This is a genomic window from Streptomyces sp. AM 4-1-1 (genome assembly GCF_029167625.1).
Taxonomy (GTDB): Bacteria; Actinomycetota; Actinomycetes; order Streptomycetales; family Streptomycetaceae; genus Streptomyces.
This window is the reverse complement of sequence record NZ_CP119145.1, coordinates 5,860,708-5,976,050: the sequence shown is the minus strand read 5'-3', so window position 1 is coordinate 5,976,050 and position 115,343 is coordinate 5,860,708. Positions and strand designations below refer to the sequence as shown.

Genomic DNA, 115,343 nt, shown 5'->3' with positions numbered 1-115,343 from the left:
CGTGGTGGCCGAGCGAACTCCACAGCCGGGCCGTCTCCACCAGGATCTCCACCGCGGTCTCCCGCTCGAACGTCTCGTCCCCGGTGGCGGAGACGTACCGCACGACGGCGTCCGCGATATCGGCGTTCACATGGAAGGCGGCGGTCCCGGCGGGCCAGTACGCCGAGCACTCCGAGCCGTCGATGGTCCGCCAGGGGAAGGCCGCGCCCCGCAGCCCGAGCTGGTGCGCCCGCTCGCGGGCGGCTGGCAGGGTGTCCTGCCGCCAGCGCAGCGCCTCGGAGACCGCCTGCGGCGCCGTGTAGGTCAGCAGCGGGAGCACGAACGCCTCGGTGTCCCAGAAGGAGTGGCCGTCGTACCCGGACCCCGTCATGCCCTTGGCGGGAATGGCGCGCTGTTCCGCGCGGGCGCCCGCCTGGAGGACGTGGAAGAGGGCGAAGCGGACGGCCTGCTGGGTCTCGCCGTCGCCCTCGACCTCGACGTCGGCGCGCGCCCAGAACGCGTCCAGGTACTCCCGCTGGTCGTCGACCAGTCCCTGCCAGCCGGTGCTGCGGGCTCCGGCGAGCGCGGCCTCCACCTGGTCGCGCACCCCGGGCAGCGATCTGACCCCCGACCAGCCGTAGGACACCGTCTTCTCCATCCGCAGCCGCTCACCGGGCGCCAGCACGGAGGTGACGGTGAGCCGGGCCACGTCCGGGCCGCTCTCGCTGCTGGACCCGGTCCCGTCGGGCCCCTCCACAACGTGATCGGCGGCGACCGCGACCCGCAGCCCGCTGCGGTCGGTGCGGTGCACCAGCCGCATCCGCGTCCCGGTGGCGAAGTCCTCCTCCGGGACCAGCGGTGACTCCAGGGTGGCGGCGACGCGCGGATCGCCGGTCACCGAGGGCAGCTGCTCGTTGGCCACCAGCTCGGACTGCACGACGACGCGCACCTCCGCGTCCACCGCCTCGACCTCGTACGAGACGGCCGCGATGGACCGCTGGGTGAACGAGACGAGCCGGGTGGAGCGCACCCTGACCGTGCATCCGGCCGGCGAGGTCCACTCGCAGGTGCGGTGCAGCAGCCCGGTCCGCAGGTCGAGGACCCGCTTGTGCGACACGAGCCGCCCGTAGCGCAGATCGAACGGCTCGTCGTTGACGAGCAACCGGATGATCTTCCCGTTGGTGACGTTGATGGCCGTCTGGCCGGACTCCGGATAGCCGTACCCGGCCTCGGCGTAGGGCAGGGGGTGCAGTTCGTGGACGCCGTTGAGGTAGCTGCCGGGCAGTCCGTGCGGCTCGCCCTCGTCCAGGTTGCCGCGCCAGCCGATGTGGCCGTTGGACAGGGCGAAGACGGACTCGCTCTGCGGCAGCACGTCGAGCCGGAGTTCGCTCTCGCCGAGCGCCCACGGCTCGACGGTGTACGAGGAATGGGTGATCACAGGTCGGACTCCAGGTCGGCGAGGTCGGTCACAACGGTGTCGGCGCCATGGGCGCTCAGCGCGGCGGCCTGGCCGACCCGGTCGACCCCGACGACGTATCCGAAGTTCCCGGCCCGGCCCGCGTCCATCCCGGCCAGCGCGTCCTCGAAGACGGCGGCGGCCGAGGCCTCCACGCCGAGTTCGCGGGCCGCCGCGAGGAAGGTGTCGGGGTGGGGCTTGCCGGGGAGTCCGCGTTCGGCGGCCACCACCCCGTCGATGCGCACCTCGAACAGGGACTCCGCGTCGACCGCCTTCAGGATGTCCTGGCAGTTGGTGCTGGAGGAGACGACGGCCGTCCGCAGACCGTGTTCGCGCACGGCCGCGATGTACCGCAGCGAACCGGGGTACGCCTCGACGCCCTGGGTGCGGATCTTCTCCAGCAGGAGCACGTTCTTGCGGTTGCCGAGGCCGCTCACCGTGTTCTCGGTGGGGTCGTCGTCGGGGCTCCCGTCGGGGAGCGCGATGTTCCGGGACGCCAGGAAGGCGCGTACCCCGTCGGCGCGGGGCCGTCCGTCCACGTACTCGTCGTAGTCCGAGGAGTCGAACGGGCGGAAGCCCTCGCCGTCACGGTCGCGCAGGAACGCGTCGAACATGTCCTTCCAGGCCGCCGCGTGGACGACGGCCGTTTTCGTGATGACTCCGTCGAGGTCGAACAGGCAAGCTCTGATTCCGTCCGGCAGACCAAGTTTCTTCATGACACGCGCCTTCCCGGACCGTGCCGACCGCATGTCGGCGGACACCGAATTCCGATGCGTCCAGTCTGGGCATCTCCGGCCCGGGATGCGCCCGCTCGGCCACCGAAAGGGTCGCGCGCGGCCCATGTCGCACCTTCGGGGGTTGTTTGGTGCGATATGGGCAGGCGCACCCGCCGATGCGCCCCAGGGAATCCGGATTCGAGGAGCTGAGGAAGCGTGACGGATGTAGCGAGCCAGGGCCCCGCACCGGGCGACGACCGTCCTGTGCTCACCAACCGGCAGGGCCACCAGGTCTACGACAACCAGAATCAGCGCACGGTCGGGGCGCGCGGTCCCGCGACGCTGGAGAACTACCAGTTCCTGGAGAAGATCAGCCATTTCGACCGGGAACGCGTCCCCGAGCGCGTCGTTCACGCGCGCGGCGTAACGGCGTACGGCTACTTCGAGGCGTACGGCCGGTGGGGCGACGAACCCGTCGAGCGGTACACCCGGGCCAAGCTGTTCCGGACGGCCGGTGCCCGCACCGACGTCGCCGTCCGCTTCTCGACGGTGATCGGCGGCCGGGACTCGTCGGAGGCGGCCCGGGACCCGCGGGGGTTCGCGGTGAAGTTCTACACCGAGGACGGCAACTGGGACCTGGTCGGCAACAACCTGGCGGTGTTCTTCATCCGGGACGCGATCAAGTTCCCCGACGTGATCCACGCGCTCAAGCCCGACCCCGTCACCTTCGAGCAGCAGCCCCGCCGGATCTTCGACTTCATGTCGCAGACCCCGGAGACCCTGCACATGCTCGTCAATCTGTTCGGCCCGCGCGGGATTCCCGCCGACTACCGTCATATGCAGGGGTTCGGGGTCAACACCTACAAGTGGGTCAACGCCGAGGGCCGGACCGTCCTGGTCAAGTACCACTGGATGCCCAAGCAGGGCGTGCGCAGCATGACCGAGGAGGACGCCGCCCAGGTCCAGGCCGACGGCCTGGGACACGCCACCAAGGACCTGTACGAGGCGGTGGCCCGGGGCGACCACCCCGAGTGGGAACTGCTGGTGCAGATGATGGACGACGACGAGCACCCGGAGCTGGACTTCGACCCGCTGGACGACACCAAGACCTGGCCCGAGCAGGACTTCCCGCCGCGGCCGGTCGGCAGGATGGTGCTCGACCGGATGCCGGAGAACTACTTCGCCGAGAACGAGCAGATCTCCTTCGGCACCGGGGTGCTGGTCGACGGTCTGGACTTCTCCGACGACAAGATGCTGGTCGGCCGCACCTTCTCGTACAGCGACACCCAGCGCCACCGGGTCGGCGCGAACTACCTCCAGCTGCCGGTCAACCAGCCGAAGAACGCGCGGGTGCACACCAACCAGCGCGACGGCCAGATGACTTATCACGTGGACGGGGCGGCCGACAGCCCGCAGGTCAACTACGAGCCGTCGATCAGCGGCGGTCTGCGTGAGGGCGAGTACCCGACGCACGACGAGCAGGGTCCGGAGCTGCGCGGCCGGCTGACCCGTCGGCGCATCCCCCGGGCCAACGACTACCAGCAGGCCGGTCAGCGCTATCTGCTCATGGAGCAGTGGGAGCGGGACGACCTGGTGCGCAACTTCGTGGATCTGCTCTCGCAGTGCGACCGGCCCGTGCGGGAGCGCATGGTCTGGCACTTCCTGCTCGTCGAGAACGAGCTGGGGAAGCGGGTGGGCGAGGGGCTGGGCATCAGTGCCCGGGACGTCGCCGCGCTGGAGCCGCTGGTCGGGCAGACGCTCACCGACGAGGACCGGGCCCGCCTCGCCCGGCTCGGGGACAACCCGCCCCGGGACGTCTCCGGTCTGACGATGACCCACTGCGTGCCGAACGAACGGCATCGCGTGACACGCGGCTGACCGGTCCGGCCGCTTCCACCGGGCTCGGCCGGGCCCGGGGCGCTCCCCCGGGCGGCCGGGGCGCGGCCCTCGCCCTCGTGTGCGCGGGGCGCGGACCGGTGTGTGCCCGGGGCGGTCAGTCCTCGCCCCGGAAGATGTTCGACTCCGGACCGCGCTCGGCCGCGCCCGCGCCCCTCTCCAGGGCCGAGCGGCAGGTCCGTACGGCCCGCTCGGACTCCACGGAGCGCCGTGACGGAGGGCCGTCGACCGCCGCCGCGCGGCCCGTCAGGTCCATCCGGTTCGTTCGGTCTGTTCGGGTGCTCACGGTGAAACCACTCCTCTCTCCGGTGCGTCCTCCGTCGGACGCACGGTGGTCCGCGTACGCGCCACGCGTACCCGCCAGGACGCGTTCCAGTCGGATGCCGGCCGCGGCGGGCCCGGGACGCGGCCCGGACCCCGCTTCCCCGGGAGCGTTACGCGCGAGTCCTGCGCACGCACTCGGTGACGACGTCACGCAGGCTTCCGGTCCGCTGCAACAGCTCGCGCTGAATCCGGGCGCCGCTGCCGGTCTTGAGCACCGCCCCCAGTGCCTCCTGGGCGGGCAGTACGTCGTCGCTGTCCTCCAGCGCGTCCCGTACGTGGTCGAAGAGCGCGCGCACCACCGTCTCGGCGGGCTCCGGGGCCAGCGTGACGGGATGCAGCAGCCGCTCCTCAAGACCCGACCTCGCGGCCCGCCAGGCGGCCAGCCGCAGCAGTCCCGTCCCATGGCCGACGGGCGGTTCCCCGGCACGCCACTCGCGCGCCGCGGTCTCCACCAGCCCTCGGGCGAGCGTGGCGAGGAGCGCCGTCGTGGCGGACTCCAGGCAGACGTCCGCGACCCGGATCTCCACGGTGGGATAGCGGTGCGAGAGGCGCGCGTCGAAGTAGATCATCCCCTTGTCCCTGAGCACCTCGGAGCCGACCATGGCGTCCACCGTCTCGTGGTACCGGTCGGCGGAGCCGAACACCTCCGTCGGCCCGGCCGAGGGCCAGCGCCCCCACACCCGGCTGCGGTAGCTGCTGTACCGGGTGTCCTTGCCCTGCCAGAAGGGGGAGTTGGCGCTGAGCGCGAGCAGCACGGACAGCCAGGGCCTGATCCGGTCCAGGACCGCGACGCCCTCCTCGTCGGATTCGACGGACACATGGACATGGCATCCGCCGGTGAGCTGTTCCTGGACGGTCAGCCCGAACTGCTCCTGGAGCCACTGGTAGCGCTCCCCGGTGTTGATCGCCGGGCTGACCGGTACGGGGGACGTGGCCAGGGCGACCACGGCCGCGCCCACGTGCTCCGCGTGCCGCGCCGCCTCGGACCGCCAGCGCCTGATCTCGTCGGACAGCTCGCCCATGTCGGTCTGCGGGCGGGTCGCGAACTCCAGTTGCTGCCGGTGGAGTTCGGGTTCAAAGACATCGTCCCCCGTCCCGTTCCGGGACGCCGCGGCCAGCACCGCCGTGGACACCGCCTGCGCTTCCCCGTTCTCCGGATTCACCAGGAGAAGTTCTTCCTCGACACCCACACTGCGCACGACAACCGCCTTTCCTCGCCCCGGACCTTCATCTGCGCTGACGCCCGCCTGTGCGCGGCGGGGCCCGGACGACGGGCGTCCGGGCCCCGCGACGGCGCTGACGCGTGTTCCACCAGCGGTTATCGACCTCTGGACAGTCTGTTGCCCCGAGGAATTCCGGTCACACGCCGGAGGTCCGGGTGTTTCCCGCCGGGTCGGCGGGGCAGACCGCCGGGGCGGAAGGTCTCCCCTTCACCGAACCGGCGCGGCGGGAGAGGCGGGGACGGGGACGCCGGGCCGGCCCGTCCGGTCAGCCCGCCGCGCCCGCTCTGCCCGGCGGCTCCCGCGTCCCCGTCCCCTTCACCGGTGTCCCGTACAGCACGAGGTTGTCCGCGTAGCCGCCCGTCGCGCGGTCGTACCGCCCGGCGCACGTCACCAGGGCCAGCCGGTGCGGCCCTGACCGGCTGAACAGGTCGGCGGGCAGCGCCTGCCGGGCGTAGGTGCGACGGGCGGTGAGGCGGTACGGACGGACGCGGCCGTCCGCGCCCGTCACCTCGACCCGGTCCCCCGGGCCGAGCCGGTACAGCGCGGCGAACGCCCCGAGCCCCTTTCCCCGCACGTCGACGTGCCCGGCGATCAGGAGCGTCCCCCGGGCCGCCCCGGCAGGGGCGCCCAGGGCCCACCAGCCGCCGGTCCGTCCGTCGGGCCGCAGGGCCAGGGCCCCGTCGGCACCGGCCGCGACCGGGACCAGCGGGGCCCGGAAGCCGCCGGGGCCGCGGACGGCCATCGGCGGGGTCGGCGCGTCGGCGCCGCTCGCCGAGCGCGCCGACGCGGCCGAGGGCAGCGCCCCGGCGTCCTCCGGGGCCTGCCGCGGGCCGCCGGCCGAGAACCATCCGGCCAGCATCGCGCTCAGCCCGCAGCAGACCGCCAGCGCGGCGGTCACGGTGCGGCGCGTCATGGCGTCGGGTCAGCGGCGCCCGGCCGGCCGGCGCCGGCCGCGCAGCAGTGCGGCGGCCCCGCCCGCCGCGAGGAGCCCGCCCCCGGCGAGGGTGGCCGTCCCCGCCGCACCCGAGTCCCGGCCTTCGGCCGCGGCGGCGAACTGGCCGCCGCTGCCCGCGTGGACCACCCCGATGTCCTTGGCCACGTGGCAGGTGCCGCCGCGCACCATCGCCAGATGCTCGGCGACCACCGGCCGCGCGGTCCCGGCGGCGGCCTTGACCTCGACGTTCTTCCCGTTCCTCAGCTCGTCGTCGAGCAGTGCCAGGGTCTTGGTGTGCGCGGCCTCCTGGGCCGTCAGCCAGGCACTGTCGTAGGCATCGGTGCCCGCCTTGGCGCGCACGTCGTCGAGTGTCCGCCGCTGGTCCGCGGTCGGTGTCGTGGACAGCGGGATGTCGAGCTTGGCCGCCAGCGTCTTGAGGTCCGCGTCGAGCATGCCGTGATCACGTACCAGCACCTCGCCGATCGTCTTCACGCAGAGGCTGCGGCCGTTCTTCCGGGCGTCCTGCCCGGCGGCGATCTCCGCGAGGTTGCCCTGGTGGACGGATTTCACGAAGGACGTGTCCAGGTCGCTCACGGACTCGGCGAATGCCTGGGGCGCCGGGACGCCCGCCATCGCTATGCCCATCACGGCGGCGGACACCAGTCTTGTTCGCATCACGGAGTGCTCCTTCCATGCCTGCCCGGACCGTCGGCCGGGGCGGGACTGACCGAGGCGCCGCCAATACGGCACCCGGCAGCCATACATCCCTCGTGACACGCGGTACGCCGCACGAAGCGGGCGACTCTCACACCAACGGCCGACAATCCGGGACGGGCCGGGGACGACCGCACCCCGCCTGCCGGACTCGGCGTCCGGCCTGCGGGGTGTCGTCGTGCGGGCGCGCCCGGCTCTCACCGGGGCGTGGCCGTTCAGGCCGGGGCGGTCAGCCGGACCGGCAGGGTGGCCGTGCTGTTGGAGAACAGCGACGGCACGGGAGGCAGCCGGTCCGGGTCCGCCGCGAGGGTCAGACCCGGGTAGCGCGCGAAGACGGCGGGCAGCGCGAGCGCGGCCTCCAGCCTGGCCAGCGGGGCGCCGAGGCAGAAGTGCGGGCCGTGGCCGAACGCCAGGTGCTTGCGCTGTTCACGGGTGATGTCGAAACGCCCGGCGTCCTCGCCGTGCTGGTGCTCGTCGCGGCCGACCGCGCTGTACGGGGCCATGATCGCCTCGCCCTCGGGGATGCGGACCCCGGCGATCTCGACGTCCTCCAGCGGGTACCGGAACGGGAAGTTCCCGATCGGGGCGTCCCAGCGCAGGGTCTCCTCCACCACGGCGGCCCAGACCGAAGCGTCGCCGTTCTCGGCGAGGGCGCGCTGGTCGGGGTGGGTGAGCAGGGCGCGTACCGCGTTGGTGATCAGGCTGAGCGTGGTCTCCTGGCCCGCGGAGAGCATGACCAGCAGGGTGCCGACGAGTTCGTCCTCGCTCAGCGCGTCCGGGTCGGCCTCCCGGGCGGCGACGAGCGCGCTGGTCAGATCGTCACCCGGGTGCTTCCGCCGGGTCTCGACGACCCGGGCGAGCAGCTGGTACTGCTCGGTCTGGCTGGCCCCGACCTCCTCGGGTGCGAGGTCGGAACGGAAGATGTTGTCCATCAGCTCGCGCAGCCGGGGCCGCTCGTGCTCCGGGACGCCGAAGAGTTCACAGATCACCCGCATGGGGACCGGGTGCGCGAAGTGCAGCCGCAGATCGACGGTCCCGTCGGCCGCCGCGTGCGAGGGCAGTGCGTCCAGCAGGTCGTTCACGATGCCCTCGATGCGGGGGCGGAGCTCCTGGACCCGGCGTGGGGTGAAGGTCTCGGTCACCAGTCTGCGGAGTCTGCGGTGCTCCTGGCCGTCCGCGGTGACCATGTTGGTGACCTTCACCATGCCTATGAGGGGCCAGTCGTCGGGTATCTCGCCGCGGCGGACGGCGCTCCAGTTGTGCCAGTCCTTGCTGAAGCGGGGATCGGCGACCATGTCGTTCAGCAGGGCGTGGTCGGTGACCGACCAGGCCAGTACGTCTCCGGGGAGCAGGACCCGTACGACGGGTCCCAGCTCGCGCAGCCGGGCCGCCTCCGCGTGGTGGTCGGTGCCGTAGGGGTCCAGGGTGACGACCGGGACGTCCATGGGCGGGGGTATCGCATGGGCGGTCATGTGTTCCTCCAGGGTGGGGCGGGGGGTGGTCGGCTCAGTGGGGAGTCTTCCGGTCGGGACCGATGGCTGTCGTGTACCTGGCGGAGAACTCCACGGGCAGCGAGACGGGCACCCGGGTCCAGGGTGAGGGGCGCCAGGTCACGTTCTCCGCCGGGACGGCGAGCCGCATGTCGGGGAGCAGGTTCAGGACGGTGTTGACCGCCGTACGGGTGATCAGCCGGGCGGGCACCTGGGCGGGGCAGACGTGGGCGCCGGACGAGAAGGCCAGATGGGCCCGGTTGCCCGGTTCCACCTCGCCGGTCTCCGAGCGGACGGCGGGATCGTCGTTGGCCGCCGCGATGCCCAGGATGAGGACGTCACCGCGCCGGATGTGCTGGCCGCCCAGCTCGGTGTCGCGCAGCGCGTACCGGGCCGGCATGTTGTTCATCGGGGGATCGCGCCACAACGCCTCGTCGAGCGCGTCGTCGACGCCGAGCCGGCCACCGTGCATCCGGGCCGCGAAGCGGGGGTCCGTGAGCATCAGCCGCAGGGTGTGGGAGATCCAGGCGGTGACGGTCTCGTTGCCTGCGGAGATCATCACCACCATCGACTGGAGGTGCTCGGCCTCGTCGCGCAGATTGGGGTGCCCGAGCAGGGCGGTCGTCAGGTCGTCCCGTGGTTCGGCGCGCCGGGCCCGCAGGGTGTCGGCCAGGATCTCCTCGAAGTTGCGGTTGCCGAGCTGGGAGTCGTCGGCGCTGCCGAAGAGCGCGATGAGCGCCTGGAGCAGTTCGTGCCCCTCGCCGCTGTCCAGACCGAACAGCGAGGCGATGGAGAGCATCGGGACGATCGTGGCGTACTCGTTGACCAGATCGGCGCTGCCCCGGGCGGAGAACTCCTCGATCAGCTTGGCGCACATCGTCTCGACCTGGCGTCGGGTCCTGCGCTGGTCGATCCGGGCGACGCCGTCGTCGAGGGGCTGCCGCAGTCTGCGGTGCTCGGGGCCGTCGGCGCCGATGACGTTGGCCCGCCAGGCCATCATCGGCAGGAGCCCCGACCGGGGGGAGACCACTCCGTCGTTGAGGTCGCGCCAGTTGCGGGCGTCCCGCGAGTAGACCTGTTCCTGGCGGGTGATGGTCAGCAGTTCGCGGTAGCCCATGACGAGCCAGGCGGGCACGCCCGGTTCCAGCTCGATCTTGGCGACGCTCCCCCACTGCTCGCGCAGCCGGCGGTACGTGCCGCGAGGGTCGGCGGAGCCGACCGCCTCGGCGAGCGGGAGGAGGCCGGTGGTGCGGGCGTGCGCGGGGCAGGCGGGCGGCGGAAGGGGGTGGCTCATGAGGCGTTCTCCGGTACGCGCGATGCGCGGGAGCTCATCACGTATTGGACGAGGCTGATCAGGGCGTCCAGCGACGACGTGCGCTCCCGGGCGTCGCACATCACCACGGGGGTCTCCGGCAGCAGGTCGAGGGCCCCGCGCAGCTCCTCGATGCCGTAGTACTCGCTGTCGGGGAACTGGTTGACCGCGATGGCGAACGGGAGCCCGCGGATCTCCAGTTGTTCCAGGACGTCGAAGCTGTCCTCCAGACGCCGGGTGTCCACGAGGACGAGCACGCCTATCGCGCCTTCGGCCAGGCCCTCCCACAGATCCCAGAAGCGGCGCTGTCCCGGGGTGCCGAAGAGGTAGAGGACCATCCGGGAGTTGACGGTGATCCGTCCGAAGTCCATCGCCACGGTGGTGGTGGACTTGGTGCTCATGCCGGCCAGGTCGTCCACTCCGACGCTCGCCTGGGTCATCACCTCCTCGGTCCGCAACGGCTCGATCTCGCTGACGGAACCGACCAGCGTCGTCTTGCCGACGCCGAACGCGCCCACGACGAGGATCTTGACCGCCTGCTGCACCGTGTTGGCCAAGTAACGGTCAGCGGAGTCTGCGGAGACCATCCAGTACCTCCTGAAGCAGTTGTCGGTCGGGCAGGACGGCCTGCGGTACGCCCGACCGCGCCGACAGATGACCGCTGTCGACGAGGTCGGACACCAGGACCTTCACCAGACTCACCGGGAGCCCGAGGTGGGCGGCCGCCTCCACCAGGGAGAGCAGCCGCCGGCACATCCGCATCAGGGCGATCTCCTCCCTGGTGGCGGAGACGGGCAGGTCACGCGGAGGGTCGACGGCGATGAGGAGTGTCTCGACACCGATGGTGTTACGAGAGGGACGGGAGCGCCCCTTGCTGATCACGTACGGGCGTAACGCCCGGTCCTCGTACGCTCCCTCCGGGGTGCTCAACGAACGGACCCGGGCCTCGGCGGGCTGCTGAGGTTGGCCGCCCCGATCTTCATCACCTGTGCCTGCATCTGCCGGGCCACCAGCTTCGGGTCCACCACCGGTCCTGTCACCACCGCCAGATGGACGTTGTCGGCGCTGCGCATGAAGAGGAAGCCGCCGTTGAACTCGACCATCTGCTGGTTGACCGCGCCGCCGTCCTCGCCGAACTCCCGGCCCAGGCTGCGTCCCAGGGACTGGAGGCCCGAGCAGTTCGCCGACAGCCGGTCGGCGGAGTCCCGGTCCATGCCCTCCGAACTGACCAGCAGCAGACCGTCGGCGCTGAAGACGATCGCCTGCCGCACACCGGGTACCGCGGCGACCTCCGAGATCATCCAGCCTCGCTGCTCGGGGTTCTCCACGTAACTCATGCTCACGCCTGTCCTTCTGCGGAATCGGGGGTTGGGGGGGTTGATCCGCCCTGGCCCTGGTGCGGGCCGGGACGGGGGTCGGGCACGGAACGGCCGCCCTCGAAGAACTGCTCCATCCAGTCGCCGGCCTCCTCGGGTGTCACCGGGGGCGCCGAGGCGGCGGGGGCCGGTTCGGCGGTCGGCAGGTACGCGTCGCGCCGTGAACGCCGCTGCGGGAGGCGGCCGGTCGGCGCCGGGTTCCGGGCGGCGTGACGGGCCTGGCCGGGAGCGGGTGCCGTCCCGGCCCCGGAGGGGTCCGTGGGGCCGGTGACGCCGGTGGGCGCGGCCCCGTCGGACGGTGGAGCACCGGCGCCCACCCCTGACGTAACGTCACTGCCGCTCGTGGCGGAGGGGTTCGGGTGGGCCGGAGCGGGCTCGGGCGCCCGGCTGCCGGTGGACTGTTCGGGTACGGACGGACCCGTCGCCGTCGCACGCCGGGCGAGCGGCGGCTCGGCGGTGTGCGCGGCGGGCGTGCCCGCCGGGGCGATGGCCTCCAGCACGTCCGTCGGGATGAGCACCACCGCGCGTACGCCGCCGTACGGGGACGGGCCGAGGTCGACGTGGAAGCCGTGCCGGTCGGCGAAGCGGCCCACGACCGCGAACCCGGTCTGCGGGATCTCACCGACGTCACCGACGCCCAGGAGACGGCGGCCCGAGACCACCTCGCGGGCCTCGGCGAGCCGGTACTCGTCGAGCCCCAGGCCGCCGTCGTCCACCTCGATGACGGCGCCGCGCTGCACGGTCCGCACGGTGACCGGGACGGCGGTGCTCGGCGGGGAGTACTCGGTCGCGTTGGCGAGGAGTTCCGCCATCAGGTGGATCAGCGGCTCGACGACCGGCGCGGCGATCCCGATGTCCGGGTCGCCCGAGACCTCGACACGGGTGAACGCGACGATCCGTCCCGACGCGGCCCGTACCGCGTCGACCAGCGCCAGCGGCTTCTGCCACTGCTGTCCGGGCCATTCGCCGCAGAGCACCTTGAGGCTCTGCGCGTGCCGTGCCTGCTGGGTGGCCGCGTGGTCCACCCGCATGGTGGACTCCAGCAGTTCGGCGTCTCCCGGATACCGGTCCGAGATCCCCGTGACGCTGGCCTGGATGCGGTGGGCCGATGTCTGCACCCGGCTGGCCAGTTCCACCAGCGCCAGCCGCTGGGACTCCTCGCGGTGCTCGACCGCGTCGCGCACCTCGGTCAGCAGCCGGTCGAGGAGTCCGGCCGTGGCCTCGTCCAGCCGGTCCGCGCCGTGCCGGGCGCCCGGGTCCTGCCGCCCGGCGAGCGCGGCGGGCAGCCGCTCCTGGACGACGTGCCCGACCTCCGCCCTCATGAGGGCGGCGCCCTGTTGCGTGTGGCGACGCCAGTCGGCGTCCCGGCGCATCAGCTCCTCGCCGCGTTCCCGGACGTCCGTCAGCAGACGGGCGGCCTCGGAGTCGGCGCGTCTGTGCCGCCGGCGCAGTGCGGTCAGGAGGGCGAGCACCGCCAGGGCGACCACGGCGTACACCGAGGCGACGAGGGGACGGTCGGCCGCGAGGAGCACCACCGGCGCCGCGAAGGTGAGGAACGCGAGGGTCAGTACCGCCGGCCAGAGGTACTGCGTCCGGCGAGAGGGGGAGACGGACGCGGAAGAACGGGCCATGAAGAACCTTTGTATCGGCTGTATAGGCTTCGGATTGGCTGAAAGACGCCGCCGGGGCGAGCCGAGCGGCGACTCACCGGGGGGCGCGGCGGCGCTGAGGAGTGAGTGCGGTCGCCAGGGGTTCGAGGCCGCGCCGCCCCGGCCCGTTGGTCCCCTGACAAGCTTTCACCTCGCGTTTTGTGCAGGCCGCCGACGCATCTGATGACGCATTGAAATCGTATAGTCGCGTTGCGTATGACCAGGGCACTTTCCGGTCATCTTCTGCTCGCTCGTCAGGGGTACGAAGCAGGCGGAACGCCCCGAGTCGCCACTCCCGGCCCGCCGTCCGGGCTCCCTGGGGTGCCGCCCGGCCGGCCCGGGGCAGGCGGATCGGCAGGGCCCCGGAGGAGCGCCGCACGCGGTGCGTCCGGGCATCCGGCGGGCAGCGGGCACGGCCGGACGGGGGACGGCCGAACGACACGTCACCCGTCCGTTCCGGGGCCTCTGAGCAGGCTCTTCACCCGACCGAGCGGTGGTTACGGTCCCCGCCGGGGCCGACCGCCGGGAGGACACGGCGAACACGGCGTGTTTCGCTCCGGGTGTGAGCCGTTCCGGGTCACACCCGTGCACATCCGATGCGCTGCCCATGGTGCGGCCGGCCGCGCCGGATCGATCCCGTGGGTTCGCCTCCCTCACCACCTCACAGGGGTCCTCATGAAACGTCACAGCGTCACGACCACCTCCCCCACCGCCGGCGCCCATCCGGTCGGCGCGACCGCCTCGGCGCGGGCCGACGCCGACGCGAGAACGGCGGCGACCGGCGCGGCCGCGACCGGCACCCGAACCTCCGTCACCCCCTGCGCGGGGGCCTGAGATGCGCGGATTCCGCACGCTCCCGGCCGCGGCGGGGGCCACCGTACTGATCGCGACCGCCCTGTCCGCCCTGAACCCGGTCTCCGCGCAAGCGGCCGTGGCGTGCGACGAAACGGCGCTCATCACCGCGGTCGACGCCGCCAACGCGGCGGGCGGGGGCAATGTCGTCCTGGCGGCCGACTGCACGTACACCATGAGCGTGCCCCACAGCAGCGACGCGGACGGCCCGAACGCGCTCCCGATCATCACCACCGCGATCACCCTGACCGGGGACACGGATACCATCATCCGTTCGACCGCGCCCGGCACGCCGGCCTTCCGCATCGCCAAGGTCGCCCCCGGCGGCGACCTCACCCTCAAAGGGAACGTCACCCTGCGCAACGGCAGGGCCGCCACGGACGGCGGGGGCATCCTCAACCACGGGGCCGTCACGCTCACGGCCGGCACACTGACCGGCAACACCGCGCTCGGCAGGGGCGGCGCCCTCGCCAACGCGGACATCGCGGCTCCGGCCAAGGGCGCGGTGGCGACGTTCACGAACAGCACCGTCTCCGACAACACCGCCACCGGCCAGGGCGGCGGCATCCGCAACGGCTCGCGGGGCTCCCTGACCACCACCAGCAGCGCCGTCCGGGGAAACACCTCGGGAGCCCAGGGCGGCGGCATCGCCGCGGTCGACTCGACCGCGACCACCCTCACCAGCACCCCGGTCAGCGCCAACCGCGCCGTCCTGGCCGGTGGTGTCCACCGCTCGAACGGCGTCATGACCCTCACCTCGTCACCGATCAGCGGCAACGCTCCCACCAACTGTGTCGGCAGCACTCCTTCGGTACCGGGCTGCGTCGGCTGAGACAGGGGCCCGCGGGCGCTCAGGGCAGGGCGCCCACGGGCTCGCACTCGTGCTTGCGGGCGCGCGCCAGCAGCGCGGCCGCGTCCGGCCGGGCCTGCAACGCGTTGAGGACCAGCAGCCACCACTCGTGCAGCCGGTCCAGCAGCCCTTGCTGTCCGACGAGTTCCTCCGTGAGGGTGTACAGCCCGAAGAAGGCGCAGACCAGGGTCCCGGCCGTGGCCGACGGCTCGACCCCCGCCGCCAGTTCCCCCTCGGTACGGGCCTGCGCGAGGAGCCGGGTGGCGGCCCCGGTCCAGACCGCGAACGGCGCGGGCACCACCGCGTCGATGGTGCGGCGCTCCGTCCACAGCCGCGCCCCCGCGCGTGCGATGGGCTCCTCCCGCAGGGCCCTGGCGATCTCGAAGCTCAGCGCGACCAGCCGCTCCAGCGGTGGCACGTCGGCGGCCCGGTACCGCGCGGCCAGCTGCGGCCAGGCGGCGAACTGCTCCCGCACGACGGCGAGTGCGAGCTTCTCCTTGCTGGAGTAGTGGAAGTAGATCGCCCCGCTGGTCCGTCCCGACAGCGCGCTTATGTCATTGATGCTCGTTCCTGCGTACCCCTGTTCGGCGAAGAGATGTGCTGCGGCTTCCAATAACGACCTTCGGGTCACCCGCGCCCTGTCCTGCACGCCCGTTCCGCCTCCGCTCAACAGCTCCATTATTCCGGTGCAGAAATCTAGTGCGCCCGCGTACCACCGACGCGGCACATCGCTGATTGTGCGTGGAGATTATTATTATTCTTCGCCCGTGCACACGCGGGGGTGACATCGAGGACGTTCCCGCTTCACTTCTGGCCGTTTTCGAACACGGCGTTCCCCTACGGCGATCATGGCCCGGCCCGCGCCAATTCGGCTGCTTCGCAACGAAGTTGCCGGGCGCCGCTCACTCGGCCGACCGGCCGGGACCGCCCGCCTCGTCTCGCGCGTACTGCGCCACGGGCCGCCCGTCAAACACTCGAAGTAGTGATTGCGTCACTCTCCGGCGCGAAATTAACGTAGTCAACACGATGTTTCGGGGCCAACCGAAGGAAGCCTGAGCGTTTCCGTCATGGAGGGCCCCTGGAGGCCGATACGTCCGCCTCCGCGCCCGGTCACCGACGACCGCTCGGAACCCCCACCCGCGTCTGCCGGGTGAGCCCACTCCGCGGTCCGACTCCTCACGGCGCCCGCCGATTGCGCGGGGCCGGCGCACTCTCCGAGAACGGCAGGGAAATGACAGCTCATCGCATTCTTTCCTGGTCCCCGGCAGCCATCGTCTTCGACTGCGACGGCACTCTGATGGACACCGAACGGCACTGGCAGGACGCCCGCAACAGGGTCTTCCACGAATTCGGGCTCAAGCCCGCACCCGGATTCGCCGAGCGCGCGAAGGGCGTGCACTACACCGAATGCGGAACGCTCATGGCCGAGGAGACCGGGAAACCGGAACTCGCCGACGACATGATCCACTCGCTCCTCAAGCACTTCACGGCGCTCGTCGCCGAATTCCCCGCCACCATGCCGGGCGCGGCGGCCCTGGTGCGGATCGCGGCCGGCCATCTGCCACTCGCCGTCGCCAGCAACTGCCCGCTGGAGGTGGTGGAGTCCAGCCTCTCGCGGGCCGGGCTGCTCAGCCACTTCGCCCATGTCGTCGTCCCGGGCGACGGAGTGCGGCCGAAGCCCGAACCGGACGTCTACGCGACCGCGGCCCGTCTCTGCGGGGTGGCTCCCGAGACGGCGATGGCGGTCGAGGACTCCCTGACCGGCATCGACTCGGCCCGCCGGGCCGGACTACGGGTGCTGGGCGTGGGCCCGCGCCCGGCCGGGCAGGGCGCCGACCAGGCCGACCTCTGGGTCAGCACCCTGGGTGATCCGGAGCTGCTGGCCTGGGCCCGCTCCCGGGTCACCGCGGAGGCACGGCCCGCCGGCCGATGAGACGCCCGGTGCGTGCCGCTCCCGTGGTGGCCGGGAGCGGCGCGCACCGGGTCCCGGGTCACGCACCGGGCTCCGGTTCGGCGCTCTCGACGACGGCCCGGCGCCACCCGGCGCCACGTGATCCGTCGCCACGCCGTCCGTCGCCGCCTCACCTGGCGTCACGACACCTCGTCACGTCACCTGTCGACGTGTCATCCGTCGCCGCGCAGATACGGTTCAAGGCTGTGGACGGTGCCTCCGGCCGAGGCGAAGAGCAGGGCGATACCGACCGCTCCCGGGTCCGGCACACCCGTCACCCGGTCGCCCAGATAGCTCGCCCGCCCCATCCGCGCCCGCAGCCGGGCCGTGTCCCGCACTCCCTGCCACGCCGCGTCCGCCGCCGCGGCCAGCGCGCGGTCGGGCGGACTGTCCGCCGGTTCGGCGCGCAGCGACCGGGCCGCCGGGGTCAGCGCGTCCACCAGTGTCTTGTCCCCGGGCGCCGCCTCGCCCACCCGGCGGATGGCGGCCAGCCCCTCCTCCGTACCCTCGGCGAGGCCGGCGGTGGTCAGTGTGGTGCCGGAGGCGGCGACGGCCGCTCCCAGCGCCTGGAACAGCAGCCCGAAGAGAGGACCGCTGGTCCCGCCTATCTCGTCGAGGAAGGCGGTGGCCACCGTCTCCAGCGGCTCCGACGCCTTCTCGTGACTGCCGCCCCGGTCGAAGAGGCGCAGTGCGGCCCGCACACCGGCGCTCAGGTTGATGCCGAAGTCGCCGTCGCCGACCCGTTGGTCGAGGGCGGTGAGTTCGGTCTCGGTGGCGTACGCCGAGTCGGCGAAGCGGTGCATCCAGCCACTCGTGTACGCCCCGTCGAAGGTCTCGTTCGTCGTCACGTCCTACTCCTGTTCCCCGGTTTTCCGGTTCCCCGGTCCCCGGGCTTCGCCGTTCGCCCGGTCACCAGCACAGCGCCGCCGTGCGGACGGGCGCCTCGTAGAAGTCCAGCACCCGGGCGTCGGCCACGAGCAGGGTGAGGGAGAAGCCCCGCATGTCCAGGGCCGTGACGTAGTCGCCGATGAGGGAACGGGCGAGTCCGGTCCCCCGGGCGTCGAGCACCCGGCCCAGCTCCCCGAAGATCCCGTACAGCTCCAGCGGGGTGACCGAACCCAGTCCGTTGACCAGCGCGATCACCGAGTCGTCCGGCCCGGGGCCGAGCGCCGCCAGCAGCGCGTCCGTCATCTCCTCGACCAGCGACCCGACGGACCCGTGCCGCCGGGTGTGATCGGCGCGCTCGCCGTGTATGCCGACGCCGTACTCCAGCTCGTGCGCCGGCAGCTCGAACGCCGGTCTCCCGGTGGTCGGCGCGGTGTGGGCGGCGGATGCGACGGCCAGGGTGCGGCAGCGTTCCGCCAGGGCGGCGCCGAGGTCGGCCAGTTCCCGCAGTCCCATGCCGGTGTCCGCGGCGGCGCCGAGGATCTTCTCGATGAGCACCGTGCCGCCCGTGCCCCGACGGCCCGAGGCGATGTCCGCCGAGTCGGAGGCCAGGTCGTCGTCGACGAGGACGCGTTCACAGGGGATGTCGTGGTGGGCCAGGCGTTCGGCGGCGATGCCGAAGTTGATCCGGTCGCCGGTGTAGTTCTTCACGATGTGCAGGACGCCCTCGGACCGGGCGACCGCCAGGGACGCCTGGTACACCTGCCGGTTGTGCGGTGAGGCGAAGACCCGGCCCGGACACGCGGCGTCGAGCATCCCCGCGCCGACGAATCCGACGTGCAGCGGTTCGTGGCCCGAGCCGCCCCCGGAGAGCAGAGCCACCCGCCGGGCCTTCGCCGTGTGCCGTGCGGTGAAGTAGCCGTGACCGGTGTCGTAGGTGACGAGATCGGCATGGGCACGGGCGAAACCGGCCAGGGCGTCCGGCACCAGTGCATCGGTGCTGTTCTCGAAGTACGAGACCATTCGGGGTCCTCCGTCCTCCAAGGCCGCGAGCGGCTGAGCGAACCGACTTCCCGGCGGCGCGGGTCACTCCATGCTGGGGGCGAGCGGCACGGGCGGCAACTCAACCCCGGCGCCACGCGCGTTTTCCGGCCGTGCCACCGGGACGCGGCACGGGACACGCCCGTTCGGCCGACGGCCGACCGGGCGAGGAAGCGGACGACGGTCAAGAGGCGCGAACCGGGGCGGTGCCGGGGCCCGTGCGCGAGCGGGCCGGGCACGGGAGCGGTACGAGGACAGCCACGGGCACGGGTGCGGAGCGGCCACCGGTACGGCCGGACGCACGGGTACGACGTACGGGCACGCGCCCGTGCCGTGGCACCCGCCCGGGCCCGCCACGGCACGGGCGTGGATACGCGTACGGCCGTGGACACGCGTACAGGCACGGGCACACGACGGCGCGGGCATGGGTACGCGTACGGACACGGCGCGGGCATGGGTACGCGTACGGACACCGGGCACGGGCACCGCGACGGCGCGTGCGGCCGCTTCTCGTCCCCGCCCCCGTCCGGGCGCGGACGCGCGGCGCGGATCAGGCGGGCGCGTCGAACGTGCCGGGGCTGGCGGGGGTGGCCCGCCACTGCGCCGTACGGTCCCGGCCGGCCTCGGCGAGTCCGCGCCGCACTCCTTCGGCGTCCAGATCGGTGGTGTAGACCGGTGTCCCCGGCTGCTGCCGCCACGACTCGTCGAGGCCCCCCGCGTCGACCGGATCGAAGCCGAGCGCGTCCACCAGTTCCATGACGACGGCCTTGGCCCGCTCGTCGTCCCCGGCCACCGGCAGTGCGATCCGGCCGGGGGTTCCGGGCTCACGGGCTTCGTCGCCGAGATGCTGGGCGTAGATGTTGTTGAACGCCTTGATCACCGGGTGACGCAACCGCTTCTCGGCCCAGCGGCTCTCCGGCAGCCCCTCCTCGATCTCGTCGATCCGGCCGTCGCGCTGCCGGGGGTAGTAGTTGCCGGTGTCGACGACGATCAGGTGCTCGGACACGTCGTCGAAGAGCCCGGCGGGCAGGTCGGGGACCCTGATCTCGGGAATCGTCACCACGACCAGGTCCGCCCCCTTCGGAGCGTCCTCGGCCGCCACCGCCCGTGCCCCGGTCTCCGCGGCCAGGTCGGTGAGGGTCTGCGGGCCCCTGGAATTGGCGACCACGACCTCATGGCCGAGTTCCGTCAGCCGTCGGGCGAGGGTGCCGCCGATGTTTCCGGCGCCGATGATGCCGATCTTCATACGCCTGCTCCTGCTGGGTGTCGTGGTGAGGCATGGACGCGCTGACGGCCTCCTCCACTCCCTGCCGTGGGGGAGGCCGTCACCCCCGGCCCTGTTCTCCCCCAGCCTGCGAGTACGCCGCGGACCGCGCAACCAGTGTCCCGCCCCGGACCGTGCGGGGTCCCTGCGCCCGGACGGCCGTCACCGTGCGCATGACGTTCGAAAACCCCCATTCCCGGGCGCACACGCACACAGTGGCCCAGGTCACATCCGAGCCCATTCCTGGTATGGACATGACCAAGTGGCGCCGCTAATCTCGGAGTTGGTCTAGACCGCAGCAAGGTGAGCGCGTACGCCCCGTCCATCCCGCAGCGACCCCCACTCCCACCCCCCAGGAGCGAAGCATGCGCAGGAAGATCACCTCGACACTTCTCGGCCTCGGAATGGTCGGCGCCTCCGTATTGGCCGTATCCGGCAGTGCGCAGGGCCACGGCTACACCGACTCCCCCATCAGCAGGCAGCAGCTGTGCGGCAACGGCACCGTACGCGGCTGCGGCCAGATCCAGTGGGAGCCCCCGAGCGTCGAGGGCCCCAAGGGCTTCCCCAGCAAGGGCCCCGCCGACGGCCTCATCTGCGCGGGCGGCAACGGCCGCTTCTCCGAGCTGGACGACCCGCGCAGCGGGAACTGGCCCGCCACCAACGTCAGCGCCGGCCAGAACTACACCTTCAGCTGGCGGATCTCCGCCCGGCACGCCACGACCGACTTCCGCTACTACATCACCAAGGACGGGTACAACCCCGCCAAGCCGCTGACCAGGGCCGACCTGGACCCGCAGCCGTTCCTGACCGTGCCGTTCGGCGGCCGCCTGCCGGGCAACACGGTGACCCACACCGGCACGCTGCCCCAGAAGTCCGGCAAGCACCTGATCCTCGGCGTGTGGACGGTCGCGGACACCGGTAACGCCTTCTACGCCTGCTCCGACGTGAAGTTCTGACGGGCGGTCCGCTCCCGCCGCACGCTGCCCCACGCACACAGCCGCCGCCTCCGTCCGGTCGCGCCCTCAGGCGCGGCCGGACGGTGCGCGTTCCGGCCGCGCCGGGCGCGGGGGTCGCGGAGCAACCCCGCGGAACAACCCCACGGGACGGCACCACAGTTGGCCGAACATCGCGTAGACCAATTAGGTGTCTGAGGCATCTAGTGGGCAGGGACCGGTAGGAATCCTCCCCTCCCGTCTGTGAGGCCCGCCATGTCAGAGACCGAGACCGTCTCCTTCCCGCAGGACCGCACCTGTCCCTATCACCCGCCCACGGGGTACCGCCCACGGCCCGAGGACGGGCCCCGGCGACCGCTCTCGCTCGCGACGCTCTTCGACGGCCGCAGGGTGTGGCTCGTCACCGGGCACGCCGAGGCCCGCGCGCTGCTGGTGGACAAGCGGCTGTCGTCCGCCCGGGAGAACCCGGACTTCCCCCTCTTCAACGAACGGGTCGCCGCGACCAGACGACGTGTCGCACTGGTCGGGCTCGACGATCCCGAGCACAACGTCCAACGCCGCATGCTGATCCCGAGCTTCACCCTCAAGCGGACCGCGGCGCTGCGGCCACGCATCCAGGAGACCGTGGACCGGCTGCTGGACGCGATGATCGAGCAGGGGCCGCCCACCGACCTGGTCACCGACTTCGCACTGCCCGTCCCCTCGATGGTGATCTGTACGCTGCTCGGTGTCCCGTACGCCGACCACGAGTTCTTCGAGGAGCAGTCGCGCAAGCTGCTGCGGGGGCCGTCGGCCGCCGACATCGACTCGGCGCGCGACGCGCTCGACGACTACTTCCGGGTACTGATCGACAGCAAACAGAAGAACACCGGTGAGGGACTGCTGGACGAACTGATCGCCCGTCAGCTCGCCGACGGGGACATCGACCGGGAAGAACTCGTCCAGTTGTCCCAGATCCTGCTGGTCGCGGGCCATGAGACGACCGCGAACATGATCTCGCTGGGCACCTTCACGCTCCTCCAGCATCCGGCGGAGCTGGCCAGGTTGCGCGAGTCGGAGGACCTGATGCCGTCCGCCGTCGAGGAGTTGCTGCGGTACCTGTCCATCGCGGACAGCATGGCCCGGCTGGCCATGGAGGACATCGAGATCGGTGGAGTGACGATCCGGGCCGGTGACGGCATCGCGCTGGCCGCGTCGGTGATCAACCGCGACGAGGCCACCTACCCGTCACCGGACCGACTGGACCTGGGCCGGGAGGCGCGCCATCACGTCGCCTTCGGCTTCGGCGTCCACCAGTGCCTCGGCCAGAACCTGGCGCGGGCCGAGATCGAGATCGCGCTGCGCTCCCTCTTCACCCGGCTGCCGGGGCTGCGACTGGCGGCGCCCGCCGACGACATCCCCTTCAAGCCGGGCGACACGCTCCAGGGCATGCTCGAACTGCCCGTGTCGTGGTGACCGCGCACCGGCCGGGGACCACGGGACAGCCCTCAGGAAAGGAACCACTCGCGATGCAGATCAGTATCGACACGGACGTGTGCATCGGCGCCGGCCAGTGCGCCCTGACCGCTCCGAAGGTCTTCACCCAGGACGACGACGGCCTCAGCGCTCTGTTGCCGGGGCACGAGGACGCCGTCGAGGGCCCGATGACCGGGGAGGCGGCGCGTGCCTGTCCCGTGGGGGCGATCACACTGGAGTGACCGGGCGGACGTCCCGGCGGACATGCCGCCGGGGCGTCGGCGTGATCACGCCGACGCCCCGGACACCGATGGCGGAACCGCTCACCGTACCGCCGGAGTGACACCGCACTCTTCCCGACGGCCCGAAGGGCTGTCCCGCGATCCGTGGTGGATCAGCGTGCGGCGTCAGATGTGGTGCGTCGCGAGGCGGAGGGGCGTCCTCGTACTGGATGCATGGGGACGTTCCGACAACGCCGCGAGGTGCCGTAGCTGTCGTCGCGCGCCCACCAGGAATTAGCGGGACAGCCCTCAGGCGGTCGCCGTCCAGCGGATCTGTGTGCTGCACAGCGAGACGACGACCGCCGACAGCGCGACCGCGCCCAGCCCCCACACCAGACTGCTGCCGCTCGCTATGAACCCGATGACCGGCGGCCCGGCCAGCAGGCCCGTGGTGCCCATGGCGGCGACCAGGGTCAGTGAGTCCGAACCCTGTCCCGCCGCCGCCACGTACACGCACGGGGTCACGGCCGCGATGCCCAGCCCGACGCAGGCGAACCCGATCAGGGCGGGCACCACTCCACCGGCCAGCAGCGCGAGCGCCAGGCCGAGACCGGCCAGCAGACTGCCGACGCGGACGATCCGTCCGTCACCCCAGCGGCTGCGCCAGCCGTCGGCGAAGAGACGGGCCAGCACCATCATCCCGGAGACCACGGCGATGCCCATGGGCGCCAGCTCCGCGGAAGCCTCGACGACGTCCTTCATGTAGAGGGCCGACCAGTCGTTCATGGAGCCCTCGACCACCGTGCCGAACGCCATCGCCGCGCACATCCACAACGTCAGACGGGACGGTACGGTCCACCGGCTGCCGCTCTTCTCCTTCCCCTCCTTCTCCTCCTTCTCCTTGCGCTCGGCGGGCCGATCGTCCGTGAGCAGCCCGGTCCTGGCGTACGCGAGCAGCAGGAGCAGCAGGACGGCGGCGACACCGAAGTGCACGACCACGGTCGAGGTGAGCGCGTTCACCCCGGAGGCCAGGAGCGCGGCCAGCAGGGAGCCACCGCTGAACGTCGCGTGCAGCCTGGCCATGGCGTTCCGCGAGTACTTCACCTCCAGCGCGGCGCCCTGCGCGTTCATGGCGACGTTCAGGCCACCGACCGCGACCCCGTCGAGGCACATCACCAGCAGGGCGACCGGGTAGTTCGGCGCCTCGGCCAGCGCGAAGAGCAGTGCGGCGAGGAAGAGGGCCGACAGCAGCGCGAGGTGCTGCGAGCCCAGCCGCTTCATCAGCACCGCCACCAGCGGAAACGAAACTGCCGCGCCCACGCCGGTGGCCATCAGCAACAAGCCGACCTCCGCCGCCGTCAGGCCGAGGTCCGCCTTGATCGCGGGAATCCGTGCCGCCCAGGTGGCGTACTGGAAGCCGAGCGAACAGAACAGGGCGGCGATCGCCAACTGCGCGCGCAGGAATGGATCGTGAACGCGGAACATGTGTATCAACCCACTTCGTCTTGCAAGGATGAGCCGCGCAGCACAGCGCCGGTCGGCTTCGACTTCTCGGCTCGGTCCACCCGCACCGTCGTGGACATGTACACGGCGTCCGTGCCGTAGCCGCCCGGCGGCACGACCCCCGGGTGGGCGACGAATCCGTTCGCCGCCCAGTAGGTGTCGGTGCCGCCGACGGCCACCAGGGACATCCGCTCGTACCCCTGTGCCGCGGCCGTCGCCGTGACGTGGTGCAGGAATTGCTTGGCCAGCCCTCTGCCGCGAAGGTCCTCCGCGATGACGAGGTCGTGCAGATGCAGGTTGCGCGAGTGGAAGTCGGTCTGTTCCGCCCGGGTCAGATCCGGGTAGCGGAACATCGGGTAGGGCAGTGCCAGCAGATATCCCGCCAGCCGCTGCCCGAGGTCCAGCACGAAGCACGTGCCCGGCGACGCGCGGACCCTGGACTCCAGCGCGGCGCGGTCCTCCGACAGTCCGAGGGCGGCGTAGGCACCGGATTCCAGCGCCACGATGCCGTCCCAGTCACGGTCGGAGATGTGCCGCAGGCGCACATCGAGGTTCATCTACCGAAGGCCTTCCCCGGACGCGCCGACACCGGAAGGCAGCCGCCGGTGACGCGGATCGTCCCGTTCGCCGTCCCCCACGGGTATCAAGGTGTACGGAAGCGGGTCGAAACCGTTGAACCCCTGGGTCATGTAACTGGTCGCGTACGCACCACAGGAGAGGACCCAGACGGGATCGCCGGACGTGGCCGTCTCGGGCACCTCGACCAGCCCGTGCTCGTGCGAGTAGGCGTCGTCGCTGTCACAGGTGGGACCCGCGACGACGGCCGGTACGTACGAGGCGTCGGGGTGCGAGGGGAACACGAGCCGGTACTGCAACTCGTCCATCTCGTACAGCCCGTTGAACTTCCCGCAGCTCAGGTAGAGCCAGTGCTGGCGTTCACCGTTCAGCTTCTGCCGCGCCGACAGCCGGGCCACGTGCGCCCGGATGGCACCGTGGTCGGCGACCAGATAGCGGCCCGGCTCCACGATGAAGTCCAGCGCGCTCGCGGAGATCTCCCTCAGCCGCCGGGTGCCCTCCCGGATCTCGGCGAAGATCGCGGCGATCGGGGGGTCCAGCTCGTTGCCCCGCTTGTCGCGGTACCCGCGGGCCGGCAGGCCACCACCGAGATTGATGTGGTCGAGCCGTATTCCGCGCCGGCCCAGGGCCACGACGACATCGGCCAGGCGGTCGAGGGCGCTTCGCCACGCCTGCGCCGTCATCTGCTGCGAGCCGACGTGAATGGACAGTCCGGACGGTGTCAGCCCCAGGTCCCGCGCCCTCTCCAGCACGCGCACGGCGTCGTCGGCCGAGCAGCCGTACTTGTTGCTGAGGCCCCAGAGCGCCCCGCCCCCGTCGGTGGCCAGCCGGCAGAACACCCGCGCGCCGGGGGCGTGGGCGGCGATCGCCGTCACGTCCTCCAGGCTGTCGGTCGCGAAAACCCTGATGCCGAGACGGTACGCGTCGACGATGTTCTGGTCGGACTTGACGGTGTTCCCGTAATGAATTCTCTCGACCGGCACCCCGGTGCCGATCGCCTGCCGGATCTCGTTGGGGCTCGCCGCGTCGGCGCCGGCGCCGTTCCCGGCCAGCAGGGAAAGCACCTCGTCCACCGGACACGCCTTCATGGCGAATCGGACGGAGACGCCGGGCAGTTGTCTCAGCAGGTCCTCGTAACACGCTTCTATTCCGGGGAGGTCGTAGACGATCTGGTCCTCGGTGGCGGCGGCGAGAGCCGCGAGCAGGGCCGTGTTCTTGTGCATCATCGACAGTCTCAGCCCGACTGCCGTTGGAGTTGTCCGAGATCCGTGGCTCTGCCCGCCTCGATCATCGGACCCCATGCCTCGGTGAGCAGTGCGAAGTTCTCGATGTCCTGGCGGGCCTCGTCGAGCAGTCGCTCACGACGTGAGGCCAGGAGGTCGGCGAACGTGGCGTATCTGCCGCCCAGCTTCCGGTAGGAGCTGTCCAGGACGTCCAGCCGCCACACATTCTCCGCGCGGTCGAGGCCGGTGCTCTCCCTGGCGAATTCCACGACGGCGGACGCCCGTACCTGATCGTGCTCGTCGAGCAGCGCTTCGCCACTCTGCGCCATTCTTTCGTAAATGAAGTTGAAATAAAGCATCGAGAGGAAGAACTTCACGAACCGCAGCTGGTAGGCCATGAATCCGGGGTCGGTGCGGCGTTCCCCGGTGTAGAAGTTCTCGATGTTGCGGTTGTGCAGGACGCCGGGCAGGGCGGCGTCGTGCACGAGGTGGATCAGGAAGTAGTCGCTGCCGATGGTGTCCGTCGCGGGCGGCAGCGGCACACGTTCGTGCACCTGGTGGAAGCTGATGTTGCACATGTCGACGCGCATGGGGTCGACGAGTCCCAGGGACGAGTGGTCCCGGGTGAAGGGCTCGGCGCCGGCTCCCCGGAAGGACTCGTCGACGAGCTGCCGCTTCTGCTCGTCCGACCAGTCCTGGGGCGCCCACAGGCTGACCACGTCGTGGTAGACGCCGCGGTCGAGCCGGTGGATCTCGTCGATGTCCACGGACGGCTCGCCCGTGAAGGAACTGCCCACCATCGCCACCGGCCGGTGTGCGTGCGCCGGGTCCAGCGTGGTCTCGGTGACCCCGCTCGCCGCGTCGGCCGCGGTCTTCCCGAGGGACATCAGCTCGTGGTGGACGGGATGGACGGGCACGCCGTCGACGACCTGGTAACGGCTGTCGGAATCCCTGCGGTGCACGGACTCGCAGCCGAGCGCGGCACCGATGAGGAAGGCGCGGTTGGTGCAGGCGCCGTAGGACAGGGCGTCCGGCAGCATGAGGTCGAGCAGCAGCTCGGGTTCCGCCAGGCCGGCGCGGCTGATCACCCGGCGCAGGAAGTCCCGCTGAGCCGCCTCGTCCAGATGGTGCGTCACCACTCCGGGCGCCCTGCGCGTCTCGCGCACGACCTTCGCGTGCTCGGCGAACACGGGCTCGGCGGAGGAGTCCAGGATCAGCAGGTGGACCTCGACGCCGAAGTGCTCGGCCGCGTGGTCCGCCTCCTCGCCGATGGCGGATATCGTCGCCGCGCACGCCCTGTTGGTGGGAAGGGTCAGGCAGATTCTGCGCATGCTGCTCCCCCGGTCGGCCGGCCGAGATCCCGGCCGGTCCACGATTCAAGACCCAGCAGCTTGGCGCCCAGGTCGGTCAGCTCGGCGGTCTCGTACCGCAGCGATTCGTGCTTCGTGGCGTCGCCGACCAGCGTCGCGTTCCAGTCCGGCGTGCTGAGGTCGCGCCAGGACTCGACCCGGGAGCGCCGCAGCCTCTCGTGCGTTTCGAGCGCGGGCATCATCGAGAGGTACTGGACCGAACGGACACGGTTCCCGGAGGTGTTCGGGGCCACTCCGTGCGCCAGCAGACCGTTCCAGATCAGCAGGTCACCGGCCTCCAGCTCCGGTCGGACCACGGGCATGTCCGCCCGGTCGAACGCGGGTCGGATCGGGTCCCGGTCGGCCGGCTGGAGGGCCTTCCACCGGTCGAACCGGCGGAACAGCTCGGGCGCGCACTGGAAGCCGCCGCTCGCCTCGTCGGTGTCGTTCAGGGCGATGATCCCCTGGACCCGCTGCGGCAGCATGCCGAGCGTGGTGTCGACATCCCAGTGCAGCTCGATGTCGAAACCCTTCTCCGTCGGCGCTATGAGCGCGCGGTCCCGGTTCTTGATGTTGGGCGGATTCAGATTGAGCCGGTCCAGGGTGACCCAGAGTTCTTCGCAGTCCCATACGTCGACGAAAGCGTCGTACACCCGCTGGGCCTGACGGCTGTCCCACAGAAGCTGGTGGTGGTACGCCTCCACGAAACCGTAGATGTGCAGTTCCCGGTCCAGATCCGTACGGAATTCACGGTCCTCGTACCAGGTTTCGGGCCGCTCCGGATCAAGTCCCTGGAAATCCCAGGTGAAATCCAGCAGACGTTTCGCGGCGTCGGCCGGGATCGCCTGCTTCACCACGATGTATCCGTACGTCTGCCAGAAGGCGAAGTCCTCCTCGGAAAGGACCCGGAGTTCCCGGGTCTTCCGGAGGTCCCGCAACTGCGTCCGGGCCAGATAGGTATCGGCGTCCGAGCTGAAATAGGGGACGTCCGAGGGTGCCCGATACAGATAGTCGTCAGGCTTCGACATGCAATCACTCCAAAAAATTGAGATCTTCCGTGCCCGATCGGGCCGCCCCCGGACCGCTCTCGCGTCGGAACACACCAGCGGCGCGGGGCCCGCACGGCAGAACCGGGACCGGTCTCCGCGCACCCGTCGAGGCCGACGCCGATGTGGGCCACGATCAGTCACCGAGCGCCAGTGAGAAGGAGATTGAGCGAACGACGGCGGTCGGTGTGGTTGTCGGGGGACGAACAGGCGCTCCGCGACGCGACCCGAGGGAAGCACGCTTCGCGCCGACCGGTCGTCCCGGGGGAAATGCGGTTCTCAGCGAATACAGCACGGGCCTGCCGCCCAGTCGTCCCCCCGCACTTGGCGCCCCACACAGACCGTCGACACCTCGGGGGTGCCCTCATGGTGTCGGCAGGCCAACTGGCCCGTCCGCCAAGGAGGGTGCGCCACACCCGCCCCTTGCTGCACTCGTGTCTCACTAAAATGGACTAGACCAACTTCAGGTGTCAACATCGGAATCGGAAACACCAGTCGGCCAAGGCGCCACCCCCTCCTGGCGATTCACACAGAGCGACCCCTGAGTGGCATGCGGTGAGCGATGGTTGTACCGGCCACCGGCACACCGCCGTCGAGCGGCACGAATGTGCGCGATATCGTGGCAGGATTGCGTTCTTCCGACGCCGGCCGACACCGAAATGCGTGTTGGCATTTGGCGCGAGCATGACCGTTCAGCGGGTCACGGACGGATTCGGAGCGCCGCGCGCCGAGAACTCCCGCATCACGGCCGCCACAGAGCCGTCGCGGCAGCATTCCCCAGCCGCCCCGCACGGGCAAGGCGGCTCACGGGGCCGCCGGTTCACCGTCTCCGCCACCACGGGGCACCCTCAGGCACCCGCCCCGGTACACCGCCGACCTCAGGGCGAATCGGACACGAAGTGGTTCCGGCGGGGCGGGCGCCGGGAGAGTTGGCGGAGCGTTAACACGCCATTCTCCTCACCTCGGTCAGTGGTCTATACCTTTGGCAGTAGGATGGGTTGCCCCGATAGAGGGGAATACATGACCGGTGGGGGCCATTCATGACGCTTCATCACTTACCTCAACCTCCTTCCGACCAGGAGCTTTTCTGGTACTTCGGACCTCAACGCCGCTGGGTGCTGATCAGCACCTCCCTCGCCTTCGTCCTCACGGCGGCGACGATGCTGACCTTCGCTCTGCGCACCCCGGCCCTGTGGGCCTTCCTCGCGGTGCTGTCGCTCAACGTCGTCGCCCTCGTGCTGTCGAGCTTCAACGGCCTGCGCCAGCGCAGGCTGACGCGCAGATCCCACGAAGTGCTCGTCCGTGCCTGGAATCCGGCCGGACTCCCGACGGTGGACCTGTACCTGCCGACCTGCGGTGAACCGCTCCCCGTACTGGAGAACGCCTACCGGGCGGTCACGGCGCTGGACTGGCCGGACGCGCTGACCGTCTGGGTACTGGACGACGCGGACCGTACCGAGGTGGCCGAACTGGCCGCCCGGTACGGCTACCGCTACGTCGTACGTCCCGACCGGGGGCATCTGAAGAAGGCGGGGAACCTCAACCACGCGCTCACCCTGAGCACGGCGGAGCACATCGCCATCCTGGACGCCGACTTCGCGCCCCGGCCCGACTTCCTGCGCCATCTCGTGCCGTACCTGGCAGATCCCGGCGTGGGCATCGTCCAGAGCCCGCAGTGCTTCGACACGGACGCCACCATGGGCTGGATACAGCGCGCCGCGGGATCGGCCCAGGAGTGGTTCTTCCGCTGGATCCAGCCGTCCCGCGACGCCAGCGACGCCGCCATCTGCTGCGGCAGCAACGCCGTGTACCGGCGTGAGGCGATCGACCGGGCCGGCGGATTCGCCCGGCTCGACCACAGTGAGGACCTGTACACCGGGCTCGCCCTCCACGAACGCGGGTTCCGCACCCTGTACGTCCCCGTGCTGGTGGCCAAGGGCACCTCGCCCGACAGCCTGGCCTCGTACGTCAACCAGCAGTACCGCTGGGCGATGGGCAACGTGCATCTGCTCACCACCCCCGTGCTGAAGCGGATGGGCGCCCCGTGGCGGATGCGGCTGTGCTTCTACGAGGGGATCGTCGGCTATCTGACCACGGCGGTGAACACCTTCGCGGCGCCGCTGCCGCCACTGGTGATGATGTTCCGGTACCCGGACGACATCCGCCCCTGGCACGTACTGCCCCTGCTCGCCCCGCTCTGGCTGTGGCACGTCCTGATGCCACGTGTCAGCCGGACGCGCTGGCGGGTGGAGGTGATCCGGGCCAACGTGCTGACCAGCGTCGCCGCCGCGGTGGCGTTCCTGCACACCCTGCGGGGGCGCAGCGCGGCCTGGGTACCCACCGGGGCGAAGGGCTCGTCGTCCGGCGGCCTGGCCCGCCGGGTGGTGCTCGTCTCGCTGGTCTGGCTCTGCCTCTCCACGGGGGCCGCCGCCGTCGGGCTCGCCCTGGTCATGTCCCGCAACGGCTGGGGGCCCGCCTGGGGGCTCGGTCTGTATCTGGTGGTGCAGTGCCAGATCAATCTGCCGCTGATCCGCGATCTGCTGGCCGAACTTCGCCCGGCGCGGGCGTCCGGCGCGGCCGTGTCCGAAGTGTCCGACGCACCCGCTGCGACCGTCGCACCCGCTCTGTCCGCCGCTTCCGCTGTCGCCGCCGTGTCCGCCGTGCCCGGCCGGCCGTCCGGAGCGCCGGAGGGTCCGGTGCGTGGGCCGGGCGGTCCCGTGCGTACGCCGGTCCCGGCCCGGTTCTCCGTGCGGGTGCCGGGCGGCGGAATGCTGCCCCGGCGCTGGCCGGAGACGCTGGCCGTCACCGCCGCGCTCGTGCTGACCGCCCTGCTCGCGTCCGGCTGGGTCGACCCGATGCTGCCCTGGCTGAGCTGAAAGGCCCTCGTCACCCATGTCAACAACCGTGGTCCCGGACCCCCGTCCCGACCGCACCACCGACCCCGGCTCCCCGTTCGACGGCTCCGGCCCCCGCAGTCCCCGGCCCCCGGGGCGCCGCGGTTCCGGGAGCGCTCCCGGCCACACCAGGTTCCGTCCCGACATCGAGGGACTGCGGGCGGTGGCCGTGCTCTGTGTGCTGGCGTTCCACGCGGCCCTGCCCGGATTCGCCGGGGGCTTCGTCGGCGTGGACGTCTTCCTCGTCATATCCGGCTATCTGATCACCGGTCTGTTGGTCCGTGAGGCGGTCGCCACCGGCCGCGTCCGGCTCGGGGAGTTCTTCTCGCGCCGGGCCCGCCGACTGCTCCCGTCCGTCGCCGTGGTGCTCGCCGCGGTGGCACTGGCGGGGGCGTGGCTGACCGTGCCGCTGCGGCGCACCGACCTTGAGTACGACGTCGTCGCGGCGGCCCTGTCCGTCGCCAACTGGCGGTTCGTCTCGCAGCAGACCGACTACCTCGCCGCCGGGCACGACCAGAGCCCGTTGCTGCACTTCTGGTCCCTGGCCGTGGAGGAGCAGTTCTACCTGGTCTGGGCACCGCTGTTCGCGCTGCTCGCGTACGCCGTGGCGCGGGCCGTGCGGCGCGGCCGTGCCCTGCGGGCCGTCGCCGCCGCCGTCACCGCGGCTGCGACGCTCGTCTCCTTCGGTCTCTCCCTGCACTGGGCGGACTCCTCCGTCTCGCTGGCCTACCTCGGGACGCCCTCGCGGGTCTGGCAGTTCGGCGTGGGGGCACTGCTGGCGCTGTTGCCGTGGCATCTGCTGCGCGGTCCGCGCGCGCTGCGGCTGCTGTCCGGCTGGGCGGGGCTCGCTGCGATCGGCTGGAGCGTGCTGCGGTACGACGCGTCGACGCCCTACCCGGGGTACGCGGCCCTGGTCCCGACCCTGGGCACGGCGGCGATCATCCTCGCCGGAATTCCGGACCGGCACGCCCACGAGGCACCGGCCGGAGTCGCGCGGTTGCTGGCGGCGCGGGCGCCCCGGGCCGTCGGCCGGCTCTCGTACACCCTGTATCTGTGGCACTGGCCGGTGCTGGTGCTGGCCGAGGCGCGGTTCGGCACGCTCGGCTGGCCCGTGAAGGCGGCGCTGACGGTGGCGTCGGCGCTGCCCGCGCTGGCCACCACGCACTGGGTGGAGCGGCCCCTGCGGTACAGCCGCACGGTGCTGGAACTCCCCCGGCGCGGGCTGTCGGTAGGTCTGTCGGCGATCATCATTCCGGTGGTGCTGGCGCTGGTGACGGGGACGACCACGCTGCGGCTGCTGGGCCCGTCCACACCGGTCGACCTCAAGGGCCTGCCGCCGGGCGCGGCGGCCGGCCCGTTCCTGCTGGCCAGGACCGCCGGGGCGGTCCCGGACGGGCCGGTGGTGCCCAGCGCGGTCCAGGCCCGCCAGGACTTCCCGCCGGACGGGGCGTGCGAGGTGGCTCCCGGGACGGTCAGCAGTCCGCCGTGCCTGTTCGGGGCGAAGGACAGCGCGGACCGGATCGTGCTGCTCGGCGACTCCCACGCCGGACAGTGGTTCTCTCCGCTGCTCGCCATGGCGTCCCAACGCGGCTGGGCGCTCCAGGAGTTGGTGAAGCAGGGCTGCCCACTCCCCCGACTCACCGTCACCAGCCCCCAGTTGGGTCGTACGTATCACGAGTGCGACACCTGGCGGACGGACAGTCTGGAGCGGCTGCGACAGGGCCCCAAGCCCCGGCTGATCGTGATCGCCTCCCTGAACCGGTACACCGACGGCCCCGGGCGCCTCGCCGAGGGGTGGGACAACACACTGGAGCAGCTGAGGGAGTTGGGCGCTCCGATCGTCTACGTCGAGGACACCCCCGTCCCCGGCAAGGACATCCCGGCCTGTGTCTCCGGACACCGGAACGACCCCGGCCCCTGCGCCTTCGACCGGAAGGAGGCCCGGTGGCCCGACCCGCTGGCGCAGCGGATCGCGGCGGGCCGGACGCCCGGTGTGCGGTCCGTCTCGGTGAACGACGTCCTGTGCCCCGCGCGGGCCGCCACCTGCCCCGCGGTACTGGACCGAATCCTGCTGTACCGGGACGACGCGCACCTCACCAATGCCGCGGCCGTGGTGCTCACGCCCCGGCTGGAGCGGTTGCTGACGGACGCGGGCGGGCTGCCCCGGGCTCCGGCGTCCGGCTGGACGCAGGTGTTCCGGGACGACTTCGACGGACCGGCGGGCAGCGGACCGTCCGCCGCGCGCTGGACGTACGACATCGGCACCTGCTACCCGGGCTGCCCGGCTCCGAGGTGGGGCACCGGTGAGATCGAGACGATGACGGACTCCACCGACAACGTCCGGCTGGACGGCAGGGGCGCCCTGGAGATCGTGCCCACCCGGGAGGGCGGCCACTGGAGGTCGGGCCGGATCGAGACCCGTAGGGCCGACTTCACCGCGCCGCCCGGCGGGATGCTCCGGATCGAGGCGTCCCTGGCGCTGCCCGACGTCACCGGCCGTGCGGCGGAGGGGTACTGGCCCGCGTTCTGGACGCTGGGCGGCGAGCTGCGGGACGGCTGGACCGGCTGGCCGGGCGTCGGTGAGCTGGACATCATGGAGTCCGTGAACGGCCGGGACACCGTCTTCGGCACCATGCACTGCGGACTGCTCGCCGGCGGTCCCTGCGCGGAACCGGTGGGCCTGGTCTCGGCCCCCAGGGCGTGCCCGGACTGCCGTACGGGATTTCACACGTACGCGGTGGAGGTGGACCGCACCCGGGGCGCGGAGGAGGTCCGCTGGTACGTGGACGGCCGCGTCCACCACCGGGTGAGCGCCGCCCGGATGGACAGGGCGACCTGGGACCGGGCGGTGAACCACGGGATGTTCCTGATCCTGAACGTGGCCATCGGCGGGAACCTCCCCGTCACCGACGGCGCCACGGCGACCGGGGCGACCGAGCCGGGCCACCCGATGCGGGTCGACCGGGTGACGGTCGCCACCCGGCGGGGACCGGCTTCCTGAACCGACCGGCTTCCTGAAGCCCGTGTCCCGAATCCGTGTCCCGCGGCATGTGTCCTGAACCACGCGGCCCCAACCCCGGAAACCCTCCGGGGCCGGGGCCGCGGCAGGTCCGCCGGGTCCGGGCTGCCCCGCATGGGCCCGGACACGCTCGCCCGGGGCCTCCTCCAGCGGCACCGACCCGCCCGTGGTCGCCCGCATCACCCAGGTGTTCCCGCCCCGTCGCGCGCGGTGTCACCGGTGGCGCCGTGGACATCGTGCGCACGCCTCCACCGGCTCCGGTAATCTGACTCCTTCCGCCCAGGAGGAGTTGTTCCATTGGAGTTCCGGCTGCTCGGAGCGGTCTCCGTCGTCACCGAGACCGGCGAACCGCCGCTCGGACCCGCGAAGCGGCGCAGCCTTCTCGCCGCTCTGCTGCTGAGACCCAACCGTCCCGTGTCGGTGGACCAGTTGACGGCCACGCTGTGGGATCACGAGCCGCCGCCACGTGCCCGCAGCGTCATCCAGGGCCATGTGTCGCGTCTGAGGGTCCTGCTGTCCACCACGGACGCCGAGACGTACGGCGTGGAACTGGTCACCCAGGGACCCGCGTACGTCCTGCGGATGCCCGAAACGCTGCTGGACGCCCACCGCTTCGAGGAGTTGGTGACGCTGGCCCGCGGCCAGCGCCGGCCGATCGACGCCGTGTCGATGTACCAGGAGGCCCTGTCGCTGTGGCAGGGGCCCGCGCTGACCGGCGCCTTCCAGAGCCCACCGCTGCAGGCCGCCGCGCACGCGCTGGAGGAACTGCGGCTGGCCTCCGTGGAGTCACTGGCCGGGGCCTACACCCGGCTCGGGGAGCACTCCCGGGCCGCCGCCGTGCTGGCCGCCGAGGCCGGCGCCCATCCGCTGCGCGAATCGCTCTCCGCCGCGCTCATGAGGGCGCTCCAGCGGGCCGGGCGCCGCTCGGAGGCGCTCGACCAGTTCCACCGCACCCGGCGGCTGCTCGCCGACGAACTGGGGGTCGACCCCGGCCGGGAGCTGGCGGACGCCTACGCGGTCGCGCTGCGCGGTGAGGGCGACGAGGCCGAGGAGGGACCGGTCTCCGACCCGCCGCCCGTGCCCGCCGCCCTCCCCCAGCCGGTGTCCTCCCCGCCGCCGCCGGACACCGTCGACCTGCTGCCCCGCATGCCACGCGGCTTCCACGGGCGCGCCGCCGAACTCACCGCGCTCTCCCGAGCGGCGGCCGGCGAAGCACCCGTGTGCCTGGTCACCGGGCCCGCGGGGGTGGGCAAGACCGCGCTCGCCGTGCACTGGGCCCACCGCAACCGCGCGGGCTTCCCCGGTGGCCTGCTCTACGCCGACCTGCGCGGCTTCAGCGACACCGGAGAGCCGACGCATCTGGAGGTGCTGCGCGAGTTCCTGCTGGCGCTGGGCGTCGCGCCGCGCCGCATCCCGGAGTCGACGAACGGCGCGTCCGCACTGTTCCGGTCCCTCGCCGCCGACCGTCAGCTCCTCGTCGTGCTGGACAACGCGCGCGGTTCCGACCAGGTCAGGGAGCTGCTGCCGGGCGGTGCCCGATGCGTGACCGTGGTCACCAGCCGGTACCGGCTGAGCGGTCTGATCGCCTCCGACGCGGCCCGGCCCGTCCCCGTGGACATACTCGAACCGAAGGACAGCACGGCCCTGCTCGCCGCCGTGCTCGGCCAGGAGCGGGTGCTCGCGGAGGCCGTGGCCGCCCGGCGCCTCGCCGACCTGTGCGGCGGGCTGCCCCTGGCGCTGCGGGTCGCCGCCGCCAAACTGGCCGACCAGCCGGACTGGTCCCTGAGCGCGATGAGCGCGGAACTGTCCGACGAGTCACGCCGGTTGAGCCTCCTGGACGTGGAGGACACCGGCGTACAGGCGGCGTTGAGGCTCACGGTGCGCCGGCTGCCCGACGACGTCGCGCACCACTTCGCCCATCTCGGCCGGCACCCGGGCACGCACGTCGACCGGTACGCGGCCGCGGCCGTGGCCGGCACCGACCCGGTCACGGCCGAGGCCGCGCTGGACAGGCTGACCGCGGCGCACCTCCTCGTCCGCACCGCGCCGGGGCGCTGGACGATGCACGATCTCGTACGGCTGTACGCGCGCGGCCTGGACGCCGGGCCCGACACCCTCGTCCGGGCGCTCGACCACACCGTGGTCACCGCCCTCGCGGCGGCGGACGCGGCCGAGCCCGGCGACGAGTCCTGCTTCGCGCTGCCCGCGGACCTGCGTCCGCCGCGGGAGGTGCGGACGTTCGCCGACCGGGAGCAGGCCATGGCCTGGTACGCGGCCGAACGCGACGACCTGACCCTGACGGTCGCCGCCGCACACGCGGCGGAACTGCACGGCAGGACGTGGCGGATCGTCCTGGGACTGTGGCCGCAGGTCGTGTGGCGGGTCCGCGACGGCTGGACCCCGCTGCTCCAGAAGGCCGTCGAGGCGGCACGGGCCGACGCCGACACCCGCGCCGAGTCCCGTGTCCTCGCCCTGCTCGGATGGGTTCTGACCGAAGAGGGCCGCACCGACGAGGCGTTGGTCCACCTGGAGATGGCCGCCGCGCTCGCCGCCCAGGCGGGCGATCCACGCGGCGAGGCGACCGCGCTGGTCAACCTGTCACTCGTCCAGGCGGCGCTCGGCAGCCTGGTGGAGGCCGCCGAGGGATGCGCGCACGCGGCCGGGCTGGCTCGCACCGTGGGCGACCCGCGCACCGAACGGCTCGCTCTCTACCACCTCGCCCGGCATCAACTGGAGGGCCATCACTGGCAGTCGGCGCTCGACACGGCCACCGCGGCGTTCGCACTCGAAGGCCGGTCGGACCCGTCGACGGCGTCCCGGATACTGCTGCTCACCGCCGCCGGGGAGGCGCTGCTGGGGATGGGTGACGAGGCCGAGGGCATCCGGCTCCTTGAGAGGGCGGCGGACGAGGCGGAGTCGTCCGGCCACGACGAGGGCGCGGTACGGGCTCTCGGCGCGCTGCTGCGGGTGTCCTCGGATCTGGGGCTGCGGGCCCGGTACGACATGGCGATGGTGCGGCTGATGTCCCGGACGTGACCGCGCGCCGCGACGCCCATGGCGCGGTGGGAGGCGGCCGTCCGGTCTGCCGGCGGGCCGTACTCGAAGTCGTCCGGCGATCCGGTGGCGGAGGACCCGGAGTGCGGCCGGTCGGCGACGGCGGACGCCTGCTCGCCGTCGTCGAACACCAGCCCGGTGGGCGGTCGTCCGCGCCGCGACACGGCCGGCCCGGATGCCCGCCACGCCGTCGGCCCGGGCGAACGAACTGCGGGGCGGAGCATCCCGGCAGGACACGCGCGTCCTGTCGGCACCGTGCGGCCGTCGGTCGGTCAGGAGACCGTTTCGCCGGCCGGGTCGCTGTGCGGGAGCTGTTCGCGGGGCGTGTCCCGCGCGTCCCGGCGGACACGGAAGGCCAGCGGTGCCGCCGCGGCGACGAGGCAGCAGAACGCCGTGATCCAGAACGCCTGCCGGTAGGCGCCCAGGGTGGGGAGGCCCAGCTGCTCGATGGTGTCGCCCGCCAGGGTCGCGCCCAGCGCCGCGGTGCCCACCGCGCCGCCGACGGTGCGGAACACGGCGTTCATTCCGTTGGCGATCCCGCTCTGAGCGGCCGGGACCGCCGAGTTGATGGCCGCCGGCATGGCCGTGTAGGCGAGCCCCAGCCCGAATCCGAAGGTCGCGGAGGCGATGTAGAGGTCGGCGGGGTGCCCGTTCGCCACCGCCAGGAAGCCCATGGCCACCGCGGAGAGCAGACCGCCGAGCACGAGTGGGCCCCTCGGGCCGCGGCCGGCGATCATCCTCGCCCCGACGGGCGCGGCGACCATGCTGCCCACGGCCGAGGGGAGCAGCATCACCCCGGCGCCCAGCACGCTGGCGCCGAAACCGTAGTGCGCGAACTTCTCGGGTGTCTGGGCGAAGTTGCTGATGACCAGGAAGCAGCCGTACATGCCGAATCCGAAGAGGGCGCCGGACAGGTTCGTGAAGGCGACCACGGGATTGACCAGCATGCGGATGCTCACCAGCGGATACGGCACCCTCAGCTCGACGACGACCCAGCAGGCGCCGAGCACGGCCGCGACCGCGAAGAGGCCGACGACCCTGCCGGACGTCCAGCCCCACTCGTTGCCCTCGCTGACCGCGATCAGGAAGGAGCACAGCCAGCCCGCGAGGGTCAGGGCGCCGAGGGGATCGGCCTTGCCCACCGGATCGGTCCGCGTGGAGCGGGGCACGCCCACCACGGTCACCACGATCGCCGCGACGCTGAAGACGAGTCCGGCCCAGAAGACCGAGGTGTAGCTCCAGTGCTCCATCAGCAGGCCCGTGACGACCAGGCCGAGCGCGCTGCCGATGCCCATCGACGCGCTGATGGCCGCGATGCCCGAGGGAATCCTCGGCGCCGGGAACCGGGTGCGCACCACGCTGATCGCCAGCGGCACCACACCACCGCCCGCGCCCTGGAGGACCCGTGCGACGACGAGCAGCGCGAACGAATCGGTGCTCACCGCGAGCACCGAGCCGAGTGCCAGGCCGCCGAGGGAGACCAGCAGCATCGGCTTGTGGCCGTAGAGGTCGCCGAAGCGGCCGAGCAGCGGTGTGAGCACCGCCGCCGCCAGCAGGTTGGCGGTCATCAGCCACGCCACGGTGCTGCCCGACACGTGGACCGCGGCGGCGAGCGAGGGCAGGATCGGCACCACCGATGTCTGCACCACCGTGAAGGCGAGCATGCCCAGCACCAGCCCGGCCAGGATTCGGTTCTGTCCGGATGAGGCCGGTCTCGCGTCCGGTCCCGAAGTCTGGCTCATTGTCGCTGTCTCCCGTTGGTCGGCCGTGGGGGTCTCACTGTCCGGGCGGCGTCGGTCCGCTCCCGTGGTCGAGCGCGTCGCCGAGGTGGCGCGCCATCTCCCGCGCGGAGGGATGGTCGAAGGTGAGCGTGGTGGGCAGCCGTAGACCGGTGGCGGCCGTCAGACGGCCGGTGAGTTCCAGGGCGGTGAGTGAGTCGAGGCCAAGATTCCAGATCTCGGCGTCCGGATCGACGGCGCCGGCGTCCGCGTATCCCATCACCGTCGCGATCTGGTCACGGGTGAACTCCAGTAGCGCGGAGGGCCGTTCGTCGTTTTCGAGCAGGGCGAGCCGGTCCCGGAGGGTACGCGCGACCGTTGTTCCGCCGTCTCCCTCGCCGGCCCGCCCGCGAGGGGCCAGGTCAGCCAGGACCGGGGCGAGGTCCGCCGAACGGCGGCGCAGGGCGGCGCCGTCGAGCGCGGCGGGCACGAGCACGGCCTCGTCGGCGGCGAGCGCCGCGTCGAACAGCTCGACACCTCGTCTCGGGGACAGCGGGGCGAGCCCGGATCGCGCCATTCTGGCGACGTCCGCCTCCGTCAGCGCCGCCGCGAGGCCCGCGCCCTCGCCCCACAGGCCCCAGGCCAGCGAGACCGCGGGGAGTCCGAGCGCCCGGCGGTGGTGCGCGAGGCCGTCCAGGAAGGTGTTCGCCGCCGCGTAGTTGGCCTGCCCCGCCCCGCCGAGGATGCCGATGACCGAGGAGAAGAGGACGAACGCCGTCAGGCCGTCGTCGGCCGTCAGCTCGTGCAGGTTCCAGGCGGCCGTGCTCTTGGCGCGCAGCACGCGCTCCAGCCGCTTCGGCGTCAGCCCGGCGACCGTACCGTCGTCGAGCACTCCCGCCGCGTGCACGACGGCGCCCAGCGTGCCCCCGGCGCGCACCCGGGCGAGGGCTTCCGTCAGGGCACCCCGGTCGGCGGCGTCGCACGCCAGGAGCGTGACCCGTGCCCCGAGCGCGGTCAGCTCCCGGGCGAGTCCGGCCGCGCCGGGGGCCGCCGGGCCCCTGCGGCTCATCAGCGCCAGGTCGCGCACCCCGTGCCGCTCGACCAGGTGCCGGGCGAGCAGCCCGCCGAGCGCACCGGTGCCGCCGGTGATGAGGACGGTACCGCCGGGTGCCCAGGGGGCGCCGGCCGGGGAGGTGCGCGCGCGGCGGACGGCCGCCAGCCGGGGCCGGTGCACGACGCCGGCCCGGACCGCGCTCTGCGGTTCGCCGGACAGGACCGCTCGCGGCAGGCCCTCCGCTCCCGGTTCGACGTCGACGAGCACGAAGCGGCCGGGGTGCTCCGTCTGGGCGCTGCGGACCAGGCCCCACACGGCGGCGCCCGCCGGATCGGACACCTCGTCGCCCTCGTGGACGGCGACCGCGCCCGAGGTGACGAACACCAGCGGGGTCGACGCGAGGCGGTCGTCGCCCACCCATTCCTGGACGAGCCTGAGGGCCCGGCGGCTCGCCGGGATCAGCGACTCGCCGGCGCTGTCGCGCTCTCCCACGCAGGAGACCACGACGGCTTCCGGCAGCGGGGTACGGGAGCCGACGAGGCTGTCGAGGGCGAGCAGGTCGGCGCGGATGTCCACGCGGACGCCCGCGCCCTTGAACACGCCGGTCAGGCCCAGGCTGTCGCTGCCCAGGACCGTCCACGGGCCCGGTGTCCGGCCGGTCTCCGTGACGGGGGCGGCCGGCCAGGTGAGCCGGTGCAGCGCGCCTCGGCGGGCGCCGAGCGCGGCGTCCAGGTGGGCGGGCGTGGTCCGCCTCAGGAGCAGGGAGTCGACGGACGCGACGACGGTGCCCGTGGCGTCCGCGAGGACGACCGCGACGGTGAGTTCTCCCGCCCTGGTCCGCCGCCCCACCGTGCTCACCCGCGCCCTGAGGCGTCCCACGGGCGCCGCGTGCGCCATGACGCCCCGCCAGACGAAGGGAAGCGTGGGGCCGTCCTGCGGCCTCGCCACCAGCACGGCGTGCAGCGCGGCGTCGAGCAGTACGGGGTGGATCTCGTGCCCGGTGCGCTGTTCCGCGCTCCCGTCGGGGAGTTCGACCTCCGCGAAGACGTCGTCGCCGCGCACCCACAGGGCGCGCAGCGCCCGGAAGGCCGCTCCGTAGCCGAGTCCCCGGTCGGCGAGCCCGTCGTAGGCCCCGGCGATGTCCACCGGCTCGGCTCCGTGCGGCGGCCAGCTCGCCGGTTCGGCGTCGCTCGTGGCCGCCGCGCTATCGGCGGGCTCCAGCCGGCCGGTGGCGTGCCGGGTCCACTCCCCGCCCGCGGCCTCCCGGGGGCGGGCGTGCAGCGTGAACTCGCGCCGCCCGTCGGTTCCCGGGCCTGCGACGCTCACCCGGACCTGTGTGCCGGTGTCCTCCTCCAGGACCAGTGGCGCTTCGAGTACGAGTTCCCCGACGCGCCCGCAGCCCGACTCGCGTGCCGCGTGGACGGCCCAGTCGGCGATGACTGCGCCCGGCACCACCGTGGCGCCCAGCACCCGGTGGTCCGCGAGCCAGGGGTGGGCGGCGAGGGACAGCTCGCCGGTGTGGACGACGCCGTCGGTGGCCGGGAGTTCGACGGCCGCGCCGAGCAGCGGGTGCCGGGCGGGGTCGAGTCCGGCGCGCGACAGGTCGCCGGTACCGCGCGCTGCCGGCGGGAGCCAGTACCGCTCCCGCTGGTACGCGTACGTCGGCAGGTCGACGGTGCGCGCGCCGGTACCCGCCAGGGTCGCCGCCCAGTCGACGTCGGCGCCGTGCGCGTACAGCTCGGCGAGGGCAGTCAGAAGGCTCTGTTCGGCGGGGCGGCCCCGGCGGGCGGCGGCGGCCACCACCGAGCGGGGGTTGTCCGGCAGATCGCGCCGCACCATCGGGGCCAGGACCGCGTCGGGCCCCAGTTCGAGGAAGCGGGTGACTCCGGCCGCCGTCAACGCCCGTACGCCGTCGCCGAAGCGCACGGCGCTGCGCGCGTGCCGGACCCAGTGGTCGGCGGAGCAGAGTGTCGTCGCGTCGACCGGCCGCCCGGTGACGTCGGAGACGACGGGGATGACCGGCGGGCGGTAGTCGAGGGTTCCGGCGACCCGGGCGAACTCGGCCAGCATCGGCTCCATCCGCGCCGAGTGGAATGCATGACTCACCGTCAGGCGGCTGGCCCGGCGCCCGCGTTCGCGCCACTCGTCCAGGAGCCGGACCGCCCAGCTCTCGTCCCCGGCGACGACGACCGCGCGGGGCCCGTTGACCGCGGCGATGTCCGCGGCGGCGCCGTGCTCCGCGAGCCAGTCGGCCGCCTCGCGTTCGGTCGCCTCCAGCGCCACCATGGCTCCGCCGGAAGGGAGTTCGCCCATCAGCCGGGCCCTGGCCGTGACCAGCAGGGCGGCGTCGGCCGGTGAGAGCACGCCCGCCACGTGCGCGGCGGCCAGTTCGCCGACCGAGTGTCCCAGCAGGAGGTCGGGAACCAGGCCCCAGCGCTCGACGAGCCGGTACAGGGCGACCTCGAAGGCGAACAGCGCGGGCTGGGTCCACTCCGTACGGTCCAGCAGGGCCGCGCCCTCGGTCCCGGGTTCCGCGAACATCACGTCGCGCAGCGGGCGTTCGAGGTGCCGGTCCAGCGTGTCGCAGACGGCGTCCAGCGCTCGGGCGAAGGCCGGGTGGGCGGCGTACAGTTCGCGCCCCATCCCGGGGCGCTGGCTCCCCTGTCCGGCGAACAGGAACGCCAGGCGGCCCGCCGTCGCCGTACCGCGTGTCACGTTGTCGGCGGGGGCGCCGGTGGCCAGTGCCCGCAGTCCGTCCGCGAGTTCCGCCGGATCGCGGGCCAGCACCACGCCCCGGTGGTCGAAGGCGGTGCGGGTGGTGGCCAGGCTGTGGCCGAGGTCGGCCACGTCCGCATCGGTCGACGCCGCGTGGGCGCGCAGCCGCTCGGCCTGCGCGCCGAGCGCGGCGGCGCTCCCGGCGGTGAGCGGCAGCGGGACCAGCCGGGTGCTCCCCGGCCGGGTCGCCCGGGGCTCCTGGGCCGACGCCGGGGCCTCCTCGATCACCACGTGGGCGTTGGTGCCGCTGATGCCGAAGGACGAGACTCCGGCCCTGCGGGGGGCGCCCGTCCCGCCCTCCCAGGGGACGTCCTCGCTCAGCAGCCGTACGGCTCCGGCCGACCAGTCGACGTGCGGCGAGGGGGTGTCGGCGTGCAGCGAGCGCGGCAGCAGCCCGTGCCGCATGGCCATCACCATCTTGATCACCCCGCCCACCCCGGCCGCCGCCTGGGTGTGGCCCGTGTGCGACTTGAGGGAGCCGAGCCACAGCGGCCGTTCCGCGTCCCGGCCGGGGCCGTGGACGGCCAGCAGCGCGCCCGCCTCGATCGGGTCGCCGAGCACCGTGCCGGTGCCGTGCGCCTCCACCGCGTCGACGTCTCCGGGGCGCAGCCCCGCGGAGGCCAGGGCGTCGCGGATCACCCGTTCCTGCGCCGGTCCGTTCGGCGCGGTGAGCCCGTTGCTCGCGCCGTCCTGGTTGACCGCGGAGCCGCGCACCAGCGCGAGCACCGGGTGCCCGTGCCTGCGGGCGTCCGAGAGCCGTTCCAGCAGCAGGACACCGGCGCCCTCGCCCCAGCCCGTGCCGTCGGCCCGCGCGGAGAACGGCTTGCACCTGCCGTCGGCGGACAGCCCGCGCTGGCGGCTGAACTCCACGAACATGCCGGGACCCGCCATGACGCTGACGCCGCCCGCGAGCGCCAGCGAGCACTCGCCGCTCCGCAGGGAGCGCGCCGCGAGGTGGAGGGCGACCAGCGAGGAGGAGCAGGCCGTGTCGATGGTCACGGCCGGGCCGCCGAACCCGAAGGTGTAGGCGAGCCGCCCGGAGAGCACGCTCGGCGACGAACCGGTCAGGACGTACCCCTCCAGGCCGCCCGCCGGTTCGTCCAGCCGCGGACCGTAGCCGCTCGGCATGGCGCCGACGAAGACACCCGTACGCGTCCGGTCGACGGCCCCCGGCACGATGCCCGCCCGCTCGAAGACCTCCCAGCCGGTCTCCAGCAGTATCCGCTGCTGCGGGTCCATGGCCAGCGCCTCGCGGGGGCTGATCCCGAAGAACGCGGGGTCGAACAGGGCCGCTCCGTCCAGGAATCCACCGCTGCGCGTGTACGTGGTCCCCCGGTGGCCGGGGTCGGGGTGGTAGAGGCCCTCGATGTCCCAGCCCCGGTCGGCCGGGAACCCGCGGACGGCGTCCCGGCCGCCGGTCACCAGGCGCCACAGGTCCTCCGGTGACTCGACGCCGCCGGGGTAGCGGCAGGCCATGCCGACGACGGCGATCGGGTCGTCGTCGGCAAAAGTGGCGGGTGCGGCCCCGGCGCCCCAGGAGTCCGGGGCGTCCGGCGCGCGGGAGGACAGCCGGGTCAGCCGGTGGGCGAGCGCGGCCGGGGTCGGGTGGTCGAAGACCAGTCCGGCCGGCAGCGGGATTCCGGTGGCCTCGCTGAGCCGTTCCCTGAGCTGGACCGCGCCCAGCGAGTCGAAGCCGAGGCCCTGGAAGGACATGCGGACGTCGACGGCCGACGGGTCGTCGTGCCCGAGCACGCGCGCGACGTGCCGCCGGACGAGGTCGAGGGTGTCCGCCTGCCCGGCGGGCCCGGCCGGCTCCCTGGTCCCGACGGCTCCGGTCAACTCCCTCGCCCCGCCGCCGCGTCGGTCCGGCCGGACGGTCTCCGGGCGTTCCGCGGCGGCGGGCCGGGGACGCTCGCTCTCGGCGTCCCCGGCCCGCGCGAGCGGCGCCTCGATCCAGTGCCGGCGCCGCTGGAATGCATAGCCGGGCAGCTTGACCCGGCGGGCCCCCGTTCCGGCGTGGAGACGTGCCCAGTCGACGGGCACGCCCCGCACGTAGGCCGCCGCGACGGCCTCCAGGAAGCGGCCGGTGCCCGATTCACCGCGTTGCAGGGTGGCGACGGCGGTGGCGTCACCCGCGCCGACGACGCCGTCCGCGACCGCGTCCTCGATGGTGTCCAGCGCCCCGGCCACGAGCACGGGATGGGGGCTGATCTCGATGAGCACGGTGTGGCCCGTCTCCAGCAGGGCCCGCGTCGCCCGCTCGAACCGCACGGTCTCCCGCAGGTTGCGGTACCAGTACGCGCAGTCGAGGCGCGCGGTGTCCAGGAGTCCGCCGTCGGTGCTGGAGTAGAACGGAATGTCCGAGGAGCGGGGGGCGATGTCCGCCAGCGCGTCCAGGACCTCCTCGCGGACGGCCTCGACCTGCGCCGAGTGGGAGGCGTAGTCGATGAGGATGCGGCGGGTGCGTACGGAGTCGCGCTCCAGGTCACCGGCGAGGGCGGCCAGCGCCTCGGGGGTGCCTCCGACGGCGGTCGAGCGCGGGCTGTTGACCACCGCCACGGACAGTTCGTGCGGCGAGTGCTCCAGGTAGGGCACGACGCGGTCGGCGGGCAGCGCCACCGACAGCAGTCCGCCCGTCCCCGCGATCCGGCCGATGGCCCGGCTGCGCAGGGCGACGGCGCGGGCGGCCTCCTCCAGGGTCAGCGCCCCGCAGACGTACGCGGCGGCCAGCTCACCCTGGGAGTGCCCCACCACGGCGTCGGGTTCCACCCCGTGGGAGCGCCACAGCGCCGCCAGCGAGACCATGACGGCGAACAGCAGCGGCTGGACGACCTCCACGTCGTCGAGGCCGGTGTCGCCGCGCAGGACCTCGGCCGGGTCCCAGTCGACGTACGGCGCCAACGCCCGCCCGCAGGCGGCGAGTTCGTCGCGGAACACCTCGGAGCGCTCCAGCAGGCCGCGGGCCATGCCGGTCCACTGCGAGCCCTGGCCGGGGAAGACGAAGGCCACCTTGGCCGGGCCGCGTGCGACGCCGCGGGCCGTGCCGGTGGGCAGCTCACCGGCGGCGAGCCCGTCCAGTGCCCTGGTGAGGCCGTCGCGGTCCCGGGCGACCGCGACGGCGCGGTGCTCCAGCGCCGTGCGGGTCGTCGCGAGGGACAGGCCGACGTCGGCGGGGCCGAGGCCGGGGTGAGCGGCCAGGTGGTCGCTGAGCGCGCGCGCCTGGGCGGCGAGTGCCTGGCGGCTCCTGGCGTGCAGCGGCCAGGCCAGGACCGGTGGTGCCGTACCGGGTGCCGGGGCGTCCGGCACGGTGGCGGGGCGGGGCGCCGGGCCCAGTACGACGTGGCAGTTGGTGCCCCCGACGCCGAAGGAGCTGACGCCCGCCAGCAGCGGCTGCGCCGGGCGCGGCCAGGCGCCGTGCCGCCGCCGGACCTCCAGGGCCAGCTCGGCGAGGGGCAGCCGGGGGCCGGGGGACTCGAAGTTGAGGCTCGCGGGGAGTTCGGCGTGCGCGATGCTGAGGGCCGCCTTCAGCAGGCCGACGGCGCCCGCCGCGCCTTCGAGGTGGCCCACGTTGGTCTTGGCCGACCCCACGAGCAGGGGCGCGCCGGGCGGACGGGCCGCCGCGAACACCGAGCCGAGCCCGCGGGCCTCCAGTTCGTCGCCGCGGGCGGTGCCCGTGCCGTGCAGTTCGACGTACTGGACGTCGGCGGCGGCCACCCCCGCCCGGCGCAGGGCCGTGCGGACGACCGCGCTCTGCGCCCGTGGGCTGGGGACGCCGACGGCCTCGCCGTGACCGTCGTTGTTGACCGCGCTGCCCAGCACCAGGCAGACGATGTCGTCACCGTCCGCCAGCGCTCGGGAGAGCGGCTTGAGGACGACGACCGCGCCGCCTTCCCCCCGGACGAATCCGTTGGCGCGCGCGTCGAACGTGTAGCAGCGCCCGTCGGGCGAGAGGACGCCGAACGCGTCCGCGCGCGCGGCCGATCCGGGTACCAGGTTGAGGTGGACGCCGCCCGCGACGGCGAAGGAGGACTCCCCCGAGCGGATGCTCTCGCAGGCCAGGTGGACCGAGACGAGTGAGGACGACTGGCCGCAGTCGACGGTGAGGCTGGGGCCGCGGAAGCCGAACAGGTGCGAGACGCGGTTGGCGATCATGCCCCGCTGCAACCCCGTGAAGGAGTGCCGGGTGACTCCCCGGGCCCCGTACCCGCTCAACAGCGCGTCGTAGTCGCCCGCGATGGCGCCCAGGAACACCCCGGCGGGGGCACCGGCCACGGTGTCGGCGGGGATGCCCGCGTCCTCCAGCGCCTCCCATCCCAGTTCCAGCACGAGCCGCTGCTGCGGGTCCATCGACGCGGCCTCGTGCGGCGAGATCCCGAAGAAGCCCGCGTCGAAGTCGCCGACTCCCGCGATGAAGCCGCCCCGGCCGACGGTGTCCCGGGGCACCGCGCCGGGATCGGCGGACCCGTCGGCGGGGTCCCACCGGCCGGCCGGTACGTCGGTGATGCCGTGCCGTCCCTCACGGAGCATCTGCCAGAAGCCGCTCGGGCCCGACGCCTCCGGCAGCCGGCAGGCCATGCCCACGACGGCGACCGGCTCGCCCAGGGAACCGCGTACATCGCTTCCGGTGCGTACAGACTGGCTGGTCATCGCTCTCACTTAGGTTGGTTACGGGTCGTAGCCGCCGCGCCCCGGTGCCGCTCCCGGAACAGCTCTCAGGCGATGGGCGTGGTGTCCCCGCCCGCGACGAAGGTCAGCACGTGCGTGATCACCGCGGGGTCGCCGAGAATCCGCCGGTGTCCGAGGCCGTCCGTCTCCAGCAGCCTGGCCCGGTCGCCGTACGCCTCGGCGATGGCGCGGCCCTGTGCCACGCCGACCTCCCGGTCCTTCTTGTCGTGCACCACGAGCAGCGGCTGGGAGATCTCCTCGGGCCGGTGCACGGGGGAGAACTCGTGCCAGAAGTCCGGTTCCGCCGCGAAGAGTTCCTCGGAGCGGCGGCGCAGTTCACCCGCGTACGACTGCCGCAGGCCGAGCTGGTGGCAGAACAGGCCCGGCAGTGCGCCGAAGTCGCCCTCCGACGCGATGGAGACCAGCCGGTCCGCCTTGATCCCGCGGCGCAGGGCCAGATAGGCGCTGGTGCCGCCGAACGAGTGCCCGATGATCGCCCGGAACGGGCCGTGCCGTTCCTGGAGTTCCCGCAGGACCGCGAGATGGTCGAGGACCGTGACGTTCCTGCCGCCGGAGTCACCGTGGCCGTAGGCGTCGTACGACACGGCGCTGATACCGCTCCGGTTCAGCGCGTGGACGAAACCGGCGAAGTTGGCCGCCCGGCCGCCGAACCCGTGCAGGAGCACGACCGGGCGTTCGCCGTCGCCCCAGCGGTAGGTGACCAGGCGGCGGCCGTCGGTCGTCAGCTCCTCGACCACGGCCTGATCGTGCACCGGCCGCTGCGCCTCACGCACCGTGTCGCGGGACTGCGGTTCGCAGAAGAGGCGGAACACGTAGCCGCCGAACAGGCGCGGGGAGAGGTACGAGGCGGCGTTCAGGACCCGCCGTACGGTCGTGAAGGACGGACTCATCGGACCACCTGGGTTCCGCCGGGCCGGTGGGCGGCCGCGGCATCGGGGACACGTTGCGAACCATGCTGGCAGCAGACTCAGTTCACGTTGCGCTTGCGGTCTCGCCAGAAGGTGTCGCGCAGCTCACGGCGGAGTATCTTCCCGCTGGGATTGCGCGGAAGCGTCTCGACGAACTCGTACCGTACGGGGATCTTGAAGTCCGCGATCCTGCCCTTCATGAACATCATCAGTTCGCGCGGGGTGGCGGCCGCCCCCGGCCGCAGCGAGACGCATGCGGTGACCGACTCGCCCCACTGCTCGTCGGGCACGCCGATCACGGCGGCGTCCGCCACCGCCTCGTGCCGGGTGAGCACGTTCTCGACCTCGGCCGGGTAGACGTTCTCCCCCGCCACGATGATCGTGTCCTTGATCCGGTCACAGACGAACAGGTAACCGCCGTCGTCGAGGTATCCGGCGTCGCCGGTCATGATCCAGCCGTCGACCAGCGTCTTCGCGGTCGCCTCGGGAAGGCCCCAGTACTCGATCATGTGCGAGGGCGTGCGGACGCACACCTCGCCGATCGCGCCGTCGGGCAGGCGCTCGCCGTCGCCGTCGACGATCTTCAGCTCGAATCCGGGGTACGGGCGGCCGGCCGCCTGCATCCGGGCGCCGCCCACCACGTGCTCGTGCGGGGGCAGACAGACCGCCGTGTTGCCCGTCTCGGTGAGTCCGTAGATCTGCGCGAAGTCGCAGCCGACACGCTCGATGGCCTCCTCCAGCAGCCGCTCCGAGATGGGCGAGCCGCCGTAGACGACCTTGCGCAGCGTGGCGAAGTCCTCGTCGCGCGCGCCTCGTTCACTCAGCAGCATCTGCAGCATGGAGGGCACCACACAGGCCGTGGTGACACCGAGATCACGGACCAGCCGCAGCGCGTCCGCGCCGTGGAACATCCGCATGGATACGTTGGTGATGCCCGCGTTGAAGCCCTGCGTCGCCCACCACAGTCCGCCCACGTGGAACCCGGGGATGCCGATGAGGCTGACATCGCCCTCCCGCCAGTCGATCCACTCCACTCCCCCGGCCGCCTGCGCGTCCCGCACCTTGAAGAAGCTGCGGTGGGCGAGCACCACGCCCTTGGGCAGCCCGGTCGTGCCGCTGGTGTAGAGCTGGGCGACCGGATCGTCCTCCTCGGCGGTGCCCGGCAGGTCGTCGTCGGGGTGTCCGGCCGCCCAGCGGCCGATTCCGGCCCCGGCGCCGTCCGCCCCGTCCACCGTCACGATCGTGACCGGGTGCGGGAGCGAGGCGGCGGCCTTCTCGCCGATGGCCTGGAACTCCCGCTCCACGAAGAGGAGTTCGGTGCCCGAGTCGCGCAGGATGTGATCGACCTCGCTGACGGTCAGCCGCCAGTTGATGGGCACGATGACCGTCCCCGACTTGGCGCAGGCGAAGAGCACTTCGTAGTAGTGCTCCGACTCCTTGCCGAGATACGCGACCCGGGCCCGGCCGGAGAGGCCGGCCGCGCGCAGTCCGTGCGCCAGCCGGTTGCTGCGCCGGTGCAGTTCGCCGTAGGTGACGGTGCGTCCCTCGCACCGGACCGCCGGGTGCGAGGGGCGGTGTTCCGCGTGATGGGCGGCGGTCGCGTCGAGCGTCCGCAGGTTCGGGTAGTACATGTCGCTCCTCAGGTCCTCGTCGCTCGGCCCGCCGGCGCCGCGGGCGGTCAGCGCCAGATGTTCTCGGCGGGCCAGTGGGCACGCCCCTTGGTCACGGTGCGGCGCGGCGCGGGCCGCGGCTGTGGGGTGTCGGCGCCCTGCATCAGCACATGGGCGTTCGTGCCGGTGAAGCCGAACGCGCTGACCGCGGCGGTGGGCGGTCCTTCGGCGGGCCACGGCAGGGCGGCGCGAGGCATCGTCAGGCTCAGCCGCTCCCACGGCACCGCCGGGTCGGGCCGGTCCACGCCCGGCTGGGGCGGGACCGTCCGGTGGGAGAGGGCCAGCGCGACCTTGATGAGACCGGCCGCGCCGGACGCCGTCTCCAGGTAGCCGAGGTTGGCCTTGGCGGAACCCAGGTGGAGCGGCGGCGCGCCGGGGTCCGTACGCCGGTAGACCTCCGCGATCGTCTCCGCCTCGATGACACCGCCGAGCTGGGAGCCGTTGGCCTGGGCCTCGATGTAGTGCACCTGGTGCGGATCGAGTCCGGACTCCGCCAGCGCCTGGGACATGACCCGGCGCTGCGCCACTGCGGAGACGGCCGCCATGGAGGGCCGGTCGCCCTGCTGGTGGATGTCGCTCGCCCTGATGAAGGCGTAGGGCAGGTCGCCGTCCGCCTTGGCGTCACGCTCGCGCTTGAGCACCAGGACTCCGCAGCCCTCGCCGCGCACATGGCCGTCGGCCGCCGCGTCGAAGGGCCGGCTGCGCCCGGTGGGCGAGAGCATGCCCGCCCGGTCGAAGACGCCGGTGGTGAAGGGGGCGAGCATGAGGTGGCAGGCGCCGATGACCGCCATGTCGCAGTCGCCGCGGCGCAGCGCCGACACCGCGAGGTGCGCGGCGACCAGGGCGGAGGAGCAGGCGGTGTCGACCGTCAGCACGGGGCCGTTGAGATGGAGGCCGGTGGCGACCCGGGCGGCCGTGGCGCTCAGCGCACCGCCCGTGCCCATGTAGGGGGACAGTCCGTCCACGCCGAGGCCGTTGCGCAGGCAGGCGAAGGTGTACTCCACCGTGCTCACCCCGGCGAAGACGCCCACCCTGGCCGAACGGTCGAACGGCCCGGCCTCGTCGAGCGCTTCGGCCGCGCAGGTCAGCAGCAGCCGCTGCTGCGGGTCCATGTGGTCGGCCTCCTCGTCCGGGATGCCGAAGCGTTCGGCGTCGAAGAGGTCGACGGAGTCCAGGTAGGCGCCCTGCCCGAGCAGCCCGGCCAGGGGCGCGAGGTCGGGCGCGGAGACGTTCCAGCGGGGCCGGCCCGCGGAGTCGGTGGGTATGCCCCTCGGTTCGGTGAGGACGCTGCGTCCGCGCGCGAGTGCGTCCCAGTACTCCTCGGGTGTGTCGATGCGGCCGGGGAAGCGGCAGGCCATGCCCACGACCGCGATCCGTTCGGTCTCGCGCAGCCGCTGGCGCGCGAGCGCGAGGACGAGCTGTGACTTCGAGAGCTGCTGCAGGGACTCGATGTACTCCTTCACCCGGTCACAGCTCCATCATCGCGGCCAGTTCGGCCTCCGCGTCGGAGTCCGAGACCGTGCGCACGTCGTCGGGCGCGGGAGCCGCCGCCTCCGGCGCGGGCAGCAGCCGCTCCTCCAGGTACTCGGTGAGCACGCCGATCGACGGATGGTCGAAGACGATCGCCGTGGACAGCGGCAGCTGGAAGGCGACTTCGAGGGTGTTCTTGAGCTCCACGGCGGTGAGCGAGTCAAGTCCCAGTTCGAGGAACTTGTCGTTGGTGCCCACGTCGTCGGCGCTCTCGAAGTGCAGGAGCGTCGCGACGCGGGTCCGGACGATCTCGTTGATGGCGCCGCGGCGCTCCGACCTGGGCAGGGCGAGCAGCGCGTCCAGGTCGACGCCGCGCTGTCCGGCCGTGCCGGCTCCCGCCACCTCTGCGTAGAAGGCGTTGGCCGCGGGCCGTCCCGCGATGAGGCGTTCCCAGTCGAACTCGCCGATCATCACGTGCGCGGCCGGCCGCCCGAGTGCCTTGAACATCGCGCGGGCCCCGTCGGCGGGCCTCAGGAACTTCATGCCCTGGGACTCGATGTTCCGCATCAGGCGGCCGCTCAGCCCGGCCGCCATGCCCACCTCGGCCCAGGGACCCCAGCTGATGCTGAGCGCGGGAAGGCCGCGCGACGCGCGCCGGACCATGAGGGCGTCGATGAAGGCGTTGCCCGCCGCGTAGTTGCCCTGGGCCGCCGAGCCGACCACCGACGCGATGGAGGAGAAGCCGACGAGGAACGGCTCCTCGGGGAACCCGCGCAGCTCCTGGTCGAGGTGCCAGGTGCCGTACACCTTGGCCTGGAAGACCTTGTCGATGTCCTCCCAGGTCAGGGCGGACAGGGGCATGTCGGCGAGGACCCCCGCGGTGTGGAGGACACCGGCCGGCGGGTACGGGCCGTCCCTCAGGGAGTCGAGGAGCCGCCGCACGTCGTCCCGTACCGACACGTCGCACCGCACCGAGGTGACGCGCACGTCCCCGCCCAGCTCGGCGGCGTACGCTTCCGCGTCCAGCGCCGACAGCTCCCGTCGGCCGGCCAGTACGAGGTGCCGGGCGCCCAGGTCGACCAGCTTCCGCGCGGTGACCCGGCCGAGTGCGCCCAGGCCGCCGGTGATGAGGTACGTGCGGTCGCCGGCGATGGTCACCGGGCGGGCCGGGAGGGCGTCCTCGTCGACGAGGTCGATCACCAGTTTGCCCACGTTGGCGCCCCGGCTGAGCACCGAGAACGCCTCCTCGACCTCGTCGAGGGTGTAGCGGGTCGTCGGCAGCGGCTGAATCGCCCGCTCGTCGAGCAGGTCGGCGACGGTCTGCAGGATCTCCTTGTTGACCTTGAGCAGTTCCTCCTGCGGGAACTCGCTGAGGTCGAAGTTGTGGTACTTCACGTCCGGCCTGGCCTCGTGGGCCCGCTCCGGCGACCAGATCCCGATCTTGCCCAGCTCGACGAACCGGCCGCCGTCGGCGAGGGTGCGCATGCCCGCGGGGATGTAGTCCTTGTTGAGGCTGTTCAGGACTATGTCCACGCCCTTGCCACCCGTGGCGTCGATGACCTCGTCGGCGAAGTCGAGCGTCCGTGAGTTGAAGACGTGCTCGATGCCCTGGGAGCGCAGCAGCTCCTGCTTGCGCGGGCTCGCGGTGGCGATGACCTCGGCGCCGGCGAGCCTGGCGAGCTGCACCGCCGCCTGGCCGACCCCGCCGGCGGCGGCGTGCACGAGGACCCGGTCGCCCCGCTTGATGCCCGCGAGGTGGTGCAGCGCGTAGTAGGCGGTGACGTACGCGGTCGCCAGCCCGGCCGCCTGCGCGAAACCGATGGCGGCGGGCTTGCGCACGGCCATCGCCGAGGGCACGGTGACGCGCCGTTTCATGCAGCCGAGGTGGCTGAGCACGACCTCGTCGCCCACCTCGAACTCGGCCTCGGGTCCGGCGGCGACGACCGTACCGGCGCCCTCGAAGCCGAGCGGCAGCGGCTGGTGGTCGAGGCCGTTCTCCAGCGCGTGGGCCTTCAGCAGACCGAGGGCGTTGAGGACGTCCTTGAAGTTGAGGCCCGCGCAGTGCACCGCGACCTGAATCCGGTCGCCCTCGGGCGCGATGTCCGGTACGGGGACCGGCCTGACGTCGGCGAACTCCCCGTACTCCGTGATGGCCAGCTCGAAGTTCTCGTCACCGCCGTCGGCGGGCGGCACCACGCCCACCCGTCGCACGTGCCGCTGCCCGTCGCGGAAGGCGATCTGGAACTCGTCCTTCTCGGCGGCCAGCAGTTCGTCGGCGAGGGCGCGCCGGTCCCCGCCGACGGGGAGGTCGACCAGGGTCGCGCGGTAGGCCGGGTACTCGTTCCACAGCGTGAGGCCGAATCCCCAGAGGGTGGCGGCCGGGGACACCTCCGCGGCACGGCCCGGCCGGCCGGGGATGTCGCCGGGCAGCCGCTGGGCGCCCTCGGTCACCAGCCACAGGCGCTGTTCGCGGCCGAAGCCGTGCTCCTGGAGGGCGGCGAGCAGGCCGAGGAGTTCCCGGTAGTTCGTCTCGCACTCCGAGCGCAGTCTCTCGGTGCTGTCGACCGGTCCGTCCCCGCCGCGCCAGAACCAGCAGACGTCGGTGGGCCGATCGTCCAGCAGCCGGGCCGCCGTCGCGGTGTCCGGCGCGAACGACAGGGAGGCGCCGTGCGCGTCGAGGTGGTCGCGCGCGGACGCGAAGTCCTCCGGGGCGCCGTTGACGACCAGTACCCGGCGCTCGCGGCCGTCGCCCGGCCGTACCAGGGAACGCTTGGTCCAGCGCGGCGCGTGGAAGAGCTGCCGCCGCGAGGTACCGGCCGTCGCGGTGACCCGCTTGAGGCGGAAGCCGTGGACGACGAACACCGGCCTGCCGTCCTCGGTGAGCAGCATGTCGGCGGTCATCACGCCGTCGGCGTCCTCGTCGCCGGTGAGCCGCACCAGGCTGCGCAGCAGGCCCCCCTTGGGCTTCTTCAGCAGCCGGAACGCGCCGAGTCCGACGGGGAGATACGTCTGCGCGTCGCCCAGGACACCGGCCAGGGACTGTGTCACGTTGTCCAGGACGACGGGCGGCAGGTGCTCCAGCGGGCGGGCCGCGCAGCCGCGCAGCCGGCCCACCGAGACGTCCTCGCCCTGCCGCACCAGGTGCTCGATGCGCTGGAACGCGGGTCCGTACTCCAGGCCGAGGTCGGCGAACTCCGCGTACAGGTCGTCGGGACGGCGGGGCGGGTGCGTGGGACCGTCGGCCGACGCCTTGCGCTCCAGCCCGGCGGCGACGGCGGCGAGTTCGGGATGGGCCGCGTCCGGTGCGCCGATCCGCGCGGTGGCGTGGCAGCGCTCGATGGCCTTGTCGGTGTCCGCCGTGCGGCTGATGATCTCGGCCTCCGCCGCTCCGCCGGGAAGGGCGCGCAGCCGCGTGCGGACCTCGGTGGGCCGGTCGGCGGACAGGATGAGCGGCTCCAGGATGGTCAGGTCCTCCAGGAGCCTGTCGTTCTCTCCGTGGACCGCGTCCTGGAGCGCGAGCAGGATCTCGACGTAGCCCGCACCGGGGAAGACCGTCTGCCCCATGATCACGTGATCGACCAGGTAGGCCGGTTGTCCGGGGCTCACCGTCGCGCTGAACTCCCGTACACCGTCGGCGCGTTGTTCGTCCGTGGTGGTCTCGGCGCCGAGCAGCGGGTGGTGGGCGTGCGCGGGGTCGACCGCGCGCTGCTTGGAGTGCCGGTCGCCGACGATGGGCAGCCAGTACCGTTTGGTGTCGAAGGCGTACGTCGGCAGCGGCACCCGCCGGCCGCCGCGGCCCCGGTGGTGGCCCGCCCAGTCGACGGTCCGGCCGGCGGCGTAGTACTCGGCCAGGGAACCCTTGATCACCCCGGCGTCGGTGTCGCCCTTCGCCGAACTGCGCAGCCAGGCGTGTTCCTTGGGGTCCACGATGCGCTTGCCCAGACCGAGGAGCGTCGACGAGGGCCCCACCTCGATGAAGATGTGACGGCCCCGCTCGGCCAGGGCCGCGAATCCGGCCTGGAAGTCGACGGGCTCCGCGATGTGCCGCACCCAGTAGTCGGCGGTGGAGATCTCGGCGAGGTCGGCGACCCGGCCGGTGATGTTGGAGATGAGCGTGATCTGCGGCTCGCGGAAGGTGATGTCCCCGATCGCCTCGCGGAAGGCGTCGAAGACCTCGGCCATCAGCGGCGAGTGGAACGCGTGCGAGACCGGCAGCGGTTTGGTGCGCACGCCCCGCTCGGCGAGCAGTTCCGCGAGCGCCGCGACGGACGCCGCACCGCCGGAGACCACGCAGTGTCCGGGCGCGTTGAACGCGCCGAAGGACACGTCGTCGTACGCGTCGACGAGGGAGGCGACCTCGTCGGCCGCCGCCTGGACGGCCAGCATGGTGCCGGGCGCGGTCACGGACTGCATGAGGCGGGCGCGCGCGGCGACCAGCGCCACCGCGTCCTCCAGCGAGAACAGTCCGGCGACCGCCGCGGCGACGACCTCCCCGACACTGTGGCCGATCAGCGCGCTCGGCTCGACGCCCCAGCTCAGCCAGAGCCGCGCGGTGGCGTACTCCAGGGCGAACAGCGCGGGCTGCGTGAAGCGGGTCTGGTCGATCTCCCCGGAGTCGTCGGCGGTGCCCAGGAGCAGGTCCTTGACCGAGCGGCCGATCCGGTCCGCGAACAACGCGTCGCACCGGTCGAGGTGTTCGCGGAAGACGGGGAACGCGTCGTACAGCGATGCGCCCATGCCCGCGTACTGGGAGCCCTGTCCGGTGAAGAGGAGGGCCACCTTGCGCAGGTCGCGGTCGGCGGCCGGGGCGCGGTCCAGGAGCGCGAGCAGTTCGCCGGTGTCCCGGACGACGCCCGACAGACGGCTGCCGAAGTGGGCGCGCGCGACGTTGCTCGTGAAGCAGATGTCGGCCACGTCCTGCTCGGGGTGCGCGGCGAGGTGGCTTCGGTAGCGCTCCGCCTGGAGGGCCAGGGCCTTCCCGCTCTTGGCGGACAGCGTGAAGACGTGCCTGCCGGTACCGGCCGTCGGCTCGGCGGGCCGGAAGGCGGGGGCCTGTTCGAGCACGGTGCAGGCGATGGTGCCCGCGAAGCCGAAGGAGTTGACGATCGCGCGCCGCGTGGGCGCCCTCCACTCCCGGCCGGTGACGGGCACGTCCACGACGTACCGGTCCCAGGGGATGTGTTCGGAGGGCTTCTTCAGGTTGAGGTGGGGATAGACGCGCCCGTGGTAGAGCTGGAGGGCCGTCTTGATGACGCCGCCGATGCCCGCGGCGGCCTCCATGTGGCCGAGGTTGGTCTTCAGGGAGCCGACGACGACCGGGTTCTCCCTGGTGTGCGACCGGGAGAACACCGAGTTGACGGCGCCCATCTCGATGGGGTCGCCCAGGGAGGTGCCCGTGCCGTGCGCCTCCACGTACTGGATGTCGGACGGTTCGAGCAGGGCGCTCGCGAGCGCCGCGCGGATGACCATCTCCTGCGCGGAACCGTTGGGGACGGTCAGGCCGCCGCTCTCACCGTCCTGCCGCACCGCGGACCCGCGGACCAGGGCGAGGACGCGGTCGCCGTCGCGCTTGGCGTCCGAGAGCCGCTTGAGGACGACCATGCCGCACCCCTCGCCACGGCTGTAGCCGTCGGCGGCGGAGTCGAAGGTCTTGCACTCGCCGTCGACGGACAGCATGTTCGCCTGCGAGAAGACGATGTGGTTACGGGGGTGGTGGATCACGTTCACCCCGCCCGCCAGGGCGATGTCGCACTCGCCTCGGCGCAGCCCCTCGGCCGCCAGGTGCACGGTGACCAGGGAGGCGGAGCACGCCGTGTCGACCGCCATGCTCGGGCCGCGCCAGCCGAGGAAGTACGAGACCCGGCCGGGCACCGCCGAGTGGGCCGTGCCGGTGCCGATGCCCGCGTCCAGTTCCTCGTACGCCAGCGCGTCCGCCTCGATGGTGTAGTCGACGGTGGAGACGCCGATGTACACGCCGCCGTTGCCGTCGCGCAGCCGGGTCGGGTCGATCCCGGCCTCCTCCAGCGCCTCCCAGGCCGTCTCCAGGGCCAGGCGCTGCTGCGGGTCGATGTACTGGGCCTCCTTCGGTGAGATGTTGAAGAACTGCGGGTCGAAGCGGTCCACCTGGCCGAGGTATCCGCCGCCGAGGGTGCGGATCTTGCCCTTGACGTCCTCGCCGCCCGAGGAGAAGCCCTCCACGTCCCAGCGGTCGGCCGGGATCGGCCCCGTGCCCGACCTGCCTTGTTCGAGGAAGTCCGCGAACCCCTCCGGGGTGGAGTTGTCCCCGGGGAACCGCAGCCCGACGCCCACGATCGCGATCGGCTCGTACTTCTCCAGCAGGAGCTCGTCGAGCGCCTGGCGCTGTTCCTGGAGTGCCTGCCGGGCGGTCTCCAGCTCGTCCTGTACGTCCGGGCGCCGGTTGGACATGGTCGCTTCCTCCGCTCCGGGGACCGCGCTGCGCCCCACGGAATAGTTCATGGTCGGGCCGGGTGTGCCGTCATGCCTTGTAGAGGTCGGCCAGCAGGTCGTCGACGAGCTTCTTGCGTGTCCCGGGCACGGCGGAGGCCGGGCCGCCGGGCGCGGTGCCCTCGCCGAGCAGGGCGGGAAGGACTTCGGTGTGCAGGTGTTCCACGAGCCGGCCCAGGGTGGGGGCGGAGAAGAGCAGTGCGGTGTCGATGACACAGCCGAGCCGCTCTTCGAGCCGCTGTTTCGTCTCGGTGACGCGCAGCGAGGTCAGCCCGAGGTCGAAGTAGTTCTGGTCGAGCGGGATGTCCTCGTCGTCGGTCATGAGCAGCGCGGCGCGGAACTCCGTGCGGGCCAGCTCCTCGATCCGGGCCCGTCGCTCCGAACCGGGCAGCTTGCGCAGTTGCTCGATGAACGGCGTGGTCGTCGCCATGAGTTCCTCAGGAGGGGGTCTGGTGGGTGGTCGGGTGGGTGATGGCGACTCGGACGTCGCCGTGGCAGTTGCCGCCGTTCTCGTCCCAGTAGCGGCAGGAGGTGTGCAGGACGAGGAGCGGTTCCCGCAGGTCGTCGCCCTCCCACTCCACGACGTCGAGCAGCGTGATGTCACCGGAGAACCGGCCGCCGCGCATCGCGCGCTTGAAGCTGCTGCGGAAGTCCGTGATCAGGAAGTCCGCCAGCTGGCGCGCCCAGTAGTCCTCCATGGTCCAGGCGGACAGCGGCTCCACCAGCCGCTCCTGCACCACCTTGGCGACCGTGTAGTAGAGCATCTGGTTGTAACAGATGTTGAACTCGACCGAGTTGAAGTGGCCGGTGTCGTCGATGTAGCAGGATTCCGGGATCTCGAACTCGCAGTCGGCGGTGACCAGTCCGGGCCCCTCGGACGCGTCCAGGACCTTCAGTCCGGCCGACTTGAGGTACTGGCAGTTCTGGCGGTAGGGGCGCAGCACCTGAGCGAGCAGCGCGTCGTCGGTACCGAAGCCGACGGCGCCGGTACCGGGTTGGGTCAAGGTCGGCATCTCTCACTCCGGGCGGTGCGGGGAGTTCCCCGTGTTCCAGCGGATTCCGGCCCCGCGCCGTCCGGTCCGGAACGGGGCGGGACGAGGCGGGGCCGGGGAAGGGGACCGGGGGTCAGAACCGCACGGGAAGCTTGTACGGGACCCGGATGAGGTACGACGGGCGCCAGGTGATGTCCTCGGCGGGCACGGCCAGGCTCAGATCGGGGAAGCGGCGGACGAGTTCGCCCAGGGCGACGCGCAGTTCGTGGCGGGCCAGCTCCTTGCCGGGGCAGTGGTGCGGTCCGCGCCCGAAGCCGAGCTGGAAGTTCTCCTCGCGCCCGAAGTCCAGCTCGTCGGGCTCGGAGAAGCGCATCGGGCAGCGGTTGGCGGCGCCGAGCGAGATCAGCACCAGGTCACCGGAGGAGATCTTCTCGCCGCCGATCACCACGTCCTCGGCGGCGAAGCGCCGGATGCCGCTGTGGGTGGAACCGTCCCAGCGCATCAGCTCCTCGACGGCGTCGGGGATGATCTCCGGGTTGTTCCGCATCTGCTCGGCCTTCTCCGGGTGGTTGATCAGAGCGATCACGGAGGCGCCTATCTGGCCGACCGTCGTGTCGTAACCACCGAGCAGCAGGAAGAAGGTCATGCCGATCATTTCCTGATCGGTCAGCGGGTTGCCCTCGTTGTCCGTGGCCGAGACCCAGTAGGAGATGAGGTCGTCGTCCGGCTCGCGGCGCTTGAGGTCGATCAGCCGCTGTACGTACTCCAGAAGCTTCTCCGCGCCCGCGCGGGCCCTGGCGGGCTCACCGCCCAGCATCTCGTCGCTCCAGAAGCGGAAGTCGCCGATCTGGTCGTCGGGTACGCCCAGGATGCCGGTCGTCATGGCGATGGGGAGGGGGGCCGCGAGCCCGTCCATGATGTCACCGCCGCCGTTCGCCTCCATGGCGTCGAGCAGCCCCTTGGTGACCTCCTTGATGCGGGGCACCAGGGCCTCGACGCGCTTGGGCGTGAACGCCCAGTTCATGAAGCGGCGCAGCCGGGTGTGGATCTGCCCGTCCTCCATGTGGAGGTTGCCGGAGCGGACGATCTCGGGAAGCATCTCGCTCTGGTAGTCCGAGCCGGCGTGCCGGCGGTTGCGCACCAGGCGGCGGTCCTTGAGCGCCTCGCTGGCCTCCTCGTACCCCGTGATCAGCCAGGACTCGTTCCCGTCCGGCAGGGAGATCCGGTGCACCGTCCTGCCCGTCCCGTGCAGGGCGACATAGGTCGGGTAGGGGTCCTTGAAGAACTTGTCGTCGAACGGGAACGGGTGGTTCGGCGCGGACGGCGCAGTGGTCATGACGACCCTTTCTGGGGCGGAAGGCAGGGGGGGGTGGGACCCCCGGGGCGGAGGGCGGCGGGGACGGCGCCTCCGGGCCGGGACCGGGGGTGACCGGTGGTCAGGCGTCGATGCCCTCGTAGAAGGGGAAGCTGTCGTGCACGGTGACCCGGTAGGAGACGGTGGGCTCCGGCGTCGCCGTGTGCAGGGCGCGGTGGACCAGGCTGCGGTTGTCCCAGACCAGCAGGTCGCCCTTCTCGAAGGTCTGGAGATGGATGTTCTCGTGCTCGCACGTCTCGTCCAGCTGGCCGACGGCCTCCAGGACGTCACGCAGCACCGACTCGTCGAGCGGATCGCCGTCCGCGTCCCGCAGGCTCTCGGTGAACCCCTCGCTGACGTAGAGGACCTGCTCACCGGTGGCGGGGTGCTTGAAGACGGCCGGGTGCGGGGAAGCCGGGGTCTTGGTCTCGATCTCCTGGAGGATCTCTGAGATGGGCCGGTAGACGTCGTGCGGCCGGATCTTGAAGTAGCGGCGCACGCTCTGCACCGCCACGGCCCCTTCGAGGGAGTCCTTGAGATCCTGCGGGAGGGTTTCGTAGGCCCGGCCCATGTCGATGAAGAACGTGCCGCGGTTCTTCGTGGGAACGACCTGGGGGTATATCAGGGTCAGTCCGAACGGCTTCGGCATGAACATGTAGTCGGCGTGCCAGAACTTGCCCGTCTTCGGTACGCCTACCTGCTGTTCCCCGTCCTTCACGTTGGAGGAGACGAATATCTCCTGCACCTCGGGGTGCTGGTACATCGGCTCGTAGTACGTCTCCGGCGTGCCGAGGCTCCGGCCCAGTCGGAGGAACTGCTCCGGGGAAAGGTCCTGGTCCTTCAGGACCAGGATCTTGTCGCTGTAGACGCGGCTCTTGATCTCTTCGAAGTCGGCCGCCGTGGCCGTTTGGAGATCGAAGCCCTCGACCGTGGAGCCGAATTTCTCTCCGGACCGTCGATTGATTTCCATTGACAGCCTCTTCCGATAGTCGGACATTGCACCCCACCAGGCGCCAGGAAACGCTGCTAAAATGTTATCCCACAGCCCTTAAGAGCCCCTAAAAAATGGCTTTCGGCGGCCCGTGTGAAGAAAAGATCCACTTCACTTTTCGATCATTCACCGGCGGCTGCGTACCGGTTGGGGGCATGAATGTCCCTTTCCGCCCGTGCGGGCGGCGCGGCACCGGACGTGATCAGCGGGCCGGCCGGCCCGGCGGAGGAGGCCGGCTCGGGTGATCCCCTGGCCGTGGGGAAATGAAGGCAGGGCCTGCCGGTGACTCGGGGCCGCGAGGCCGTTCGAGTTCCAGGAGACCCTGTTGTGGTACTTCTACGCGTTGTCGTCGGCGGAGTTCAGCCCGGCCGCACGGCCGAGTGGGCGCATCACTCGGAGGTATGAAGACGCGGGCGGTGGCGTCGGCCGCCGGACCCGAGCCCGGCGGCGGGCACGCCGTTGCCGCCTCCGCGGTCCGCCGGCGCGACCCGGCGGGTGAGGGGCCGTCGGAGTTCGCGGCTCACCTGGGGATACGGCGGCCGGCGGACTCCCCCGCCGTCACGGGCATCGCACGATCTGCCCGGCGTACGAGAGGCCGCCGCCGAAGCCGAAGAGCAGGACGGGGGTCCCCTTCTCCAGCTCCCCGCGTTCGACGAGCTTCGAGAAGGCCAGCGGGATGCTGGCGGCCGACGTGTTGCCGGAGTCCACGACGTCCCGGGCGATGACCGCGTTCACCGCGCCGATCTTGCGGGCGACGGGTTCGACGATGCGGAGATTGGCCTGGTGCAGGACGACACCGCCCAGGTCCTCGGGAGCGATCCCCGCCCGTTCGCACACCTGCCGCGCCAGTTCGGGCAGCGCCGTCGTGGCCCAGCGGTACACGGACTGGCCCTCCTGGGAGAAGGTGCCGCCCTTGCCCTCGATGAGCACGGCCCGGCCCATCTGCGGCACCGAACCCCACACCACGGGGCTGATCTCCGGGGTGTCGGTGGCGCCGACGACGACGGCACCCGCCCCGTCGCCCACGAGTACGCAGGTGCTGCGGTCGGACCAGTCGACGAAGTCCGTCAGCTTCTCCACCCCGATGACCACGGCCTTGGTCGCGGAGCCGCCCTTGATGGCCAGATCGGCCATGGCGAGGGCGTGCGGGAAGCCGGAGCACGCGGTGTTGACGTCGAGGGCGGCGGGAGCGGTGATGCCCAGTGCGGCGGCGACCCGCGCCGCGACGTTGGGCGAGCGGTCGTGCGAGGTGCAGGTGGCGACGATGACCATGTCGATGTCCGCGCCGCTCAGACCCGCGTTGGCCAGCGCCTTCTGCGCGGCCTCCGCCGCCATGTCTGCCACCGTCTCGTCCTCGGCCGCGACACACCGCGTGCGGATTCCGACCCGGCTGCGAATCCACTCGTCACTGGTGTCCGTCACCCGTGCGAGATCGTCATTGGTCAGCACCTTCTGCGGCTGGTAGTGACCAAGGGCCAGGATGCGAGATCCAGTCATCGGTGAGTCCTTCTGGGCTGGGGTGTGTCGAGGCGACAACAGATGGTCGCCGCCGTCCGACCACCTGTTGGTGTAGGTCGGCTGGGCCCTTCCCTATCACGTCAGCTGGCGAACTTCAGAGGGCTTCCATACTGCGGACTCGGGTTCTCCAGCCAGGTGTCCCTGGCGAGGATGGATCGTTGGATCTTCTGCAGTCTCGGACCCGGCTCCATGCCGAGGTCCTCCACCAGGGTGCGCCGGATTCGATTGAACGCGCCCAGCGCGTCCGCCGTCCTGCCACTCCTGTAGAGGGAAATCATCAGATACCCGTAGATCGATTCCCAGGTGGGATGCGCGGCGACCAGGGAATACAGCTCACCGATGAGAGCATGGTGACGCCCGAGCTCCAACTCCAGTTGCAGCCGCTGTTCATGGGCATGTGCCCGCTTCTCGTCCAGCAGTTGTCCGAGGGATTCGTAGGCGGGCAGTTCCCGGAATCCGTCCAGCGCCGGGCCCCGCCACAGACCGATGGCCGCGCTGAGGAATTCAGATGCCTCTTCGAGTTCCCCCCGGTCCCGCAACTCCCGGGAACGCGTCATATGCGTCTCGAAGAGGTTGAGGTCGAGGTAGGAGTCGGGAAGTTGCAGCTGGTAGCCGGTCGGCTGGGTGACGAGAACGGAACGCTCCAGGCCCAGGCTCCGGAAGTTCCCACGGAGTTGGGAGATGTACACATGAAGGGCCGTGGTGGCGCTCTCCGGCAGCGTTTCCGACCAGAGGGCGTTTCTCAGCCGCTCACAGGAGACGACGGCCGAGTTGTGACAGCATAAATAGGAAACCAGGGCGCGGAGCTTTGGGGCCCAGGGGCCGACCTTTTCGCCATTCGGTCCTTCGATTTCGAGCGGACCCAGAATACGAAAAAACACCCTCCACCCTCTCCCCCATTGGCGACGCACGCCCCCCCGACAGGGCCCTTTGATGATTGCCACACAGCCAGGACATGTCAAGCCTTCCTGGCCAGGTCTTGATGTTACCTGGAGGTAATATATTCCCTTGAAACAAACCGTTTTACGACGAGCGGGGAAACCGCGCCGCGATCATCGGCCCCGACGGAGCCACCCACCGCTTCGCCCAGCGGCCCGCCGACGCGCGGGGGCTTCACCGGCCCGCCCGGCGACGTCACGGGCCGGCCTCATCCGGCCGATACCGCCCCGTCGGCCGGTCCGGATACCGTCCGGTCCGGATGAGGGCCCGGGGCGCGAACAACCGGTGCGATCCGGTCACACCGCGCGCCGGAGCGGCACACCGGTCCGGAAGGACGCCCGTGCCGGAATGCCGGCCCGCGACCGGAAGTGCCCGGCCCCCGCGCGCGGACGCGTGGCTGTCAGGTCGTCGGCCGGTTGCTGCCGCTGGGCGCACGGCTCAGGTCCACCACGCAGAAGACGTTGCCGTCCGGGTCGGCGAGAACGATGAAGTCCGGGTCGGGCGGGTAGAGGTCCCAGTCGACGGTCCGCGCACCGAGACCGATCAGCCGCTCGACCTCCGCCTGTTGTTCCTCCGTCGTGTCCGTGAAGAGGTCCAGGTGGAGACGGGGGTGCGGCTCGGCCGGAGACGTACTGCGCAGCAGCCCGAGGGCCCGGCCGGAGCCGTCGGCGTGATCGAGCGTCCGCCACGTGTCGCTCTTCCACTCCTGAGTGGCGACCAGGTCCAGAGCCTCGGTCCAGAAGGCCACCGCGCGGGGCACGTCCGTGACACCGATGACGGGGATTCCAAGTTTCAGCATGTGAGCGAGCCTAAGCGTTGTCCCGTCATCCCTGGCGGGCGCGCGACGGCAGCTACAGCGCCTCGCGGCGGCGTCGTCGGCGACGGCCGACCCACCGACGGGCGCGCCGGAAGGACTCCGTACAAGGGCCGCACCCTCGCGACGGGACCCGTGGGTCCGTCCACGGATTCCCGGAGCGCTGCGGTGAGACCCCTCAGCCGTTCAGGAGCTGCCATGTGGTGAGGGCGAGCTTGGCCCGTGTCAGGCCGGTGGGCTCGGTGAGTTCGATGCCCAGGGCCTTGCCGATCTGTTCGAGCCGACGGGCGATGCTGCTGTGGTGCATGTGCAGGATCTCGGCGGCCCGGCGCAGGGAGCCGGTGGCGCAGTAGGCGTCCAGGGTCTCCAGATCCTCCGCGTTGCCGGCGATGCGGTCGATCGCGGCCACATCGACGTTGTCGCGCGCGGCGTCCTCGGGTATCTCCGCGAGCAGGGCCAACGCGCCCAGTTCGTCGTGACGGACGACGGGCCGGTGCGGGGTCGTGAAGCGGAGGGCGGTGCGGGCCTCGCGCCAGGACCGGGCGGGGCCGTCGGCGGCGCCGATGCCCGCGCGTACGCCTGGCGGGAACCGGGTCGGGTCGAGGGTGGTGGCCAGGATGACACCCACGTCGGCGAGCGGGGCCGCCTTCACCGGACGAGCCGGGCAGAGCAGGCCGCCCACCTGGTCGAGCGGAACCCGCGAGTGTACGGCGGCGACGCGGACCGGCACGTCGGCGGCGAAGCCCAGGAGCCGTAGCGCACGGGCTCTGGCCGGCTCGTCACTGTCGGAGCTGACCACGAGTTCGACGAGGGCGGGGTCGGCCATGGTGGTACGGGCCGGGCCGTACCGCTCGGCGACCGCCGCGGCGGCGATGGCGAGCCGGTCCAGCAGCACCTCGTCGAGCGGGCTCGACGGGCCGGGGCGTTCCAGCCACACCGTGCCGATCTCCTCCTCGTCGAGGGTGATCGGCGCCGTGGTGGACGGGGGTGACGGCGGGACCGGCGCCTGCCTGCCGTCGGGCGAGATGCGGATCGCCCGCCCCGTGCCGTGCAGCCGGATGCCGGCCACGCACTCGGCCAGGCCCGCCGTGGCCCGCGCGAGCGCCGGAAGGTCCACCCGCCGGCGCATCAGTGTGTCGTAGAACGCGACGACCCGGACCACGCCTTCGACGTACGAGTCCATTCCCGACAGCCGTACAGCCAGGGCTTCCATGTCAGAAGGATAGGACCCCGGGGCGCGGAGGAGGCGCGCCGATCGGTGCGCGATCCGGCCGGAATGCCCGACGGATGGCGGATGAACCCGTGGAGGGGCCGCGGTGAGGATGGTCGTCATGAATCCCGAACTCGAAGCGTTCATCCCGTTGATCCCCCGGACCGACCTGAGCGATCCGGTCGCCGACCGCAGGCGCTACGCCGAGCGCGCCGCCGCGAGTCCGGCACCGGACACCACGCGCATGGAGATCGAGGACCGGACGGTCGCCGCCGATCCGGACGTGGCGGTGCGGATCTACCGCCCGCACCAGGCCCGGGGCGCCGTCGTCTGGCTGCACGGCGGCGGACTCGTCATGGGCGATCTGGACACCGAGCACCCGTTCGCCGCCCGGATCGCGGGCGGCTCCGGCGCGGTGGTGATCTCGGTGGACTACCGCCGGACCCCCGAGCACCGGTTCCCGGCCGCCCTGGACGACGCCTACGCCGCGCTGACCTGGACGGCCGAGCACGCGGCCGAACTCGGCGTCGACCCGCGGCGGATCGCGGTCGGAGGGCACAGCGCCGGCGCGGGGCTCGCGGCCGCGGTGGCGTTGCGGGCACGTGACCGGCAGGGGCCGCCGATCCACTTCCAGCTGCTCAACCAGCCCGGACTCGACGATCGCCAACAGACCTGGTCGCAGCGGCACTTCACCGATACGCCCGGACACGACCGCGACACGGTCGCCACGGTGTGGCGGTACTACCTGGGCTCCACGCCCGCCACTGCCCACGCCGCACCGGCCCGGGCGACCGACCTGTCCGGTCTGCCGACCGCCTACATCGCCACCGCGGAGTTCGACCCGCTGCGCGACGAAGCCATCGACTACGCGCTGCGCCTGCTCCAGGCGGGCGTGTCGGTCGAACTGCACCAGTGGCCCGGCGTCTTCCACGGATCTCTGGCGATCCTGTCCGCCGACGTCTCCCAGCGCCAGCTCGCCGACCTGACCTCGGCCCTGCGCCGCGCCCTGGCCGAGTGAGGCCGTGGCGGGCCCGGCACCGACGGCCGCGAGCCGTCACCGGCCGCTCGGCGCCGGCCGGGGCGGGGCCCGGGAAGTACGGCCACCGGCCCGGTCACGGGACCGGTCCCGTGACCGGTCACGACCGGATCGACGAAGACAGGAGAGCGATGACCACCGCTGACCTCCCCCGGGCGAGGGAGCAGTCCGCACCACCACCGGACGCCGATGCCGTGGCGGGGCGGAACGCGCGAGAGCTGCTGCGCCCCTATGTCCGGCGTTTCGCGGTCGTCGTGATCCTTCAGGTGATCGGCGCTGTCGCGGGTCTGGCACCGCTGCTGGCGGTCGTCGAACTGGGACGCACCCTGCTGGCGCCGGGCCCGGTCGATCACGGTCACGTCCGGATCGTCGTGGTCGCGGGAGCGGTCGGCATGTTCGTCCGGCTGCTGTTCACGGCCGCGTCCTCCGGAATCGGGCACATCCTCGACGGCCAGGTGCAACTGACGCTCCGTCGGCGACTGGCCGTACGACTGGGACGCGTACCCATCGGCTGGTTCTCCCGGCGCCGGACCGGCGAACTGACCAAGCTGGTGGGCGAGGACGTCAGCGCCGTACACCCGTTCATCGCCCACACCCCCGGCGAACTCGTCTCCGCGTTCGTGGTGCCGCTGGTGTCGTTGGTCTACCTGTTCGCCATCGACTGGCGGCTCACGCTGATCACGCTGATCCCGGTGGTGCTGGCCATGGCGATGGTCCCCCTGATGATGACCCCGGCCCGGAAGCGTGAGCAGAGCGAGTTCGACGCGGCCATGGGACACATCGCGAGTTCGGTCGTCGAGTTCGTACAGGGCATCTCGGTGGTCAAGGCGTTCGGGGGGTCCGGCCGCGCCCATCGCAGATTCCTCACGGCCGCGGACGATTTCGTCGACATCTTCCACCGGTGGGTGCGCGGCATCTCCGCGATCGCCGCGGGGATGCAGCTGGTGCTGTCGCCGCCGTTCGTACTGCTGGTCGTGCTGATCGGCGGTACGTCCCTGATCACGGGCGGTGGCCTGGCCCCGACCGATCTGCTGCCCTTCCTGCTGCTCGGACTGGGCCTGACCGCTCCGGTGTCGGCCCTCGGCCATGGCTTCGACGAGCTGCGGGCCGCCGGGCGCGCGGTCGGCCGGATTCGGGACGTGCTCACGGTGCGGTCGCTGCCGGAGCCGGCGCACCCGGTCGCACCACAGGGCCACCGGGTGGAACTGCGTGACGTCCGGTTCTCCTACGAAGACGGCCGCGAGGTGCTGCGCGGGATCGACCTGGTGCTCGAACCGGGGACGGTCACCGCCCTCGTCGGACCGTCGGGGAGCGGAAAGTCCACGCTGGTCCAGCTGTTGCCGCGGTTCTTCGACCCGACCCAGGGGTCCGTCGCCCTGGGCGGTGTCGACCTACGTGAACTCGGCAGCCGACAGCTCTACCGGATGGTCTCGTTCGTCTTCCAGGACGTCTGTCTGCTGCGCGCGTCGATCGCGGACAACATCGCGCTCGCGGTGCCGGACGCCGGCCCCGACGCCGTGGAGCGCGCCGCCCGGCTGGCGTGCGTCCATGACCGAATTCTCGAACTGCCGCGCGGATACGCGTCGGTGATCGGCGAGGACGCCGGGCTGTCGGGGGGCGAGGCACAGCGGATCTCACTCGCACGCGCACTGCTGGCCGACTCCCCCGTCCTGGTGCTCGACGAGGCGACCGCCTTCGCCGACCCGCAGACCGAGCAGGCGGTGCGCCAGGCACTGGCGACGCTGGGGCACGACCGGACGATCCTGGTCATCGCCCATCGCCTGGAGACGGTCGCCGACGCCGACACCGTCGTGATGCTGGAGGACGGCGCGGTCGTCGAGCGCGGCACGCCCGCCGAGTTGCTGGCACGGAACGGCAGGTTCGCCGCGTTCTGGCAGTCCCACCGGACGGCGACGGACGACGGGACCGAAACCCACGACGGCCTACCGCGAGGAGACGAGTCCCGATGATCCGCCTACTGCTCCGTGTGCTGGGGCACGAGCACGCCCGGCCGATGCGCCGCACCGTGGCGCTGATGACGACGACCTCGGTGGTCGAGGGGCTGTCCTACGGACTGCTGGTACCGGCGCTGCGGGCACTGTTCGGCACGGCACCCTCGGACGCCTGGCCCTGGCTGATCGCGTTCGGAGCCGCGTTCGCGGTCTACGCGGTACTGCGCTACAGCAGCGATCTGTCCGGATTCCGCGTCGGAGCGGGCCTGTTGCGCGGCATGTACCACCGTCTCGGTGATCATCTGGCCCGGTTGCCTGTCGGCTGGTACGGCGCGGGCCGCGTCGGGGAGGTGTCCGTCCTGGCCGGCCGGGGCGTCCTCCAGGCGATGGGCGTGATCGCGCATCTGCTGGGGCCGTTCATCTCCGCCTGTGTGACCCCCCTGACGATCGTCGCCGTGATGCTTGCCTTCAACTGGTACATGGGACTGGCCGCGTTGGCCGCCGTACCGGTCGTGGCGGTGATCCAGATCCGGACGGGACGGTCGACGGCCGCCGCCGACGTGGAGCGCGCCGAACGCGACGCCGAGGCCACCGGGCGGGTCGTCGAATACCTCCAGGCGCAGCCGGTGCTGCGCGCCGGCGGCCGGACCGGCGAACGCTTCCGGCTGCTCGACGACTCGCTGCGTGAGGTCCGGCGCGCGTCCCGCCGTTCCACGCTGTCCGTGCTGCCCGGCGCGGTGGGACTGGCGCTCGCGGTGCAGGCGATGTTCACCGTGTTGCTGGTGCTGGGCGCGTACCTCGCGCTCGGCGGGAACATAGGTGTGGCGGAGGTGCTGGCGATCCTGGTGCTGGCCGCCCGCTGCGCGGATCCGCTGCTGTCGCTGTCGGACATCGGTGGCAAACTCCGCGGCGCGCGTTCCGAACTGGCGAGACTCGACGCGGTATTGAGCGCCGAGCCCCTTCCGGAAGCTCCCGATCCCGTCCGGCCGGAACACCACGACCTGGAGTTCGACTCGGTCGCCTTCCGGCACGGTGATCGCACGGTGCTGGACGATGTCTCGTTGTCCTTGCGGGAGGGGCAGCGGCTGGCCGTGGTCGGACCGTCCGGCGCGGGCAAGAGCACGTTGCTGCGGCTGCTCGCACGGTTCCACGACGTGGACGCGGGCGCGGTACGTGTGGGGGGCGTGGACGTGCGCGCCATCGACACCGAGGTGCTGATGGCTCGGATCGCCATCGTCTTCCAGAACGTCCATCTCTTCGACGGCACGATCGAGGAGAACGTACGACTCGGCCGTCCCGACGCCGACGAGGCCGAGGTACGGGCGGCGGCGACCGCGGCGCGGTTGGACGAGGTGATCGGACGACTGCCCGACGGATGGGCGACCCAGGTCGGTGAGGACGGTGCGCTGCTGTCGGGTGGTGAGCGCCAGCGTGTCTCGATCGCGCGAGCACTGCTGAAGAACGCGCCCGTCGTGCTGCTGGACGAGGTGACCTCCGCACTGGACCCGGTGAACGAGGCGGCCGTCCACGAGGGCATCGAGCGTCTGATGGCGGGCCGTACGGTGGTGATGGTGGCGCACCGGATGCGTACCGTCCGCCGCGCCGACCACATCGTCTTCCTGGAGGGCGGCCGGATCGTGGAGGAGGGCGGGCACGACGAACTGCTGCGCCGCGGTGGCCGCTACGCCGGTTTCTGGAACCTTTCGACGACTCCCGTGGCGTCCCGTGGCGAGTGAACGAGCCGGAACGCAGGTCGGTCCGGGCCCGAAACGGCTCCGCCCCCGGCAAGCGATGCCGGGGGCGGAGCCGTTTCGGAGTTGGTCCGCCGAGCCGGCCGACACCGTCGTGGCGATGTGCTCAGGAGGGGGTGGCCCCCGCGAATGAGACGGTGGCGTTCAGATCGCACCAGGTGGTCGACGTCCCACCGGATGCCGCGCGGTTGCCGAAGTGCCGGTAGGTGCCGTACCCGGGCTTGTAGCAGTCGATGACCCCGGTGAACGAGGAGCCCGTACACCTGATGGAGGCACCGCGGTGTCCTCCGCTTCCGGTCAAGTACGTGGGTGAGTCACAGGAAAGCGCCGACGGGGAGGCCGCGGCCTGCGAGGCCATGCCCAGCAGACCTCCACCCGCCAGCGCGAGGGATGCTGCGACAGCAGCGACACGGTGATGAGTACGCACGTTTGTCTCCTCCGGAGCATCAAACAAGGCGATCGATCAGCCATAGTTTGTCGCCGTCCGCACCGTTTTTCCAGAGCGCCAGGACGAACTGACCGAAAGCCGCATGCGGATCGGGATGCGGCGGATCGGGCACCAGCGTTCGGCGGGGCCGACAGGACAGGGCGAGCAGTGGGCGCCGTCGACGGCCGGCCACCAGGTCCGCCGTCGCCAGTTCCAGCCGTCGAGGTGTCGGCCCGCCCCGCCCTCGGCGACGGTGGTGAGTGCCACGGTGTCTCGATCGCGCCGTACTGCGACGGCGGTCCGGAAGCCCGGCTGCGCGGCCGGGACCGGCCGGAGGTGCGGACGCCGGACGCCTGCCGGGGTGGCGGCAGGAAGGCACAGGTCCTACTGCTGCCGCAGTGCGGCAGGGGTGGTGACCCGCACTGCCCGAGGGCGTTCAAGGGCCGTTGCGGCCGGGGCCCCGCCGCGGAACGGCCTGGTGATTGGACAGTTGTCCAAGACGATTGACCACTCAGAGTGCGCCACTTAAACTCCCGGCACCATCCAGATCAGGAGGCGCCGGTGACCGCACCGCCCGATGACCGGCCTGGACCCCCGCAACCGGTCGCCCCGGCAGGGGACTCCTCGGAGCCCAGCGCCCCCGTCACACTGGCGTGGCTGTGGCTGTTCGCTCTGGCCTGGCTCGGGTTCTGGCTGATGGTGATGCTGCCCAGTCAGGTCATGCTCGCCCAGTTGGCCCGCGCCATCGATCCGGACCGGAAGGTTCGTCTGGCCAGTGTGTTCCAGGGCACCATGCTGGTCGCGATCGTGCTGGCCGTCCCCCTGGTGGGCTTCCTCTGCGACCGCACCCGGCTGGCCTGGGGCCGTCGACGCGCGTGGGCGCTGGGCGGGTTCACTCTCGCCTCGCTCGCCTTCGCCCTCGTCGGACAGCTCGACTCGGTGCCGGTGGTGTGCGGGCTGCTCGTGCTCGTCGCGCTCGGACAGGCATGCGTGCTCGTGGGCCTGAGCGCGATGATCGCCGATCAGGTACCCGTGAACCAGCGCGGCCGGGCATCGGCGGCCTTCGGTGCGCCCCAGGTGATCGCCCTGGCCGGCGGCATGGCGCTGGTCACCGAGGTCATCCACGACGTGTCCACCGCATGGTGGGTGATCGCCCTGCTCGCCGCGGTCTGCTGCCTGCCCTTCCTGCTCGGCGTCGGCGAACCGGCGCCGCCTCCGGGGACCGGACCGACCGGGGGCCTGCTGCGCAATCTGACGCCACCGCGTCCGCGGCGGGCGCCGGACTACTACTGGGCCATGTCCACGAGGGTGCTGGTCAACGCCGGTAATCTGGTCGGCACGGCGTATCTGCTCTACTACGTCGATGATGTTCTCCACCGGCCCGACCCGGAGGGCGCGGCGCTCACGCTCACGCTCGTCTACCTGGTGTTCTGCGTGGTCGCGACGTACGCCGCCGGGCTGATCTCCGACCGCAAGCCGCGCCGCAAGCCGCTCGTGCTCGCCGGCGCCGCGTTCCAGATCGCGGCAGCGCTGAGCCTGGCGGTCTCACCGACGTGGGAGGCGGCGGTGCTGGCCGCGGCCCTCCTCGGCGTCGGATACGGCACCTTCCTCTCCGTCGACCAGGTGCTGACCATCGCCGTCCTGCCCGACGTGCGCACCCGGGCCCGCGACCTGGGCCTGGTCAACGCCGCCCAGAACCTGCCCATCGCTCCTTTCGTCGGCTTCACGGTGCTCACCCTCACCAACGAGAACTACCGCGCCCTCTATGTCGCCAGTGCACTGATCGTGCTGCTCGGGGCCTGGTCGGTGACACGAATAAGGTCGGTGTCCTGATATGCGTGCCATCTTCGTCCTCTTCGACACACTCAACCGGCGGTTCCTGCCACCGTACGGCGCCAACGACGTCGTCGCGCCGCACTTCGCCGACCTCGCCGGGCGCAGCGTCACCTTCGACAACGCCTACGGCGGCTCGATGCCCTGCATGCCGGCCCGCCGTGAACTGCACACCGGCCGGCACAACTTCCTGCACCGGGGCTGGGGCCCGCTGGAGCCGTTCGACGACTCGATGCCCGAACTGCTCAGCCGCGCCGGGATCTACACGCATCTGGTGACCGACCACCAGCACTACTGGGCCGACGGCGGAGCGACCTACCATCCGCGGTTCCGGACGTTCGAGTTCTTCCGGGGCCAGGAGGGCGACGAGTGGAAGGGGCACGTCGCCGACCCGCCGGTGGCCGCCGGTCAGGCGCCGACGGTGACGAACGGGGAACTGCGTCGCCAGGACCGGGTGAACCGGCTCTACATGACCAGCGAGGCCGAGCATCCGCAGACGCTCACTTTCGACGCCGGGCTGCACTTCATCGGCACCAACGCCGAGGAGGACAACTGGTTCCTCCAGATCGAGACCTTCGACCCGCACGAGCCCTTCTTCACCTACGACGACTACCGCAAGCTCTACGACACGGCGTACGACGGTCCCGAGCTGGACTGGCCCGACTACGTGCGGGTCTCCGAGCCGCAGGAGACCGTCGACCACGTCCGCTCGCTCTACTCGGCTCTGCTCACCATGTGCGACCGTAGCCTGGGCCGGGTGCTGGCAGCCATGGACGAGCACGACATGTGGGACGACACGATGCTGATCGTGGGCACCGACCACGGCTTCCTGCTCGGCGAGCACGACTGGTGGGGCAAGAACACCCCGCCGTACTTCCAGGAGACCATCCACCTGCCGCTGTTCGTATGGGATCCGCGCTCGCGCCGCAGTGGTGAGCGGCGCACCTCGCTGGTGCAGACCATCGACCTGGCTCCGACCCTGCTCGACTTCTTCGGCCGGCCCGCGACCCGGGACATGCAAGGAGTGTCGCTCGCGGACGTCGTCGAGTCCGACGCACCGGTCCGCGAGGCCGGCCTGTTCGGCATCTTCGGGGGACACGTCAACGTCACCGACGGCCGCTGGGTCTATCTGCGCGCCCCGGCGCGACCTGGCAACCAGCCGCTCGCGGAATACACACTGATGCCCACACTCATGCGCGGCCGGATGCCGGTCGAGGTCCTGCGGGAGGCCGCTCTCGCGTCTCCGTTCGGGTTCACCAAGGACGTGTCGCCGCTGCGGGTGCCCGGCACCGCGTACACCGACCCCTACGCCTTCGGTTCGATGCTCTTCGACCTCTACACCGACCCGGAACAGCAGCACCCGGTCATCGACGACGGGCAAGAACTGCGCATGGCCACCCTGATGCGCGACCTGATGGTGGCCAACGAGGTGCCGGCCGAGCAGTTCGAGCGGATGGGTCTGCCCGCGACCGGACCGCTGGCGCCCGAGCACCTGCTGTGCCGCGAGCAGGCCGGCCAGGTGGAGACCAGCCGCCGACGGCCGCTGCGGGCCGCGGACTTCCCCAGGTCCAGGATCGACGTGACCACACCGATCTCGACGCTGCTGACCGAGCCCGACGCGGTCGCGGTCCTGCGTGCCCATCTGGGCGATCTCGTCGACGGACCGCTGCCCGATGAGGTGCTCGAGTTGGGATTGCTGGACGTCGCGGGCGTGGCCGTCGGACTCATCCCCACCGCTACGCTGCACCGGATCGCCGACGAACTGGCCGAGCTGTGAGCGGTCACTGCTGCTCACCGGGGCGGCACGGCCCGGGCGGGGACGGAGCGGCCGAACCGGTCGAGCCGGTCGCCGGGGCCGCGCCGCTCCGTGGTCCACGACCCGGCGCCGAGCCGCCGGCCCACGCCGTGCGGCTCCCCGGAGGCACCTTCCGGATGGGCAGCGACGAGGGGCTGGGCCACCCCGACGACCAGGAGGGGCCGGTCCGTGCCGTGACCGTCGGCCCCTTCGCCGTCGCCGCGACGACGGTCACCACCGCCCAGTGGGCAGCGTTCGCCGAGGAGACCGGACACGTCTCCGACGCCCAGCGGTTCGGCTGGTCCCACGTCCTCCACCTGCACCTGCCGCCCGCCGTCGCGGCACGTGCCCCCCGGGTCCGGTCGGCACCGTGGTGGTGCGCGATCCAGGGCGCGGACTGGCGGCACCCCGAAGGCCCCGGGTCCGACCTGGCCGGCCGCGAGGACCACCCGGCCGTGCACCTGTCATGGCGCGACGCGCAGTCCTGGTGTGCGTGGGCCGGCGGCCGGCTGCCGACCGAGGCGGAGTGGGAGTACGCCGCCCGCGGCGGACTCGAAGGTGCGCGCTACCCGTGGGGCGACGAACTGCGCCCGGACGGGGAGCACCGGTGCAACATCTGGCAGGGCGACTTCCCGCACCGCGACGAGGCCGCCGACGGCTGGTCCGGCACCGCCCCGGTCACGACGTACACCGCCAACGGGTTCGGCCTCTTCCAGACCGTCGGAAACGTGTGGGAGTGGTGCGCCGACCCCTGGCGCGGCGGCCGGGTGATCAAGGGTGGCTCGTTCCTGTGCCACGACTCCTGGTGCAACCGCTACCGCGTCGCCGCGCGCTCGGCCAACGAGGAGGACGCGTCGGCGGCCAACGCGGGCTTCCGGTGCGTCTGGGACCTCGCGGGCCCGGACCGCACCGGAAGCGGCGCTCACCGCGCGTGGACGGCCACCTCCCGCAACGAGTAGCCGTAGTGCGTGGCCCGACCGGTGCCGTGCATCCGCAGGTGGCGTGCGGTCGTCGGGGTGAACCGAGCGGTCTCCAGCCCGCCGCGGCCCGACGTGGTCTGCCACACCGTGCGCCACGTCCGGTTGTCGTCGGACACCTCGATGCGGTAGGCGGTGGCGTGGGCCGCCTCCCAGTCCAGCACCACCCGGCCGACGCGCTGGGGGCTGCGCAGGTCGACCGACCACCACTGGTCGTCGTTCCAGTCGCTGGCCCACCGGGTGGCGGGGTCTCCGTCGATGGCGCGGTCGGGCCGATAACTGGTGACGACGGAGAACTCGCTGCTGCTCGCCGACGCGGCACCGCCCCGGGCCAGGTCGGCCGGCCGGTCCCACCCGTCGGTGGCGTTCCACGTGTCCAGGTAGGACTGCGCGCCGTGCAGCAGCTCGTCGACGAGCGGGTCGCCACCGAGCCCGCGTACGTCCTCGATCCAGTCCGGCACCAGCCCGACATGGGCGCCGCCGTCGCTGTTGACGTCCCACACCCGCTCGCCGGTGCGCTGCCGGTCCACCAGCGGGCCGCCCGGGTAGGACCGGAACGGGTAGGTGACCTTGTCCGGCGCGTCGGACCCGCGGGGCGCCGGGTGGCCGCCCAGCCCGTTGAAGTCGGTGCCGTAGCCCAGCCCGACGTCGTACTTCTCGCGCAGGTCGGCGGTCGCCGCGGCCTCCTCGACGAACTTCTCCGAGTCCATGTCGTAGGACCCGACGAAGCCGCCCATCCGGTAGAGCCGCTCGGTCCATGTGCGGTCCATCCAGCTGTGGCTGGAGATCACACCGGGGTATCGCACCGACTCCATGATGTTTATCGCCCGGCCGGCGGCCTTGACGCTCATGTGGTCGACCTCGACCATCATCCCCCGGTCCATCATCCCGTCGAGGGCGTACTCCCCGAGTCGCGTGAGGCCGCGGGTGTTGCAGCGTGCGTCATCGTCGTACGACGGCACGCTGGTCCCGGGTGGCAGCTTCGCCTCCGCCTCGGGCACCTTGGCCGAGCCGATCGGGTTGTCGTGCTGGGGGCCGGTGCACGTCTCGGTCTTCCAGAACGTACCGGTGGAGAGGAACTGCCCGACGTTGATGATGGTGCCCTGCGTCCCCTCGTCGAAGCGCACCCCGCACAGCGCGTTGTCGAACTTGTGACACAGGAACATGCTGCTCACGCCGAGCGCGTGGAGTTCGTCGAGACCGGCGTCGATGTCGGCCCGGGTGCACTGGGCAATGCCGAGCACCTGCTTGCAGCCGAAGGGTTCGGAGGTCTCCACACCCAGGACCACGGCCATCTTGCCCGCTTCGATCACCTGCCGCGCCTGCTCGGGCGTCTTCACGATCCGGAACCAGCCCTGGCCCGAACCGCCGTACATCCGGTCGATGTAGTCCTGCATTCCGTAGGTCTTCCCGGCCTGCAACCGGACGGACTCCATCTCGTCGCAGCCGCGGTCGCGGACGTAGATCGAGCAGATGACGCCGTTGGACGTCAGGTCGGTGACCAGGACGCGCTGGCCGGCCCGCCAGGCGCGCTCGAGCCAGGCGTAGTAGTTCTGCTGATGCGACATCGTGGTGGAGGTGGGCCAGTCCTTGAATGTCGGCCAGCCCACCGGGTCGTGGTGGCCGTCGGGGTCGACGGTGAGGTTCTCCAGCAGCGCGCCGGCCCCGTCGGGGTAATGCTCGGGGCAGTCCTTGAGGGCGTCGGCGACACCGCCGTCGGAGAACGGCTTGCCGCAGACCAGCTTGCCGCCGAATGCCTCATTGGTCATCAGGTGGTTGTGGGCATCGACGAAACCGCGCACGTCGCCGTGTGCGTCGGTGCCGGTGAACGGCTCGCCGCTCACGTTGATCCCGGAGTCGGGGGCGGGCCGGTCGGCCGGCTCCCACCAGGGGCGCTCGACGGCGCCGGCCCCGCCGGCTCCTGCGCCGGAGAGGAGCAGAGCGGCGACGAGGGACAGGACAAGGGCGGCGATGCCGCCCGGACGCACTCTCTTCATGGGGTCTCCCGAGGCGTGGCGTGGGCCGCACCCTAGAGTTGGTCAAACGTCCCAGTCAAGAGTCCCGGATTGGTCGCGAGCGTAAGGATCAGCGCGAGCGCAAGGATCAGGCTTGGCGGGCGAGTCCCGCCACGTGCCGGGCGACGAGATCGAGGGCCTCACCGGCCGCGGCCGCATTCCCCTCGTTGAGATAGAGCAGCGTCACCCCGTCGAGCACCGCCGTGACGTAACGCGCCAGTACCGGCACCGGCGCGTCCCACTCCAGCGGCTTCCCCTCGCCGTCGGTGAGCGCCTCGATGAGGCGGGTGTTGGCCGCGAGGTAGGTCTGGTACTGCCGCTCCGCCACGACAGCGAGGCCGGGCTGCCGCGCGGCGTACTGCGTCAGTTCGTAGGTGAGGCGGTGTTCGTCCGGCTCGTCGACCACGTGCTGCCAGTAGGCGCGCATCCCGCGACGCAACCGCTCCTCCAACTCGCCTTCGCCCACCACCTCCGGCAGTGCCCGCTCCAGGGTGTGGCCGGTGATGACCTCGATGACCTCGCCCAGCAACTCCTCCTTGGAGCGGAAGCAGTAGTGGAAGGAACCCAGCGGCATGTCGGCCTCTGCCACGATCGCCCGCGTGGTGGCGGCCGAGACTCCCTCCCGGACCATGACCGCGATCGCCGCGTCGACCAACCGCTCGCGTCGTTCGCTCGCCGCCATCCGGTTCATGAGTCGACTCCTTGCTCGTGCTCGGCGGTCACAGGACCCGACCGCCCGCGTCGGGGTGCCATTGTCCTCGATTCCATCTTGGACGCACGACCAAGACGCTTGACCCAGCTTCTGCGCTGCTGCCATAGTCGCGCCACCGACCGACCCGTCCACCGGAGGCTCCGATGACCACGCGCTGGGAGAACTGGGCCCGCACCGAATCGGCCACACCGGACCGGGTCGTCTTCCCCGCCTCCGCCGAGGAGGTCGCCACCGTCGTCGCCGACGCGGCCGCGGCCGGGAGTTCGGTCAAGGCGATCGGATCGGGGCACTCGTTCTCCGGGATCGCGGTCGTGGAAGGCGTACAGCTGCGTCCGGACAGACTGACCGGACTGGTCCGCGCCGACACCGGGACCGGCCTGGTCACGGTCCGGGCCGGGATGCCGCTGCACCGGCTCAACCCGCTTCTCGCCGAACTCGGACTGGCCCTGGAGATCCTCGGCGACATCGACCGCCAGACCGTCGCCGGGGCACTGACCACCGGCACCCACGGATCCGGCGAACGGTTCGGCATCATGGCCACCCAGGTGCGTGAGCTCGAACTGGTGCTGGCCGACGGCTCGATCGTGACCTGCTCGTCCGTGGAGCGGCCCGACCTGTTCGCCGCGGCCCGCGTCTCCCTCGGCGCCCTGGGCGTCATCACCACCGTCACCCTCCAGTGCGTGCCACTCTTCGCACTGCGCGGGGTCGACCGGCCGCAACCGCTCGACGAGACGCTGGAGTCGCTCGACGAACTCGTCGCGACCCACGACCACTTCGAGTTCTTCTGGTTCCCGCACACCGCCACCGCGCTGACCCGTCGCTTCACTCGGCTCCCGGCCGGAACCGGCCTGCGCCCCCGGGGCCGGGTGGCGCGCGCGGTCGAGGACCGGTTCCTGGCCGACTACGCCTTCGACCGACTGCTGCGCCTGGGCGCGAGACGGCCCCGGACCGTGCCGGGCATCACCCGCCTCGCGACCCGGCTCACCGGGACCCGCGATGTCACCGACCTCGCTCACCGGGTCTTCGCCTCACCCCGCGACGTGCGCTTCCGCGAGGGCGAGTACGCCGTCCCACGCAACGCCGTCGTCGACGCCCTGAGCGAGCTCCGGCGCTGGGTCGACGCCCACGACGAAGCGATCTCCTTCCCCTTCGAGGTCCGGTTCGCCGCGGCCGACGACATCTGGCTCTCCCCCGCCCACGAACGCGATGTCGCCTACGTCGCCTTCCACCAGTACCACCGGATGCCACACGAGCGGTGGTTCCAGGTGTGCGAGGACGTTCTCGGCGCCGCGGGCGGTCGGCCGCACTGGGGGAAGATGCACCGGCTCGGCGCCGCCGAGCTTGCGGAGCTCTACCCCCGGTTCGCCGACTTCACCGCCCTGCGCGCTCACGTGGACCCGTCCGGAGTGTTCGCGAACCCCTATCTCGACCGCGTCCTCGGCTCGGTCGGTGGCCCCCGATGAGCGCACCGGCCTCCCTCCCCCCTGCCTCGCCCGGCGCGCTCTTCGCTGAACTCGCCGAGGCCACGGCACAGCTCCAGCCGCCGTACGCCGTGGTGCACCTGCCGTCACTGCGCGCCAACGCCCGGGACCTGGTGCGCCGGGCCGCGGGCAAGCCGATCCGGATCGCCAGCAAGTCGGTGCGGTGCCGCGCGCTGCTGAGTCAGGTCTCCGCAGAGCCCGGCTGGGCCGGCGTACTGGCGTTCACGCTGCCCGAGGCGCTGTGGCTGGCGGAGGAGTTCGAGGACGTGGTGGTCGGCTACCCCACCGTCGACGCGGCGGCCGTCGCCCGGCTCGCCGCGGACGAGGTGCTGGCCTCCCGGGTGACGCTCATGGTCGACTCGCCTGCGCACCTCGACCTGATCGACGAAGTCCTCGACGGCCTCGGACCCAGCGCCCGGCAGGTACGTGTCTGCCTTGAGGTCGACGCCTCGCTGCGGTTGGCCGACGGCCGCGTGCACATCGGCGCTCGGCGCTCTCCCGTACACACCGCTCGCGCCGCACGGGACCTGGCTCGCGCGGTGGTCGACCGCCCCCGGCTACGCCTCGTGGGAGTGATGGCCTACGAGGGCCAGATCGCCGGCGTCGGCGACAACCGCCCCGGCCCGGGACGGTTCCTGGTCCGGGGCATGCAGAGGGCCTCGGCACACGAGCTCGCCGAACGGCGGGCCGAGGCGGTCGCCGCCGTCGCGTCGGTGGCGCCGCTGGAGTTCGTCAACGGCGGTGGCACCGGGAGCCTGGAGACGACCAGCCGGGAGTTCTCCGTCACCGAGGTCGCGGCCGGGTCCGGGCTCCTCGCTCCCACCCTGTTCGACTTCTACACCCGGTTCGCCCCCCGCCCGGCGGCCTTCTTCGCGCTGTCGGTGGTGCGTCGCCCCTCGCCGCACCACGCCACGCTCCTGGGTGGGGGGTGGATCGCGTCCGGGGCCGCCGGCCCCGACCGCCTCCCCACGCCGACCTGGCCAACAGGGCTACGGCTGGTGCCGCAGGAGGGAGCCGGCGAGGTGCAGACCCCGCTGCGCGGCCGTGGCGTCGCCGGACTGCGCGTCGGCGACCGCGTCTGGCTGCGGCACAGCAAGGCCGGCGAGCTCTGCGAGCATGTGCCCGAACTCCACCTCGTCGAGGACGGCCACATCGTCGACACCGTCCCCACCTACCGAGGCCATCACAGAACGTTTCTCTGACCGCCGACCCCGTGAAAGGTGTGACCATGTCCGACTTCCCCCGCCTGCCCGAGGACTTCGTCCTCGGTGTGTCGACGGCGTCGTACCAGATCGAGGGCGCCGCCGCCGAGGACGGCAAGGGGCCCTCCATCTGGGACACGTTCAGCGCCGAGCCCGGCAGGATCAGGAACGGCGAGACCGGCGAGGTCGCCTGCGACCACTACCACCGGTCGGGGGAGGACGTCGCCCTGATGCGGGAGCTGGGCATCGATGCCTACCGCTTCTCGATCTCGTGGCCGCGCGTCATGCCGTCCGGGTCGGGCGAAGTAAACGCGGCGGGTCTGGACTTCTACGACCGGCTCGTCGACGATCTGCTGGCCGCCGGTATCACGCCCGCGGTGACCCTGTACCACTGGGACCTGCCCCAGGCGCTGCAGGACCGAGGCGGCTGGCAGAAACGGGAGACGGCTCAACGACTGGCGGACTACGGCGCCGTGGTCGCCGAACGGCTCGGCGACCGGGTCGGGATGTGGATGCCGGTCAACGAACCGGTGGTGGCGACGATGTTCGGGCACGCGGTCGGCACCCACGCCCCCGGCCTGGCCCTCGGCTTCGACGCGATGCCGGTGGCCCACCACCTGTTGCTGGGCCACGGCCTGACCGTGCAGGCGCTGCGCGCCGCCGGCGTCGGCAACATCGGCATCGCCTCCAACCACGCCCCCACTTGGCCGGCGTCCGGCTCCGATGCCGACCGAGAGGCGGCCGCGTCGTACGACACGCTGGTCAACTGGCTGTTCGCGGACCCGGTGCTGCGCGGCAGCTACCCCGACGAACTGCTGGCCATGCTGATGCCCGGTCACGCGGACGGCACACTGGCTGCGGACCTGGAGATCATCTCGACGCCACTGGACTGGTTCGGGGTGAACTACTACCAGCCGGTGCCCGTCGGCGCGCCCGGCACCGCGTCCGTGGGCTCGCCCGCTCTGGAGGGCGCCGCCCTGCCGGAGGGGCTGCCGTTCGAGCCGCGCGTCCTGACCGACGTACCCACCACCGACCTCGACTGGGCCGTCGTCCCCGATGGGCTGCGCGAGATCCTGACCACCTTCACGCAGCGGTACGGCGACCGGCTGCCGCCGCTCTACGTCACCGAGAGCGGCTGCGCCTTCCGGGACCGTCCGGGCCCCGACGGCGCGGTCCATGATCCGCAGCGCATCGCCTACCACCGTGACCATCTCGCCGCGGTCTCCCGCGCGATCGAGGACGGCGTCGACGTGCGCGGCTACTTCACGTGGTCGCTCCTGGACAACTTCGAGTGGGCCCTGGGGTATGAGCCGCGGTTCGGCCTGGTCCATGTCGACTTCGACACCCAGGTGCGGACACCCAAGGACTCCTACCGCTGGTTCCAGGAGAACCTTTCCGCACGCCGTCGGACAGGACTGTAGACCGTCGACGACGGCACGTGGGAGTCGGTCGTCGGCACGTGAGCGTCGGTCGTCGGCACGGCGGTTTCGCCGGATGGTGCAGCGGCGGACCATGCTGCCCTGCCGCTTGTGGTCGGCGGGTCGATACAGTCGAGGGTGAAGCAGCGCAGGGCGGTGAACTGGGCCCCGATCCGGTTCAGCCCGCGCCAGGCGGTCTGGCGTGGGCGTCCGCCGACGATCCTCGAACAGCACCATCGCCGTCCTGGTTCCGCAGGCAGCCGACAGGAGACCCACTACCTTTCGGAGCGCGCGAGATCCGCTCCGTCAGGTGCCCGGATTCGTGCCTGACGCCGGGAAGTTCACACCGTCCTCCTGCGCCTTCTTCGAACGAACGTAACGAGGTTTTCGCCCATGCCACACTCCGACAACTCCACGAGCTCCCCCACACTGGCCGTCGTGAGCGGGCCACCAGGAACTGGCAAGACGACGCTCGCCCAGAAGGTCGCACAGGGTCTGGGCTGTCCCGCGATCATTCGTGACGAGATCAAGCAGGGGATGGTTCTGGCGACACCTGGCTACCGGAGCGGCGGCGACGATCCTCTGAACCACCGCACACTTGACGTCTTCTTCGAGGTGCTGACGTCGCTGCTGAGGGCCGGAACGACCGTGGTCGCCGAGGCGGCGTTTCAGGACAAGCTGTGGAGGAGCGGCTTGGAACCCCTGGCCGCACTCGCGCGAATCCGGGTCGTCCGCTGCACCACGTCATCAGCCGTCGCCCGAAGCAGGATCGCCCAACGCGCCAGGGCCTCCGCCCATCGAGGCGCACACGCCGACCAAGAACTTCTCGACGCGATGGCCACGGGGAAGTTCTCGTACGACCGCTTCACGCCGATCTCGCTCGACGTGCCGATACTGACAGTGGACACCTCAAGCGGCTACCGGCCGGGCGTGAAGGCTGTCGAGGCGTTCCTCAGGGACTCCGCCTGGAGTCCGACCGCTCGCGAACGGAGGCAGGCCGGCACGCGCTCGTAGGAGCGCCGCGGGCCACCATGGCCGCAGCCCGCGAAGGGGGTACGTGGTTGTCGTAGAACCACTGGGCCAGTCTGGGCATCTTGTCGGAATTGGAGTACAGGTCCATCGCAGCCTGCGCGAGCGCGGTCAGCCGGTCGGTCATCTCCTGGGGGTACGGGTAGCGGGAGTCCTTCCAACTGCGCGCCGCTCTCGGCGTGAACACGATGTGCTCCTCCGACGCCTTGGCGAGAGCTTCGAAAGCGAGCACGGCATCCGATCCCGAAGGAGGGATCTCGCTCCAGGCATCGAATGTGGCCGCCCGCCCGCTCCCGCCCTTCGGCAGGCCCAGGTACTCGTTCTTCCAGTAGTCCCGGTCCTGACGCAGGGCCTCAGCGGATGCGGCATCGTCTCGCGCCTTGTCGCGTTCCTCCATGCAGCTCTGTGCCATGTCCTCCCAGGACGTGGCGTCCTCTTCGAGCTGCCGGACACGTTTCTGCAGTGCTTCGAGCTCGGCGGTCGTGTCTCCGGCGGCTTGGGCGCGCGACAACGGCTCCCGCGCGGTACGAAGCCTGCCACGCACTTTCCCACGCTGTGTCACTGCCACGGGCGATGACAGAGAGATGGGCGAGCGACAGCATCAGCCGCCGTTCCACGAAGGACGCCTGGGACACCTCCTCACGCAAGTACGAGGGGTGTTCCAGCCGAGGTCGGGCCAGACCAGCCGGGCGCCACCGCCGGGTACGGCCAACTGCTCGTGGGCCCGCCGGACGGCTTGTGCAGTCACGTAGTTCAGGGTCACCACCTGGGCCAGGCCAGCCAGTTGTCACGACGCGTCGGCCGCCGCGCTTCATCCCGCCTGGTCCCTGGGACGTATCAGGAGAATAGGGAGCCGCGTGCGCAGCGCCAGGACATCGAGGAGCACGTCAGCATGGCTCTCCTCCCGGATCTACTCGTACCGCCCCGTGGCGAGCTGGCTCAACAGCCGCACTTCGAGCTCCTGGTCGCCGAGCACCGCCCGCAGCAGGTTCGGGCGCTTGATCTGCGGATCCTGCACCGGTGCCATCCAGCCGTCGGGGATCTCCCTGCCCATGACGGTCCTGAGCCCGCCACCGCCTTCCTCCGACTGGGCGACCGTGACCCGGGTGACGAACTGGGCCGGTCCCGTAGACAGCGGCTGATGGATGGTCATGCGCAGCGCGCGGGTGAGTTCGTCGCCCGCCACGGTCCAGCTCACTGTGCGGTTACCATGGCCGGGAATCTTGCCGGCGAGCTCTGCTCGGCCATCCCGGACGAGTTCGGTCACCGACGGTGCCGGTACACGTCCGTGGTGGCCGAGCCAGTCGGCGAGATGGCCGAAGGCTCTCGTAGACGCGGCCCGGCTGTTCCTGGGCGGACCGGATGTCGAAACTGACGGCGTACAGAGCCTGCACGGCGGCTCCCCTCCCCCGATGCCCTGTGCGACGACCGTTTCCCCCTCGAAAGCGGTCAGGGCACCGCTCGGAGAGCAACCCTGATACCGCTCCGCCCATGTCAGTAATGCCCTGGTCGGGGCTTCGGTGCCGACAGTCCGGTCAACCGAACGCCATACCTGCTGGCCCCGACGAACCGGATGAGATGGGGAGCCGTTGCGCACTCCGCCCAGACCGTCTTCCCGGGCCGGGGGCGGTCGCGCAGGCCCCAGTCAGCGGCGAGCACGTCAACGAGGAGCACTCTGCGGCCTCCGCTCTCGTCCGGATCGGGAGCCGATCGCGCCAACCGGGCGGGAGGAAGGTCGGTCACCGCGATTCGGACGATGCCCAGGCTCTCGTGGTGGGAAAGGGGCGGGGCGAAGCCCGGTCCGGGGACGCCGTAGAGAACGGCGTTCACGGCGAGTTCGGCGACGAACGGGAGCGGGGCGAGGCCGGCTCGGTTCTCGACGACGGTGACACCGCGGGAATCGAAGCCGGTGCGGGGCTTGGCGGCGACCGGGAAGCCGCCAGGGAAGGCGTCGCCGACGCCGATTCCGTCCGACGGACCGACGATTCGGGTGACGGGCACACGTACCGCCCCCTCGCATGCCTCGACGAGGCGCCACTTGTTCAGGCAGGTTTCCAGCGCGGACATGCGCGCTGCTTAGCTGGGCCTGCGTGGGACACCTCGCCCCGTCCTGGTGCGCGACGGTCACGCCACCCGGCTACCGACCCACGGCGGCGGGCCCGGGCTCTCTCTGAGTGCCCTGCCCCGGCACGACCTGCACCGCCATCGCGACGCCGCAGGAGATCGGTGACCTCGTCCTGATGTACTCGGACCGCCTTACCGAACGCCGTCCGACCGACCCGGACCATGACACGCGCAGCCTTCTCGTAGCTGCGCAACACTGTTTCTCGGGAAGCTGCCCCAGGCGCCGGCCACGCTGGGCGCCAGGACTACGTCGACCACCTCGTGGCCCACCTGGACGACCCGCACCTGCGACGCGACGCTCCTCGCACTGCGCCGGATCGGCACGTAGGGCCGGTTCAACGCGCGGGAAACAGAGTCCGGCCGAGGACTACAGCGGCGCCCTCGAAGTCCCGGCCGGGGACGCGGCCGTGCGTGGCGGCGTTGGCGGCGAGTTCCGCGACAAGCAGCGCGGCGGTGTCGGGTGCCGCGCTGCCGTGCGGCACGCCCCATGCGTCGACGAGCTGGTGCAGCAAGAGCCGACGGGCAAGGCGCGCGCCACGCGAGGTGGAACTGAACCGCTGGACGAACACAGCCGCGAGGGTTGCGCTTGGCAGGTAGCAGGGACGGACGGTGCAGTCATGCGCCCACAATGGCGGCGCTCAGCGCCCGCCACCAGGTGCGACGCGCGTACGCCGCGCCGCCCCGGCGTACGCGCCCACGAGTGGCCTGTACGCGGCACCGGCCACTCGGCCGACCTCTCCGGAGACGGCACCGCGGAGGACCTCCGACCATGTCGAGGGGACGGTCCCTATGCTTCAGAGGTCTTGCAGGCGACTGCGAGGCTGCTGGTTCGACGGCGTGGACAGGGCGTCCGCGGCTGCTTCTATATCGACGTCGACCTGGACTCTGCGGAACTGTTCAAGAGTCTCGAGCTCCTGGTCCGTGAAGCCTCCTTCGCTCAGACGAATGGCCTCCGCCAGGAATTGAATGGTCTGCCCGATGCGAACGGCATCTTCCGCGGCGCCGCGGTGGAGCGATCGATAGGACGTAGCAGTGGGGCCCTGCCAGCCGGTCTCGATGCCGTCGACGATCTCGTCCATGCGCTTGAACTGCTGGCCGAGATACTCGTGCATGTCATCCAGATCGTCCGCCAGTTTTTTCAACTGTGACGACGTATAAGCGAGTTTTGGCTCATCACCCATGTCGGTCCCCCACGTCCGAACCTGTGTTGCAAGCCGACCAACCATAGCAACGCGGACACACCTACACAGGCATGCGGTGTCACGCGCACGCACGCCTCCATCATTCCTGCCACTGGGGGCCAGGCTTCGGATAGCGCGGACATGTGGCCGTAATGCGACCCGGTGCCCGCACCGGACTCCACTCAGGTGATGAGTAGCATCATCGGTGATTGCTTCTAGGGGGATCATCACTGTGTCGAACGAAGACCGCATCACCGTTAATTGCGGTGCCTTGCAGCAGCTTTCGGGTGACCTGGAAGGCATCCTCCGCGTCCTCAACGAAAAGCTGGACACGTTGTACGAGCGGACCGCCAAAGCCGTGCTGGGGTGGGACGGTGAGGCACGCGAAGTGTTCATCGACGAGCTGGACAAGTGGAGCCACTCCGCCGGCGACCTCAAGGCGACCCATGCCTGGCTCCACGAGGTCGTGGTGAAGGGGCACCTGAACTACGCCGCGGCCAACAGGTCCGTACTCGAAGGCTGGGGAGGCAATGCCTGATGGCCGGTCCTTCCTCACCCGCCCAGTCGCCGGGTGATAGCGGCACCATCGACGTCAAGCCGAGCGACCTCTGGTCCGTCTCCGGTCGGGTCGCCGCGCAGCAGGACTTCCTGGTACGGGGCGCCAGGGCGCTTCTCGAGGAGCTGGACAAGTACCCCGACGCAGGCGGTGCCGGCACCGAGGCCGAGAAGTTCGCCCGTGCGTACAAGAAGATCGGCAATCGCTGGCTGGAGGTCTGGGGCCGGTCCGTGCTCAGCGTCGGTGGTGTCGCAGTCGGGTTCACCGAGACGGCCAACGCCTACACCAGGGCAGACGTGGCGGCCCACCCCGAGCCGGGGAAGACGGCCGAGCAGCACCCACGGCCCGCGGTCATCGACAAGGCCCCGAACTTCGGCTCGGTACCCGATATCAAGTGGGGCGACGACGACGGCGGCGACGACATTTTGCGCGGTCTGATGGAAGGCATACCCGAAATCGTCCGGGACGTCCTCCGGCCACTGTGCAAGAACGTGTTCCGGATCGGCAGGGTGGCGGACGTCCACCCCTTCCCGCAGCAGCACTACCTCAACTCGCTCTGTCACAGCTGGATGAACGTATCCATCACCGCGACGCTGGGGGCGGACCAGCTCACCCAGGAGGTGGGTGCCATCACCAACCACCAGCAGGCGGACTGGGAAGCCGCGATGCGGACCTTCTGCAGCGCCCTGTGGGGAGGGACGGCCTGGGGGCAGCAGCGGCACGGCTACCAGTGGGGGCAGACCGCCAACTCAGGACCGGGCACACCGCGGGTTCCCACGGGCAGTGAGCCGGTTCTGGCCGTACTGAAGGACACTGCGGATAAAATCGCCACCATCTTGCGCGAATACGCCGAGGCCGCCGTCGACCTCAACCGCGATGTCGCGGACGAGCTCCACCGCGCCATGTGGAAAGCCGCCAAGGAGATCATCGAAGATCTCGCCAAGCCCAAGGACCCCAAGAGCATCCTCGGCACCGTCACCTCCGTGATCGGCAAGGGCGCGGGCCTGATCCTGTCGTTCGACGTCAAGACGGTACTGAACATCGACACGAGCAAGTTGAACGGGATCGTCGACAAGTACACCGGCATCCTGGGGGGCCTCACCACGCGCATGGAGGCGCTGAGGGAGCCGCTGGACGAGGCATTCCGGAGCGCGCCGAAGTTCGAGGCCGGGGTCGCCCGTGCGCACGGCTTCGGTACCCGGGCCCTGGAGGAGTTCAAGGACTCGCAGGTCTGGCTGAAGGTCGATTCGAACGGCAGCTACGACCTGAACCTCGCCGCCAACGAGTACCTGGCGAACGGTCATACTTTGGACAAGCACGTCGGCAAGACGGACGAGCAGTTGGCGCAGCGCCTGCGTGACCAGCAGTCGGGCGGCCCGACAGCGGCCTGGCCCCACGGCAAGCCGATGCCCAGCGGCTCCTCTGCCTTCCCGAACTACCAGCGCGCCGAGGAATTGACCGAGCGCAACCTCAACACGAACAAGGCCGCCATCGAGGATTGGATCAAGGGGCCTCCGCCGGCCTCCGACGGCGACGTGAAGTCGTTCTACGACACGGTGCCGAGCGGCGAGACCAGTGGCCGCAGCGTGAGCAAGCAGCCGGTGGACCCCAACGACCCGCTGTCCGGGTACAAGCAGGGCGGTCTGAATGCCCAGGCGTACGACGTGAGCGGCATCGACACGCGTATCCGCCACGACAGCAGCCGCAACCCTCCGTTCACTGTCATGACGTCGATGCCCTCCAAGTCCTAGCGAAACCCGAGAAAGGCCGGCACCACATGTCCGTCGACCAGACGTCCTGGGAAGCCGCGGTACGCCACTTGTACGAGGACGCGTACCCGTACGACGCCACGGGCCCGCGTCGCCACGAGAACTGGGTCCTCGACGTCCTTGCTCTGATGGCACGGGCCCCGGACCCCCGCGGCTGGACCGGTCTCGATGACGCGGCCCAGAACCCGGAGCGCGAGGCGTCCCCCACTTACCCCTTCGTCGCCCACCCGCCGGAACACATCGCGAGGCGTCTCCAGGAGATCGATCGGGACAGTGCCGAGAACCTGCTCCTCGCCCTTACGGACGACCGCTGCACCCTGTCCAACCTGAGTCGCTTCGCCGAAAGCGAGGAGGAGCTCCGGGCGATGGCGCGCACGATCCTCACGCGCTACGGGAACTCCGCCAGCTTCCACACCAACGTCAACAAGCCCGGTCACGTGAGCGGCACGCTCGACTTCACATCGTCGGGCTGGGCGTACAGCCCGCTGAGCGTGTACTCGGAGGACTACGGCCTGATCGTCGTCTCGGACACCGAGGTGGGCATGTTCTGGAACTTCGCCGACTACTGAAGCACCTGCCACCCGTAGGAGCCCGGCTCCTGACGAGGTGATCTGAGAGGATGCCCCCGTGCTGACCCGTTCCGCCTCTTATCCCGACCGGGAGACCGCCCAGTGGGCCACCCAGCAGGTGGTGACCGCCAACGAACAGGCCGTCCACCGCTGGCTAGCCCAGAACACCCGGGTCCGCCTCACCCTCGAGGCAGCCTGGCCGTCCCGTGAGGAGCCCGTGGGCCGGGTCCAGCTGGAGGGCGACCTGCTGGCCGGGCGCGGCCCCGTCGACGTGCGCGCGGCGCGCGTGGTGCTGCGCCGCGAGGCGACGAGTCCGCTCGGCTTCGTCGTCCACACGACCGTCCCGTTCTACCTGTAGGGGTCACACGCACATGTCCATGAAGCCCCTCGAACACGACCGGCGGTATGGCGAGCTGGACCAGGTGATGCGCGCTTATCTGGGCCAGTCGGCCGACGACACCCCGGAGCGGCGCAGTCGCGCCCTGGACGCGTATCTCCGTCACACCTGGCATACCCGCCCTTCGGCCGTCGCGGAGGCGGAGCGACAGCTGCGCGAGTACAGCCGTAATCCTCCGGGCCGCATCCGGCAGGAGTTGGGTGAGTTCTACTCGATCCCGGACACCGGAAAGCCCCAGTCGGACATCGGTGACTGGCTGACAGTGCTGGCCGACCACTTGAAGAGGAGCATCGAGGAGGGCGACGTCCCGGAGCCATCGTCCCCGCAGACGCACTGGGAGTGGCACGCGCGCTTTCCGGAGACCGCGCAACTGCTGGGGGGTTGGTTTTCGCAGGACATCGTCGACGAGTTCCTCGGCCACGACGCTGCGGTCGCCGCCTACGCCGACACCACGAACCCGCAGTTGGTCGCCCGCCTCGTGGGTGAACTGCACGAGTTGCTCGCCCTTCCCCTGGACGAGGGGGACTACGCCCTGGCTGCCGCCGAACTCGGCATGGAGGTGGGCCCGCCGGAGCCGTTCTCCCACGGCGCCTGGTTCCAGTCGCTGGCGGCGACGCTCTCCGGCGTTTGAATCCGGCTGGACGGTCGCGGGACGGGCGCTCCACAGCCGCAGGATGGCACGAACGTGGACAGTGTCGCAGGGTCGAGCCCTACCCTCGGGACCCGAAGCTGGGCGTCGGTCCGAAACCCCTCCCGGGTCCCCGAACGAGTGAACCGTTCCGGATTCCGTAGGGACTCGATCATTTGAGAGGAACGAGTCATGGCACGTCCTTCCCAGTACCCGCTTGAGCTGCGCAAGCGAGCTGTCCGCATGGTCGCGAGGTGCGGCCGGAGTACGACACCGAGTGGTCCGCGATGAAGGCGTCGCGTCGAAACTCGGCATCGGCACGACCGAGACGCTGCGTAAATGGGTGCGGCAGGACCAGATCGACGCTGGCACCCGGCCGGGCACGACGACGAATGATTCGGCGGAGCCGAAGGGGCTGAAGAAGGAGAACGCGGAGCTGAAGAGGGCGAACGACATCCTCAAGGCAGCAGCGTCTTTCTTCGTGGCCGAACTCGACCGGCCACACACACGCTCGTAGCGTTCATCGACGAGCACAAGGGCCGCTTCGGCGGCGTCGAGTCGATCTGCCGGGTCCTCACCGACCACGACTGCAAGATCGCCCCCTCCACCTGTTACGCCCACCGCAAACGCCAGGCCGCCCCCGCGGCCCGCACCGTCCGCGACACCGAACTGAAGCCCCTGATCAAGGAGGCGTACGACACCAACTACCGCGTCTACGGCGCCAGGGAGTTCTGGCGGCACCTGAACCGACAGAGCCATCCCGTGGCCCGCTGCACCGTCGAACGCCTCATGCGCGAACTCGGCATCACCCGCGCCGTCCGCGGCAAGAAGGTGATCACCACGATCCCCGACCCCAACGCACCCAGGGCGCCGGACCTGGTCGACCGCGACTTCGTCTCCGACGCACCGAACCATTGCTGGGTCGCAGACTTCACCCACGTGGCCGACCTGGACCGGCGTCGTCTACGTCGCCTTCGTCGTGGACACCTTCTCGCGCCGCATCGTCAGCTGATCCGCCGCCACCACAAGGGAGACCCGGCTCGTTCCGGACGCGCTGGAGATGGCCTTGTGGCAACGCGGTCGCGACCAACACCTCCACATTCGGGGCGAGTTGATACATCACTCGAACGCCGGTCGCAGTACACGTCGTTCAAGCTGGCCGACCATCTGGATGCTGCCGGCATCGCGGCGAGCATCGGCTCGGTCAGGGACGCCCTGGACAACGCCCTGATGGAATCGACGATCGGGCTCTACAAAGCCGAGTTGATCAAGCCCCAGCGGCCGTGGCGAACGCTTTCCCAGGTCGAGCTCGCCACCGCTGAGTGGGTCGACTGGTACAACCACAGTCGGCTCCACGGGGAGATCGGGCACACCCCACCCGTCGAGTACGAAGCAAACCGCTACCTCATCACCACGACGCCCCAGGTCACACCCGACATCTGAGATCTCTACGGAACCCGGAACGGTTCACCTTCGTGACGACGTCCGGCCTGGCCTGGCCCGAGAGGAAGTCCGAACCGGCGAGAGCTGCCCTCGCCACGGCCTCAGCCAGGCGCAGCAGTGTGCGTCGCGGAATGCACGACGAGAGACGGGAGCCATGAGGCTGGACGGCTTGCCCGGCAGGGTGGCGATCTCCAGCTAGTTGTGGACGAAGGTGGCCGGCATCGGTGCCCTCGGAGCGCTGTGCGCGCGAGTCGAGGCCATGCCACCGGGGCAGGCCAGAACCGACGCTGAAACATGGATCAGCTGGGCAGCGACCACCGTCGAGCGCCTCGACCCGCTGAGCTCACCACCCCGGTTGCCCGACGTCCACGAACCGCGAGCCGACAACCTGAGGCCCTTCCTCGGGCGCTGGAGCCCTTACGGACCGACCTATGAGCGCCCACTCAGCCAACGTCCGACCCGCCGAACTACGGCATGCAAGAACTCGGCTTGGTTTCCTTCGAGTTCCTGCAAAGACAGCCTGCGGGAACGCGCCCTCCACCTGGCACGGCTTGCACAACCAGTCAGGTGACTTCCCGTCAGGAAAGCATCGTTTCAGCATCAAGATCCCGCTTGTAACGCCCGCACCGCACATAACGCGCCTAGGAAAACCTCAGGTCAGGAGCCCTTTGCGGCCGGTTCGAGGATGGCGACACACTCCACATGATGCGTCATCGCGAAACATGTCGAACAGAAACATGTAGAAGCAGAAGCAGGCCAGAGCCCCTCATGGAAAAAATAGGGGCAAACCACCCGTGCGCGTTATGTGCACTGCGTGCGCTACGCGCGACAAGTTGACGCACAGAGTGAGCCTGTGTCGCACCTGACACCTAACTTGGCGCGGGATCTCAGCGACGCAGGTCTGCGGTATAACGTGGAGCCGCTCCTCCCGTAGGCGAAGCCGTGGGTAACGTGCGGTCGACGCTGGTGCGCCCGACCTCGAGCAGCTCGCCGACGATCTCCTTCTACTCCTCAACGACCTCAACAGTAACCGCCACCGTCCTCGGCCCCCAGGGTCCCGCGCAGCGCACCGGTGGGCTCGCCCGTCGCCTCATCCGGACCGCCTGCGACGCATCTGGCCGCCCCCTGAATCCGACATCGTGCCCGACCGGGGGCCGCCCGACGACCGGCCGGGCGTCGTCGCCACCGTCCTCCGCGGATGGCCCGATGCCGAGGCCGTCCGGGTCTTCGCCCCGCATAGGGCGGACACAGCTGTTGCCGGGCTTCTGGCACCTCGGGCGCGGTACGATTTGCGCCCCTTGCACGGTCTCCTCGAAACCTGGGCCACAATGCCGATCCGACGTCCTGGGAACGCGCTTCCCTTCTTGCTTCTCGGGGCGTTCCGCGCGCTCATCGATGACCTTCATCGACAGCTCGCCGAACAGGGGCACCCTCAGCTCCAGCCCGTCCACGGATTCGCCCTGCAGATGATCAACCGCGGCGGGAGCATCACGGATCTGGGACGGCGGCTGGGTGTCACCAAGCAGGCGGCCCACAAGACGGTCATGGGCCTGGAGAACCTAGGGTACGCACAGCGTCGACCCAGCGCCACAGACCGCAGGCGGATCGACGTCGTGCTCACCGGACGGGGAGTCGAAGCTCTCGCACTGTCCGGGGTGATCCTCAACCAACTGCGGGACGAGTGGGCGTCCCGGGCCGGCGAAGAGGAGATGCAGGTCTTGGAGGAGGTGCTGGAGAGAGCCTCCGGACAGGATGGCATGGATCGCATCTTGGGATGGCTGGGCTCCTGATCCGGCGGTCGGTCCGGGGGCCCCGCGGCCCCTGCCCCGGTCCGCCGCTGGCTGCGGGCGACCCGGGACAGGTGGTACCGATGATCACGTCAGGTGACGTGGATCAGTGCTGGTGCGCCGTCGTCTGCCCGGACGTGGTCTTCGAGGACCAGACCGGGGCCTTGGCTCCGGCCGGAGCAGTGCGCTTGACGAAGTTCTCGAAAGTGAAGGTCATCTCGCCCCCTGTTCCGTACCGGGTGCACATCTTCTCCGGGTAGTAGCCGGTCAGCTCCACCTGCGGCGTCTGGGGTATCGGCCGGCAGGTCACGCCCGGCTTCTCACTGACGACCCAGTCCCGGTTGACCACCGGTTCCCAGAAGCTGATGTGTCCGTTCCACGTCCCGTAGGCGAACGCCTGGGTGAAGGCTCCACCGTTGGCAGGCGCCGCGTTCGGGTCGATGATGTGGTTGCCCATCCGTCCGGCGGCGCCGGGCAGACCCCAGCCCGCCGGTGCGTACGGAGCGGGCACCGGCTTCTTCGCCGTGGCGTCGTCGTCGCAGTTGATGACGAGGTTGCACGACCCGGTGCGGATCTGGTTGCGGGCGCTGAAGTCCTGGATGAAGAAGTGCATGTCGAAGTGCGGCTTGTCGAAGACGTGCGTCGGACCGTGCCCGTTCTTCTGCCAGTTGAACATCAGCCACTGGAACGGAAGCCCGTCCAGTTTTGGGAACCAAAGGTTCCGCTCATGACCGCTCGCGCAGTCCGTTTCGAGGTCGATGCCGTCCCCGCCGTTGTCGAAGCACGTCTGGCCGTCGTGCGTCGGCGTGCTCGGCAGCGACTTCATGGCCGCCGCATCGACTCGTACCGCCAACACCACAGGGTGTGCGGCCGAGTCGGCGGCGTAGAGCGTCTCCACGGTGCCGTCGCCGAGCGAGACCTTGTTGAAAGAGGTCAACTTCGGCAGAGCGGCCCCGTCCGCTTCGGCGGCGGGAGCCGAGGCGGATGCCTGCGTCCCTCCCGCGATCAGCATCGGTGTGAACGACGCGACCACCAGCAGCGCGAGAGCCAGCGGCAGCGACCAGCGTATCCGCAGCACATTACGTATCATGGTGTGTTCCCCCGTTGATTTCTCAGTGCTCGGCGTGCCAGGCGAACGACGCGAACGCCTCATCCAGCGGGGCTTCGGTCATGCGGTTGGCGTAGGTGGAGATGGTGTAGACGCCCAGGCCGAGAACGACCTCCAGGGCGTTGCGCCGGGTGTAGCCCGCGCTCAGGAACGCTTCCATGATCTCCGGTGCGACATGGCCGTGGCCCTCCATGACGGCGTGGGTGAAGACCCGCATGGCCTCCAGCCTGGAGTCCTTCAGGGGTTTGCGGTCCCGCAGCGCCTGGATGAGCTCCTGGTCGGCGCCGGACTTGGTGAGCATCGCCGAGTGCATGGCCACGCAGTAGTGGCACTGCACCGTGGTGGCCACGGTCAGAATGAAGACCTCGCGCTCCAGCTGGCTGAGCGTGGTCTTGTTGAACAGCGCGTTGCCGCTCATGAAGTTCTCCAGCAGCTCCGGTGACTCCGCCATGTAGGCGACCGGGGCCGGCAGGAAGCCGAAGCCCTTCTGGGTGTTCTCGATGATGGGGCGGGCGGCCTCGGGTGCGGAGGAGGCGTCGTGCCGGGTGAACGTCTCGGTCATGCTTCTGTTCCTTCCAGGGTGTTCTTCTCGGTGAAGCCCGTACGACGTGTCGCCGTACGGTCGGAACCCGTGTCCCAGGACTCCCGGACCACCGACGCGAGCGCGTCGAGCCGGTCGGCGTGGAGCACGGAGTAGTGGTCGCCGTCCAGCGTGTGGACGGCCAAGGGCTGGGCGAGATGGTCGAGCCATGCGGCTGTTACGGCGTCGGATGCCCCGTCCCGGGCGTGCACCAATACGGCCGGGACGGTGTAGGTACCCGCTCGGTGGGTCGACAGCGCTTGGGCGTTGGCCGCGAAGCGCTTCACCAGGGTCACGATCGCGTCATCGTCGGTGTCAGCTCCGAAGACGACCCCGGCGCGCAGCCGTTCCGCGAGCGCAGCCTCCGGGTCGGGCAGCTCTGCCAGGTCGAAGCCCGCAAGTGGGTCGGTGACGCCGGCGACCTGGGACACGTCCCGCGCGAACCAGGACAGCAGGTCAGTGTACCGAGGCGTGGTGACGGGATCGTCCGGGTGCTCCATCAGGTCGACGGCGACCACCGGTGCGACGGCGAAACCCTGCCGCATCAGCCGTTCCCCGACCTCCAGCGCAAGCACCCCGCCCATCGACCAGCCCGCGACTCGGATCTCGAGCCCGGGGGAGGAGCCGGGCGACGGAGCCTGCCCGGCATCCCGGAGGTCGCCCTCAGGGCCAAGCACGTCCTCCGCGATGGCCGCGGCGTAGACGTCGGCCAGTTCGGCGAGGAGGAACCCCGATGGGAGGCCGTCAGGAACCTGGACGCCGGTTACTGGTACCCCCAGCTTCGCGGCCAGTTCGCGATAGCAGGCAACATCGCCGCCGACCGGGTGTATCCAATAGGCGGTGGGCGCCTCTTGGCCACGGGACAGGGGCACCAGAGCGGCCCGTCCGACGGGACCGCCACGCACCGCCTCGGCCAGCGCCGCCACCGTGGCTTGCGTGAACAGCGTGGACAGCGGCAGATCGACGCCCAGCTCGGTGCGCACGAGGGACATCAGGCGCACCCCGAGCAGAGAGTTGCCGCCCAGCGCGAAGAAGTCCTGGTCCCTGCTCTCAGGAGCGTGTGGCAGCAGCCGAGTCCACAGTTCGGCCAACCGGCGCTCAGTCTCACCGCGCGGTGGCTCGACGGCCGTCGGACTCGGAATCGAGGCGCACCGGGCGGCGAGTGCCTGGCGATCCACCTTTCCGTTGGCAGTGACCGGGACGGAGTCCAGGCCCACGACGCGGCTGGGCACCATGTACGCGGGCAACCGCTCGCGGAGGGAGGCGAGGATGCCACTGCGCACCGACTCGTCCCCATCCACGTCGGCGTCGGAGACCACCCCGGCCACCAGCGACTTCATCCCCCGCTCGGCGCCCACGGCAGCCGCTACGGCGCTTCGGACCCCCGGCAGTCGCGACAGGGCCGCCTCGATCTCGCCGAGCTCGATCCGGAACCCCTGGACCTTCACCTGACCGTCCTGCCGCCCGAGGAACTCGATCGTGCCGTCCGGCAGATACCGGCCCAGGTCGCCGGTCCTGTAGAGCCGCCCGTGCGGGGTGTCCTCCAGGAAGCTCGCCGCCGTCCTCACCGGGTCCGCGAGGTAGCCGCGGGCCAGCCCGTCGCCGCTGATGTAGAGGTCTCCCGGCACATGCGTGGGACGGTGTCGCAAGCGCGCGTCCAGGACATGGAAGCCTTGGTTCTCCAGCGGCTTTCCGTACGGCACCGAGGGCAGAGCGGGGTCGAGGTCGCCGACCGGGTGGGTGATGGACCAGATGGCCGCCTCGGTGGCGCCACCCAGAGAGTGCACCGCCATCGAGGGCGCGCGACGGCGGGCGCGGTCGGGCAGGTCAAGGGGGATCCAGTCGCCGCTGAGCATGGCCAGTCGCAGCGACGGAACCGTCTCCTCCAGCCCCTCCAAGTGATCGACGAACATCTGCAGCAGCGCGGGCACGGAGTTCCACACCGTCACCCCGTGCCGGCGGACCAGTGCCTCCCAAGCCGCCGGGTCCCGGAGCTGTTCGGGGCGTGGCAGCACGAGGGTTCCCCCGGCTGCTAGGACCCCGAACACATCGAAGACGGACAGATCGAAGTTGAGCGCCGAGAGGCCCAGCACCGTGTCGCTCTCACCGATGCCGAAGCGGCGGCCGACGTCCTTCAGGGTGGTGAGGGCAGCCTGGTGTTCGATCATCACGCCCTTGGGCTCGCCGGTGGACCCGGAGGTGTGGATGACGTAGGCGATGTCGCCATGCCGTGCCACCGCGCGTGGCCTCCTCGCTACGGGGATGCCGCCCGTCCCGCCTTCCCGGCCTCCGTCGCCTTCCGCCACGTCGAGGGCGGGGAAACCGGCCAGCCAGGGATGGTCGGCGCGTACCGACGCGTCGGCGACGATGAGCGCGACACCCGACGACTCGACTGTGCGGCGTGCCCGTTCGGCGGGCAGATCGGCGGCGACGGGGACATACGCCGTGCCGGCCTTGAGCGCCGCGAGAGCGGCCACGACCTGCTCGACGCCCTTCGGCAGCATCACCGCTACCAGTTGCTCCCGGCCGGCGCCTGCGCGCTCCGCGATGCGGTCGGCCAGATCCTCCGCCCGGGCGTCGAGTTCGGCGTAACTCACGCTCTGCTCTCCGCAGACCAGCGCGAGCGCGTCCGGACGCCTAGCGGCGGCCTCCTCGAAACCGTGGTGCAGCAGTCCCTCGGGGGCCGGAGCCGCGGTGTCGTTGGCCCGTCGGCGCGGTGCCAGCTCGGACTCCGGGAGTTCGACCATGGGCTGCCGCTCCCAGGCGTCCGGTTCGTCGCAGAGCTGCTGGACCAGGCGGTGGTAGCTCGCGAACATCGAGCCGACCATGTGCGAGGGGAGCAGCTGGGTGACATGGTCCCAGTTGAGGCGCAATCCCTCGGCGTCCTCGATCACCTGGTGGTCGAGCCATACCTGCGGGGTGCGGATCACCGACGAGACCTCGTGCCCCTCGCCGGTCAGCGCGACCAGGTGGTCGGTGAGCGCGGTGGAGGCCGGGCTTTCGCCGGAGGAGAAGTTCAGGGTGCTCGCGAACACCACCGGCGCCCGGCCGGCCCGCGCCGAACCGTCCCGGGTGGAGAGTTCCCGCAGCACCTGCACCCCGCTGAAGGCGCTGTGCTCCAGATCACTCCAGAGCTGCCGCTGAAGACGGCGGCCGCGCTCGGCGAAAGCGTCCTCCCCGCGAGTGTCGACCTCCAGCAAGGTGGTCGCCGAGAAGTTACCCAGCACCGAGGAGACCTCGGGGTGCACAGGGCTGCGGTTGAAGAACAGCAGCGTCAGTGTGAAGTGTGGGTTCCCGGACCATCAGGCGAGGGTCTCCGCGTAGGCGGCGGCCAGCGCGGCGGACGGGGTCACCCCCGCCGCAGCGGCGTGTTCCTTGAAGCGGTCCCACTGCTGCGGCGGAACAGTCGCGGTGAGGTGGGCGAAGTCGGGACGCCCGATCTCCGAAGGGTCAGCGATGAGCGGCAGTTCCGGCCCCGGCGGCAGCGCGTCGATGCGCTCCACCCAGTACGCGCGGGCCTCCGCGTAGGCAGGCTCGGCCTCCTTGGCACGGAGATGCCGAACGTAGTCACGGAACGTCAGTTCCAGCGGAGCCGGCTGCGGCGCGGCACTCTCGTAGGTGCGTGCCAGCTCGGCGAAGAACTGCGCCGTGCTCCAGGCGTCCATGATGAGGGCGTCGATGCCGACGTGCAGCCGGGTGACGCCACCGGGCAGTCCGGTGACGGCCAGCTGGAACAGGGGCCAGGACAGCGGGTCGAAGACCTGCCCTGCCAGTTCGGCGGACCGCTCGGCGCAGCGTCTCCGCGCCTCCTCCTCGGACAGGTCCGTGAGGTCGAGCCGGTCCAGCCGATAACGGCCGACCTCGGGCAGGACCCGCTGTTCCCCGTCCTGCGTCATCACGGCGCGGAGCATGCCGTGCCGGGCGACGACGGCGTTGACGGCATCCTCGAGCCGGTCGCAGTCCAGGCCGCGCAGGTCCACCTCCAGGAAGAAGAACGTCGAGACGCCGCCCAGTTCGATCCCTTCGGACCTGCCGAAGAGATACGCCTGCTGCAGGTCCGTCAGCCCGAACGGCTCGTACTGCGCCGCTGGGTCGGGAACCAGGGCCGGTGCGGCCGCCTTCACCACGTGGTCCGCGGCGGCGTCCACCGCGCCCGGCCCGGCATCGAGCGCCCGTACCGGGGTGGCCGGAGCGGCCTCCTGCACCGTTGCCTTCTCCTCCCGCGGACCCGGCCGGCCGGACCCAGTCGTCCGCTCCGCCACGTAGGCGGCGAGTTCCGAGATGGTGGCCCCGTCGAGGAAGAGGCCCAACGGCACCGAGACACCGCAGCGCCCCGCGAGGTCCTCCTTGATCTCCAGCGCCATGAGCGAGTCCAGGCCCAGGTTCTGGACGGGCTCGTGGTGGGGAAGGCCCGCCGGGTCGGCGCGCAGCGAGCGGGCGCAGGCCACGGTCACCGCATCGAGGGGATCGAGCACCGGACCCGCGGCGACAGGCGAGGCCGCGCCAGGCGCCGCGGCGGTGTCGGTCACCGGCTCCCATGTCGACGCCACGGACTCCGACGCGGCCGGGATCTCCCGGCGGTCTCCGGCCCGGGCTTCGGCCAGGGTGACCCCGGTGACGGCCGCCCAGCAGACGCCTGACTCGTCCAGCAGGTGGACGTCCGCGACCAGCGTCCGGGAGTCCGCCTCGCTGTCCCGCAGCCGCAGCCGCACGTCCAGCGGCGCGTCGGGCAGCCCCTGGCGGACGTGCAGCGCGTCGATGCCGACGACCATGAAGGCTCGGTCGGCCACCCCGCGGGCGGTCAGCGGCGCGAAGAGCACCTGGAACATGGCGTCAGTCAGCCCAGGAGCGAGTACGTACGGTCCGGCCTCCTCGGGGCCGGACGCACGCAACCGGGCGTGAGCGTTGTCACGGTCGAAGGAGATGTCCTCCACCCACCGAGCCCCGGCGCCGAGATACAGGCGACGTGACCACAGCTGCCGGTAGAAGGCGTCCCCCGTCATACGCCGGGGCAGCGGCGTGGGTCGATCCGGCGGAGCGGCGGGCAGCGCGGGGTCCGCAGCGATTCGGCCCCGGCAGTGCAGAGGCCAGGAGTGCGACGGGTCACCGGGGGCGGACCGGTAGGAGAAGTGGAGTGCGCCCCTGCCCGCGGGTTCGAGTGTCAGCGTCACGGTGGGTCGACACGCCTCGTCGTAGACAAGCCGCTGGAGAACCGTGATGTCCTCGAGCACCACGTCGGTGCGGTCGCCGACCGCCTGGGCGGCCTCCAGGGCGGCCTCGACGAAGAACCCGACATTGACGATGGGTTCTCCGCCGATCACACAGTCGGCCAGCACCGGGTGAGCCGCGCTGTCCAGCGTCGCCAGGAAGGCCGCGCCAGTTCCGGGGACGGGCACCCGCGCGCCCAACAGTCCCGTGCCCGGCGGCAGACGGAGCCCGTCGCGGCTCGGATAGCCCTGCCCGGCCGGGTCCGAGAAGTCCTCGGTCATGGCCGGAGAGACGGCGTCGGTGACGCCACCGGGCCGGGGTCGACTGGCCGTGTACCAGTGCCGGGTCCGCCGGAAGGGGTATGTCGGTGCGTCTGTGATCGTGGCGTCCCGTCCCGACCACAGATCACGCCAGTCGATGTCCAGCCCCGCGGTGTACGCGTCGGCGGCCGCCTCGGCCACGGTCTCACCGTCCGGGCGGCCGGGACGCAGTGAGGCCGCCCACAGACCGTTCCGCAGTTCGGCCGGAACGAACCGTGCGGCCGCCGCCGTCAGTGTGGGGCACGGGCCGATTTCCAGGACGTGCCGTACATCCATGGCCAGCGCGGTCGTCATCGCACCGTGGAAGTCGACAGGCAGGCGGGCCTGGCCGCGCAGGTAGTCCGCATTCCACTCCCCGGGTCCCAGCGCGTCGCCGGTCACGGTGGAGATCAGCGGTACCTCCGGTGCGGCGAAGACGATCCCGGCGACTTCCGCCGCGAAGGCGTCGAGCATGGGCTCCATCAGCGGCGAGTGGAAGGCCCGGGTGCCGGCCAGGCGCTTGCTGCGCAGCCCTCGCCCGGCGGCGCGCCGGAGCACACCGTCGACCTCCGCGGGCGGGCCCGAGACGACTACGTGCTCCGGTCCGTTGACAGCGGCGACCTCCACCCGCTCGCCCGGGACGCAGAGGGCTCGCACGGTATCGCCGGGGGCGAAGACTGCCGCCATGGCTCCCGGTTCGGTCTGTTCCTGCATCAGGCGCCCGCGTGCGGCCGCCATACGAAGGGCATCGGCGATGTCCAGCACCCCGGCGACCGCCGCTGCGGCGATCTCCCCCACGCTGTGGCCGATTACGACATCGGGCGCGAGGCCGGCCGCGCGCCACATCTGTGCCAGCGACCATTCCAGCGCCACCAGGGCCGGCTGGGTGTAGCGGGTGTCGTCCAGCGGATTCCCGGCCGCCTCGTCCACACCGGACGGTCCTTCGCCCCTCGGTGTAATGGGCGCTTCGCCGACGCCGAACACGACGTCCAGCAGGGGCCGGTCCAGCACGTCGTCGAGGAGCTTGGCGCAGTGCTCCATGCTCAGCCGGAAGACGGGCGACTGTGCGAAGAGCTCGGCCCCCATGCCGGGGTACTGAGTCCCCTGTCCGGTGAACAGCCATGCCGTCCGGACCGGTCCTGGGGAGGCGGCGATGGCCGGGCCATTCTCTTCGGCCGCGATGCGGATCAGTTCCTCACACATGGCTTCCGGCGTGGTGGCGACGGCCGCGCGCCGGTACGGGAAGTGGTCGCGGGCTGTGCCGGCTGTGTGGGCGAGATCCGCGAGGTGTGCCGTCGTGACTGGCTGACGGGGTGCGCCGGAGCCGTTCGCGGAGTCGTCGAGCTGTCGGAGATAGCCGCGGGCCAGGGTGGCGACGCCCTCTGGGGTACGCGCGGACAGGGGGAGCACCCATGCCTCCGGTTCCCGCACGGTGCGTGGCCCGGGGCCGGTTAACGTCGCGGCGTGCCCCGACGAGGGGGCCTCCTCGACGATGATGTGGGCGTTGGTGCCGCTGGCGCCGAAGGAGCTGATCCCCGCCCGGCGCGTCCGCTCTCCCCGGGCCCATGCATAGGGAACGGTGGGGACGGAGATGTTCAGCGCGGCCAGGTCGATCTCGGGGTTGGTCTCACGCAGACCCATGTGGCCGGGCAGCGTCTCGTGGGTGAGGCTCAGGACGACCTTGAGTAGTCCCGCGACGCCTGCGGCGGGTTCGAGATGGCCCAGGTTGCTCTTGACGGAGCCGATGAGCAGCGGTCGCTCGCGCTCCGGGGTGGCCAGCACGTCAGCGAGGGCGTGCACCTCGATGGGGTCGCCCAGCGGGGTCCCCGTGCCGTGCGCCTCGACGTAGTCAATGTCGTGCGGCTCCAGCCCCGACGCTGCGAGCGCCGCGCGGACCACGTCGCGCTGGGCCTTCGCGCTGGGGACGGTGACGCCGCTGGAACGTCCGTCCTGGTTGACGGCGGTGCCACGGATGACGGCCAGGACCCGGTTCCCGTCAGCCCGCGCGTCCGACAGCCGCTTCAGTACGAGGACGCCGCAGCCCTCGGACCGTACGTAGCCGTCAGCTGCCGCGTCGAAGGTCTTGCAGTGCGCGTCCGCCGCCAGCATGCCGGCCTTGCCGAGCACCGTGTACCACTCGGGCGCCAGCAGGACGTTGACGCCGCCGGCCAGGGCGGTGTCCGCCTCACCGCAGCGCAGCGCCTGCACCGCCAGATGGACGGCGACGAGCGAGGAGGAGCAGGCGGTGTCCACCGACAGGCTGGGTCCGTGCGTCCCCAGCCAGTAGGCGATCCGGCCCGCCGCGAAGGTCGAGGCGGCGCCGGTGAGTGCGTACGCCTCCAGGTCCTCCGCGGCGACCTGAGTCAGTAGTGCCTGCTGGTAGTCGTTGTTGGTGACGCCGACGTACACGCCGGTGCGGGAGCCGCGGAGGCTCGTCGGCCTGGTGCCGGCGTTCTCCAGGGCCTCCCAGGCCACCTCCAGCAGGAGCCGCTGCTGTGGGTCGAGACAGGTCGCCTCGCGGGGGGACACGCCGAAGAACTCCGCGTCGAAGCCGTCGACCTGGTCCAGGAAGCCTCCCGAAGGCGTTCCGTCGGGGAATCCGCCCGGTACGTCGGCCAGTCGTGCGGCCGGGTAGGGAGTCACGGCGTCCCGGCCCTCGGCCAGGAGGTTCCACAGTTGCTCGGGATCGTTGGCGCTGCCGGGCATCCGGGCACCCATGCCGACGATGGCGATGGGTTCGCCGATACCCGAGCGAAGGAAGTTCCGCTCTTCGGAAAGGGTTTTGATCCGCTCCAGAGCCGTCTCCAGGAGGGCTCTGGTGTCAGCGGGTATGTGGTCGGTCATGCATGTCCCCCGTGCGTCGGATGAGAGCGCCGGAGCTGAGACTCCAGCGCCCGGATGATGTCCTCGTCGGTGAGGGCGGTGCCCGTGCCGACGGGCGCCGCTCCGGCCGCAGGCGCGCTGGTCGCCGCGGTGGCGCCGGAGCGGGCCTGCGGGATGGGCCGGGCCGCGGTCACGTGCCCCTGCCTGGCGTTCAACAACTGTGCAATACAGGAAGCGAGTTCGGCCGCCGTTGGATGCTCGAAGAGCAGTCTGGTGGGCAAGGTGAGGCCGAAGGCGCGCGAGAGGCGGCTCCTGGCGCGGGCGGCCAGCATGGAGTCCATGCCGAGGGAGAAGAAGCCCGCGTCCACGTCCAGCGTTCCGGCCGTCAGACCGAGGGTCTCGGCGATGGCCTGGTCCACGGCTTCGACGACCTGCGCGACCGTCCACCCACCGGGGGCCCCAGACGGGTCCACCGGCCGTGGTGTGCCGGACGCGCCCGAGTTCCCCGGCTTTCGCGCACCTGTGGAGGGCTCAGCGGTGCGCTGGCCCGGAATTCCGGGTTCCGGCCACGGGTGCGCCCACTGGTTTTCAGTGAACCAGTGCCGCTCGCGCTGGAACGGATAGGTGGGCAGGGCCACCATGGGGACCGGGGCCCGGTGCTCCCCGGCGCGGTGCGGCCAAGGGCCGCGCCTGCGGTGGGCGTACAGGAAGCCGGAGGCCCGTTCGCGGGCGACCACATCCCGCAGGTCGCGGTGGAGCGTCCAGGTGGCCGCCGCGCCCGTGCCGGCGCACAGCCCTTCCAAGGCGTCGATCAGCGTGGGGTGCGGGGCCAGTTCGACGAAGGTGTCACAGCCTTGCGCCAGCAGGGCGGCCACGGCGTCCGTGAAGCGCACCGGTGCCCGGAGGTTGTCGCACCAGTATTCGGCGTCGGGCCCTTCGGTGAGGGGAGCGCCGCTGACCGTGGAGACCAGCGGTACCTTCGGCGCCAGTGGCCGGATGCCGGCGAGCGCGATGCGCAGCGCGGGTTGCAGCGCGTCCGTCTGCGGGCTATGGGAGGCGACGTCCACGTGCACGAACTTGGCGAACACGTTGCGTTCGGCCAGCTGCGTGGCGACCCGTTCCAGGGAGTCGGCACCACCTGAGAGAACCGTTGAATGGGGGGAGTTGATGACGGCGACGCAGATGTCGTCGTAGACCGAGCACAGTTCGTGGGCGGCGTCCCGGCCCAGACCCACCACCAGCATCCGGCCCTGCCCGTCAATGCGGGAGAGCAGCCGGGAGCGCTCGCAGATGATCCGGGCGGCGTCGGTCAGGCTCAATGCCCCGGCGACGTGCGCCGCCGCGACCTCTCCCATGCTGTGCCCGACGACCGCGTCCGGCTCGACTCCTGCTTCCCGCCACATTGCCGCCAGGCCGACGGCGATGGCGAACAGCGCGGGCTGCACGAAGCGGGTGGGGAACTTTCCCTCGTCGCCGTGGTCTATCAGCTCCAGCACGCTGCGGCCGAGGAACGGCCGCATGGCGCGGTCCACCTCGTCCAGGACGGCGGCGAAGCGGGGGCTGGCGGTGCGGAGCCCGCTCGCCATGCCGAGCCAGTGGGGGCCCTGGCCGGGAAAGACGAAGACGATACCGCCGGTGCCCTTGGCCGAGCCCGTCACTCCAGCGGGTCCCGGCTCTCCCTCGGCCGCCGTGCGCAGGGCCGCGACCAACTCCTGTGGCGTTGCGCCGGAAACCGAGAGCCGCTGCGGGAGGAGCGTCCTACGGTGGTCCGTGGCTGCGGCCACAGCCCGTACCCGCGCGGCATTGGCATCCGCGAGCAGGTCCGCGTACCGGTCCGCGACCCCTTCCAGGCCCTCGGTGGTGGCGGCGGACAGCCGCAGCGTGAACGGGCCGTCGACGGCCGGGGCGGTTGCCTCGGAAGCGCCTGCCTGCAAGGTCTGCACGGATACCGGAGGCGGGCCGAGAACGGCGTGCGCGTTGGTGCCACCCGCCCCGAACGCAGAGACGGCAGCCAGCCGGTGCTCGTCGTCCTCGTCCCAGGGCCGCACCTCGTCCCCGGCGAAGGCCAGCCGCGTTCCGGCCGTCTCGAGACGCGGGTTGACGGTGCGCAGATGGAGCGTCGGGTAGACCTTCCGGTGGTAGGTCGCCAGGGCCGCCTTCACCAGGCCGGCGAGCCCGGCCGCCGCCTCCAGGTGCCCCATGTTCGTCTTCAGCGAGCCCAGCCGGCAGGTGGGCCCGTCGACCGCGCCGTAGACCTCGGCCAGGGCCTCCACCTCGATGGGGTCGCCGAGGCTGGTCCCGGTCCCATGGGCCTCGACCAGGCTGATCTGTCCGGGCTCCACCCGGGCGGCGCGCAGAGCGGCGGTGATGCACTCCCGCTGTGCGCGCCCGCTGGGTGCCGTCAGGCCGTTGGTCCGTCCGTCCTGGTTGACGGCGGTGCCGTGGATCACGGCGTACACCCGGTCGCCGTCGTTGACCGCGTCGGTCAGCCGCTTGAGGACGACGGCGACCACTCCCTCGCCGCGTACGTAGCCGTCGGCGGCCGCGTCGAACGTCTTGCACCGGCCGTCGGGCGACAGCGGCAGGCCCTTGGAATGCGCGACGGAACTGGCGGGGGAGAGCAACAGGTTGACGCCCGCGGCGACCGCCGCGTCGCACTCTCCGGAGCGCAGGGACTGTACCGCCAGGTGCACGGCGACCAGCGAGGATGAGCATGCGGTGTCCACCGCCATGCTGGGACCGCGCAGGTCGAGCTGGTAGCTGAGCCGGTTGGCGATGATGCAGTTGGTGCCACCGACCACCGAATACAGGTCCACCGTTTCCGGACGGTTGAGCTGCATGGTGAGGTAGTCGCTGGAGTTGGCCCCTACGTAGACCCCGGTGCCCGACCCGGCGAGCCGTTCCGCGGGCAGTCCCGCGTCCTCGAACGCCTCCCACGCCACCTCCAGCAGCAGCCGCTGCTGTGGATCGATGTGTGCTGCCTCACGGGGTGAGATGCCGAAGAAGCGGGCGTCGAATCGGTCCACGTCGTCCACGAGCGCCGCATGCCTCATATGCGTTCGGCCGAGCGCCTCGGGATCCGGATCGTGGAGTGCGTCGTGGTCCCAGCGCACCGTGCCGAGCTCCCTTACCGTGTCCCGGCCCGCGGCCAGCGCCTCGTGCAGGTCCGCCGGAGAGCCGATCCCGCCCGGCAGCCGGACTCCGATGCCGGTTACGGCGATGGGTTCGCGCCGACCACAGCCAAGTTCCTCCACTCGTGCCCGCAGGTCGCGCACCGCCGTCAGCGCGGCGCTCAGCGCTTCCGCGGATCCCCCGTTCTCTGTCACAGCTCCCCCACCAGCGCTTCCAGTTCTCTGAGTTCTTGTTGCAGCGCGGCGAGCTCCGTGTCCGGGTCCGCCGCCGTCCCGGCTGCGTCGGCGTTGTCCGGCTGCGGCGCGGGGCAGTCCTCCTGGGGTTCCGCCGGAACGGCCTCTTCGGCGAGGCGCCGCTCAAGTTCGGTCGAGAGCGCGTCTGCGGTGGGGTAGTTCCAGATCACCGTCGAGGAGAGCCTTAGACCGAACAGCACCTCCAGCCGCCTCCGCAGCTCCAATCCCATGATCGAGTTCAGGCCGATGTCGCGGAACGGCTCCGCCGGATCGACCTCGGTCGTCGACACCCCCGCGACCTCGCCCACCGTCTTCTTGACAGCCTCGGCGATCCTGGACGAACGGCGGTGCACAGGAAGGTCCGCCAACTCCGTTCGCATGGACGGAACTTCCGAACCGGGGCCCGACGCCGCGGCCGGCAGGTGACGGATCCGCATGCCCTGCACCCGCAGGGCGACCCGCCCCCCGCTGTGCACCTCCGCGTCCGCCGTGTACGTCTCCCCGTCTGGTGCCGCCGCCAGAGATGTCAGTACACGCGCATCGGCCTCGACGGGGCCGTTCAGCGTCACCTCGCGTACCGCGGTGGTCATGACCGTGCGGTCCGGTGGGAGGGCACCGGGGCCGGTGAGCAGTGGCGCCGCCGCGGCCTGGAAGACGGCGTCCAGCAGCCGCGGATCGACCGGCAGACGGGGTTCGGCCCGGCGTAGGTCCACGTCCAGCTCCGCCACCGCGCCCGTCGCCGTCACGGAGAGGCGCCTGATACGCCGGTAGTGCTGCCCGAATTCCAGCCCGCGGGCGGCACAGCTGCGGTAGAGGTCCTGGGCGCGATCGGCATCACCGGCATGCTTGCCCTCGCTTCCGGGGGCGAGGGGGGCCGGTGTGCCGACGTCGTCCGACCCGTCGCCACCTGGGTATGCGGCCACCCGCGCTGTCGCCACCTGCGTCCACGCCTGCCCGTCACGGCGGTGGAACGCGACCTCCATCTCCCCGACGGACGGACTTGCGGTGCCGGTCCTGACCGTGGTCTGCAACGTGGTCCCGGCCGATTCCAACGGCAACGACGTGGGCAGGTCGAGGTCCCGTACGGTCCAGGCTGCGGCAGGCCCGCTGTCCCGCGAGGCCGACCCGGTCCGTGTGCCGTGCGCCGCCTCTGCCGCCGCGTACGCGGCGACCGAAACGAACGCGGCTGCCGGAACGATGACCTGGCCGTCGATCACATGGTCGGCCAGTGACCAGGTTCCGGTGTCCAGCACTCCTGCGTACACCGACACGTCGGGATCGTGGGGTAACTGGGTCCGAACACCCACCGGGTTCGTCCGGTCGCGACGGGGCCCGTCGCCGCCGAGCACCGGTGTGCGGACCCGCTGCCAGGGGTACGGCAGCGGTGGCGGGGTGGCGCGGGCTGTGGGGGCGACCGCCTGGACCTCCACCGGGACGCCCGCTTCGTAGAGCTGGCCCAGCGCGCCCAGGAGCGTCGGCCACTCAGGCTCTTCGCGACGCAGCGCGGGCACCACCAGGGCTCCGCCATGTTCCGCGGCGGTCTCCTGCAATGACGAGCTGAGCACCGGATGCGGGCTGATCTCCACGAAACAGTCGAAGCCGTCGCCGAGCAACTGTCCGGTGGCAGCTCCGAAGAGCACCGGGTCACGGAGGTTGCGCGACCAGTAATCTGCGGTCAGCTCCGCGCCGTTCGCCACCCTGCCCAGCACCGTCGAGTACAGCGGCAGCTGGGACTCCGTCGGCCGCACGTCTGAGAGGACCTCAAGCAGCGGTGGCAGGATCGCCTCCATCTGTGGACTGTGCGAGGCCACTTGAACGCGCACCAGTCGGTTGAAGACCCCGCGCGCGGTGAGTTCGGCGGCCAGCCGCCCGATGTCTTCCTTGGCGCCCGAGAGCACGGTGGAGCGCGCCGAGTTACTGACCGCGACCGAGACGGTCGGACTGTCGGCGCACACTCGCTCCGCCTCCGCGAGCGACAGCTCGGTGGCCAGCATGGCGCCCGTTCCGGTCAATGAGTCCATCAGCCGGGAGCGGCGGCCGATGACGGCGGCGGCATCATGGAGACTGAGCGCCCCGGCCAGATGCGCGGCGGCCGCCTCACCCATGCTGTGCCCCACCACCGCGTGCGGGGTGACGCCGTGGTGCACCAGCGTACGGGCGAGCGACACCTGCATCGCGAACAGGAGCGGTTGCGCCGTAGCCACGTTGGTGAAGGCTGCGTCATCGCCCTCCAGCAGGGGCTTCAGCACCTCGGCGCCGCTCGCCTGCGCCATCACGGCGTCGCAACGCCGCAGGTGCCGTGCGAATACCGGGTCGCGCCTGTAGAGGTCGCGACCCATTCCGCACCACTGACCGCCCTGGCCGGGGAAAACAAACGCCACACGCGGTCCCGGCACAGGCCCCGCTCCGGCGTTCCCGGTCGCGCGGGCCCGTCGCACGGTCTTCTTCGCGTCGTCCAGGGTCTGCGAACGTTCGAGGAGTCGCTGCACAGCTTCTTTGCGCTCGACGGCCACGATGCCTGTCCGGTACTGGAGCGTCCCGAATCCGTTCAGTGCCGCCCCCGCCGCGTAGGGGGACACGTCCTCTCCCCACCAGTTCGCGGCGTCGCGACATCGCTGGGCCAGGGCGGCAGGCGTGTGGGCGCTCAGTGTCAGCAGCACGGCACGGTCCGCTGCGGAATCCGCCGGGCCGTCCTCGTGGAGACGAGAGTTGTCCGGCTCTCCAGCGGTCTCTGACCTCCTGGCGCCGTTCCGTGCCACCAATGCGGTCGCGATCTGGTCCAGCGCGTGTCCGGACCGCGAGCTGCTCGACAGCACCCGCATGCGCTCGCCGAAGTGGTCCCGCAGCGAGCTTCCCAGTATGGGGTGCGCGTTGATCTCGATGGCCGCTTGCGTGTCCGCGACGAGCGGGTGTTCCAGAGCGCCGGCGAAGTCGACCGGCTCGCGCAGGCCCGTGGCGAAGTAGTCGGCATCGAAGTCACCGGCTCCCATGACCCGTCCGTCCAACGCGGAAACCATCGGGAGCACCGGGGGGTACTGGTCCACGTGGCCGATGTCCCGCGTCAGATCCCCGCGCACCTCGTCGATGGCCGGGCTGTGAGCGGCCAGGTCGACGTTGATACGGCTCGCCCTGTGACCGTCGTGCACGAGCTTGGCGACGAGCTCGTCCAGTTCCGCCGTTGGCCCCGACAGGTTAGTCGACCGTGCGGAACTCTGCCCGGCGACGACGACGTTTGGGTACTTCTGCAAACGGGCCGCCAGCTCCGCGGAAGGAAGCGGCACCACGGCCATCCCGCCGCCACGCCCGGTCAGCCGCTGCTGAGCCCGCGCGTAGTGCGCCACGATCCGCCCGCCCTCGACCGCAGTGATGGCGTCCACCGCCACGGCGCCGGCGATCTCGCCCAGGGAGTGCCCCGCGACGACGGCAGGGCACACGCCCCGGGCTACCAGGCTGCGTGCGAGTCCGACCTGCACCGCGTACACGGCGCACTGGCTGACGGCGACCCCCTCCGTATCCGGGTCGGCGCCTGTGGCCAGGAGGTCGAGCACGGAACGTCCGAGCACCGGTGTGCTGCCGCGGTCGCATTCGATGACGGCAGCCCGGAACTCGGCGTCCGTACGCAGGAGGTCGCGCCCCATGCCAGGCCACTGCCCGCCGAAAGGAGTGAAGGCGAAGAAGGCCCGGGCGCCTTCGACCGCTGCCTCGGACTCCCCCGTGCCGGGCACGGCGGGCTGTTGTGCCAGCTGCGGGTAGGGGCCGACGACCGCATGGGCATTGGTTCCACCCCAGCCGAAGCCGCTCACCCCGCCGAGGAACGTCTCGTCCCGCGGGAGCCGAAAAGGCTCCGTGGGGACGTCCAGGCCCAGCGCGTCGAGGTCGATGTGGGGGTTGATCCCACCGGTGAGCCGACAGGGCGGAACGGTGCGGTGGTGCATGACCAGCGCCGCCTTCACGAGCCCGGCGGCGCCCGCAGCGCCCTCCAGGTGGCCGATGTTGGCCTTGAGCGTGCCGAGATGGACCGGCGCGTTCCGTACACCGAGGGCACGGGCCAGTGCCGTCGCCTCAATCGGATCGCCGAGCGAGGTGCCCGTACCGTGTGTTTCGACGAACCGGACCCGCGAGGGGTCGGTGCCCCCACGCGCGTGCGCCTGCGCCACGACCGCCTGCTGCGCGGTGGGACTGGGCGCCGTGAGCCCGTTGGTGTGACCGTCGTTGTTGACCGCTGTGCCGTGCAGAAGGCACCAGATGTGGTCCCCATCGCGCTCGGCATGACTGCGTCGCTTGAGTATCAGTGCGGCCGCCCCCTCTCCGCGGCCGAAGCCGTCGGCCTGAGCGGAGAACGCCTTGCTGCGTCCGTCGGGGGCGAGGCCCCCGAAAGACATGAGGTCCTCTGTGGTGGCTTCGGACTGGAGCAGGTTGACGCCGCCGACCAGTGCCACGTCGATCTCCCCGGCCCGCAGCGCCTGGGCTGCCAGGTGGACGGCGACCAGGGAGGACGAGCACGCGGAGTCCAACGTGACCGAGGGCCCCCGCAGGTCGTAGAGGTAGGAGATGCGGTTGGCCACCATGGCGAGGCTGGAGCCGGTGGCCGTGTGCAGTGTGTGACGTCCTGGACGGCCCGCCGCTCCGTGCTCGCTCCAGATGCTTCCCGCGTAGACTCCCGTCGCGCTGCCCCGCAGGCCCGTGCGCAGCAGTGTGGAGGCTTCGATCGCCTCCCAGCACACCTCCATGAAGAGCCGCTGCACTGGGTCGAGTGCCGCGGTCTCGCGCGGGGTCAGATGGAAGAAGCCATGGTCGAACTCGTCGAGTGACTGCCGCAGATAGCCCGCGTCGGGCAGCGTTCCCGGCTCTTCACCGAACCGGTTCGCGGGTGGCGGACCTATGGCTTCCGACCCGTCGAGCACCAGATCCCACAACTCGGCGAGCGTCTCCGCTCCCGGCAGCCGCACGGCCATCGACACCACGGCCAGCGGTTCGTCCGCATCCCCACGGACGGTGTCCGCCTGCCTGGCGCGATCCCCGGACCCGGCGGCGCTGCCGATGCTCGCGGCCTCCCCGGAGACGACGGCGCGGGCCAGCCCGTTCACCGTCGGAAACGTCCAGCCGGCCATCACCGGTATCGAACGGCCCAACTCGCGGCCCAACTCGGCGATGAGAGCGGTGACCGCCTGGGACCCCAGTCCCGTCGCCGAGAACGTCGCGTCCCGGTCCAGGTCTCCGGGCTCGACGCCGACTTCGCGCCGCACTCGATCGGCGAGCCAGTCGGCAACCCTCACGACCGGCCACGGTGAGGCGGAACGTGCGGTGGTCGCCGTCATTGCCCCCTCCCCGCGCCTTGTGCGACGAGGACGCGCAGGCGACGTGCGGACACCGTGCAGTAGGTGACACCGCTGTCCGGCGGACGGTTCCTGCTCTGTGGTTGCCGCGGATGACTGGGCCAGTCAGGGCCTAACAGCCTCGGTGCGGTGCGTCCCGCTGCAGGCAGGGCAAGCTGTCCGACCATTTGTAACCCCCCGGTTTCAACGTCAACGAGGTTGACGGTATCAGAGGCTCGGGCGCGCTATCGGGTGACCCGGTGCCGACGTCGGCAGCGCGAGTCTGGAAGACCGAACTCGGCGCTCTGGCCACCCAGACCGGCCTCGAGATCACGGTCCGCCACATGCGACCAGGCACGTCGAAGTGGAACAGAATGGAGCACCGGTTGTTCTCCCATCATCTCGATGAACTGGCGCGGTCGCTTCCACCGCGACTGGAACCACACCCTGCGATCTCGACTCGACGTCACCACCACGGCCCAAAGCCCGCAGCGGACCAGCGCTTCCTCCTCACAGCCCTGCACTGGGTATCTGCGCAGCCCAGAACTCACCGGCATCCCCGAACCTGCGCTGGGCGAGCTCATCGGCCAACTGTCACAGCCAATCGCCGAGTTACGTGAGCGAGCCCGGTTCCGACAGCGCGGAATCCACCCCGTGAAGCAGAGCCCAGCACCACCTGAGCGGACCGGCCGCGATCAGACACCACCACGCCCAGAACTGCGCCGAAGGCCCGTGCCAACTACACGGACCAACTGCTCGAAGAGCTTGCCGCGAACGATGGCCGCCTCGTCAAGCCCATCGAGCCCGGCCCACACGCAGTGAATTGGGCACCACAGGTGAACACCGTCCGCAAGTCCGACAAGATCCCGCGCAGACAAGAGCTCTACGCACACCGCACCCACCGCGGCTACGAAATCAACTCGTCGTCGACATCCCTGCCTGGCGCCTCGCCGAACTCACCCCGCTCCCCGTTCCGGCCAGACTCACCAAACCCCACCCCCTCGTGGCCGCCCTCCAACAACGGCCACAGCCCATAGGGCTCACCAAATCCATCCAAGGCCGAGCCCTGCGCGTCATCCAAGCCCTCATCATCGCCACCGAATCACAAGGCCATAAGGCAGCACTCGGAACCGCGCAAGGCGCTCCCCCACCCCACCGTCGCCGCAGCGCCACCACCGCACTTCACCATCGGCACCCAAGGCGAAAGCGTCGGATTCCTCGTCCCTCAAGAACAGGACCGCAGCGAACACATCCCCACCGACAAGGAACTCGCCGACGCCAAGAAGCCCTCATGGATGCGCATCGCCCGCTTCGACTACACCCCCTCAAACCGCCTGCGCTTCATCCTCCGCGGCGGCAGCCCGCACCGCGCGAGCGAATGGGCCCGGGTCCCCGACCGGCCGCTGGAAGACCAACTCGCCGAAATCGCAACAGAAGCCGACCTCCGCGGCGAAGCCGCCGAACACCAACGCCTTGCAGACCAGCAAGCCAGGAAAGCCCAGCAGAGACGCTGGGAAACCGCCATGGAGGAAGCGCGCACCGCATACGCCTACGCCTATCGCGTCAAGCACCTCGAAGAACAAGCAGACGCCTGGCACCAGACCAAGCGCCTGACCGAATACGTCACAGCGGTACGCGACCACACCACATCGCTGCCCCCCGGACAGGAAAGGACAGAGATCGAGGCGTGGCTCGCCTTCGCGGACGCCCGGCTCCAGCACCTCACCGAGTCCGCCGCAGCGCCGAAGCCGCCCTCCCCACCCAAGCCCAGCGGCGACGACCTCAAGCCTTTCCTCGACCACTGGAGCCCTTACGGACCCCGTTCCTACTGAGCCTCAAATCAGGCCATATCGTGTACGACTTCACCAAGAGGAGGTAGAGAAGGAGCCCTCTCAAGCCGTACTCGACACACCATCACCTGCAGAAACGAGCACCTGACAGCTCATCAGAACGTGCGTCAAACGTGCGTCAGAAGGGCCCAACGTGCGTCGAATATGCGTCAAGATGTCGCCCGTAACGCCCACAGCACACATAATGCACACTCGGCAAAACGGCAGGTCAGGCGCCCTTTGCGGCAGGCTCCAGAATCGCCACGCACTCCACATGATGCGTCATCGGGAAGAGATCGAACGCCCGCAGCGTGCGCACCGTGTACCCCCCGTCCCGGAAGTAGCCCAAGTCCCGCGCCAGGGCCGCCGGGTCGCACGCCACATAGGCGATGCGGCGGGCGCCGAGGCCCGTCAGGTGCTTGACGGTCTGCCTGCCGGCGCCGGCGCGCGGCGGGTCGAGGACGATCAGGTCGGTCTCGGTGATCCCGGTGCGCGGCAGGGCCTGGTCGACCTTGCCGTGCTCGATGCGGACCCGGTCGAGGTCCTTCAGGTTGTGCTGGGCGTCCTCGACCGCGCGCTTGCCGGATTCGATGCCGAGCACCGCGCCCTTCTCGCCGACCCGCTGGGCGATGGCGCCCGCGAACAGTCCGACGCCGCAGTACAGGTCGAGGGCCGTGTCGCCCTTGCGCGGCATCAGGCCCTGCATGACGGCCTTGACCAGGGTGTCCGCCGCCTGCGGGTGGACCTGCCAGAAGCCGCCCGAGCCGACCCGGTAGGTGCGGTCGTCGGCGCGTTCGCGGACGAAGCCCCTGCCGTGCACGCGGTGGATGCCGCCGTCGTGTTCCTCGACGCGGAGCACGGAGACCGGCCGGTCCAGTTCGACCAGGGGCAGCCGGCCGCCGGTCCTCGGGGTGAGGATGACCTGGCGGTCGTGGGAGCCGGTGGCGGCGATGGCCTCGACGGAC

The 115,343-nt window shown here is 71.1% G+C and carries 76 protein-coding genes and 3 pseudogenes (2 of these 79 only partly in view); 29 read left to right on the top strand and 50 right to left on the bottom strand.

What is annotated here, in order from left to right; all coding sequences use genetic code 11:
- Together PZB75_RS25275 and PZB75_RS25270 are read right to left on the bottom strand one after the other, a co-directional pair.
- Positions 1-1,417, bottom strand: the 5' portion of a protein-coding gene (locus PZB75_RS25275; RefSeq protein WP_275537590.1) for a glycosyl hydrolase family 65 protein. The gene continues 929 nt to the left of window position 1, outside the view; the window shows 1,417 of its 2,346 coding nt (coding positions 1-1,417); its start codon is at positions 1,415-1,417; its stop codon lies beyond the left edge, outside the window.
- The gene (locus PZB75_RS25270) at positions 1,414-2,151 is read right to left on the bottom strand and encodes a beta-phosphoglucomutase family hydrolase (protein WP_275537589.1); all 738 of its coding nucleotides are present in this window, start codon (positions 2,149-2,151) and stop codon (positions 1,414-1,416) included. The genes PZB75_RS25275 and PZB75_RS25270 overlap by 4 nt, the downstream gene beginning before the upstream one ends.
- A gap of 216 nt (positions 2,152-2,367) precedes the next feature.
- Here PZB75_RS25270 and PZB75_RS25265 point away from each other — a divergent pair, with 216 nt between their 5' ends.
- Entirely contained in the window at positions 2,368-4,029 is a 1,662-nt protein-coding gene (locus PZB75_RS25265; protein ID WP_275537588.1) for a catalase, read from the top strand.
- A 115-nt stretch (positions 4,030-4,144) separates the two neighbouring features.
- On the opposite strand, the gene PZB75_RS25260 is transcribed toward PZB75_RS25265, so the two are convergent.
- The 10 genes from PZB75_RS25260 to PZB75_RS25215 all read right to left on the bottom strand — a co-directional run bounded on the left by PZB75_RS25260 (position 4,145) and on the right by PZB75_RS25215 (position 13,051).
- Positions 4,145-4,333 carry a hypothetical protein gene (locus PZB75_RS25260; protein ID WP_275537587.1) on the bottom strand — a complete coding sequence of 63 codons (189 nt, stop codon included), beginning with the start codon at positions 4,331-4,333 and terminating at the stop codon, positions 4,145-4,147.
- A gap of 148 nt (positions 4,334-4,481) precedes the next feature.
- Positions 4,482-5,570 (bottom strand): glutamate--cysteine ligase, encoded by a 1,089-nt coding sequence (locus tag PZB75_RS25255; RefSeq protein WP_275537586.1) that lies wholly within the window; start codon positions 5,568-5,570, stop codon positions 4,482-4,484.
- A 289-nt stretch (positions 5,571-5,859) separates the two neighbouring features.
- A complete protein-coding gene (locus tag PZB75_RS25250) occupies positions 5,860-6,507 on the bottom strand; it encodes a class F sortase (protein WP_275537585.1) in 648 nt (215 codons plus the stop codon).
- A 9-nt stretch (positions 6,508-6,516) separates the two neighbouring features.
- Positions 6,517-7,203, bottom strand: coding sequence for a DUF4142 domain-containing protein (locus PZB75_RS25245; protein ID WP_275537584.1), 687 nt, complete (start codon positions 7,201-7,203; stop codon positions 6,517-6,519).
- A 254-nt stretch (positions 7,204-7,457) separates the two neighbouring features.
- On the bottom strand, positions 7,458-8,714 hold the full coding sequence (locus PZB75_RS25240) for a cytochrome P450 (RefSeq protein WP_275537583.1): 1,257 nt from the start codon (positions 8,712-8,714) through the stop codon (positions 7,458-7,460).
- A gap of 34 nt (positions 8,715-8,748) precedes the next feature.
- Positions 8,749-10,026 (bottom strand): cytochrome P450, encoded by a 1,278-nt coding sequence (locus PZB75_RS25235; RefSeq protein WP_275537582.1) that lies wholly within the window; start codon positions 10,024-10,026, stop codon positions 8,749-8,751.
- On the bottom strand, positions 10,023-10,631 hold the full coding sequence (locus PZB75_RS25230) for an ATP/GTP-binding protein (protein ID WP_275537581.1): 609 nt from the start codon (positions 10,629-10,631) through the stop codon (positions 10,023-10,025). Before PZB75_RS25230 ends, PZB75_RS25235 begins: the two co-directional genes overlap by 4 nt.
- Positions 10,609-10,974, bottom strand: coding sequence for a DUF742 domain-containing protein (locus tag PZB75_RS25225; RefSeq protein ID WP_275537580.1), 366 nt, complete (start codon positions 10,972-10,974; stop codon positions 10,609-10,611). Before PZB75_RS25225 ends, PZB75_RS25230 begins: the two co-directional genes overlap by 23 nt.
- Positions 10,971-11,381, bottom strand: a complete 411-nt coding sequence (locus tag PZB75_RS25220) for a roadblock/LC7 domain-containing protein (protein ID WP_275537579.1) — start codon at positions 11,379-11,381, stop codon at positions 10,971-10,973. The genes PZB75_RS25225 and PZB75_RS25220 overlap by 4 nt, the downstream gene beginning before the upstream one ends.
- Before the next feature lie 2 nt (positions 11,382-11,383).
- The gene (locus tag PZB75_RS25215) at positions 11,384-13,051 is read right to left on the bottom strand and encodes an ATP-binding protein (protein WP_275537578.1); all 1,668 of its coding nucleotides are present in this window, start codon (positions 13,049-13,051) and stop codon (positions 11,384-11,386) included.
- A gap of 693 nt (positions 13,052-13,744) precedes the next feature.
- Here PZB75_RS25215 and PZB75_RS25210 point away from each other — a divergent pair.
- Both PZB75_RS25210 and PZB75_RS25205 read left to right on the top strand, forming a co-directional pair.
- Positions 13,745-13,903, top strand: a complete 159-nt coding sequence (locus PZB75_RS25210; RefSeq protein ID WP_275537577.1) for a hypothetical protein — start codon at positions 13,745-13,747, stop codon at positions 13,901-13,903.
- Between the two features lies 1 nt (position 13,904).
- Complete coding sequence (locus PZB75_RS25205) at positions 13,905-14,753, top strand: hypothetical protein (protein WP_275537576.1); 849 nt, start codon at positions 13,905-13,907, stop codon at positions 14,751-14,753.
- A 19-nt stretch (positions 14,754-14,772) separates the two neighbouring features.
- On the opposite strand, the gene PZB75_RS25200 is transcribed toward PZB75_RS25205, so the two are convergent.
- On the bottom strand, positions 14,773-15,450 hold the full coding sequence (locus PZB75_RS25200; RefSeq protein WP_275537575.1) for a ScbR family autoregulator-binding transcription factor: 678 nt from the start codon (positions 15,448-15,450) through the stop codon (positions 14,773-14,775).
- 552 nt (positions 15,451-16,002) lie between these two features.
- Here PZB75_RS25200 and PZB75_RS25195 point away from each other — a divergent pair.
- Positions 16,003-16,704 carry an HAD family phosphatase gene (locus PZB75_RS25195; protein ID WP_275537574.1) on the top strand — a complete coding sequence of 234 codons (702 nt, stop codon included), beginning with the start codon at positions 16,003-16,005 and terminating at the stop codon, positions 16,702-16,704.
- Between the two features lie 191 nt (positions 16,705-16,895).
- Here the strand turns inward: PZB75_RS25195 and dhaL are convergent, their stop codons facing one another.
- From dhaL to PZB75_RS25180, 3 genes are all read right to left on the bottom strand, one after another.
- Positions 16,896-17,570, bottom strand: coding sequence for a dihydroxyacetone kinase subunit DhaL (gene dhaL / locus PZB75_RS25190; RefSeq protein ID WP_275537573.1), 675 nt, complete (start codon positions 17,568-17,570; stop codon positions 16,896-16,898).
- Between the two features lie 61 nt (positions 17,571-17,631).
- Entirely contained in the window at positions 17,632-18,630 is a 999-nt protein-coding gene (locus PZB75_RS25185) for a dihydroxyacetone kinase subunit DhaK (RefSeq protein WP_275537572.1), read from the bottom strand.
- A gap of 568 nt (positions 18,631-19,198) precedes the next feature.
- Positions 19,199-20,026 carry an NADPH-dependent F420 reductase gene (locus PZB75_RS25180; RefSeq protein WP_275537571.1) on the bottom strand — a complete coding sequence of 276 codons (828 nt, stop codon included), beginning with the start codon at positions 20,024-20,026 and terminating at the stop codon, positions 19,199-19,201.
- 251 nt (positions 20,027-20,277) lie between these two features.
- Between PZB75_RS25180 and PZB75_RS25175 the strand changes: the two genes are divergently transcribed.
- The 3 genes from PZB75_RS25175 (at position 20,278) to PZB75_RS25165 (ending at position 22,562) form a co-directional block, all read left to right on the top strand.
- The gene (locus tag PZB75_RS25175) at positions 20,278-20,868 is read left to right on the top strand and encodes a lytic polysaccharide monooxygenase auxiliary activity family 9 protein (protein ID WP_275537570.1); all 591 of its coding nucleotides are present in this window, start codon (positions 20,278-20,280) and stop codon (positions 20,866-20,868) included.
- A gap of 252 nt (positions 20,869-21,120) precedes the next feature.
- Positions 21,121-22,320: a cytochrome P450 gene (locus PZB75_RS25170; protein WP_275537569.1), complete on the top strand. Its 1,200-nt coding sequence runs from the start codon at positions 21,121-21,123 to the stop codon at positions 22,318-22,320.
- A 53-nt stretch (positions 22,321-22,373) separates the two neighbouring features.
- Positions 22,374-22,562 (top strand): ferredoxin, encoded by a 189-nt coding sequence (locus tag PZB75_RS25165; RefSeq protein ID WP_275537568.1) that lies wholly within the window; start codon positions 22,374-22,376, stop codon positions 22,560-22,562.
- Between the two features lie 288 nt (positions 22,563-22,850).
- On the opposite strand, the gene PZB75_RS25160 is transcribed toward PZB75_RS25165, so the two are convergent.
- Genes PZB75_RS25160 through PZB75_RS25140 form a run of 5 tightly spaced genes read right to left on the bottom strand, consistent with a single transcriptional unit; the run spans position 22,851 to position 28,220 of the window.
- A complete protein-coding gene (locus PZB75_RS25160; protein WP_275537567.1) occupies positions 22,851-24,026 on the bottom strand; it encodes an MFS transporter in 1,176 nt (391 codons plus the stop codon).
- A gap of 5 nt (positions 24,027-24,031) precedes the next feature.
- Positions 24,032-24,601 (bottom strand): GNAT family N-acetyltransferase, encoded by a 570-nt coding sequence (locus PZB75_RS25155; protein WP_275537566.1) that lies wholly within the window; start codon positions 24,599-24,601, stop codon positions 24,032-24,034.
- Positions 24,602-25,843 (bottom strand): type III PLP-dependent enzyme, encoded by a 1,242-nt coding sequence (locus PZB75_RS25150; protein WP_275537565.1) that lies wholly within the window; start codon positions 25,841-25,843, stop codon positions 24,602-24,604.
- Between the two features lie 11 nt (positions 25,844-25,854).
- Positions 25,855-27,174, bottom strand: coding sequence for a DUF6271 family protein (locus PZB75_RS25145; protein ID WP_275537564.1), 1,320 nt, complete (start codon positions 27,172-27,174; stop codon positions 25,855-25,857).
- Positions 27,156-28,220, bottom strand: a complete 1,065-nt coding sequence (locus PZB75_RS25140; protein WP_275537563.1) for a YbiU family protein — start codon at positions 28,218-28,220, stop codon at positions 27,156-27,158. Before PZB75_RS25140 ends, PZB75_RS25145 begins: the two co-directional genes overlap by 19 nt.
- Before the next feature lie 1,058 nt (positions 28,221-29,278).
- Between PZB75_RS25140 and PZB75_RS25135 the strand changes: the two genes are divergently transcribed.
- The 3 genes from PZB75_RS25135 to PZB75_RS25125 all read left to right on the top strand — a co-directional run bounded on the left by PZB75_RS25135 (position 29,279) and on the right by PZB75_RS25125 (position 37,187).
- Positions 29,279-31,114, top strand: a complete 1,836-nt coding sequence (locus PZB75_RS25135; protein WP_275537562.1) for a cellulose synthase catalytic subunit — start codon at positions 29,279-29,281, stop codon at positions 31,112-31,114.
- 16 nt (positions 31,115-31,130) lie between these two features.
- Positions 31,131-34,133, top strand: a complete 3,003-nt coding sequence (locus tag PZB75_RS25130; RefSeq protein WP_275537561.1) for an SGNH hydrolase domain-containing protein — start codon at positions 31,131-31,133, stop codon at positions 34,131-34,133.
- 315 nt (positions 34,134-34,448) lie between these two features.
- Positions 34,449-37,187: a BTAD domain-containing putative transcriptional regulator gene (locus PZB75_RS25125; RefSeq protein WP_275537560.1), complete on the top strand. Its 2,739-nt coding sequence runs from the start codon at positions 34,449-34,451 to the stop codon at positions 37,185-37,187.
- A gap of 290 nt (positions 37,188-37,477) precedes the next feature.
- Here the strand turns inward: PZB75_RS25125 and PZB75_RS25120 are convergent, their stop codons facing one another.
- The 14 genes from PZB75_RS25120 to PZB75_RS25055 all read right to left on the bottom strand — a co-directional run bounded on the left by PZB75_RS25120 (position 37,478) and on the right by PZB75_RS25055 (position 65,772).
- Positions 37,478-38,947 (bottom strand): MFS transporter, encoded by a 1,470-nt coding sequence (locus PZB75_RS25120; RefSeq protein ID WP_275537559.1) that lies wholly within the window; start codon positions 38,945-38,947, stop codon positions 37,478-37,480.
- A gap of 34 nt (positions 38,948-38,981) precedes the next feature.
- A complete protein-coding gene (locus tag PZB75_RS25115) occupies positions 38,982-47,399 on the bottom strand; it encodes a type I polyketide synthase (protein ID WP_275537558.1) in 8,418 nt (2,805 codons plus the stop codon).
- A gap of 65 nt (positions 47,400-47,464) precedes the next feature.
- Positions 47,465-48,328: an alpha/beta hydrolase gene (locus PZB75_RS25110; protein ID WP_275537557.1), complete on the bottom strand. Its 864-nt coding sequence runs from the start codon at positions 48,326-48,328 to the stop codon at positions 47,465-47,467.
- A 77-nt stretch (positions 48,329-48,405) separates the two neighbouring features.
- Positions 48,406-49,977, bottom strand: a complete 1,572-nt coding sequence (locus PZB75_RS25105; RefSeq protein ID WP_275537556.1) for a fatty acid--CoA ligase — start codon at positions 49,975-49,977, stop codon at positions 48,406-48,408.
- A gap of 47 nt (positions 49,978-50,024) precedes the next feature.
- A complete protein-coding gene (locus PZB75_RS25100) occupies positions 50,025-51,479 on the bottom strand; it encodes a polyketide synthase (RefSeq protein WP_275537555.1) in 1,455 nt (484 codons plus the stop codon).
- A gap of 4 nt (positions 51,480-51,483) precedes the next feature.
- Positions 51,484-57,912, bottom strand: coding sequence for a type I polyketide synthase (locus PZB75_RS25095; protein WP_275537554.1), 6,429 nt, complete (start codon positions 57,910-57,912; stop codon positions 51,484-51,486).
- Positions 57,913-57,982: 70 nt separating this feature from the next.
- The gene (locus PZB75_RS25090; protein ID WP_275537553.1) at positions 57,983-58,381 is read right to left on the bottom strand and encodes an acyl carrier protein; all 399 of its coding nucleotides are present in this window, start codon (positions 58,379-58,381) and stop codon (positions 57,983-57,985) included.
- Positions 58,382-58,388: 7 nt separating this feature from the next.
- Complete coding sequence (locus tag PZB75_RS25085; RefSeq protein WP_275537552.1) at positions 58,389-58,955, bottom strand: FcoT family thioesterase; 567 nt, start codon at positions 58,953-58,955, stop codon at positions 58,389-58,391.
- A gap of 121 nt (positions 58,956-59,076) precedes the next feature.
- The gene (locus PZB75_RS25080) at positions 59,077-60,279 is read right to left on the bottom strand and encodes a cytochrome P450 (RefSeq protein ID WP_275537551.1); all 1,203 of its coding nucleotides are present in this window, start codon (positions 60,277-60,279) and stop codon (positions 59,077-59,079) included.
- 100 nt (positions 60,280-60,379) lie between these two features.
- Positions 60,380-61,267 (bottom strand): TauD/TfdA family dioxygenase, encoded by an 888-nt coding sequence (locus PZB75_RS25075; protein ID WP_275537550.1) that lies wholly within the window; start codon positions 61,265-61,267, stop codon positions 60,380-60,382.
- A 579-nt stretch (positions 61,268-61,846) separates the two neighbouring features.
- Positions 61,847-62,785, bottom strand: a complete 939-nt coding sequence (locus PZB75_RS25070; RefSeq protein WP_275537549.1) for a beta-ketoacyl-ACP synthase III — start codon at positions 62,783-62,785, stop codon at positions 61,847-61,849.
- A gap of 101 nt (positions 62,786-62,886) precedes the next feature.
- Entirely contained in the window at positions 62,887-63,687 is an 801-nt protein-coding gene (locus tag PZB75_RS25065) for an AfsR/SARP family transcriptional regulator (RefSeq protein ID WP_275537548.1), read from the bottom strand.
- A 458-nt stretch (positions 63,688-64,145) separates the two neighbouring features.
- Positions 64,146-64,544 (bottom strand): VOC family protein, encoded by a 399-nt coding sequence (locus tag PZB75_RS25060; protein WP_275537547.1) that lies wholly within the window; start codon positions 64,542-64,544, stop codon positions 64,146-64,148.
- A 193-nt stretch (positions 64,545-64,737) separates the two neighbouring features.
- A complete protein-coding gene (locus PZB75_RS25055; protein WP_275537546.1) occupies positions 64,738-65,772 on the bottom strand; it encodes a helix-turn-helix domain-containing protein in 1,035 nt (344 codons plus the stop codon).
- 118 nt (positions 65,773-65,890) lie between these two features.
- Here PZB75_RS25055 and PZB75_RS25050 point away from each other — a divergent pair, with 118 nt between their 5' ends.
- From PZB75_RS25050 to PZB75_RS25040, 3 genes are all read left to right on the top strand, one after another.
- Positions 65,891-66,787: an alpha/beta hydrolase gene (locus PZB75_RS25050; RefSeq protein WP_275537545.1), complete on the top strand. Its 897-nt coding sequence runs from the start codon at positions 65,891-65,893 to the stop codon at positions 66,785-66,787.
- Between the two features lie 149 nt (positions 66,788-66,936).
- The gene (locus tag PZB75_RS25045; RefSeq protein WP_275537544.1) at positions 66,937-68,775 is read left to right on the top strand and encodes an ABC transporter ATP-binding protein; all 1,839 of its coding nucleotides are present in this window, start codon (positions 66,937-66,939) and stop codon (positions 68,773-68,775) included.
- A complete protein-coding gene (locus PZB75_RS25040) occupies positions 68,772-70,493 on the top strand; it encodes an ABC transporter ATP-binding protein (protein WP_275537543.1) in 1,722 nt (573 codons plus the stop codon). Before PZB75_RS25045 ends, PZB75_RS25040 begins: the two co-directional genes overlap by 4 nt.
- A gap of 121 nt (positions 70,494-70,614) precedes the next feature.
- On the opposite strand, the gene PZB75_RS25035 is transcribed toward PZB75_RS25040, so the two are convergent.
- On the bottom strand, positions 70,615-70,935 hold the full coding sequence (locus tag PZB75_RS25035) for a hypothetical protein (protein WP_275537542.1): 321 nt from the start codon (positions 70,933-70,935) through the stop codon (positions 70,615-70,617).
- A gap of 561 nt (positions 70,936-71,496) precedes the next feature.
- Between PZB75_RS25035 and PZB75_RS25030 the strand changes: the two genes are divergently transcribed.
- The 3 genes from PZB75_RS25030 to PZB75_RS25020 are packed head-to-tail and all read left to right on the top strand — an operon-like array spanning position 71,497 to position 75,522.
- Positions 71,497-72,768 carry an MFS transporter gene (locus tag PZB75_RS25030; RefSeq protein WP_275537541.1) on the top strand — a complete coding sequence of 424 codons (1,272 nt, stop codon included), beginning with the start codon at positions 71,497-71,499 and terminating at the stop codon, positions 72,766-72,768.
- Between the two features lies 1 nt (position 72,769).
- Positions 72,770-74,545 (top strand): sulfatase-like hydrolase/transferase, encoded by a 1,776-nt coding sequence (locus PZB75_RS25025; RefSeq protein WP_275537540.1) that lies wholly within the window; start codon positions 72,770-72,772, stop codon positions 74,543-74,545.
- A complete protein-coding gene (locus tag PZB75_RS25020) occupies positions 74,542-75,522 on the top strand; it encodes a formylglycine-generating enzyme family protein (RefSeq protein ID WP_275537539.1) in 981 nt (326 codons plus the stop codon). The genes PZB75_RS25025 and PZB75_RS25020 overlap by 4 nt, the downstream gene beginning before the upstream one ends.
- Here the strand turns inward: PZB75_RS25020 and PZB75_RS25015 are convergent.
- Together PZB75_RS25015 and PZB75_RS25010 are read right to left on the bottom strand one after the other, a co-directional pair.
- Entirely contained in the window at positions 75,486-77,537 is a 2,052-nt protein-coding gene (locus tag PZB75_RS25015; RefSeq protein ID WP_275537538.1) for a discoidin domain-containing protein, read from the bottom strand. The two genes, PZB75_RS25020 and PZB75_RS25015, sit on opposite strands and share 37 nt — an antisense overlap.
- Before the next feature lie 106 nt (positions 77,538-77,643).
- Positions 77,644-78,246 (bottom strand): TetR family transcriptional regulator, encoded by a 603-nt coding sequence (locus tag PZB75_RS25010; protein WP_275537537.1) that lies wholly within the window; start codon positions 78,244-78,246, stop codon positions 77,644-77,646.
- Positions 78,247-78,410: 164 nt separating this feature from the next.
- On the opposite strand from PZB75_RS25010, the gene PZB75_RS25005 reads away from it, so the two are divergent.
- The 4 genes from PZB75_RS25005 to PZB75_RS24990 all read left to right on the top strand — a co-directional run bounded on the left by PZB75_RS25005 (position 78,411) and on the right by PZB75_RS24990 (position 83,382).
- A complete protein-coding gene (locus PZB75_RS25005) occupies positions 78,411-79,730 on the top strand; it encodes a D-arabinono-1,4-lactone oxidase (RefSeq protein ID WP_275537536.1) in 1,320 nt (439 codons plus the stop codon).
- Complete coding sequence (locus tag PZB75_RS25000; RefSeq protein WP_275537535.1) at positions 79,727-80,950, top strand: alanine racemase; 1,224 nt, start codon at positions 79,727-79,729, stop codon at positions 80,948-80,950. Before PZB75_RS25005 ends, PZB75_RS25000 begins: the two co-directional genes overlap by 4 nt.
- A gap of 26 nt (positions 80,951-80,976) precedes the next feature.
- Positions 80,977-82,371 (top strand): GH1 family beta-glucosidase, encoded by a 1,395-nt coding sequence (locus tag PZB75_RS24995; protein WP_275537534.1) that lies wholly within the window; start codon positions 80,977-80,979, stop codon positions 82,369-82,371.
- Between the two features lie 390 nt (positions 82,372-82,761).
- Complete coding sequence (locus PZB75_RS24990; RefSeq protein ID WP_275537533.1) at positions 82,762-83,382, top strand: ATP-binding protein; 621 nt, start codon at positions 82,762-82,764, stop codon at positions 83,380-83,382.
- Here PZB75_RS24990 and PZB75_RS24985 read toward each other — a convergent pair.
- From PZB75_RS24985 to PZB75_RS24965, 5 genes and pseudogenes are all read right to left on the bottom strand, one after another.
- Entirely contained in the window at positions 83,321-83,941 is a 621-nt protein-coding gene (locus PZB75_RS24985; RefSeq protein WP_275537532.1) for a hypothetical protein, read from the bottom strand. The genes PZB75_RS24990 and PZB75_RS24985 overlap by 62 nt on opposite strands.
- 366 nt (positions 83,942-84,307) lie before the next feature.
- Positions 84,308-84,595, bottom strand: coding sequence for a hypothetical protein (locus PZB75_RS24980; protein WP_275537531.1), 288 nt, complete (start codon positions 84,593-84,595; stop codon positions 84,308-84,310).
- Between the two features lie 296 nt (positions 84,596-84,891).
- Positions 84,892-85,464 carry a hypothetical protein gene (locus PZB75_RS24975; protein ID WP_275537530.1) on the bottom strand — a complete coding sequence of 191 codons (573 nt, stop codon included), beginning with the start codon at positions 85,462-85,464 and terminating at the stop codon, positions 84,892-84,894.
- A 437-nt stretch (positions 85,465-85,901) separates the two neighbouring features.
- Positions 85,902-86,090, bottom strand: a pseudogene (locus PZB75_RS24970) (ATP-binding protein); the annotation flags it as partial.
- A 225-nt stretch (positions 86,091-86,315) separates the two neighbouring features.
- A complete protein-coding gene (locus tag PZB75_RS24965; RefSeq protein ID WP_275537529.1) occupies positions 86,316-86,702 on the bottom strand; it encodes a WXG100 family type VII secretion target in 387 nt (128 codons plus the stop codon).
- 232 nt (positions 86,703-86,934) lie between these two features.
- On the opposite strand from PZB75_RS24965, the gene PZB75_RS24960 reads away from it, so the two are divergent.
- From PZB75_RS24960 to PZB75_RS24930, 7 genes and pseudogenes are all read left to right on the top strand, one after another.
- Positions 86,935-87,240, top strand: coding sequence for a WXG100 family type VII secretion target (locus PZB75_RS24960; RefSeq protein WP_275537528.1), 306 nt, complete (start codon positions 86,935-86,937; stop codon positions 87,238-87,240).
- Entirely contained in the window at positions 87,240-89,009 is a 1,770-nt protein-coding gene (locus tag PZB75_RS24955) for an RNase A-like domain-containing protein (RefSeq protein ID WP_275537527.1), read from the top strand. Before PZB75_RS24960 ends, PZB75_RS24955 begins: the two co-directional genes overlap by 1 nt.
- Before the next feature lie 26 nt (positions 89,010-89,035).
- The gene (locus PZB75_RS24950) at positions 89,036-89,596 is read left to right on the top strand and encodes a hypothetical protein (protein WP_275537526.1); all 561 of its coding nucleotides are present in this window, start codon (positions 89,036-89,038) and stop codon (positions 89,594-89,596) included.
- A gap of 58 nt (positions 89,597-89,654) precedes the next feature.
- Entirely contained in the window at positions 89,655-89,954 is a 300-nt protein-coding gene (locus PZB75_RS24945) for an RNase A-like domain-containing protein (RefSeq protein ID WP_124275139.1), read from the top strand.
- A 13-nt stretch (positions 89,955-89,967) separates the two neighbouring features.
- Positions 89,968-90,624, top strand: coding sequence for a contact-dependent growth inhibition system immunity protein (locus tag PZB75_RS24940; protein WP_275537525.1), 657 nt, complete (start codon positions 89,968-89,970; stop codon positions 90,622-90,624).
- Positions 90,625-90,813: 189 nt separating this feature from the next.
- Positions 90,814-92,064, top strand: a pseudogene (locus PZB75_RS24935) (IS3 family transposase).
- A 1,298-nt stretch (positions 92,065-93,362) separates the two neighbouring features.
- Positions 93,363-93,854: a MarR family winged helix-turn-helix transcriptional regulator gene (locus PZB75_RS24930; protein ID WP_275537524.1), complete on the top strand. Its 492-nt coding sequence runs from the start codon at positions 93,363-93,365 to the stop codon at positions 93,852-93,854.
- A 103-nt stretch (positions 93,855-93,957) separates the two neighbouring features.
- On the opposite strand, the gene PZB75_RS24925 is transcribed toward PZB75_RS24930, so the two are convergent.
- From PZB75_RS24925 to PZB75_RS24900, 6 genes are all read right to left on the bottom strand, one after another.
- Positions 93,958-94,941: a hypothetical protein gene (locus PZB75_RS24925; protein WP_275537523.1), complete on the bottom strand. Its 984-nt coding sequence runs from the start codon at positions 94,939-94,941 to the stop codon at positions 93,958-93,960.
- 22 nt (positions 94,942-94,963) lie between these two features.
- Complete coding sequence (locus tag PZB75_RS24920; RefSeq protein ID WP_275537522.1) at positions 94,964-95,521, bottom strand: carboxymuconolactone decarboxylase family protein; 558 nt, start codon at positions 95,519-95,521, stop codon at positions 94,964-94,966.
- Positions 95,518-98,766 carry an amino acid adenylation domain-containing protein gene (locus tag PZB75_RS24915; protein WP_275537521.1) on the bottom strand — a complete coding sequence of 1,083 codons (3,249 nt, stop codon included), beginning with the start codon at positions 98,764-98,766 and terminating at the stop codon, positions 95,518-95,520. The genes PZB75_RS24920 and PZB75_RS24915 overlap by 4 nt, the downstream gene beginning before the upstream one ends.
- 75 nt (positions 98,767-98,841) lie before the next feature.
- The gene (locus PZB75_RS24910) at positions 98,842-103,890 is read right to left on the bottom strand and encodes a type I polyketide synthase (protein ID WP_275537520.1); all 5,049 of its coding nucleotides are present in this window, start codon (positions 103,888-103,890) and stop codon (positions 98,842-98,844) included.
- Positions 103,887-107,195 carry a type I polyketide synthase gene (locus tag PZB75_RS24905; protein WP_275537519.1) on the bottom strand — a complete coding sequence of 1,103 codons (3,309 nt, stop codon included), beginning with the start codon at positions 107,193-107,195 and terminating at the stop codon, positions 103,887-103,889. The genes PZB75_RS24910 and PZB75_RS24905 overlap by 4 nt, the downstream gene beginning before the upstream one ends.
- Positions 107,192-112,552, bottom strand: a complete 5,361-nt coding sequence (locus PZB75_RS24900; RefSeq protein ID WP_275537518.1) for a type I polyketide synthase — start codon at positions 112,550-112,552, stop codon at positions 107,192-107,194. Before PZB75_RS24900 ends, PZB75_RS24905 begins: the two co-directional genes overlap by 4 nt.
- A gap of 263 nt (positions 112,553-112,815) precedes the next feature.
- Between PZB75_RS24900 and PZB75_RS24895 the strand changes: the two are divergent.
- Positions 112,816-113,371: pseudogene (locus tag PZB75_RS24895) on the top strand (hypothetical protein); the annotation flags it as partial.
- Between the two features lie 473 nt (positions 113,372-113,844).
- The gene (locus tag PZB75_RS24890; RefSeq protein ID WP_275537517.1) at positions 113,845-114,381 is read left to right on the top strand and encodes a hypothetical protein; all 537 of its coding nucleotides are present in this window, start codon (positions 113,845-113,847) and stop codon (positions 114,379-114,381) included.
- A 226-nt stretch (positions 114,382-114,607) separates the two neighbouring features.
- Here the strand turns inward: PZB75_RS24890 and PZB75_RS24885 are convergent, their stop codons facing one another.
- Positions 114,608-115,343 carry the 3' portion of a class I SAM-dependent RNA methyltransferase gene (locus tag PZB75_RS24885; RefSeq protein WP_275537516.1) on the bottom strand. It continues 593 nt past the right edge of the window, so 736 of the gene's 1,329 nt are visible here — the last part of the coding sequence; its start codon lies beyond the right edge, outside the window; its stop codon occupies positions 114,608-114,610.

What these genes read in the sequence shown, in the direction of transcription:
- PZB75_RS25270 (WP_275537589.1), bottom strand. Translation starts at nt 2,151, where the DNA reads ATGAAGAAACTTGGTCTGCCGGACGGAATCAGAGCTTGCCTGTTCGAC.
- PZB75_RS25250 (WP_275537585.1), bottom strand. Translation starts at nt 6,507, where the DNA reads ATGACGCGCCGCACCGTGACCGCCGCGCTGGCGGTCTGCTGCGGGCTG.
- PZB75_RS25245 (WP_275537584.1), bottom strand. Translation starts at nt 7,203, where the DNA reads ATGCGAACAAGACTGGTGTCCGCCGCCGTGATGGGCATAGCGATGGCG.
- PZB75_RS25240 (WP_275537583.1), bottom strand. Translation starts at nt 8,714, where the DNA reads ATGACCGCCCATGCGATACCCCCGCCCATGGACGTCCCGGTCGTCACC.
- PZB75_RS25235 (WP_275537582.1), bottom strand. Translation starts at nt 10,026, where the DNA reads ATGAGCCACCCCCTTCCGCCGCCCGCCTGCCCCGCGCACGCCCGCACC.
- PZB75_RS25230 (WP_275537581.1), bottom strand. Translation starts at nt 10,631, where the DNA reads ATGGTCTCCGCAGACTCCGCTGACCGTTACTTGGCCAACACGGTGCAG.
- PZB75_RS25220 (WP_275537579.1), bottom strand. Translation starts at nt 11,381, where the DNA reads ATGAGTTACGTGGAGAACCCCGAGCAGCGAGGCTGGATGATCTCGGAG.
- PZB75_RS25215 (WP_275537578.1), bottom strand. Translation starts at nt 13,051, where the DNA reads ATGGCCCGTTCTTCCGCGTCCGTCTCCCCCTCTCGCCGGACGCAGTAC.
- PZB75_RS25210 (WP_275537577.1), top strand. Translation starts at nt 13,745, where the DNA reads ATGAAACGTCACAGCGTCACGACCACCTCCCCCACCGCCGGCGCCCAT.
- PZB75_RS25205 (WP_275537576.1), top strand. Translation starts at nt 13,905, where the DNA reads ATGCGCGGATTCCGCACGCTCCCGGCCGCGGCGGGGGCCACCGTACTG.
- PZB75_RS25200 (WP_275537575.1), bottom strand. Translation starts at nt 15,450, where the DNA reads ATGGAGCTGTTGAGCGGAGGCGGAACGGGCGTGCAGGACAGGGCGCGG.
- PZB75_RS25195 (WP_275537574.1), top strand. Translation starts at nt 16,003, where the DNA reads ATGACAGCTCATCGCATTCTTTCCTGGTCCCCGGCAGCCATCGTCTTC.
- PZB75_RS25185 (WP_275537572.1), bottom strand. Translation starts at nt 18,630, where the DNA reads ATGGTCTCGTACTTCGAGAACAGCACCGATGCACTGGTGCCGGACGCC.
- PZB75_RS25175 (WP_275537570.1), top strand. Translation starts at nt 20,278, where the DNA reads ATGCGCAGGAAGATCACCTCGACACTTCTCGGCCTCGGAATGGTCGGC.
- PZB75_RS25170 (WP_275537569.1), top strand. Translation starts at nt 21,121, where the DNA reads ATGTCAGAGACCGAGACCGTCTCCTTCCCGCAGGACCGCACCTGTCCC.
- PZB75_RS25165 (WP_275537568.1), top strand. Translation starts at nt 22,374, where the DNA reads ATGCAGATCAGTATCGACACGGACGTGTGCATCGGCGCCGGCCAGTGC.
- PZB75_RS25160 (WP_275537567.1), bottom strand. Translation starts at nt 24,026, where the DNA reads ATGTTCCGCGTTCACGATCCATTCCTGCGCGCGCAGTTGGCGATCGCC.
- PZB75_RS25155 (WP_275537566.1), bottom strand. Translation starts at nt 24,601, where the DNA reads ATGAACCTCGATGTGCGCCTGCGGCACATCTCCGACCGTGACTGGGAC.
- PZB75_RS25150 (WP_275537565.1), bottom strand. Translation starts at nt 25,843, where the DNA reads ATGCACAAGAACACGGCCCTGCTCGCGGCTCTCGCCGCCGCCACCGAG.
- PZB75_RS25145 (WP_275537564.1), bottom strand. Translation starts at nt 27,174, where the DNA reads ATGCGCAGAATCTGCCTGACCCTTCCCACCAACAGGGCGTGCGCGGCG.
- PZB75_RS25140 (WP_275537563.1), bottom strand. Translation starts at nt 28,220, where the DNA reads ATGTCGAAGCCTGACGACTATCTGTATCGGGCACCCTCGGACGTCCCC.
- PZB75_RS25135 (WP_275537562.1), top strand. Translation starts at nt 29,279, where the DNA reads ATGACGCTTCATCACTTACCTCAACCTCCTTCCGACCAGGAGCTTTTC.
- PZB75_RS25130 (WP_275537561.1), top strand. Translation starts at nt 31,131, where the DNA reads ATGTCAACAACCGTGGTCCCGGACCCCCGTCCCGACCGCACCACCGAC.
- PZB75_RS25120 (WP_275537559.1), bottom strand. Translation starts at nt 38,947, where the DNA reads ATGAGCCAGACTTCGGGACCGGACGCGAGACCGGCCTCATCCGGACAG.
- PZB75_RS25115 (WP_275537558.1), bottom strand. Translation starts at nt 47,399, where the DNA reads ATGACCAGCCAGTCTGTACGCACCGGAAGCGATGTACGCGGTTCCCTG.
- PZB75_RS25110 (WP_275537557.1), bottom strand. Translation starts at nt 48,328, where the DNA reads ATGAGTCCGTCCTTCACGACCGTACGGCGGGTCCTGAACGCCGCCTCG.
- PZB75_RS25105 (WP_275537556.1), bottom strand. Translation starts at nt 49,977, where the DNA reads ATGTACTACCCGAACCTGCGGACGCTCGACGCGACCGCCGCCCATCAC.
- PZB75_RS25095 (WP_275537554.1), bottom strand. Translation starts at nt 57,912, where the DNA reads ATGTCCAACCGGCGCCCGGACGTACAGGACGAGCTGGAGACCGCCCGG.
- PZB75_RS25090 (WP_275537553.1), bottom strand. Translation starts at nt 58,381, where the DNA reads ATGGCGACGACCACGCCGTTCATCGAGCAACTGCGCAAGCTGCCCGGT.
- PZB75_RS25080 (WP_275537551.1), bottom strand. Translation starts at nt 60,279, where the DNA reads ATGACCACTGCGCCGTCCGCGCCGAACCACCCGTTCCCGTTCGACGAC.
- PZB75_RS25075 (WP_275537550.1), bottom strand. Translation starts at nt 61,267, where the DNA reads ATGGAAATCAATCGACGGTCCGGAGAGAAATTCGGCTCCACGGTCGAG.
- PZB75_RS25070 (WP_275537549.1), bottom strand. Translation starts at nt 62,785, where the DNA reads ATGACTGGATCTCGCATCCTGGCCCTTGGTCACTACCAGCCGCAGAAG.
- PZB75_RS25060 (WP_275537547.1), bottom strand. Translation starts at nt 64,544, where the DNA reads ATGCTGAAACTTGGAATCCCCGTCATCGGTGTCACGGACGTGCCCCGC.
- PZB75_RS25055 (WP_275537546.1), bottom strand. Translation starts at nt 65,772, where the DNA reads ATGGAAGCCCTGGCTGTACGGCTGTCGGGAATGGACTCGTACGTCGAA.
- PZB75_RS25050 (WP_275537545.1), top strand. Translation starts at nt 65,891, where the DNA reads ATGAATCCCGAACTCGAAGCGTTCATCCCGTTGATCCCCCGGACCGAC.
- PZB75_RS25045 (WP_275537544.1), top strand. Translation starts at nt 66,937, where the DNA reads ATGACCACCGCTGACCTCCCCCGGGCGAGGGAGCAGTCCGCACCACCA.
- PZB75_RS25040 (WP_275537543.1), top strand. Translation starts at nt 68,772, where the DNA reads ATGATCCGCCTACTGCTCCGTGTGCTGGGGCACGAGCACGCCCGGCCG.
- PZB75_RS25025 (WP_275537540.1), top strand. Translation starts at nt 72,770, where the DNA reads ATGCGTGCCATCTTCGTCCTCTTCGACACACTCAACCGGCGGTTCCTG.
- PZB75_RS25015 (WP_275537538.1), bottom strand. Translation starts at nt 77,537, where the DNA reads ATGAAGAGAGTGCGTCCGGGCGGCATCGCCGCCCTTGTCCTGTCCCTC.
- PZB75_RS25010 (WP_275537537.1), bottom strand. Translation starts at nt 78,246, where the DNA reads ATGAACCGGATGGCGGCGAGCGAACGACGCGAGCGGTTGGTCGACGCG.
- PZB75_RS25005 (WP_275537536.1), top strand. Translation starts at nt 78,411, where the DNA reads ATGACCACGCGCTGGGAGAACTGGGCCCGCACCGAATCGGCCACACCG.
- PZB75_RS25000 (WP_275537535.1), top strand. Translation starts at nt 79,727, where the DNA reads ATGAGCGCACCGGCCTCCCTCCCCCCTGCCTCGCCCGGCGCGCTCTTC.
- PZB75_RS24995 (WP_275537534.1), top strand. Translation starts at nt 80,977, where the DNA reads ATGTCCGACTTCCCCCGCCTGCCCGAGGACTTCGTCCTCGGTGTGTCG.
- PZB75_RS24990 (WP_275537533.1), top strand. Translation starts at nt 82,762, where the DNA reads ATGCCACACTCCGACAACTCCACGAGCTCCCCCACACTGGCCGTCGTG.
- PZB75_RS24975 (WP_275537530.1), bottom strand. Translation starts at nt 85,464, where the DNA reads ATGTCCGCGCTGGAAACCTGCCTGAACAAGTGGCGCCTCGTCGAGGCA.
- PZB75_RS24965 (WP_275537529.1), bottom strand. Translation starts at nt 86,702, where the DNA reads ATGGGTGATGAGCCAAAACTCGCTTATACGTCGTCACAGTTGAAAAAA.
- PZB75_RS24955 (WP_275537527.1), top strand. Translation starts at nt 87,240, where the DNA reads ATGGCCGGTCCTTCCTCACCCGCCCAGTCGCCGGGTGATAGCGGCACC.
- PZB75_RS24950 (WP_275537526.1), top strand. Translation starts at nt 89,036, where the DNA reads ATGTCCGTCGACCAGACGTCCTGGGAAGCCGCGGTACGCCACTTGTAC.
- PZB75_RS24940 (WP_275537525.1), top strand. Translation starts at nt 89,968, where the DNA reads ATGTCCATGAAGCCCCTCGAACACGACCGGCGGTATGGCGAGCTGGAC.
- PZB75_RS24925 (WP_275537523.1), bottom strand. Translation starts at nt 94,941, where the DNA reads ATGATACGTAATGTGCTGCGGATACGCTGGTCGCTGCCGCTGGCTCTC.
- PZB75_RS24920 (WP_275537522.1), bottom strand. Translation starts at nt 95,521, where the DNA reads ATGACCGAGACGTTCACCCGGCACGACGCCTCCTCCGCACCCGAGGCC.
- PZB75_RS24910 (WP_275537520.1), bottom strand. Translation starts at nt 103,890, where the DNA reads ATGACCGACCACATACCCGCTGACACCAGAGCCCTCCTGGAGACGGCT.
- PZB75_RS24900 (WP_275537518.1), bottom strand. Translation starts at nt 112,552, where the DNA reads ATGACGGCGACCACCGCACGTTCCGCCTCACCGTGGCCGGTCGTGAGG.
- PZB75_RS24890 (WP_275537517.1), top strand. Translation starts at nt 113,845, where the DNA reads ATGCGCATCGCCCGCTTCGACTACACCCCCTCAAACCGCCTGCGCTTC.